The following is a 115,343-nucleotide window of genomic DNA, read 5'->3' on the forward strand; positions in this document are numbered from 1 at the left end:
TTGCTGTAACACATTTATTCCAATAAGAATCAGATGGTTCTAATACGTCGTACCAGTCTTTCATAATGTCGTTGTTAAGCAAGTCTCTCTTATTCATCACATCACCTTTGTATATGACTATAAATATATTATTTATTTTATGTATTTAAAAGTCAGACAATTGCTTATATACATATGTCAGGATAATGACCATTTATATGTTAAAGGTTTTGAATTCCCCATGCTCACATTTGCAGTCGCAACATTTTTATAGAACCACATACAGTTAGTTTCATTCATACATAACGGAATTATGATCATTCAATTTCATTGATTGGAGGTTTGGAATCATGGCAGGACAATATGGCGGTCAGCCCATAATCATTATAGATCCAAGTAAAGAGCACACAACCGGAAGAGATGCATTATCAGTCAACATTGCTTCTGCAAAGGCAGTTGCCAATATAGTTAAGTCTACCCTGGGCCCGAAAGGCATGGATAAGATGCTTGTTAACGTGATAGGTGACATCACTCTCACGAATGACGGAGCGACGATCCTCCAGGAAATGGACATCGAGCACCCTACCGCAAAGATGATCGTAGAGATTGCCAGCACCCAGGAAAAGGCAGCTGGCGATGGTACGACCAGTGCAGTAGTTATGGCAGGTGCGATGCTTGAGAAGGCTCAGGAACTGTTCCTGCTGGGAGTACACCCGACAGTCATCGTCAAAGGTTTCAGCATGGCAACCGAAAAAGCCCTGCAGGTCCTTAATGATTACGCCATCAAGGTCGACAGGAATGATCGGGAAGCACTTAAGCAGATAGCCATGACCTCTATAACCGGGAAGGCTTCTGAAATGGCAAACGAGCACCTTGCAGGAATCTGCGTGGATGCCATACTTGCCATACAGCAGGATGGCAAGGTCAATGTTGATGACGATATCGTGATCGCAAAGGAGGTCGGTGGTTCTATTGATGACACTGAACTCATAAACGGAATTTCCATCAGGCAGGAGGCGCTTCACCCTGAGATGCCACACCGCATAGAGAACGCAAAGATCGCGCTCATAGACACCGAACTTACATTCGGCAAGACTGCGACCAAATCCAAGCTCCATGTAGACAGGGCTGAACAGCTCCAGGAATTCAAGGAAAAGGAGAGAGCTAATTTCAGGATCACCATCCAGAAGATCATTGATACCGGTGCTAATGTCGTTATCTGTTCCAAGGCCATGGATGACTATGCATTGCATTTCTTCAAGGAAGCAGGTGTATATGCCACCAGGCGTGTCAGGGAAGAGGATATGATGATGCTGACCCGTTCTACCGGTGCATCTCTGGTGAGGAACATTCCGGAAATGACAGCCAACGATCTGGGATATGCGGAACTTGTGGAGCAGGAAGACATCCATGAGGAGAAGACCTTTATCAAGGGATTCAGGGATGCCAAGACCATGACCATTCTGGTAAAAGGCGGTACCGAGCATGTCACTGACAATATCGAGCGTGTCTTTGACGACGCACTGCGCGTCGTAAAGTGCGTGTTCGAGGATGGAACAATAGTTCCGGGCGGAGGAGCATCCGAGATAGAAGTCGCACAAAAACTACGTGCATACGCTGCCAGTGTGCAGGGACGCGAACAGATGGCCATTGAAGCATTCGCATCAGCCATCGAGGAAATCCCAAAAGCCATCGCAGAGAACTGTGGTTTTGACGCTATCGACATGCTTCTGAATCTGCGTGCCAGCCACGGCACCATGAAATATGCAGGTATCGACATAAAGACCGGCGGCGTCTCAAATATGTATGATATGGGTATCATCGACCCCCTCAGGGTAAAGACCCAGGCCATCAAGTCAGCCGCAGAAGTTGCCAGTATGGTGCTGCGTGTTGACGACATGCTCCGCGCCAGAGAAAAGGACATGATGGATGTAGCTCCCGAGCACAACATCCACAATTATGATATGAGCGGAATGGGAATGTAAGAGGCGTGGCCTCTTATCATTTCCTGTATTTTCGATCTTTCTTCTATTTGAAAATTTTTTGCAGAAAAGCACACTTAATTGGTCATCTGTGTTCTCTGTGGTTGCCTTTCTACTTGCTGCTGCAATTCTTAGTGCATTTCTATATTATCATTAGTACATAGAATGATACAGACTTGCACCTTTTGCGATGTTGTTATCAATCACCTCAGACGCAACCTTCATATATTTAGTTTTTTATAAAAGCCACTGGTTTTAAATAAAGTCTGAGAGGGACGATCATTTTGAATGAGACATCAAATATTCACTCATTGCACTATATGTTTGCAATCTTTTTTCTTTCCGGTGCCATGTCATGCACAGGAGTATCGAAGTTGACTGCACCACCAGTAAATCTGGTAAATCCCCAGGAGGGTTCAATTTGAAGCATGTGATTCTTGCGTTTATGCTATTTTTAGCATTGTTTTCAGGAATAGGACAGGCGAACACGATTGAAGTAGAGAATCTTACGGACAGTCTAAATGCTGGAAATCTAGTAAATATACTGCTTGGAGAAAATAGTTCCGTCGTTGTTTCTAACATCACTGTTACAGGCACTAATCTGGCAATTGGGAAATTCACGAATGGTGGCACTCTTGGATTTGATACGGGTGTCGTGATGACTACCGGTAATCTTTCACACGTTTCTTACGATATGTCTTTCTTCGCTGACACGAACAATACCCTACCTGGGGACAGTGATTTAGATGTACTTGTTAACAACATTACATATGATGCAGTTGTTCTGGAATTTGATTTCATTCCTGAAAAAGGTAGCATTTCATTCAACTACCGTTTAAGTTCAGAGGAGGATTTCTTAGATGTTTATGACGATGCTTTCGGCCTCTTTGTAAATGGTGCGAATGTTGCTCTGTTACCAAACGGATATAATGTAAGTGTTACTAATATTGGGCATGGTCCATATTATGAGGCAAGTCCTCTCAACACTTGTTTTAACGGATCAAGTATAATACTAACAGCTAGCGCTGAAGTGATGCCAAACACTTTGAACCACATGAAATTTGCAATTGCCGATGCTAGAGATGGCATTTGGGATTCAGCGGTTTTCATAGAGGGCGGTTCCTTCGTGTCTAATACTCTTCCTAATGCACCAGTAGCCCCTCTTTGTGAAGGCGAAACAAATCCTACAAACGTATCTGACCTGACTCCGGAATTTAGCTGGACTTTCTCCGATCCTGACGTTAATGACACGCAAGGTGCTTATCAAATTCTCGTAGGTACGAGTGCAGGTGACAGCGACATGTGGGAGAGTGGTAAAGTTACAAGTTCTTCCTCAACGGACATATCTTATGCAGGTTCCGCTCTGGGCTGGAATACAACATACCATTGGAGAGTGAAGACATGGGATAACTACGATGATGAAGGTACTTACTGTGAAAACCAGACATTTGTAACATCAGCGTTACCAGTCGCCAACTTCACTGCTAACGTTACTTCCGGTGCTCTTCCGCTTTCAGTAAGCTTCACTGACCTGTCCAGCAATACTCCAACTTCCTGGTTCTGGGACTTCGGTGATGGTAATAATTCAACTGACCAGAATGCTGCTCATATCTATGCATCCGTGGGTATCTATACCGTCAGCCTGAATGCAACAAATGCCGGCGGCAGCAACGTTAGCACACAGACCGATTATATCACTGTTGCTATTGAACCAGTTGCCAGCTTCAGTTCAAATGTTACGTCAGGAGCTGTTCCACTGTCAGTTAACTTTACCGATGAGTCAGCCAACAGTCCAATCTCCTGGTTGTGGGATTTCGGTGACGGTAACACTTCAACTGACCAGAACCCGGCACATACTTACGTCGCTGCAGGCACCTATAACGTCACTATGAATGCGACCAACGTAGGTGGCAGCAATGTCACCACACAAACCAATTACATCACTGTTGCTATTGCTCCTGTTGCCAGCTTCACTGCCAACGTCACTTCTGGTGCTGTTCCACTATCAGTGAACTTCACCGATACTTCCACCAATACTCCAACCTCTTGGTTATGGGACTTTGGTGACGGCAATACTTCAACAGACCAGAATCCGACATACACATATACTGCTGTAGGAACCTATAGCATCAACCTGAATGCAACAAATGCAGGTGGCAGTAATATCAGCACTCAGACCGAGTACATCACTGCTGCGTTTGCTCCAGTTTCTAATTTCAGTGCCAATGTGACTGAAGGCGCTGTTCCATTGTCTGTGAACTTCACTGATACTTCCACCAACAGTCCGACGTCATGGTTGTGGGATTTCGGTGACGGTAACACCTCTACAGTTCAGAACCCGGCACATATTTACGTCGCTGCAGGCATCTATAACGTCAGCCTGAATGCGACCAACGTAGGCGGCAGTAACGTCAGCACTCAGTTGTCCTTCATCACAGCTGCCTATACCCCGGTTGCCGGTTTCACTTCCAACGTTACTTCCGGTGCAGTTCCGCTTTCAGTGAGTTTCACAGATCAGTCCACTAATGCAACTGCATGGTACTGGGATTTTGGTGATGGGAATACATCCGCTCTCCAGAACCCTACCCACACATACATGGATGTAGGTACTTATAATGTCAACCTGACTGCAATAAATTCAATAAGTGGCAATGATACCCTTACACGGACCGATTATATCACAGTTGCTATTGCTCCTGTTGCCAGCTTCACTGCCAACGTCACCTCCGGTGCTGTTCCACTATCAGTGAACTTCACCGATGGGTCTGCCAATGCCCCAATTTCCTGGTCATGGGACTTTGGCGATGGAACTAACTCGACAGAACAGAACCCCACCCACACCTATGCTTCTGCGGGAACTTACACGGTCAGTCTCAACTCAACTAACGTGGCTGGCAGCAATACCAGCACACAGAATGATTATATAACAGCAGCAGTGACTCCTGTTACCAGTTTCACTGCTAACGTCACCTTCGGTGCAATTCCGCTTTCAGTGAATTTCACCGATCTGTCTGGAAACAGTCCTACTTCCTGGTTCTGGGACTTCGGTGACGGGACAAATTCGACTGACAGGAATGTTACACATACCTACACAAGTGCAGGCACTTTTATTGTTAACCTGACAGCAACAAATGCAGGTGGCAGTAACATCAATACACAGACTATTATCACTGATTCTGTTCCTGTTTCTAACTTCAGTGCAGATGTCACCTCAGGAGCTATTCCTTTAGCTGTGAACTTCACCGATCAATCCGTCAACGCTACTGCATGGTATTGGGAGTTTGGCGATGGAAATGCATCTGCTCTCCAGAACCCAACCCACACATACATGGATGTAGGTACTTATAATGTCAACCTGACTGCAATAAATTCAATAAGTGGCAATGATACCCTTACACGGACCGGTCACATCACCGTTGCCATTGCTCCTATTGCCAACTTCACAGCTTCTGCAACCTCAGGAACAGCGCCTTTTGCTGTCACTTTCACCGATTTGTCTACCAACAGCCCGACTGCATGGGCATGGGATTTCGGTGACGGAGCAACTTCGACTGACCAGAATGCAACATACACCTATACAAGTGCAGGCACCTATGCAGTCAGTCTCAATGCATCCAATGTGGGTGGTAGTAATGTAAGCACCCAGATGAGCTACATCACCGTAAGCTCCGCAAATTCTGACTCCGGCCGCCGTGCATCCTTAAGTCCCGGCCAGCCACCTGAAAGTGTCACATCTACCTACACTTCTGTAAAACATGTCATGGGAGGCACCAGCGTGGAGTACGACCTTTCAAGTACCGGTAGTCCAGTGCTTGGAATCAGCTTTGATGCAAAGGACAACGAGGGGCTTGTGGTCGCAAAAGTGCAGGTTCTCTCGGACAGGCCGGAAGGCATTCCCAACCCGCCAGGAAACTCATACCAGCTTATGAGTATCGACGTTGGAAGCCAGGGAACTATCTCAAGCCACAATGCCGATAACATCAAGATCAACTTCAAAGTAAGCTGGGACTGGATAAGAGAGAACAACATCGACCCCTCCACTATCCGCCTGACAAGATATTATGATGGAGAGTGGCAGAAATTGCCTACAGGCAAGGTAAGTGATGACGGCCAATTTATTCACTTCGTTGCAGAAACTCCGGGATTCTCCATCTTCAGTGTTGTCGGCGACGAGTTAGGAACAACCGAGGGAGAGAAAACTGCCGATACAGCCCTCTTTGAAGAAGCAACAGAAGTTCCCATAGAAACAGAGGACAAAAACACTCCTGGATTCACCGGATTGATGGGACTGCTCTTTGTAGCGGTTGCATTCTTGGCAAGCAGAAGGTCCAGACTTTAAGGAAAGGGCAGTCACCTGTCCTTTTCAATTTCTTTTTTCATGAACATTTCCAGGCCATCCTGCAATCCGTAGAAGTTCCTGTAATCCCGGATAACATTCTCTGCTTGCTTTGGATAACGCCTGAACATAAACCTGACAAATTCCTCTTTGGACGTACATTCCTTTACAATGCCTATAAGCTCCGTAGCGTATTTTTTTGACATTACGTTATCTTTCTGTATCTCGAATGTCAGGCACAGAGCCTGCGCCGGAAAATATTTCCTCCGGATGAACGGTCCAACCGAACCCAGCAACACGCCGTAGTTCAGCCTGCTGAACGCAGGTACACCTACACGCTGAAGCCTGTCCGGCTCGGTAAGGGCGGAGAGATTTTTTGCAGAGTAGGAGTGCAGCTCGATGTAAATATCAGGGTGCAACTCCTCCACTGCCTCAGTGATGGACTGGCCTATGGTTGTAAAATAACTGTCATCCAGCGTTGACACATAATTGCCTGTGCTAACTACAGGAATAACTGCCAGAGTGCCTTTCTCCGGGGCCTGTACATTTTCAAGTATGTCTGAAGTATCCTTCCATTCGTTCCCGTGCAGGCCGGCAACAAAAAGCCTGACAGGGAGACCTTGTCCGAGTATCTTGTATGACATTTGAATAATCAGCTGCTCTCTTTCTCGGCTATGACGTAGATCTCCATCTGTTCCGGATCTATCACATTCAGTATCCTGAACCCGCCGTCCTCTACCATTTCAATGAATGGATGGCTGTCTTCTATATTTGATATCTTGATGACCAGCAGGAGCTTCCCACCGGTCTTTAGCAGAGGGGAGACTCTCTCCAGGGCCTGTATTGAATCAAGGGGTTCAAGTGTCATGTCAATAAGCAGCACGTCCACCTGCTCTGGTGAGAGTTCCCGAAGGGGAGCGTGGAATACATCTGCAAACACAATAGATACATTGTCTTTCTCGTGTTCTATCTTCTTAAGCTCGGCTCTGAAATCCCTGCTGAACTCAACTCCCCGGACCTTAGCGGCTATTTCCGATACATAGAGCACGAACCCTCCGGCACTCGACCCCAGGTCAAGCACACTGTCATTCTCAGTGATCATGCCGGTGGCTTCCTGTATCTTTTTAAGTTTAAAGTACCCCTTTGGCATATCCAGGCCTTCCTCCACCCGGACCTCTTCCCCGGCCATAATATCCTTTGAAGGTTTTCTCACAATAATCCCGCCTACGCTGACATTCCCTTCAAGTATCGCGGTCTTTGCCCGCGCCCGGGACTTGAAGTGGCCGGTCTCCACAAGATATGCGTCCAGTCTCATAAGAAGGCTAATATAGGCTTTACTATTTTAGACTTTACCATGAACGGCTGCATGTAGAATCCATCACTGGATATTATTATTCCGGCACCCATCTTTCCATCACAGGCCTTGCCGACAGGCCGTGTATGAATATGGAAAGGATGATCACCGTGGTAACCAGGGCAAGGGCTTCCTTGCTTCCCTCAAAACCTGCATGAGAATAAGCATAGAGTAGATAATATATTGATCCTATCCCGCGGATACCATAAAATGAAATGATGTACTTTTTAGATTTTCGCAAACGTGTTCCGGACAGAGCGAGAAGTCCGGTCAAAGGCCTGACAATCAGCACTATGAAAGCAGCTGCCGGGATCATATACCATTGAAAGTCCTCCATAAACCCGTGGCTGATGTAAACTCCCAGCATGGTGAATAAGATCACTACAAGAGTCCTTTCTATCTCTTCGGAAAAGTCATGCAGGAGATCCAGATACTCATGCATGATCTCCTGCTGTTTGAAGGTGCATGCTGCTACAAAGACTGTAATGAAGCCATATGAATTGGCCATCTGGGCCAGCCCATAAGGAAAGAGTGTGAGGCTAAGTGCCAGCAATCCCACGGATAGGACTGAACTGTTACACTGAGGTCGGGGACAGCTGAAAATTATTTTTGCCAGCAGCCAGCCGGTTCCTATCCCCAGAAGCGTACCCACAATGATCTTATAGAGAACATCGATTACAAGCCAGTCGGCAAACCATAGTGAAGGATGAATACCCGCCAGGGCCATGGCAATGGCCATATTGGTAAAAGGGAAGGCCAGTCCGTCATTCAACCCAGCCTCGGCGGTCAGCGCCAGCCGGGCACTTGATGTATCTTCCTCATGGGGAGGTGTTGTTTGTATATCTGAAGCCAGTACGGGGTCCGTAGGAGCTAGCACGGCTCCCAGCAGCATTGCTGTGGCAGGTGCAAATCCCAGGAACTTCCATCCGTAAAGTGCTATTAAGGCAATTGTCAGCGGCATGGTGATAGCCAGCGGTCGTACAGCATAACGCCAGGTTTCCCAGGCAAAAGGCCGCTTGAGTTTAAGTCCTGCAGCAGTAAGTGAAATGATAACACCTATCTCTGTAAGCCTTTCGCCCAGATAAGGTTCTTCTCCGATATGGGGTAGAGGGCTTTCCGGAAAAAAGAAGAACACAACGGAAGATATCAACAGATACGCAATGGGCGCGGTTATCATATGACGTGACAGGAATCGTGGGGATACCACTGCGATCAAAACAGCAATCCCCAGGTAAAACAGGATCAGATTATAACTGCCAGGGGAAAACACATCGACCGGTTCCATGAGTTACCTGCTTAGCTCTTTAAAGGTTACAATAAATGCACTAAAATAAAATGAGTCTCCATTATTAAAGTTTTTACTTCATAAAATATTAGATGAGTATTGAAAGTAAGGCCATGATATTATGGGAGTGGTCAGTATTTATACCATAACACCCAGATTTCCCTGAAACATGGATAAAGGATGGAAATAAGTGTTAAAAGCAGTGATATTTGACATGGACGGCGTGCTGACAGATTCAATGCCTTACCACGCACAGGCCATGAAGAAGGTGTTCAACAGGCGGGGGATCACCATCGACATACAGGACATCTATGAGAGAGAAGGGGAAAAGACCGTGGATGTCGTTGACTTCCTGCTGAAGAAGGGGACAGGTGACACTTCAGAATATGACCGGAGCTCCATTGTTGAAGATTACATCGCAGAGTTCAGAGTTATTGCAGATATAAGGGTGTTCGAAGGGATGAAGGAGTGTTTGCAGGCGCTTAAAACGAAGTTCCTGCTTGCGGTGGTATCCGGTTCCGACAAACCCATAGTTTACGACATAATGGAGAAGAAGTTCCCAGGAATTTTTGACGTCATCGTTACAGGAGATGATGTAAAGCGCGGTAAGCCTGCCCCCGAGCCATACCTGAAAGCTGTCTCCATGTTAAAAATAGGTAAAAAGGAGTGCTTCGTTGTGGAGAACGCTCCCATGGGTGTGGATTCAGCTCTCAGTGCCGGACTCTGCTGTATTGCAGTGCCAACTTACCTTGCACCTGAGAAACTAAGCAGTGCTAACCTTCTTATTCCTGACCACAAGGAACTGGTAAACTACCTCCTTGATCTTGAGCCCACAAGCAACACCTGCCTTTAGTTTTTAAAGGCTCAGTCTTTGAAATAATTGCATTTAATGCCGCTGCTGTCCGAGCACTGGTTGCAGGAAATGCATTTGACTGCATCAGCCTGCCCCGTCCTGAGTTTAGCCACCAGGTCCGGCTCGGCAATGAACGGCCTGCTCAGGGATATCATGTCAGTGTATCCATCCTCAAGCAGCATCTCCATAACTCCCTTTGACCTGATGCCGCCGACGAGTATTACAGGGATATCGATAGCTTCTTTCATCATCCTGGAATATTCCCTGTAGTAAGCTTCCTCTTCCGGCGAGCTTATTTTTGTCCTGAACATCTCATCTCCTGCATCAGCGATCCCTCCGCTGACTTCGATTGCACAGACCCCGTTATCTGCCAGTATCTTTGCTATCTCTATTGATTCCGGAGCATCAAGGGAATTCTTTTTGGAACCTTTAGGGAAACCATCCGTAACGTTCAGCTTGACCATTATTGGATAATCACCGACCATCTCCCGGGATCTTTTAATTATGTCAAGAATTACCTGCGTGCGTTCTATTATGCTGCCTCCCCACATGTCCTTCCTGCGGTTGGTATAGGGCGAGATGAAGTTGCTTAGCAGGAAACCGTGGGCGCAATGCAACTGCACTGCATCAAAACCTGCTTCTTTGCATCTCCTGACAGCCTGTGCAAAGTCCTCTATGGTTTCCAGGATTTCCTGCTCGCTCATTTCTTCGGGGGTTGTTCCTGTACCCTTTAGAGTGATAGAAGAAGGAGCAAGTGCATATGGATTATCGGTGCTGATCATAGTTTGCCTGCCGCCGTGCACCACCTGGAGCACTATTCTCCCTCCTTGTGCATGAACTCTGGAAACGATTTCCCTGTAAGCTTCGATGAACCTGTCGTCATATATTCCCTGCTGCAGGTGGTCGCTCTTTCCTTTCGGGTTGACATATGCATAGCCCGTGATAATGAGCCCGACCTCGTTCATGGCAAGTTCCTCATACATGTCTCCAATCCTTGAGGTGGGCGTACCGTCGGCTTGCGCCATCCATTCGTGGGTCGCAGAGCGCACAAAGCGATTGCGGACATCAAATCCGCACAAGGTCATCGGTTCGAACAACATGAGGAGTTATTGATGCCAGTGGCTTATAATGCTTTTCTTAGACCGCCTTTTGGATACGAAATGAGCTTGCACATCAATGATATGCTGAACGGATCTTATCTCTCAGTTCCTCATTGCGGACCCTGTAGAGCAGCAGTGTGACAAAGAGCAGGAAGAATGCGGCCATATTGATGAGCAGTGTCAATTGAAGAGTAGTGCCTTCAAGCCCGCCGCCAGACCCTCCGTAGGCAGAAGAACCGAACATAAGCGGATGTGCAGAACGCCAGAGCCTGATAGACAGGAAGCTCAGGGGCACAGAAACAAAGCCTACTATGCCAAAAACAGCAGCGAGCCGGGCTCTCTTTTCGGGTTCTTCGATAGCCTGGCGCAACATCAGGTATGCAAGATAGACGAGCATAAGCACCAATGACGTGGTAAGCCTGGGTTCCCATACCCAGTACCATCCCCAGGTAGCTTTTGCCCATATTGAGCCGGTGACAAGAACAAGGAAGGAGAATACAACACCAACCTCGGCAGCCGAGAGCGCAACAGTGTCCCATTTGCTGCTATTGAGCCTGAGATGCTGTACACTTGCAATAAGCACGACAATGAATGAGAAATAAGCCGTAAATGCAATCGGAAGATGGAAATAGAATATCTTGAAACTATTGTCCAGTATCTGCCCTGTGCCGCTTCTCATCTCCGGAAGGTAGAAGAACACTATCCATATGGCAAGTGACATAAGAGCGATAGTAGCGATTGCAAGTGCTTTCTCTGGATTCCATTTTAAGGACATGCTGTCTCCTGTGACATTACCGATGCTTTACTTTTTATATAAAGGCTTTTGATATGCTCAGGCCACTCAGTCCTGGATGATGAATTCGAAGACAAGATGCCCTACAGCAAAGAATATCAGGTCGTATACAAGCAGGAGTCGCATTTCTGTATATATGCCGCTGATGTCGCCGGTAGCCAGCACCTTGCCTGTTGCCATCACAGCCGGAATGAGGACAGGGATAATAAGAGGCAGTAGCAGTATAGGGAGCATTATCTCCCTTGCTCGTGTATTGACAGTGAGAGCCGATAACAATGTCCCGACAACGACAAAACCAAGAGTGCCAAGGATTATCACCAGTGACAGGCCTGCAAGACCGCTGATCTCATAATTGAACAGCACTACAAAAACCGGGATGGTCAGTGCCTCGACAAGGAACATGATAATGGCGCTTGAGATTATTTTGCCTGTATAGATAGCTCCGCGGTCGACAGGACAGAGTTTCAATCCTTCAAGGCACCCATTGTCCATTTCAGAACCGAAGGCACGTGAGAGTCCCAACGTTCCCGCGAATATGAAAGATATCCAGAGCACTCCAGGAGCTAGTTTCTCAATGACATCGGGCTGGCCCAGCATCTCTCCAAATGCTATACTGAATATGATAATCACAAGAAGGGAAAAGATGAACATGGAGTTTATCATCTGCTTGGTCCTGAACTCTGACCTCAGATCCTTTATTGCTATATGGAAACTTCTGATCATGTTCTGCTGCCTCCAGTCACTGAAAGTCAGAAACCTCTTTCAATTCCCTATCTCCGCACACGAGTGAACGGTAGATAATTTTAAAATCTTCAACATCAGCGATTTCTGTCCTCAGGGAATCGTGCACTATTTTTCCGCTGTCCATAATAATAACCCGGTCACATAACTGCAGAGCTCTTTCGATATCATGGGACACCATAATTTTTGTTACCATATTTGTATTCAAATTCTTTAGTACATTCTCGAATGTCTCCGCAGCCTGGGGGTCAAGTCCGGTATACGGTTCATCCATCAGTAATATGGAAGGTTTATGTACAAGCGCCCTTGCTATAGATAAACGTTGTTTCATTCCCCTGGAAAAAGAGCCCACCCTGTCATTTCCACGTTTCAGCAGGTTGACCTGGGTCAGCAGTTCTTCAATGCGCTCCTCAAGAGCGACTTTTCCAATGCCATACATTTTTCCAAAGAAACGGAGGTTTTCCCTTGCAGTGAGTTCGTCGTATAGGTAAGTTTCATGAGAAACAACCCCTATTATCTGTCTTGCAGCCGCAGGGTCCTTTTTGGTATCAATACCGTTCATTGTCAGAGATCCCCTTGTCGGCGTGATGACAGTTGCCAGCGCTTTCAGAAGAGTTGTTTTACCGGCTCCGTTGGGGCCGAAAATAACTATGAACTGACCCTTCTCAACCAGAAGATCAATATCCTTTAGTGCCACCCGGTTTCCAAAACTCTTCCATACGCTTCTGGCTGATATGATAGGATCCATCGGAGGTATATTGATATTAGTATAAATTAACGTTTTGTTGCATCAAGCTATCTAAAATGTTAAAACGAATATAACCACATGAGATCATTGAAACTATGCAATTAAGCGCCAAAATCGATTTTGCGTCCTGATGATTGTAAAAGGTGTTGAAATTACAAAGGCATTTAATTATTTGGTACTAAGAGAATATCAGTTAGTACCAATAATTAGAACCATGATTGAAAAACAACTTCCTAATGCAGTTATCAACGGGGATGTTATTAAAGAGAGTTTAGGTTAAGTAATAACAAGACTTACTACATGTTGCGGGTCGTGGGGGAAAATGAGCCGCTATTTGAGAGTGGATTAGTCGAGAGATATTGGGGAATATCTCGGATTCGTAAGGAGAGAGGTGCTTCAAAGCGTGGTGGTTTCCAGGCACCTCGTCCTACATCTTAACGAGGGAAAAAGGACTTTATCATATATAGTGTTCTCGTTATCGAAAATGTTTTCACGCGAGGAATATTTTGGTTAAAGTTCAGTTACTTTTGTTGAGTTTTTCAAGTAATAATCACGTAATTCAATGTTCCATTTAATTGCACTGGGTTTACAGCACATGAGTTGTTTATTATCATATTCACCTGTTCTCAACAGTAGCCGGAAAAATGTGCAATAGTCATTATGGCCGAAAGACACAAAATCCATCTTATTATTATAAACAAAAAAATCAAACTTCCCTGTATCGAGGTATTTTTTAAATTCACAACTGAAATTAAGCTTTATTCTTTCAAAGAGCTCTTTGCTCACGATAAAAGTTATGTGTTCTACATTGTTTATCCACTCACCGTAAATCTCCGGAAAGTTAGGGTAGAGGAATGTAAGGACAAGTGTTAAAGATTTTGATTTATTTGAGTTCTCAAAGAATTCTTTGTTGACATCATATATCTCCATAATAGAAGGAGTTATCACTTTACAGGAACAGAACTCATGCAACCGGGCAAGTAAATGAGGAGGGATAAAATCAAGCTTATGAGTTCCCCAATAGTCAATATCATTGTCCAGAACATCAAGAGTGCTTAAAAGAGGAACCATATCATCAACAATCAGTTTTCCGATCCTTGTCAGTTCATAAGCATCTCCACTGTGAGAAATGAGATGATAATCCTCTAAAACCTTCATCTGTGGAAGTAAAGCCTGTCTTGTTGTTTTTAATGAATTGAGAATGGTGACCATCTCTTTAGATCCATCCTGCAATAAGAGAAGAGAATTTTTCCGTTTGTCGGATGCAAATATAACATCGAGTAAAGGCTTCTTCATTATAGCACAACCCCGCCTTCAATGCACTAAAATAAGGTATGAGGTTGTGCTATTTAAAGTAAACTAATCACTGTTACTATTTATGCTGTCTATTATAATTACATTAATATACTAATATTTTAAAATTGTCTGGTGGAATAATTTCATTTCCGTATACTAAGTACATTGACTTTTCACAAATAAATAATCCAAAACCAGGGTTTACGATTATACTATTAAACTAATATTAGCTTGGTAAACTATAAATAAAGAAACTTCTTTTTAGCACTAAAAGATTACATATATAAAATTTCCAGCTTTACCATATTTACAGTAAACATGTTTCTTAAAAAAAGTTCATTCAGAGAATTATTCATTTAATTATAACTATGAGGAAGTGCGTAATGACAAGTGTCCTTGTGGTCGAAGATAATGTCGAGAATATGGAACTGATCATTTGTCTCCTTGAAATGAAAGGTTACGAATTCGAGGTGGCTATGGATGGAGAAAAAGCATTGGAGCTTGCCAACAAATGCATTTTCGATCTAATTATATTAGATATACAGCTTCCTAAAATTGACGGTTTTGAAGTTCTCAAAAGACTGATAAATACCCCGAATTCAAATACACCTGTTATGACCGTTACAGCATGTGCTCTGAAAAAAGATGAAGAACATTTTCTTGCAGGAAAATGTGCACACTCCCTCACAAAACCATATAGTATGAATAAGTTTTTTGAGGTCGTTTCTATTTACCTTTAGTAGAGGGAATATTATAAAACAATAGCTAATTAAGAAATCAGTTTATCGGATTATAATCTACAAAATATTCATAGTGATAAGTCTTATATAAGGTAACCGTGTTAATTGAGTGTTATATGATTACAGAGGTGTGTGCCTCTTTTCCCCAACACCCCCCACTCCCAACACACACCTCAATTATCAATTAATATTAAAAATCTATGTTTTTTGGAATTGTTAAATTATTATCAGGGCCTGCTACATAATTGGCGCTTTTTAAAGTCCAGAGTATTTTTGAATATGGCCAATATAAGGATATACCATTACAGGAGCCAGCCAGCAGCAATGCCGGAAAAAGAATGGCTTAAAGTAATATAAGAAAAAGGTACAATTATAGTTAAATCATAAATCGGTAAGATTCGGGGTGTGTAAATATTGGCGACAATTGAGATCATGGGTAGTGGTGCAGAGGATAAAGGTTTTACGAAAGATCTGTTTGAGATTATGCAGTTTACTCCTGAAGGTGTATTCAGCACCGTACTTGCAAAATCAAAGACATACAATTATACACTTATGTGTCTTGCCAAAGGCACTGACATTGACACCCATACATCATCAAAGAACGGAGTCGTTCAGGTACTTAAAGGGAAAGGAATGTTCAGACTTTTTGATAGGGATATTGAAATGAAACCAGGCCTGTTCATCTTCATGCCGGCAAATGCGCCTCACTCACTGAAAGCAGACGAGGACCTGGCAATACTACTATGCCTGACAGTATAAGCAATAAAATATAGAAAGCTAAAAATAAAAAAATGACAGTTTTTATTTTTCGGTCATATCTTGTGTGACCAGCTCGAACATATATATAGCTGCTTCCTCATTACGCATATCCGTCCAGACTATCCTGTCACCATATACGGCAGGATATACCTGGTTTGACACGTTGGAACTTACCTGCAGTTCCTCACCTGTCGAGAGGTCCTGCATATAAATGTCCCAATTTCCGGGCATGTCCCCATCCTGGTTGCGGTCATCCATCCAGACAATACGGTTGCCGCTGATAGCCGGGCCCACCTGCCATGATTCATTTGTTGTCACCTGTATTTCCTCACCAGTTGAGAGGTTATACATGTATATGTCCTGGTTGAAATTGCGGTAATCAGTCCATACCACCCTGTCATCATCTATTGTAGGAAGATATTGCTCAGACTCGTTTTGCGTCAGTTTTGATTCATCACCGGACGATATATTGTACATATAAACACTGGAACTTCCATTGCGGGCATCCTCCCATACAATTATGTCCCCGGAGATACCAGGATACCACTGATCCGCTTCATTGATTGTGATCTGTGTTTCTTCTCCTGAAGTGATATTGTACATGTAGATATCCATGTTGCCGTTGCGCATGTCACTCCAGACTACCCGGTCTTCGTTTATTGCCGGAACACGCTGGTCAGCAGGATGGACCGTTACCTGCTTCTCCTCACCGGAAGAAAGGTCATACATGTAGATATCCCAGTCACCATTACGATTATCCTCCCATACGATAATATCCCGGTATATATCAGGAGTCATCTGGATAAACGGAGTTGATGTTATCTGGACTTCCTCTTCTGATGAGATATTGTACATATATATGTCAAAAGTCTCATTACGAGTATCGGTCCATACTATCCTGTCCTCATGAATAGCAGGATACCATTGCCCTGTCCCGTTAGGCCCTATCTGCATTTCAGTGCCTTCAGCCATAGTAGCCACTGAAGTGCTCATGGATAGAAGAGACAGAGCGATCAGGGAATAAATTACTATACTTTTTCTCATTTTCACTTATTTACACTCCCGGAGAATTCAGGTCTTCTCAGGGGACCCGAATTGGTAATTTAGATATTGTGCCTATAGGCTTTTGTTGCTTTGGAAATAATGTTTCTTAACTAAACTTGCTGGAACATACTTACCCATAAAAATTGATATGTATTTTTGAATGATACTCAGGCTTTATCAATCCCCAGAGTAAATATAAAGAAATAGCATAATGGATAAAGCCGAGTAATAGAAAAATAGATTATATGGCTGAAAGGGAAATGGTCCTATGACAATAAAAGATTCACTATCCAAAGAGCTGCCTGTGGAAGAGTATGTTATAGATCAGGAACCATACTACATTCCTGTTGGTAATGAAGTGGAAATATTCATGGCAGCTTACAAGAACCTGCTGCCTGTTAATCTCAAGGGACCTACAGGATGTGGGAAGACACGTTTCATGGAATATATGGCCTACAAATTAAAACGTCCCTTGATAACTGTTGCCTGCCATGAGGATCTGACTGCGACCGATCTTGTAGGCAGATTCCTTATAAAAGGAGATTCTGTGGAATGGAACGACGGCCCCCTGACAAAAGCTGTAAAGAGTGGAGCTATATGTTATCTTGATGAAGTGGTAGAAGCCAGGAAGGACACCATAGTGGTCATACATCCACTCACAGATAACAGGCGCATTATTCCTATCGACAAGTTGGGTGTCATTATGAAAGCATCACCCGAATTCATGCTTGCCATATCCTATAATCCGGGATACCAGAGTGCTGTAAAAGACCTTAAACAGAGCACCAGACAGCGGTTCGTGTCGATAGAATTCGATTATCCCCCGGCAGACCTTGAAAAGCAGATAGTTATCCATGAAAGCGGAGTAGACGAAAGAACGGCAGGGTTTCTGGTAGAAATAGGACACAGAATACGCAATTTCAAGCACCATGGCCTGGAAGAGGGAGTTAGTACACGTCTTCTCATTTACGCAGGCAAGCTGATACATGAAGGAATCGATCAGCGAGAAGCCTGCAGGACAGCGATGGCAAGGCCAATAACAGATAATCCAGATCTTCAAAAGAGTATCGACGAGATAATATCAGCCATAATGGAGTGAGAGGCGGCGTTGGAGAAGGATACAGGCACTTGGAATTATCTTACGGAAGAAGAGATTTCAGCTATGATAAGCTCTCGCTTCCCTAAACTGGACAATACCGATATTTTAAGGCTGACAGGAGGATTTGAGGGCTTTGAGAAGCAGGAGCTTGAGGCCATCCTTATTCCCGGGACCAGAGTGTTGAAGAGGGGCCTAAGGGTCCTCATGGCTTACCTGAAGGCATCGCCTGGAGTATACAGGCTTCTTAAAGAGGAAGATTTCAGCAAGTGGCTCCTTATTGCCCAGAAAGTGTCTGTCCTTAGTGTATCCTGTTGTGAAGGGTTCTTTGATTCCTCAGCAGGCATCATCAGTAAAGGGGGCCTGCCACTGCTTGAAAGATGGACCGATCGTGGAATATCTTATGCAGAAAAAAGTAAGTGGCTGGCAATCGCTTATTTCAAATATACAGGTGTCATCGTCGGTTCAATGGATTTTGGGAATTTCACGCAGTTAGTTACGATAGGCAGGGATTTTGCAGACTCTAATGTGAACGTTGCAGAGGAGTATTTCAAAAACCTGCCTCTTTTGCAGTCCCTATTATCCGCTGAAGACTTCATTCTGTGGTGCGGGATCATAGAACGCATGCTCAAAATATACTGGCTGGCTGCAGTCGACATCATTAATGCGACACCGGGAGTGCTTTCGGATGTACCGGCCCATAGAAGAAGAATAGTGCTGGAGGAACTGGATGCATTCATTATGCATGGAGGAAAGACTGCACTTTCATTGTTCAGGAACGCTCCTTATGCTGTCGGGAAACTGGATGACCGGAATCTGCACAGATGGGCAACCATAGCCTCCGAGATTTCAAAAAAAGATACAGAAGCTTCTGTATCTTTTATGAACTGGAGCCCGGAGATACTCAGTTGCCTGGAAATGGACGAGATAGAGGATTGGGTGAATAAAGGAATAGATACACTCTCTGACAAGCATGCTTTCCGTGCGTATGTTTATGGTAGTTTTAAGGGGATGGGGAGGAATCCGGACCATATAAGCAGGGATGCAAGATCCTTTCTGCTGGATACAGGAATCAAACTTGCACTCGTAAATCCGGAGTGTCTGGAACGATACTTTGAAAATGCCCCTGCAGCCATTAAACTGCTTGAAACGGAAAACTTCAGCGAATGGGTGAACACAGGGATTGCAATCTCAGAGCAGAGTTCAACCTATGGATCCAGTTATTTCAAAAATTCGATTTCATCCCTGAGGAAAATAGCCCCGGCATCCCACAGGGATATTTTCAGGACTTCACGCAATCTGCTCGAAAAGGACTGGCTGCTGGCAGGAGCATTTTTCGATAACCTTCCCCAGGTAGTTGAAAAAATAGGTCCCGATGACATACGAAGATGGGCAGGTACCGGGATCAAAATATACGAGCATGCTCATAAACTGGCAGTGGACTACTTTACCCATTCCCCCATGCTCATGAAGGATCTCGGGGTCTGTGAACTGGAAGAATGGGCCCTGAACGGAATCAAGATAATGGAAGATAATCCACTTCTTGGAAGGCCGTATTTTTCCCTGAGGTCCAAAAGCTCAAGAGATTTCATAGAAGAACTAACAGGTTCCGTAGCTCTTAAAAAAGTAGCCGCCATTCTACGATACTATGCACTCGGGCTCTCGGGCGTCAACTTCAGCATCCTTTCACGTAAGGTCCTGCAACTTGAAGATGATGCGGATACGATCAACCCGGTTGTAGCTGGCCGGACTATCTACCTCGCTCCGCGGATTAAGAAATATCGTGGCTTTGATGACAACTTCAGGATATACAAGCTAAGCGTTATGCATGAAGTGGGACATGTGCAGTTCAGCTACATGGAGATCCCTTCCCGGGAATCATCGGAACTTACTGGAGCTATCATTGAAAAATATGCCCGTGGGAAAGATGGTGCCTATATGGACCAGGTACACCTGGAGAAAGTCCGGGATGCCGCGGACACTGTAGACATATCGGACATCATTGCCCTTTTTCCCAATGAACCTCTGGCGGCAAGCATACTCGGAGTGCTGGAGGATGCAAGGGTCGAGTACATGATCATGAATTCCTACAGAGGTGTCCGCTCAGATCTTGAAAGCATCAGGCATCAGATGCTTATGGAAAGACCGGTACCTGAGGATGGCCTTGAGAAGTTCATGGAAGCACTGCTCTGGTTCTCAACCGGTCATGAACCTGCTTTTGCTCTTACAGGAATTACGACAGAGTTGACGGAAAATGTGCGCAATTCCCTGAATAAAAATATCTTAAGGCAAGATTCATCGATACTTGACTGTCTGGAAGTCACCTTTGACATATATAAGATTCTTGACAGCCAGTTTGGACCTCTTGAAGCAAGAGAGTATGAGATCCTGAAGAATATAGAGTACCGGGGTATGGGCCTCGGAGCCTATGGTAATAAAGAACCGCTTGCCAGCAGGGCATATGAGAATGTGATCAAGAGGTTTATCCCTGAAAGTGAGACAGACCTGACTGCAGAGAAGGAACGACCAAAAGAAGAAAAGGTCAAGAGCAAATCCAGCTATGCTAAAGACAAAGGATGGAAGATACTTGGAAGCTACAGGTACGATGAATGGGATACTGCTATCAGTGACTACAAATCAGACTGGTGTACTGTGAATGAGATTGAGCCTGTTGGTGTATCTGCGGATTATTACAGGGATGCTTCGGAGCGTTACAGGAACGAGATAGCCCTTATAAAGCGCGTGTTCAGCAGGATGAAGCCAGAGTCATTTCACAGGATGCGCAAACAGATAGACGGTACGGAAATCGATATTGATGCATTTCTAGAAGCACTGATCGACAAAAAGGGCGGTATTAACCCGGAAGACAGGCTGTATATCAGGTGGGACAAGCACGAACGGGATGTAGCTACTCTTTTCCTGGTGGATGTCAGTGCTTCCACTCGCAAGGTGCTGGGTATGGATGGCAGAAGCATCGTGGATGTGGAAAAGGACGCACTCATTGTGATGATACAGGCACTTGAGAGTATAGGAGACAAATATGCAATATATGCTTTCTCAGGTAATACAAGAGAAGATGTAGAATATTTTGTCATAAAAGAATTCGAAGAGGAACTTTCGGGAGATGTGGCACGCAGGATCAGTCTCCTGGAACCTGTAGCCAATACCAGGCTGGGACCAGCCATCAGGCATTCTATCAAGAAACTGGACCAGGTTAACGCACAGACAAAAATAATGATGCTGCTCTCTGACGGGGAGCCTTATGACACATGTACGGGGGAAGGAGCCTATCAGGGCCAACTTGCAGAAGAGGACACAAGGATCGCTATCCAGGAAGCAAGGTCCCATGAAATGCATTTCTTCTGCATTACAGTCGATAATAACCCAGGAGAGTATCTGGACAATATATTCTCTGATGTTGGATATACGATAATCGATGATGCACGGGTACTACCGGAAAGCCTTCCGTTGCTGTATAAGAAGATAACCACATGAAATAGCAGGTATGAGCAGCTTAAAGTATTTATAGCAGGGGCATATACTACTCCGACACTCGAATGTTTGTAGGATATCTATTATTTTGAATACAAATTCTGCAGAGGAACTTTGATCTGACCTATAAGCCCTCTTTTCAACCACTAGGTTGATAAAATAGGCATATATAGAAAAGAATCAAACTACACTTCATATTACGAGAAAACATTATATATATACAGAGTGATTGACATGGTACCTAAAAGAGCGTTTTTGACTAAAGGTTTCGGAGTTCACAAGGACAGGCTGGCATCTTTCGAGCTGGCTTTAAGAGCTGCACATATCGAGAAATTCAATCTTGTAACTGTATCCAGTATACTTCCACCCAATTGCAAGATAGTGCCAAAAGAGGAAGGTCTCAGCGAGATAGCGGCCGGCGAGATTGTACACTGTGTCTTGGCGCGTAACGACACGAATGAGCCACACAGGCTGGTATCAGCTGCAGTAGGAACTGCAGTCCCAGTGAATGAGCAGAACTATGGCTACATATCCGAGCACCACTCATACGGCGAAGATGAGACAAAAGCCGGAGAATATGCAGAAGATCTGGCAGCAACAATGCTGGCAACAACTCTTGGTGTTGAGTTCGATGCTGATTCAGCCTGGCATGAGAGAGAACAGGTATACAAAGCAAGCGGACATATCATCGATACAACGCACTACTGCCAGACAGCCCATGGCGATGCTGAAGGCAAGTGGACCACTGTGGTAGCTGCCATGGTGTTTATCGAATGATTTTAAGATTAAGCTTTTAGTGATAGGAAATAGCGTGTTGCAGTCTTAAAGTGCAACATACTACCCTTAATTTATTTTTAAAAATTGAGATTTGCTGGGAAGGCTGTAACCTCTTTTTAGGAATTATCCATGCTCCTAGCAGAGCTTTATACAGTAGTAACTTATTAACATATTTAATGTATGCGCTAAAATATGAAAAAGTATATATAAGATATCCCTTTTAATGAAGGTTTGTTAAATAACGATTATAGAACTCCTTTTGTCAAGAAAGACGATTATTGGTGTTTTTTTATCAGACAATAACAGAAGATTTATATAGAACATAATTACAACATTTGTTATGAGTTTACTATCTCATAACAGGATATTAGTACTGAGGTATTGGCATTCAGGAAACAAAAATCGAAGTAAGGAATCTTGTTAAAGTTTTTGGAAAGAATCCTCAAAAAGCTCTTTCATTGGTCAAGAGCGGATTAACAAAACAAGAGATATTTGAAAAGACCAGGCAGACCGTTGGTTTGTACAATTTGAATTTTGATGTTTACGCAGGAGAAACTTTCGTACTTATGGGACTCTCTGGATCAGGGAAGTCTACATTGCTGCGTTGCCTGAACAGGTTGATTTCTCCCACAAGCGGTAGCATTCTCATTGATGGAGATGACATAGCAGGCATGGATACTGAGGAACTAAGAGAAGTTCGCAGGAATAAAATGACGATGGTGTTCCAGGGTTTTGCTTTGCTGCCCCATAGAACGGTAATCGATAATGTGGCGTTCGGGCTGGAGATACAAGGAATCCCAAAAAATGAACGCTACGAAAAAGCTGAGGAGGCCATTTACAAGGTAGGCCTGAAGGGACATGAGCAAAGCAATACGTCCCAACTTAGCGGAGGTATGCAGCAAAGAGTCGGGCTTGCAAGGGCTCTTGCAACCGACCCCGACGTGCTTCTGATGGATGAGGCTTTCAGTGCCCTTGATCCACTTATAAGGTCCGAGATGCAGGATGAGCTCATCGCTCTTCAGAGTAAGTTGAAAAAGACTATCGTCTTTGTGTCCCATGATCTTGACGAAGCGCTTAAACTGGGAGACAGGATAGCTATCATGAAGGATGGTTACATCGCTCAGATAGGAACTCCGGAAGAGATACTTACATCCCCGGCAGACGATTATGTTTCAGAATTCGTAGCTGGTGTGGACAGAACAAAGATACTGACCGCTGAGAATGTTATGAAACGAGCTGAGCCTTTCATTTCTATCAACTCCGGACTGACCGTTGCAATGCAGTTGATGAAAAAGCATGGTATCTCATCCATATTTGTGGTAGACTCCAACAAAATACTACAAGGAATCTTACCGATAGAACATGCTGTGAATGCCTCCAAAGAGAAGAAAAAACTGGAAGAGGCATTTATTATTGATTTCCAGAAGGTTGAACTCCATACTCCCGTAAAGGACATAATCCCGGTAATAGCTGAGAGCAGATATCCACTTGCCGTTATTGATGATATTGGTAAGCTTAAAGGAGTCATTGTACGAGGAAGCGTACTCGGGGCACTTGCTATCACCAAAGAGGAGGAAAGTTAATGGTCGTACCAAGTTTACCCATTGGAGATTATGTTGAGTTAGGTGTTTATTGGTTTGACGATAACTTTGGATTCCTTCTAGATTTGTTCAGTAGTTTTGTGAGTACACTTATTACAGGATTCAGAGACATGCTGATGTTCCTTCCCCCATTAGCATTTATCGTTCTTGTCTCGATGTTTGTGTATATAGTGTCAAGGCGCGACCATAAGCTCACTATTGGAACTGCAGCCGGATTCCTGCTTATTGAGATTATGGGCCTCTGGGGGCTTTCTATCGAAACCCTGGCACTGGTATTGTCTTCTGCATTCATGGCCCTCCTTATAGGGATACCTCTTGGTATCATAGCCGCAAAGAACAGATCATTGTTCAATGTAATAAAACCAGCATTGGATTTTATGCAGACGATGCCTTCCTTTGTATATCTGATACCTGCAGTGATATTCTTTGGCCTGGGTAATGTACCCGGACTTGTTGCAACGGTAGTGTTTGCAATGCCCCCCACTATACGCCTCACAACCCTTGGTATCCGACAGGTCCCTATCGAACTGATAGAAGTTGCCGACGCTTTTGGGTCAACACCTATACAGAAACTCTTTAAAGTTGAATTGCCTGTCGCCCTCCCGACCATTATGGCCGGAGTCAACCAGTGCATAATGCTTTCCTTGTCAATGGTTGTTATCGCAGCCATGATTGGTGCCAGAGGGTTAGGATACCAGGTGCTTGTAGGTATTCAGCGAGTCGATATTGGCCAGGGTTTTGAGGCAGGACTGGCGATTGTTATCATAGCAATTGTCCTTGACAGGCTCACACAGAGCCTTACTCCCAGAAAATGACATTCAAAGGGTATTTTGCCCTTTTATCCCCTAAATAAATAGTGTTGTGATAAAAATGAATAATAAGACAAAGATAGTTTCTATTGTTATTCTGACGGCTATGATCTTAATGGCTGCAGGATGCGTTGGAAACGAAGAACCGCTGGAGAATACAAAGCAAGCTACAATAGGCTATGTGCTTTGGGACGGCGAGATTGCAAGTACCAATGTTATGAAACAGGTACTTGAACAGGCAGGCTATGAGGTAGAGATCATATCCGTAGATGCAGGTCCTCTCTACCAGGGACTCGCAAATGGACAGTTTGACTTTACTACATCTGCATGGTTGCCACATACACATGGACATTACATGGAACAGTATGGCGATGATTTTGTAGAAGTATCAACTAATCTTGAAGGCTGCAAGATCGGACTGGTTGTACCTGAATACGTAACCATCGATTCAATTGAAGAAATGAATGATGTGAGAGATGAATTCAATGGCAGGATCACAGGTATTGAGCCTGGTGCAGGTATAATGACTGCTACCGAAAACGCAATTGAGGTATACGATCTTGAATACGAACTTGTATCCAGCAGCAGCGCAGGCATGGCGACAGAGCTTAGAACTGCAATAGCCAATGATGAGTGGATTGCGGTTACCGGATGGAGTCCTCACTGGAAATTTGAGCGATGGGACCTGAAATACCTTGAAGATCCGGAAATGGTCTATGGTGGCGAAGAATATGTCGCAACCCTTGCACGTGCAGGACTTCAGGAAGACGATCCCGAACTATATGGTATCATATCAAGGTTCTACTGGACACAGGAAGATATCCAATCTGTAATGGTTGACCTTGAAAGCGGCATGAGTGAAGAAGAAGCAGCCCAGAAGTGGGTTGACAATAACCCCGACAAGGTAAATGAGTGGATAGGTGCATAAGGGTTATACCCTTATACGCTATTTTTCGATATAGTTCCTTTTTCTTGTTACTTTTATTAGTTGTAAATAATTAAATAACTACTTGGATTAATCTTATACTGCTGTAATAACTCTTTTTTCTTCCAAAATAAAATCTAGTAGAACATAATCGATCCGTACGTGAAAAATTGCTCAGCATTTAATCTAATTGCAAGAGTTAGTGAGTGCAGTTGTAACATCAAATAGAAAAACTTAAATAAAATATACCTTATGTTGATTGTCGTATCAACATATTGAATACAGGTGAATTGTTATGAAGAAAATATTAAGTATACTTTTGGTTTTCGTTATGATCGGACTGGTGGCAGTTTCCGGTTGTACGGACACAGCTGACGAAGGAACTGATGACGAGACAATTGTTGACGATGAAACTGTTGTTGACGAGACAACTGATGATGAAGATGCATCAGAAGACGCAATGAATGAGACGGTCGCTGACGTCAATGAGACTTCAGAGGACGATGTCGTTGATTCTGAAGAAGAAGTTGCTTCTGAAGATGAAAATGAGAATCCTGTTGAAGACGGGAATGCAACAGTACCTGAAGAAGATTCTGTTGTAGAATAATATCATATATTCCCAATTATATCTTTTGAGGCAGTTTGACTTTAAAGTCAAACATTTTTTGTTTTTTAAATATTACTTATTAATTCTAAAGTCACCTATTAATTTTAAAGTGGCAGCATTTAATTAATCCGGATTCCCGTTTATGATCACCATTAATGGATTTAATGTCTGGAGCAATATTTCGCAAAGAGAATAACGTGCCAGCAACAAACCTACTGACTAGAAGTAAAAGTAGGTGGTACAATATGAAGAATAGTCTGTTAAGAATAGCATTGATTGCTGCTGTCATGGTACTCCTGTCAGTTGGATCTGCCAGTGCAGCCTGTTATCTGAATGATGTCCAGGAGGACAGCATTGAGTATGAGGGATATCTGAATGTGAGTTTGGACGTATCAACATCAGCCCCATATACAGCTGAGATGATGCTGACAGATGAAACACTGGGTTTTTTCCCTGATGCAACTATCGAGACCATATTGCTCAATATTCCCGCTGATCAGATAGAAAGCGTAACTGATGCAGAGGGGAACGAGTGGGAAATAAATGAGGTCAGTGAAGAAGCAAATGGATTTGGCGCTTTTAATATCAGTATTGAGCCAGCTGATGATTCAGAAATTAACTCCACGACTACAGTCACTATAAATCTGGTCGATTCCTGGGACCAGTCATTCCCAAGGAATGATGCAGGATATCTCATAGCAACTGATATTAGCAACATTGGAGAAAATGCAGGTGACAGTGCCTGGGTGACCCTTGGGTTCTGCGAAGCACCGGCACCTATAGTGGATGAGGAAGAACCTGTGGAAGAACCACCTGTAGAAGAACCACCTGTGGAAGAGCCACCTGTGGAAGAACCACCTGTGGAAGAAACTCCTGTTGAAGAACCACCGGTAGAAGAGCAGCCAGCGGCGGAAACTGTCTGTTATCTGAACGTTGTTCAGGAAGACAAGAGCGCATATGAAGGACAGCTCAATGCAACCTTGGTCATCGATAATGAGACAGAGAACACTGCTGAAATAGAGCTGGCAAATGAAACCCTTGAAGATTTCCAGGACGCTCAGATTGGCAAGCTCTTGCTCAATGTACCTGCGGACCAGATCGAGAATGTAACTGATGCTGAAGGAAACGAGCTTGAGTTCACAGAGACCGGGGAAGAAACCGATGATAATCCATTCGGGAACTTCATTACAATGATCACTGTAATGATGAGTGATGAAATGGAGCATGATTTTGGAGAGTTCACAACAGAGATCACAGTATCTGAAACTGAGAATATGACCGGTCCAATCACTATTGCCTTCACAGAGGAATGGAATGGAGCACTTTCACCAAATGAGGAGGGTTATGTTATTGCAGCAGACGTCCAGAACATCGGGGAGATGGGCGACGATAATGCATGGATAACCCTTGGATTCTGTGAAGCATCTGAAGCCACAGAGCAAATGAATATTGTCGAAACGGCAACTGAGGCAGGTTCATTTTCAACTCTGGGAATGGCTCTGGATGAGGCAAACCTTACCGAAACGCTGAGTGGAGAGGGACCTTTCACCGTATTTGCTCCAACAGATGAGGCTTTTGAAGCACTTCCCGAAGGTACACTGGATGAACTACTACAGGATGAAGATGCTCTGACTGCTGTCCTGACATACCATGTAGTTTCAGGAGAGTACAACGCCAGTGACATAGCGGACATGGAATCCTTGCCAACGGTACAGGGCGAAGATATCAATGTTACAGTCGAAAACGAGAATGTCATGGTGAATGATGCTAATGTAACAACAGCAGATATTGAAGCCAGCAACGGCATCATACATGTAATTGACTCGGTGATGCTACCACCTTCAATGCTTGAAGGAACAAATGAGACCGAAACAGAGGACATGAACGATACGATAACACCAGATGACGATAATGTTATAATCGTGAATTAACATTGATTATCTGTCGTTCCAACTGCACATCTGGATGAAGCATTCCAAATTCGGTTAAAATGGGAGTGATACTCACTCCTTTTCTACCTATTTTTCCGAATCACCCTTTTACATAGCAATTGAATTTAGTCAGGCATAGCCTGCTTCCACAGGATTGTACCGACAATCCGTAATCGGTACTCTTAGTCTGTGGGTGCTATTAGTCTCATTCATCTGCAAGCTCAAACAAATCCATGCCTTCCAGGCGATACATTATCCACTCTGTGTGAGCCTGTGCTCCCAGACGCTCATAGAACTTCCTTGCTGGATTCCAGTCCAGCGCATTCCAGTCCATCCTTACACAGTCTCTTTCTATAGCAACCTGAGCACAGTGTTTCATGAGTGCCTTGCCAACTCCGCTGTTCCTGTACTGAGGGCAAACATAGAGATCTTCGATGTAAAGACCCGGTCTCCCTAAGAAAGACGAAAAATTATGGAAGAATAGTGCAAACCCAACAGGCTCATTTCCCAATTCAGCGATAACAGCTTCAGCATAAGGCTTTTTCCCGAAGAGGTTTTCTCGAAGGGAAGCTTCAGTTGAAACAACATGGTTGCCAAGGTTCTCAAAATCTGCGATCGCCTGCACAAATTGCATCAGCATTGTCACATCATCTTCATTGGCCGGTCTGACTATCAATTGCCTGTTTTCTTCTATCTCACTCATACTGACACCCACGAATAGAATCTAAAAAGTGGATGCCCATATTTCATGCAGACATTGATGTTGAATTTTTTGCTGCATCAGGGACTTTGGGTCTAAAAGAATAAATCATCATTATCATTACTATCATATCCTGCAGTGTAATAATATTTATATAGGAAATGCCCACATGGAGAAAATGGTGATATGGTATGAACAGAGTATCTATGAGAGGTAAATGGCTGGTTCTCGGCATGGCTCTCGTATATCTGGTGGTCCTGATGTATGCAGGCATGAATCTTACAACATGATACAGTTGATTGTCCTCAACTAAAGACATGGATCTAGTAAGAAAGATATTCCTGAGCACCATTGTATCCGCCCCAATGACAATATTTGTAACAGCAGCCTTAGAAGACAGGATGTTCTTTTCTGCTTTTGTAGGAATACCTGTAGGTATTGTAGCTGTTCCTGCGGTTTTTGCATGTATGAGTCTCAAAAGAGATAAATGAGTGCACATAATAAAGTATAAGAAAAGGAAGTAACAGGAAATGAATCCAGGGCAAGTGTATAAGGTATGCCTGTAATGACAATACTTTCATGCAAGATACTGCAGGATGAGATCGTCCATCTGCTTGAAAATGATCATTCAGTCGATGAAATAATTATTGTGAAGGACAAAGGAGAGCAAGACCTAATTGAAAAAATGGACGCATCCGGCCTCCAATATGCACTTTTGCCATTAGAGCAGCTTCCTCCTGTTTCCCAAAGAGAGAATCCGGGAAAGTTCACGATCGTTGTCTGTCTGGTGGAACTTGCACTTCATGAGTTCCCGAAGAGTCTTAAAGTTGAGGTATATGAAAAAATCAGCCAGATGACAGGTTATTCTGATGGCATCCTCCTGTTCTATGGACTTTGCGGCAACGTGCTGGACAAAGTCGAGACAGACTTCAGTTATCAGGAACCAACATGCCCGATCCGTATACTAAGGGACGGAAAAAGGATAGTTGATGACTGTATAGGTGCCACTCTCGGCGGCGGGGAGGAATACCTGAAAACTCTTAAAATGCTCGCAGACCAGGGAACCTTTCTCTTTACTCCAATGTATGCTCATTCCTGGAGAGAGATTATGAGAGTGGATTCAAAGAATCCTGAGAAGACAATTAAGATGCTCAGGAAAGTGAACGAGATCACAGGCTATAAACGGGTTGCAAAAATAGATACAGGACTGAAATATACTAAGAGATTCCACGAGAAAGTAGAGGAATTTGCACGGATATTTGACTTTGAGGTTCTCGAAATTAAGGGCAATCAGGAAATATTCAGAGCCTGCTATGCATCCATGAAAGAGATAATGGGAATTCCCGATAGAACATGTGGGAAAAATATATAGGCGATAACGAATAGATTTATTTCTAGCCAGAAGTCGGAACCAAGATGGGGAAAGTGGCAAAAACAACAGGCAAGGTATTGATCATTTTATTGGTAGCTGCGTTTGCATATGCAGGCATGTCATGCGACCCGCCTAAGATAGTGCCTACCAGTTCAATAGGAGATAATATGAAATCAAGGGAAGAACTACTCGAAGAAGGAAACGAGGTCGCAACTTTTGCGGCAGGATGTTTCTGGGGAGTTGAAGAGACTTTCAGGAAAGTAAAAGGTGTGAAGTATACGCAAGTCGGCTATACCGGCGGGGACTTTGCTGATCCTACATACAAAGATGTGTGCAGCGGTCAAACAGGCCATGCCGAGGCTGTTGAGGTCATCTTCGATCCTACCGTGGTTTCCTATGACAAACTGTTAGACCTTTTCTGGGCACTGCATGATCCTACAACACCCAACAGACAGGGACCTGACGTCGGAAGCCAATACAGATCGGCAATATTCTATCATACCGATGAACAGGAGAATGCAGCTATTGCATCTAAGATCAACCTTCAGAAATCAGGCCAGTATAAGAAAGGCATTGTTACCGAAATAGTTCCTGCAGGCAGGTTTTATCGTGCTGAGGAATATCACCAGCAATACATAGAGAAGTCCGGAGGGTCTGGCGGATGCCCTATATAATTTAAGGGTACCCAAAAGCCTATAAGCTAAAAAGAAAATGTGTAGGTGGTGAGGATATGGAAGAATTTACACTTGAAGAAGTTGCAAAATATAACGGAAAAAATGGCCAGAAAGCTTACATTATCTACTCAGGTAAAGTGTATGATGTCACAGAGAGTGATTTCTGGGATAGTGGTGAACATATGGGACTTCACGAAGCAGGTTTGGATCTGACGGAAGACCTTGATATGGAAGCTCCACACGAATCCGATTCACTTGAAAATTTCAAGATTGTAGGAGTCATTAAGAAATAATTTTTTGAATCAATTCTTTTTTAGTGCAATGTGGCTTTAGCACAGAGCTACAACCTTGGAACTGACATCCTGGAGATGCTTTCCTTGCGAACTGCTCTGGTACTACAGTATCAGCGAGTGTTTTTTATAAGTGACCGGCTTCATAGAGTGCATTTGAGAGGTGATACTTTTGGTAAAAGTACTTGCAACAGGAACTTTTGATATACTTCATCCGGGACACATCCTTTTCCTTAGCAAAGCACGTGAGCTGGGAGACGAACTATTTGTAATAGTTGCAAGGGAATCCATGGTCAGGCACAAGCCAAAACCGATCATTCCGGAGGAGCAAAGACTGAAGATGGTAAATGCACTCAAGGTCGTTGACAACGCTGTGCTGGGGAGCGAAAAGAACATGTTCGAGCCGGTCATGGAGATAAGACCCGATATCATCGCACTCGGATATGATCAGACATTCGATATCCTGAAACTGGAAACTGAATTACGTGAACTAAAGATCAATGCCAAGGTCGTGCGTATCAGTGATTCAAAGACCTGCCCATTATGCAGTACAGGGAAAATAATTAAAAAGATACTGGAACGCTATGGGAAAATGTCCTGATGGCATTACAGTTATCTAATAGGACACATGATTTAAAAAAAAAGGAACAGAGGATCAGATCAGCGCATCTTCAATTCTTGCAATTCCTTCTTTTATGCGATCCTGTGATGTCGCATAGGACATTCTTATGAAATTCCTGCCGCTTTCCCCGAAAGCTGAACCTGCAGTTACTGCAACATGTGCGTCCATAAGAAGTTTCTCAGCTACCTTATCACCGTCTCCGAACTCACTTACATCAGCAAATGCATAGAATGCTCCGTCAGGCATCTGACATTTGATCCCCATACCATAAAGCTCTTCTATCAGGAGATTGCGCCTGGCTTTGAACTTATTAACCATTTCTGCCAGTGGCTCCTGTGGGCCTTTTAGGGCAGCTACTCCCCCGTGCTGCACAAAAGTGGTCGTATTACTGACAGAGTGTGACTGGATCTTGAGCATGCCTTCGAATATATCAGGCCTGGCGCATACATAACCCAATCTCCAGCCAGTCATTGCATAGGCTTTGGAGAAACCATTGACTGTAATGGTCCGGTCATGCATGCCCTCCATTGAGCCGATGCTCAGATGTTCCTTATCATAGATGATTTTCTCGTATATCTCATCCGAAAGTACGAGAAGATCATGATCAATGGCCAGGTCCGCAATATTCTTCAGAGTCTGCCTGTCATATACGGCACCTGTAGGATTACCGGGGCTATTGACAACTATTAAGCGGGTCTTGTCAGTAATATATTCTTCAAGGTCCTGAGGCTTAAAACGGTCATTGGCATCAGTGGGCACCCATACAGGATTCGCACCTGCGAACTTAACGGCAGAATCATAGGAAACCCAGGCGGGATCAAAAAGAATTGCCTCATCTCCATCATCGAGGACTGTCAGCATTACTTCAAAGATAGCCTGCTTCGCTCCCGGAGTTACAAGCACATCTGACCCTTTTACGTCAAGCTTGTTTTCAGTCCGGAGCTTTTCGGCGATAGCCTCCCGGAGTTCAGGAATACCGGCAGGAGGTGTGTAATGGGTCTCACCCCGGTACATCGCCTGGCATGCAGCTTCACAGATGTGTTCAGGAGTATCAAAATCAGGCTCACCCAGACTGAAACTGACGACATCCACGCCCTGTTGTCTTAATTTTGTAGCCATATTTGCAACTTTTATAGTTGCAGATTCTTCCACCCTTTTTAGCCTTGATGATCCCATGGAAATCATTACCCTATTACATAATATTTAAACCTATCTTTTGATCAAAGGCGCTGGATAAGTTTGACAGCAGCTTCAACTGCGCGTTTTCCATAATCAACACGTTCGTGAGCTTCCATTCTTGTCATACCGGGTCCCGCGATTCCCAGGGTCACCGGTTTGTTATATTCCAGGGACAGGTCAGTTATCTTCCTCGCTGCTTGCTGGACAACTATCTCATCGTGCTGCGTGGCACCCTCAATTACTATTCCCATGGTAACCACTGCATCGATATCTTTCCTTTCGCACAATTTCTTGATCGCGAGAGGCATATCATATACGCCTGGCACCAGTATCTTTGCCACTACCTCGGCTCCGAGGAACTTTGCATGTTCCTCACCAAGCAATTCCATCTGGTAGGTAAGGTCCCTGTTGAATTCGGCTATTACAAATCCCAATTTAATGGTCATATCAATCACTGCTGTATCCCAATTTAAACTCTAGCAGGCCCGACATCCTCAAATCCCTGGCGCTGCCCCGTTCCTGCTTCCTTGATCATCTGTTCAGGTTTGAACAGCATCTTGACAACATTGAGAGCATGCTCCCGAGAACGCTGCTCCATCAGAAAAGCAAGTTCTTTTGCATCCTTTGCTTCATCTTCATGCACAAAGACCTCTATGATATGAGTGTTTGTCATGAGCTGCGCCTGGATTATCCCGGTGGATGCTTCATGTGCACAGACCTTGTCAGTCGGCTTTGAGCCGGGCATGCCAAGAGCCATGATAATGTCACAGCCTTCTTCTTCTATGAGTTTCTTGGCTGCCACAGGCAGGTCCTTAACGCCCGGAACCGTGCGGCGAATGATCTTCACAGAAACAGTCTTCTGGATCTCATCCACCGCAGCCTTGCCCATATTGAAGCGCGCAAATGTTGTATCGACAACTCCGATTATCGGCATGTTCACCTTGAATCTAAAGCAGGGTGTCAAGCACCTCGCTTGCAGCTTCCAGTCCTGCTCCAAGTTCAGGGATAACGCCCCTCTTCCTGAGCACTACCTCAAGCTGCTGGATAGTCAGCATAACATCCTTGGGCATGACGTTGCCCATGTTACCAATCCTGAATATCTTACCACTGAGCTGGTCCTGGCCACCGGCGATTATAATTCCCCTGGCTTTCATGTCTTTCTTGATATCGTCGCCACTGACACCCTGTGGCGCCTTCATTGCAGAGACCGTATTGGAGTACCGGGTTTCCCCTTTAAGATCAGGGAACATATCGATATCCAGAGCCTTCATGGCTGCACGCACTGCATTTCCTTCGGTGACGTGACGATTGATCCTTGCTTCCATACCCTCTTCCTTAACAATGTGGAGGGATTCCTGGAGCGCAAAGAACAGAGAGACTGCAGGAGTATATGGGGTCTGGGTGCTATCCTTATCAGCACTCTTCTTGTATGCCTTAAGGTCAAGGTAGTATGGCATCCGTTCCATGCCCTTCATTGCCTCAAAAGCGCGTTCGTTCACAGACACCATAGCGAGCCCTGGCGGAGCAGCTATGCATTTCTGGGAGCCGGTCACAGCAATGTCAACGCCCCACTCATCGATCCTTACATCATCACCGCCAATGGAGGTTATACCATCCATGATAAAGAGGGCATCGTGCTTCTTTGTGAGTTTGCCTATTTCCTTTGCAGGGTTAAGGATACCTGCAGAGGTCTCATTGTGTACAAGGGTGAGAGCTTTTGCGCCTTCCTCAAGCTTCTTCTCGACTTCGTCCAGATCGAACGAGTGACCCCATTCGGCCTTGACAGCATTGACCTTTCCATATCTTGACGCAATGCTTTTGAATCTCTCACCAAACTTACCGTTCTCCAGAGTGACCACCGTATCCTGGCTACCCACAGTGCATCCGACAGCAGCTTCCATGCCTGCCGAGCCAGAGCCGCTTATGACAAAGATATCGCTCTTGGTTTTGAAGACATCCGCCATTATATCACGGCAGTCATCGTACATGGCTGCAAATTCCGGACTTCTATGGTTGATCATGGGCTTTGACATCGCCCGCAGAACACGCGGTGCCACAGGAACAGGTCCGGGCATCATAAGTAATGTATCTTCTAGTTCCATGCAAATCTCCTGATTTTTTGTGAAAGCGTAATAAATATATATCCTGTAATTAAACCGGGTAAGGCGTAGATAGATTATAGATAGTATCCTGACCCTTAAAGGGCAGTGCAATATCTGCCTGATTATGTAAGACTATTATATAATCCTGACCGGCCTTGTTTTAATATATTGTTCCCGGATATCCGATGCATACTTTCCAAAGGATCATCCGTTGAGCATCTGCATCACATCATGCTTGGTAACAACCCCTACTACCTGGCCTTTTTCAAGTACCAGGACCGCAGGGTTCTTTTCAAGGATATGGGATATTACCTTAATATCAGCATTGGGGGAAACAGTCGGAAATGAATCACCCATCATTTCCTTGATCATCATCTGCGAGACCATAGCTTTCTTTTTATCAGCCAGGGACCTCACGACCATCTCCTCAGAGATGCTACCCACCGGAACCCCATTGGATATGACCGGTATCTGGGAAATATGATACTTGCCCATTATCTGTACAGCAGCATCTACATGTTCTTCCGGAGAAACTGAGATCACATCGGTGTTCATGATGTTTACCACCAGGACATCCTCTTTTTCTGCGTCTTCGAACACCTCAATTATCTTCCGGAGAGTAGATAATCGCGGATCTACATCCCCTGACTCTATGCGTGCTATCAAAGGCTGGCTGACTCCCGCGCGTTTTGCGAGGTCACTCTGGGTCAGGCTCAGTTCTACCCTTTTTTGTTTTATCTCATCAGGTGTAGGAAGTTGCATAATTATTACTGATAGTTATTATAATATTTAAGCCATTACTTTTTGAATAAAAGATAAAAAAAGAGATTAAAGTTGTGTATAATTGAAAAAATATGCCGGAAATGAACGGCAGTTTTAGGAATTCGTATTGATCTCTGTGACAGTACCATCCTCGTCAACAAGTCTCATCTGTCCTTCCTTCATGGTCATCTCGCTGACCAGATCGCCATCTGCATTGTAGTATTTCCAGCTGAATCTCTCACTGTCCTCAGACCACATGTAGTATATCCTGGCATATTCATCATCAGGATTGTTGGAGTTGAATTCGGCCTTGCACATCTGCACTCCGTCAATCTCCTCAGTCCCGGTAATCATCATAGAGACATCTTCACCCGTGCCGGGGTTCGATGATGCCCAGGAGCTTCCCACGGGACACCAATCGTCCTCACTATCTGCGGATGCAGTGTATTCGACCGTTACACCATCTTCCTCATACGTCACCGTTTCATCATCGCTATCCGTACAACCGGATGTCGCCATTGCAAGGACAACTATTGTCAGAACAAATAACCATTTTGTTTGCATAATAACCACGGTTAATGCTCTGAACTGGATGGATTTAAAGGTATCGATTTATTCACAGAGTCACCTGAAATATAAGAAAAGGCCGGCAATATATGCGAAGTACACCCCCATGAGCAGGCCACCTTCCCATCTCTCCAGCTTCCTTTTGGTAATACCAAAGATGACCAGAAGCACCATTATCAGTAGCATTATGGGGAAATCATACATCAAGGATTGCGGCAGGATTTCCAGCGCCCTTATTTGAGATGATACACCAAGGACAAGAGTAATATCCATTATGTTCGCACCCAGAATATTACCTATGGAAATATCCTGATGACCTTTCAGGAGAGATGAGACCGCAGTTATCAACTCAGGCAGAGAGGTTCCAAGAGCTACCAGTGTCAGACCGATAAGCATCTGTGGCACTCCCAGCCACTCAGCTATAGCAATGCCTGCGTCAACAAGGATATTACTGCCTATAACGACCATGAGGGCACCTGTAGCAAAAAAAAGGACATCTCGCTTCATTTCATGCAGTGGTGTACGCTCACGTTTATTCTCATTTCCATCAAATATCGCTCGCTGTAACTTATAATTGTAATACATAAAGCCCATGAAAACAATAAGAAGTAGCAGGCCGTCGATTGCTGAAAGTTTCCCATCAAGGGTTGTCAGGATGAGCATGACCGCTGATATCACCATAAAAGCGCCCTTGCGAATAAAGCTATGCTTGTCAATGGGTATAGCTCTGATAGCAACTATCAGACCCAGTATCAGGCCAATGTTACATATAGCAGAGCCAACTGCATTGCCTACTGAAAGGTCAACATGCCCCATGTAAGCAGCTGTTGCAGATACAGCAAACTCAGGAGATGTTGTGGCAAGACTTACGATCGTAGCTCCTACAATAATCTTGGGAATGCCGCTCTTTTCAGAGATCGAGACTGCGGATTCCACGAACCAATCCGCTCCTTTGGTTATCATCAACAGACTTAAGATGAGCAATACGACAGTTTCCAGCACCATGAGACAGGTAATAGATACTATGTCAATTTAAACATGCCCCATGTTGAGCATCCTGTTACAATGATGTAAGCTTGCCCTCTAAGAAACACACAAAGCTTTTTTATCATTCCTGATATTAGCAGGGTTGTACTAAATTCACTTAGAATACGCAATTTAAGTTAGTGACAACAGAGATGATCCAATGAAAGTCCACCCGCGATGCACATACTGTCTGCTCTCAAGGATACACCTGGAAGCGGAACTATCCACAAACGATAAAGAACTGACCCACAAGGCGATTCAGGGTGGAATAGAAGTCCTTAACAGCATCTATACACCCGGCATGCCTGCTGCAGCCCTTTCCACAGTCATGCACCGGAAAGCCTACGAGATACTCAATGACAATGATCCTTACAGGGAAAAAAAAGAACTGAGCAGCAGGACTGCAGAACGCTTCCTTCCCGTTATAAGGTCTCACGTGTTCAACGGGGACTGCGATGATGCAGCCACTTTCAAACGTGCTGTACTTGCAGCAGTCATCGGAAATTATTTTGATTATGGAGTTATGGGACTGGATGTGCCTATAGACATCTTCGAAAAGACATTTACTGAACATTTCAAGCGCGGGCTGGACGTCGACGATACAGAGAAAATGCTTTGCAGACTGGACAATGTGGTTTACCTTGCGGACAACTGTGGAGAGATACTTATCGATACGCTGGTGTTTGAAATTATCAGGAAGATGGGCGGGAAGATCACGCTGGTCGTACGCGGTGCCCCCATCCTGAATGATGCCACCATGGAAGACGTTGAGCGTTTCGAACTCGCGCAAAAAGTAGATCATGTGCTTACCACCGGCTCAAATGCCATCGGTGTCTGCATGGAGGAGGCACCGGCAGAACTTAAAGAGGCACTTGCAAATGCATCTCTTATCATTAGTAAGGGTATGGCCAACTACGAGACCATGTCAGAAGAGAGTTATAGGCCTATAGCATACTTACTAAAGGTTAAATGCGATCCTGTGGGCGAGGACATCGGTGCTCCGCTGGGATGCTCAGTTGCCAGGGTATTCGAATAAGGAGGTAAGGAAATGTGTGAACTGAAAGTGGTACTCCTGAAAGAAGGCGAGCGTAAGACAATTATGGAGTCCGTTACAAAGATGGTTGTTGTGGGTGATTCTATCGAGCTTTATAGCATCCTTGGTGAGAAGGAAACCGTAACAGGTTCTATAAAAGAGGTCGACTTTTCAAAAGGGGAAACTATAATACTTGGAAAATGATATACCCATTCAAAAAATTTGTATTCTGGAAGACTTAAAATACAGAAACGGGTTTTGATTTCTGATTACAAAACATCAATATGTCAAATACTAAACGGAAGGGACAAGAGATGTCGAAAGTAAAAGTGGCTATAAATGGTTACGGTACCATAGGTAAAAGAGTTGCAGACGCTGTGAGCCTGCAGGACGATATGGAAGTCATAGGTATTTCCAAGACCAGACCTAACTTTGAGACCCAGCTTGCACACCAGAAGGGTTATCCTGTTTATACTCTTGCAGACAAGATGGATGCAATGAAAAAAGCCGGAATACCTGTGGCTGGCAGCATCGAAGATATGGTTACAAATGCAGACATTGTGGTTGACTGTACCCCGGGTGGCGTAGGTGAGGAAAACAAAAGCCTATATGAGAAGGCTGGCGTCAAGGCCATATGGCAGGGCGGGGAAGAACATGAATTAGCAGGAGTCTCTTTTAATGCATCATCTAATTATGAAGAGGCTTTCGGAAAGGACTTTGTAAGGGTGGTCTCGTGCAACACAACAGGCCTTTGCAGGGTACTCCATCCCCTTGACCAGCAATTCGGTGTCAACAAGGTAAGGGTCACGTTGATGAGAAGAGCAGCTGATCCGGGAGATATAAAGAAGGGACCTATTAATGCGATTGTTCCAAACCCCATAAAACTCCCGTCACACCATGGCCCGGATGTCAAGACAATCATGCCTCACATCAATATAGTTTCGACGGCAGTAAAACTCCCTACGACGCTCATGCATGTGCACACACTCAACATCGAGCTCGGAAAAGAATGCTCTGCGGCTGATGTCAGGAGCATCTTTGAGAGGCAGTCCCGCATAAGGCTTATAGGGCAAGGTATTAACTCCACTGCCGAGATAATAGAGCTTGGCAGGGATCTTGGACGCCCGAGGAACGATATGTGGGAGAACTGTGTGTGGGATGACTCCATCACAATGCACGAAGGAGAACTCTATTTCTTCCAGGCTATCCATCAGGAATCTATTGTGATCCCGGAGAACATAGATGCGATCCGTGCCATGACAGAACTTGAGAAGGACGGCGCAAGATCTGTAGCTAAGACCAACAAGGCAATGGGTTTCTGATACCCATTATCTTTATGGGGAATACGAATCATTTTCTGGGACTGAGCAACAGGATAGCTGATGCTGTCCAGAACAGTATTAAGGATATTGTGGGAACACTCCACGCCAGCGATACTTTATACATGGGTGCTGACGGCACCCCCACAAAAGTTATTGATGACATCGCTGAAAGAGTAGTCCTGGAAATACTTTCAGAAGAAAGGCAACCTATAAGGGTTCTCAGTGAGGAGTGCGGTGAAAAGATAATAGGCAGTTCTCCCCAGTATACTATTATAGTGGACCCCATTGACGGGACCTACAATGCATGCTTCGGGATTCCATTCTACAGCATATCACTCGCATTTAAGTGCGCGTCAGATGAAGATGTATGTTTCGGATATGTAAAGAACCTCGCAACAGGCGATATATTTCATGCATCTATGGGAGAAGGTGCGTTCCTTAATTCAAGAAGAATAGGAATATCTAATAAGCCGGACATAAGTAAATTCTGTGTAAGTATCTATGGTTACAGGCCCCACGTCAAAGAAACCACCATGCTTTGCAGAAAGGTCAGAAGAATTCGAATACTTGGGAGCGTGGCTCTTGAATTGTGCTACACAGCTGCAGGGAAGTTCGATGCATTCATCGACGTAAGAGGGTCACTGCGCCTGACTGACGTTGCAGCCGGCAAATTGATAATAGAAGAGGCAGGAGGGGTTGTCACTGATGGTTCCGGTGCTCCTCTGCATCTTGAAGACAGCATCATAAATAGAGTGCACATGGTTGCATCCAATGGGTATGCACATGAAGAGATATTGAAGCTTTTAACAGGGAGTTCGCATGACGGTTAAAAAGATTGGTATTGTATCACGCTATGATAACCTGGAAGCTTTGGAGATGGCAGGGACAATTTTGAAGAACTTTGAGAAAAGAGTCGAAATTGTGCTGTCTACCAAAACCGCGGAACACCTGGGAAAAAGTAACCTGGCTGTCCCTGTTGAGAATATGAGAAGTGTCGGAGCAGAGTTAATCATCTCCATCGGTGGAGATGGAACCGTACTGCGCAATATTTCGAAGATGGAAGATCCACTACCTGTCCTGGGAATAAATATGGGCACATTGGGATTTCTTGTTGATGTGCAGCCCGGAGAAGCCATCGCCGCAATCGAGGATGTACTGAGAGGATTCACATACACAGAACGCAGCCGACTGGATGTGTCATTCAATTCGGAAACACTACCTCCTGCAACCAATGAAGTTGTGCTTATCACTGCAAGGCCTGCAAAGATACTCACTTTCCGAGTATCACTGGATGAGTCGCTGATGGAGGTGATCCGGGCTGACGGAGTAGTCATTGCGACCCCCACCGGGTCGACAGCTTATGCGATGAGCGCAGGCGGCCCCATAGTTGACCCAAGAGTTAACGCCACCCTGATAGTACCCCTGGCACCTTTCAAACTTTCTGCCAGACCTTGGGTGGTCCCGGCTACCAGTACCATCAAAGTAGAGATGATAATCCCTGAAAAAGAAGCAGTGGTAGTCATTGACGGACAGCACTCTTACAGCATAAAAGCTAACGATGTTGTCACCCTTACAAGAGCAAAGAATCCTGCAAGGTTTGTCAGCAGTTCTGTTAACGGGTTTTATGAAAAAGTCCAGAGCAAACTTACATAGGCATTTTAAGTGCGAAGTATAACTACACACATGCGCGCAACTTCAAAAGAGAGACAATCCCTGAACAGGATTGACAAAGATGCAGGCACTTACCTTCCTCTCACCAGATAAAGATTGCCGTTTGTGAATAGATACTGCAGTACCATAACATCGCAAAATGGGCTTAGAATCCTAAAATTTAAATATGTAACAGGGCTGTTCCTCATTCACAGGAAAAAAGAGCATGTCACAAATCGAAGCGTATTCACGGAATAAACTTGTCGATTACCTTAATCTGAAGCCTCTTGATGTTGAGATCTGCGACGTCACACTACGTGATGGTGAGCAGACACCAGGGGTTGTTTTCACAAGAGAAGAGAAAATTGCACTTGCAAATAAGCTTGATTCCATTGGGGTCGAAATCATTGAAGCAGGTTTCCCCGTAGTTTCCTCTGCTGAAAAGTCAATTGTGAAAGAAATAGCAAATATGGGCTTGAATGCCAAGACCTGCTGCCTTTCGCGTTCAGTCATCAGTGATGTAGAGGCTGCTGTTGAATGTGATGTCGATTTTATCAGCGTATTCATAGCTATGTCAGACCTTCATCTCAGGTACAAGTACCACAAGACCTACGATGAGATGTTCGCCAACGCAATGGAGGCTGTTCAGTACGCTAAAGACCATGGAGTCGGTGTGAGGTTTGCAGCTGAAGACGGCTCAAGAACCGATATCGAAGTACTGAAAAAAGCATTCATGGTTGCAGAGGAATATAAAGTGGACTATGTCAGCATTGCTGATACCATTGGAATACTATCTCCAAGCACCACTCATTACCTTGTCAGCGAGATAAAGAAAGTAGTACATACACCCATTTGTATTCACTGTCATAATGACCTGGGAATGGCAACTGCAAACACACTGGCTGCAGCCGAAGCCGGAGCAAAGCAGCTCCATACGACTGTAAATGCTATCGGAGAAAGAGCTGGTAATGCTTCCCTGGAAGAGGTACTTGTCTCCCTGAGAGTTCAATATGGGATTGAAAGGTACGATACCACAAAACTGATGAGTCTTTCAGGAATGGTTAATGATTTCTCAGGCATTAAACCAGCCATCACCAAGGCCATAGTAGGAGAACATGCGTTTTCACATGAGTCAGGGATACATGTCTGCGCCATCCTTGAGGAACCAAGGACCTATGAACTATTCAGTCCCGAAATGGTTGGCGGAGTCCGCCACCTGATAGTTGGTAAACACACTGGCATGAAAGCACTGAAGGGCATTATGAAAAGTATGGGATATGAGCTTGAGAAAGAGCAACTCTGCACTTTGCTCGAGAAAATTAAGAACTGCACGGAAGCAAAAAAAGGAATATCCCCGAAAAGACTGAAAGAAATGATCAATGATGTCAGCGGAGCTTAATACTCCACAACTGTACCTTTTTTCCTGCGGGGACCAGATATTGTATCATTTTCTGAAGCACCAGGCGCCTGATCGCCTCCCATGTTTTCGGAAGTATAATCTTCATGGTAATTCATGCGGTCATTCTCAAGAATGATAACATAATCAGCAGAATTGCGAAGAGCAGTTGAAAAACCGGGCTCGACTCCAAAAATAATGGTTTCTTTCCCATGTTCATTAGCTTTGTTCAGGAGAGGCTTGAAATCAGCGTCTCTTGTGACCAATGCAATCGTATCTATGGTTGGGTTGTATACAAGCTCCATTCCCTCTACCGCAAGCCTGACATCCACATCGCTTGAACAGATTATCGGCTCAAAGCCATTATTCTCAATGGCTTCTACAAGCTTATCGGATGCATACTGGTTGAGGAAGACACGTCCGATCTTGACATTGCCGTATTCCTTTAAGACATCCCTTATTTCTTCAAGGTTGACATTGAACTCTTTCCTGAGCACATTGGGACCATCGACAAGAAGACCGATACTGCGTCGGCCAGTTTCTTTCTTTGTACTAAGATACTTAACGATAGAATTCAGTCCGGTTTTCACATTGGCCATGATTCCTCACTAGATAATAATTATAGGTTGCTAATAAATATAATAATTCCTCATCAACTGTTTCCGGTGTTGGGATATCCCAGATAGACAACTGCCACAGACAATATAATTACAGCTAAATCTTAATCCTGATAACATATAATTGTTACTGAATGCCATAAATATTATGCAAGTTGCTTAAGCTTTTCCCCGGAATCAAAGAATGTCAGAGAGCAACCTCCCCTCTACTTTCTTTAGTGATACGCGGCTTTTTTCTAAACGGAAATAATTAATGAGCCGTCCCCCAGCCTTTTTCCTCGTATACCGAATTTCGCCACCATGTCTTATAAACATATCCATTATATGCTCAAACTGGGACTTTTCCATTTCTGACAGTTCAATAAGGCTCTCACCGTCAAGAAACCAATTATAAACTCGGAGTAGAGTCACATCCCTCACCCTTTTCAAATCCTCGGTATCCTTAAAATCATCCACGTAAACTGAACGTTTAAGCCGCGGAGACCAGCCCGCCAGTTTCTGTTGCATGTCAATAAGCTGGATAGGAATCTCTTCGTTTTCTTCGGGCCTTGGGAACAGGCACTTCATACGGGTCATACCCTTATCCAGCAGACCACCTTCTTCAGTACCGGTAAGCGTCATGCCAACCAGATCTCTGTTGATTCATTTTAATCTTCACTCCCATGAGAAGACCTATCAGTATGCCTGTCAGGTGGGCAGTGTGAGCCACCATGTCGTTTGATCCAATGAGTAAAAAGTCCACCAGGGCGAACAGGATCAAAGCATGCACTATCCTCATAGGGATGAAATAAACATAAACGCGAATTTCCGGTGCAATGACCGCGAGAGCTGCAAACACACCCATTATGGCTCCACTTGCTCCGACCACCGGCTGTGAGCTGGTCAGAGAATAACCTAATGCTGCCACGATACCAGCAATGAAATATACCCTCAGGAAGGTAGCCTTACCTGCCCTGCGCTCAAGTTCAGGACCAAAGAAGAACAGCACCATCATGTTGAAGAACAGGTGAAAGAAACCATTGTGAAGGAACATGTGAGTTATCAAAGTCCATGGGTGTGTAAAAAGGTCACCAGGGACCAGCATCAAAACTGCAAAGTAATTAATTCCCAGTACCATTTGTAAAAGGAAGGAGAACAGGCAAAGATATATTATTGCCATGGAAGGGCTGCTTTTCATGGAATAACTGATATTGCTCCGAATTCCCCGGACTGCGCTCTTTGCTGCATACTTGGCAGTACTTTTTAGCATATCCTTCATGATATCATCTGTTCCGGACTGCCTGCTCGCGCGGTTTGAGCCGTCTGCACCGTGTTGTTTCAATTGATCAAGGCCCACGCATGCATGTTGCTCGGGAAGCCTGTGCTGTGAACAGAATATCTTCCCACAAAAACGGCATTTGAAAGGTAAGTGATCTTCCCTGCCGCATATCCAGCATTTTTTCTCCAAATTTTTCACCATAACAAATATAGTGGGCTACAAGGTTCGCATCAAATAAAACTATTTCCAGGGATAGATAGCAAAGCGTGTCAAGTATTATCAAGAATAATCATGATAGATATCGTAATACTTATATGTGAAAGTTGCTTATCAACCTTGGGCCAAAACAATTATTATTGATTATTTCTCTAAGTATGTGGAACTAGACACCATTGTCATAAATAATCATGATAGATTCTGGAAATCTATTTATAGGATGGTATTGTTAGAACCCTCAATAAAACGGTTTCAAATTTATTACATATTGTGTATATATTAAGAGTATCTCATACGATTACAGTAATTAATAACACACCTACAGGAGAATAAGATACAATGAGCAAGATATCAACCGGACATTTTTCCATTGAAGACCTGGAAAATGTTCAGATCACAATCGGGAAGATAGTCGGCGCTATAGAAGAAAAGGTGGCAGAAGAAAGTGATATGGGGCCAACTGCTAAACCTAGTGTCTCCGCACTCAGGGACTGGGATCACCAGTTGCTCACCCGCTACCAGCCAGTATACACCCCGCAGTGTGACCAATGTTGTTACTGTACTTTCGGGAAGTGCGATCTGGGCGGGAATAAGGAAGGTGCCTGTGGCATAAACCTGGCTGCCCACCAGTCCCGCGAGTTCCTGCTCAGGGTCATCACCGGCGCAGCTGCCCACTCGGGACATGGCAGACACCTCCTGCATTATCTGATAGAACGTCACGGGCGCGACCATCCACTTGATGTAGGCCCATCAAACCTGCTTGCACCCAATGTCCAGATGGTTACGGGCATCAAGCCAAAGACCCTTGGAGACCTGGAAGCAGCAATAGAGTATGTGGAAGAGCAACTCACACAACTGCTTGCCACCATCCATATGGGGCAGGAAGGCGCAGCCATTGATTTCGAATCCAAAGCGATGCATGGAGGAATGCTTGACCATGTGGGTATGGAGATATCCGATCTGGCCCAGATATCCTGCCTGGGAATGCCGAAATCCGATCCGGAGGCACCACTGGCAGAGATTGGCATGGGATGTATAGATGCAACCAAACCCATGTTGCTGGCCATCGGACACAACGTTGCCGGTGTTGCCAACATGATAGACTACATGCATGAGAACAATCTCTCCGACAAGATAGAGCTAGGTGGCCTGTGCTGTACTGCCATAGACATGACCCGTTATCAGATGGATAAAGGAGGAACGCCCCATGCAAAGGTCGTCGGGACTCTGGCAAAGGAGCTAAAGATGATCCGCTCGGGCATCCCTGACGTCATCGTAGTTGACGAGCAGTGTGTAAGAGCGGACGTGCTCAATGAGGCAAAAAGGTTATCCATACCTGTCATCACCACAAATGAAAAGATAATGTATGGATTGCGCAACCGGTCTAAAGACAAAGCTGATGATATCATAGAGGACCTTGCCAGTGGAAAGGAAGCAGGCGCACTCATACTTGACCTGGACCTCCTTGGAGAAGTTGCACCAAGACTTGTAATGAAAGTAGCCCCCCTGCGCAAGGAGAAGGGCGTCAAGGCACTTCCCACGGATGAAGAACTGGGCACACTGGCTGCAAAGTGCGTATACTGCGGTGCATGCGAAATGGTCTGTCCAAATAACCTTGAAATAATGGATGCAATGAAAGCTTGCGTCGAAGGTGATCTGACAAAGTTTGAGATTCTGCACGATCACTGTGTTGCCTGCGGAAGATGCGACCAGGATTGTCCTAAGGGCATACCTGTCCTGGATGTCATTGAAAAGGCCTCCCAGAAGGTAATCAGCCAAGAAAAAGGAATGATGCGTGCTGGCAGAGGCCAGATAAGCGACCCGGAGATCCGTCAGGAAGGTGTCAACCTTGTCATGGGAACAACACCAGGCATCATCGCTCTGGTAGGCTGCTCCAACTATCCGGAGGGCACCAAGGACCTGTACAAACTTGCAGAGGAAATGCTCAAGAGGAACTACATCATGGTCACATCAGGATGCTCTGCAATGGACCTGGGGATGTATAAGGATGAAGACGGCAAGACCCTTTACGAGAGATATCCTGCAAAATTCCTTGGAGGTAACCTGATTAACGTAGGTTCCTGTGTTTCCAACTCACATATAACCGGGACAGCAATCAAAGTAGCAGCTATCTTTGCCCAGCGCAATATCACGGGTAACTACGAGGAGATTGCCGATTATATCATGAACCGTATAGGTGCGGTCGGTGTCGCATGGGGTGCATATTCACAGAAGGCAGCCTCTATTGCAACAGGTTGCAACCGGATGGGTATTCCTGTAGTTGTCGGGCCTCATGGCTCAAAATACAGAAGAGCACTTATCGGCAAGCCTTATGAGGAAGAGCACTGGAAGCTTTATGATGCAAGAAACGGTGAAGATCTGCCAATACCTGCATCACCCGAGTTCCTCCTTACAACTGTTGAATCAGTTGAGGAACTTATGCCCATACTTGCAAAGAACTGCATACGCCCATCGGACAACAACATGGGAAGAATGATCAAGCTGACCCACTATATCGAACTCAGCCAGAAGTACCTTGGGCAGATGCCAGAAGACTGGCACAGGTTCGTCAGGACAGAAACAGATCTTCCGCTTGCAAAGCGTGAAGAGCTCCTGAAGATGCTTGAAAAAGACCATGGATGGGAAATAGACTGGAAGAAAAAGAAGATCATGTCAGGTCCGAGGATGAAGTCAGATGTCTCAGCCCAGCCTACAAACCTCAAGAGACTATGCAAGGGAGAGTGCTGAAATGGTAGATACGACCAAGAACACACTTATCTATACCACCTGGGGAAGGAAGACCGCAAAGCCGGTCAACCCCAATGTCGCAGCTAAGCTGGTTTCAAAAGCCAAAAGACCTCTTCTGATAGTAGGGTCTGAAATTGTGGGCAATGAGCAACTGACGGAAAAGGCTATTGGTATTGGAATAAAGGGAGTCCCGATTGCAGCGACTGGCCACTCCATTACTGCCTTCAATGGAAAGGCAGTAAATGCAAAATACATAAACGTTCACGCGCTGGCCCATTACCTTGGGGATGAGAACTGGAAAGGGCTTGACGGAAAGGGTTCATATGACATGATAGTCTTCCTTGGACACAAGAAATACTATCTTGATCAGGTACTCTCCGGCTTTAAGAATTTCACTGACTTAAAGACCATTGCAATCGAAAGACATTTCATGCAGAATGCAACTTTGTCCTTTGGCAACCTCAGGCCGGAAGTGCACGTTGAGGCGCTTGACGAATTTATCGAGAATCTATGATCATTGGATACTAAACGCGGAGAACTAATCATGGCAGATGAATTTCCTTTTGAGATATCTCCTATGTTCGAGGGAGAGAGAATAAGAAAAGAAGGTATGCATGTCGAGCTTGCAGGGCCTAAATCCAAGGGTTTCGAGCTTGTAAGGGCTGCAGATATGAATGATGTTGAGGATGGCAGGTTCACACTCATCGGACCCGACCTCCAGGATATGGAAGAGGGGTCACGATACCCGTTCGCGATGATCTACAAGATCGCAGGTGAACTTGTGGAAACAGACCTTGAATCCATTGTAGAAAGAAGGAACCATGAATTCCAGAACTACATCCAGGGCATGATGCACCTCAACCAGAGGGACGATGTGTGGATCAGGGTAGGTAAGGAAGCGGTCAGTAAAGGACTGAATTCCTTTGAGCACATCGCAAAAGCAGTGATGATGCTCTTCAAGAACGAACTCCCATTCATAGAGAAGGTGGAGGCTATCTATATCACCGATATGGATGAGATCGAGAAAGAGATCGAGAACACCAGGGAAGTCTACAAGGCAAGGGACGAGAGGACCCGCGGACTGCATGATGAGGATGTTGACACCTTTTATGGTTGTACACTCTGTGCCTCATTTGCACCCACTAACGTATGTGTTGTCACCCCTGACAGGATATCCCTCTGTGGTGCCATTAACTGGTTTGACGGAAGAGCAGCCGCAAAGGTGGACCCCGAGGGACCACAGTTCGCTATCCCCAAGGGAGAGCTGCTGGATGCCGAATCCGGAGAGTATTCAGGCGTAAACGAGTTCGCAAAGAAACTTTCAAGCGGTGAATACGACCGTATCAAGCTGCACTCCTTCATGGAATACCCACACACTTCCTGCGGCTGCTTTGAAGTTGTAGGATTCTATATTCCAGAAGTTGATGGAATTGGCTGGGTAGACAGGGATTTCGCAGGTACGGCACCCAACGGGCTGCAATTCTCCACAATGGCAGGACAGACCGGCGGAGGAAAACAGGTCGTAGGTTTCCTCGGAGTCGGCGTCAACTACTTCCGCTCACCCAAATTTATCCAGGCCGACGGTGGCTGGAACAGAGTGGTATGGATGCCAAAGATGCTTAAGGATAAAGTATTCCAGGATATGCCCGAAGACATACGCGAGAAGATTGCTACCGAAGATGATGCAAAGGATATTGATTCCCTCAGGAACTTTTTGAAAGAGAAGAATCATCCAATACTGGAAAGATGGGTGGAAGAAGAAGTAGAGGAAGAGGTAGAAGAAGCACCTGCGAAGACACAGGCCGCTTCTCAGGCAGGATCTGCCACACCACAGATGATGCAGATGCCAGCAAACTTCATGCCGTCCATGCCAATGATGGGCAGCGGTTCCGGCGGCGTTCGAATCATCCTAAAAAATGCAAAGGTGACTGTTGACAAGATCACCATCCTGAAAGAGGAGTAAAGAGGTATTTTGTGGCCAGGATCATTGCAGTAACAGGTAAAGGCGGAACAGGGAAGACCGCAACGTCGGCTCTTCTCATCCGCCATCTTGCAAAAGGAGACAAGGTCGTCCTTGCAGTAGATGCCGATCCCGATACCAACCTTCCCGAAACTCTCGGCTGCGAGGTTAGCAAGACCATCGGCGACATAAAGGAATTCATGCACAGCGAGCGCGATAACCTGCCCCCCGACTCCAATAAGGAGTCAGTGCTCAAGTCAAAGCTATACGAGATCATCGAGGAAATGCCAAAGTATGACCTGCTGGTCATGGGCAGACCCGAGGGTGCAGGTTGTTATTGCTATGTCAATAATCTTCTGCGCGGCATCATGGACAAGCTCGTGGACAACTATGACATCCTCATCATTGACGCTGAGGCCGGGCTGGAGCACTTCAGCCGCAGGATCTTCCGCAAAGTGGACGACCTGATAGTGGTGACAGACGGGTCCCGTCGTGGGCTGCGTACTGCTGAGCGCATCCGGGAACTTGTGGACGAGATGGAGACAGATGTATCAAATATTTATGTTATTGCAAACAAGGTCACAGAAACAAACCATGAGATTATCTCAAGTACTGCAAAGGAACTTGGGCTGGAACTTATAGGAATGATCCCTGTTGACGAGATGCTCATCAGTAAGGATCTTGCAGGGGAGCCGTTGTTCGAGCTCCCGGACAATTCGGCTGCGGTCAGGGAAGTTGAGAAAATAACCGCAAAGCTAGGTTTGTAATCAGGTTTCTAACTCAAGAGTATCATTATATGGTGAATGCACATGACACAGAAAATGAAGTTGACGCAACTTACGGAGATGTTGCAGGAACTCAATATAGAGTCTCTCGAAGGAGTGACCATTGAAGGCGACATCGAATTGAATATCACTGGCGGCGGAGGACTTAACCCTGCGCTGGCCTATGCGCTTGGAAGCGAGATATCACAGATATCCCTGCACATGGCCAATATAGGAAGGATGCTCGGGTTCCCTGCGGAACAGTTATTCGCATCTGCTTTTGGCATGAGTGGCGTGCCTGAGACCCAGGCACCTTCACTTGGGACTACTCCGAGGATGCAGGAGCTTCTTGCCTCAAAGTTTGAGGTCGCAAGGATGAGCAACTGGAACAACCCCATCCAGGAAGTGACACTTGGTGCCACATCCGCAGACGGAGGTTCCAGGAAGAATACAGTGACTATCGGCGGAGAGAATGCTCTTCCTTATTATTTTGACGCTTCAATGCCTCACAGGAACTATGTGACAATGGACGTGTTCGACATGCCCATTGGAATGGCAAAGGCGGTCAAATCCAATTATGATGATGTTATCAATGACCCTGCGGAATGGGCCAAGAAAGTTGTTCGTGACTTCAATGCGGACATGGTGACCATTCACCTCATATCCACTGATCCGCTCATCAAGGATACTTCTGCACGGGATGCTGCAAAGGTCGTAGAGGATGTATTGCAGGCAGTGGACGTACCCATCGTCATCGGTGGCTCAGGAAACCCTGAGAAGGATCCCGAAGTGCTGGAAAAGGCCGCAGAGGTTGCAGCCGGCGAGCGTGTGCTGCTAGCTTCCGCAAGCCTTAATCTGGACTATGAGAGGATTGCAAGGGCTGCTGTGGAACACGGCCATGTTGTGCTCTCCTGGACACAGCTTGAGATCAACGCTCAGAAAGAGCTTAACAGGAAGCTCATGAAACAGTGCAAGGTCCCAAGGGACAGCATTGTCATGGACCCGACAACCGCTGCGCTGGGATACGGACTTGACTATGCATACACCAACATGGAGCGCATAAGGTTAGCAGGTCTTATGGGTGACGACGAGCTGACATTCCCGATGTCCTCCGGTACCACCAACGCATGGGGCGCCCGTGAGTCATGGATGGTAGCTTCTCCACTCAAACAGGACTCGGACTGGGGCCCAAGGGAATATCGTGGCCCTATTTGGGAGATTGTCACAGGCCTTGCTCTCTCGCTTGCAGGTAACGACATGTTCATGATGATGCACCCGACATCTGTTCAGGTGCTCAAGGAAATAACCCAGACACTCTATGGCTCTATAGAGGCTGAAGAGCTGGACATCAGTAACTGGATCGGAGCGGAGGTGTAAAACATGAAGATCAACAGCCCTCTTGAGGCTTACAAGTACCTGCCCGGTACAAACTGCGCAATATGCGGGGAACAGACATGTATGGCATTTGCCTCACACCTGATAGACAGATCCAAGAAACTAAGTGAATGTACCCCGATGCTCGAGGACAAGTTCAGGAAAAAACTCGATCAGCTTCAGGGACTGCTTGCGCCCGAGATCAGACAGGTCGAGATCGGTGTCGGTGAGAAGATTGTGAAGATCGGCGGCGATGATGTGCTCTACCGCCACAAGCTGACATTCTTCAACCAGACCGCACTGGCCTATGATGTATGGGACACCATGGACGAGAAGAATCTTGTGGAAAGAGTGAATAAGATACAGGATTTTAAGAAATTCTATGTAGGCAACTTCCTGACAGTTGACATGGTAGCTGTGCGCAGCACGTCCAACGATCCCAAAAAGTTCGCATCTGCAGTGAAGAAGGTCGTTGAGACGACAGACATGCCTTTGGTGCTCTGTTCATTCAACCCGGACGTGCTGAAGGCCGGACTTGAAGTTGCAAAAGACAGGAACCCGCTGCTTTATGCCGCAAATAAGGACAACTGGCAACAGGTGGCTGCCCTGGCTCTCGAATACGATGTGCCTGTAACTCTTTTCGCACCCAATGACCTCGATCTGCTGAAATCACTCGCAAAGACCTTTGCCGAGATGGGAACCGAGAAACTTGTGCTCGACCCGGGAACATTCCCCTCAGGAAAGCAGCTTAAGGAAACTTTCAGTAATTTCATCAAGGTACGCAGGGCAGGTATTGACGGCGACCGCGAGATTGCGTATCCGCTCATGGCAGTTCCACTGACAGCCTGGATGGTCCACGACGATCCTGTAAGCGCATCATATTGGGAGACTGTTATCGCTTCAGTGTTTACCATCAAATACGGAGACATAATGATCCTACACAGTATCGAACCTTATGCGATGCTGCCGGAGCTGCACATCCGTGATACGATATACACAGATCCGAGAAAGCCTGTGACCGTTGACCCCGGAATGTACAAGATCGGCTCCCCTACTAAGGATTCACCTGTGTTCGTGACGACAAACTTCGCCCTTACATACTATACTGTGGAGAGCGACATATCTTCCAATAAGATAGACTGTTTCCTATGGGCTATCGACACTGACGGAATTGGTGTCGAGGCTGCTGTGGCAGGCGGCCAGCTTACGGCTGCCAAAATAAAGAAGGGAATCGAAGACTCCGGATTCAATATGAAAGATGACACATCCCATAACACCATCATCCTGCCGGGACTTTCAGCACGCCTGCAGGGAGATGTTGAAGATGAGACCGGATCCAGGGTACTTATAGGCCCGGCTGACTCAGGCCGTATACCAGGCTGGCTGGAAAAGAACTGGCCACCGAAGAAGTAAATAAATTCAATGTTGATCTCCGTGCCTTAACCACACGGAGGTCTTACTCTTTTATCCTTATACGCCAAAAAGGAATCACAATACTATTATAGGACTTATTAAATTCTAATATGTGAAACCATGGAACTTATTATACGAAGTGAGAATAGCCTTGAACTTACAAAGAACGGTAAGCATTGTACAATAGTAGGAGATATTGCAGGCGTCACTGATGAGCACATACGCAAGCTTGCAGAATGGGCTAACACATTGTGGAATTATGATAAGATAAGTATGTGGAAGAAATCAGATTCCATGGAGCCCGGATACTTCATCCGCAATAGTACCGGTGGGAAGTACAAAGTTCATGTACTTGACAGAGAGCAGCTTGAAGCTCTTTTTGATGCCTCCCACAAGGATAGCCCCCCTAAGCTGCACGACTGGCACAAAAGAGATATCATGGCTTATGTAGACTGGTTCATCGAATGACCAATACATGTTTCGGGAGCGATCTTTATCAGAGACCGCAATCGCTGGCAGACATCTCCTGCACCGAACCTTTTGCAAGGTCAACTGTGACCTTTGACTCAAGATACCTGAGATATTCGCACTTACCCGTTTTCCTATAAATGATGCAACTGGTACAGTACATCAACTTGTTCTCTTTCGAGTACCCCATCGTTTCTATTACACACATGCTCCCACCATACTATAATTTGCTTCTACTAAGGCAATCCTTTCATGAAGTGATCCTGCCGCACCTTTTGCAGTAGTAGAACACATTCGACCCTACAAACTGTCTCTTAAGCCCGGTGCCACAGTACTCACACGACGTACTGTCCCTTCTGGTCATATGAAACCCCCTTCATTGTCCGGTTTTCCCCAGCTTTACTTTGAGTCAATACCGCCTATCATGAACCGGATCAAATCCAGCTCATCAGCATCCACACACTTTTCGTATTGACCATTTACAATGGACCTATATTCAGTATCCATCTTCTGACACTTATATGTTTTTACACACTTTTGAACGTTTCGCATAATTCATTACTCCTTTTCTCTCTTACAGAGTATAGAATTGCTTTTGGATACATATATTTGATGTAAATAATCTGTATATATCAATATTGAATATATAGGCACTATAGAAAAACCCCGAGTGCATGAAAAGTAAGATCAGGATGCATATACATATAGCCAGAAGACATACTAAAGACAGAGGAATCCATATGAGCGATGTTTTTTTCAAACGTGCGGAAAGTATAGGTGCTGACGAGACCCAGATAGACCAGGTTACTGACCTGTTTCCCAGGATATCACCTGTTCACGAAGGAGATATCGTTGCTGTGAAGATACACCCGGGAGAGTATGGGAACACCACACATATACACCCGATACTCGTCAAAACAGTAGTAGACCTTGTAAAGGAAGCTGGTGGCATACCTTTTGTCACCGATACCACGGTATTATATAAAGGCAGGAGGTTCAATGCTGCGGACCTCATCTGTACTGCCGCATCGAACGGATTTTCACATGCAGGCATGGGAGCACCTTTTATTTGTGCCGACGGGTTGCACGGTGATGACAGCGTGGTTGTCAGGATCAACGGAAGAAAGGTCGATGAGATAACGGTTGCCTCAGCTATCGCCAAAGCAGATTCAATGATAATGCTGTCTCATTGCAAAGGCCATCCTGCTTCCGGCTTTGGTGGGACCATAAAGAACTTGGGCATGGGGTGCCTGGATAAAGCAGGCAAGACCCTTGTCCACAAGCCAGGCGTGCCTGACATCGACCCCGAAAAATGTACAGGTTGTAGCAAGTGCATATCAGAGTGCCTGTGGGGTGCACTGTACATGGAAGGCGACACAGCCAAGGTGAACACGAAGTTGTGCAAAGGCGACCTCTCATGTGCAAATAGCTGCAGGTACGGGGCAATTGTGCCACCTGAAGGATTCACCGATGAGATGCAGGCCCGGCTTGGAGAGGCGGCCCTGGGACCTGTAAAGGCCCTTGGGGGAAAGATAGGATACATTAACTGGATGTTCAACCTGACCCCGGGGTGTGACTGTTTTAACTTCTCCGCACCCACGTTCGCTGGCGATATAGGAATACTTGCATCAAATGACCCTGTTGCAATAGATGTGGCAAGCATCGACCTTATTAACCAGCGAATGAAGCATGACCACAGAGGACATCTCACAGGTGTGTGGAACGTAGACCCTGCCATACATCTTGAATATGCTGCAAAGATAGGAGCGGGCAGCCTGCAATATTCCCTGCTCTGAACAGTCAGAATAATAACGAGCGAAAATATTATAAATCGGCTCAAGGATTGAAAGACAATGAATGATATCACCTGTCCCAAATGCGGGGGACTTACACAGGGACTTATTGACGGTTTCTGCAAAGATTGCTTTTTTAAGACATCCCATCTCATAGAAGCACCTCTGGTGTTGTACGCTAAAGTATGCTCTACCTGCGGAGCACAGCTCACCAAAGGCAAATGGAACAATGAATACACCATCGCAGAGATTGTGACAAGGACAACAGAAGATGCACTGCTCATACATGAGAAGGCGGACGATATCGAGATATGCGTTGAACCAAAACAGATGAGCCCGCACTTGTATCGTGTAAAGGTCGAAGCCTCTGCCACTATACTTGAAGAACCGGTGCAACAGAGTATCGAAACAGAAGTGCGCATAACCCGTATAGCCTGCGATATGTGCAGCAGAATGTCAGGCAATTACTTTGAGGCGATACTTCAGATAAGGGCAGCCAGCCGCCATCCTACTGTAGAAGAGAAGACAAAATGTATGCAGATAATAAACAATACGCTGGAAAAAATGCAAAAGAAAGGTGACAGGACAGCCTTTATTACTAGCTCAGCGGAGGAAAGGGATGGTATCGACCTGTACATGGGATCAGCTAACGCGACCAGAATTATTTGTAAAGAGATCGTTTCTGAGCTTGGAGGAGGCTTTGCTGAATCTTCGTCCCTTTTTGGGAGAAAGGATGGAAAAGATGTTTACAGAATGACATTCTCTCTCAGGCTTCCTGAATTTATGCCCGGGGACATAATCGAGTTCAAGGATAAGGTTGTCGAAATAAAGAAGTTCTCAAAAAGCGTAACCGGGACGGATCTTATCAAAAGTGGCAGGTTCATTTCATCACCAGATGACATGAAAGGTTTCGCGCTCATCGCGAAGAGGAGCACTGCTAAAAAGGCAGTAGTCGTTTCCATGGAAAAAGACGAAATGATGCTGCTTGACCCGGATAATTTTGAGACGGTTACGGTTAAGATACCTGTTCCTTTCAGTGCTTCAGAAGGAGATGAAGTTCCTGTAATAAAATCCAGCATCGGCCTTGTGGCGCTGCCTGATGAAACATCAAGAAAAAGCGATCTTTGAATATCCTCAGACATGAAAAACGTACTTGTAATAGGATTCAGTACCCGCAACGCGGTCTGCTCGGGAAGCCGTGCAGGCTACAATATGTTCGCAATTGACGCTTTCTGTGATCAGGATATGCTGAAATGTGCAAACGCAGCGAAGAAACTTGAAACACACGGACGTTTTAACAGCAAGGGTATTGAGCCTGCCTTGCTGTCTGAAATGATCAACAGCTTTGGTGTGGATTTCGATGCGATCATACCCGCATCCGGGTTTGAGACACTGGAACTGCCGGAAAGCAGATTTCCCGTACTGCACAACAACCCTTCAGCAATGAGAAAGGTTTCGGACAAATCCAGATTCGCAGAACTCCTTGAATCGACAGGGATACCACATCCGAGGACTTACTCCCTCCCAGAGCTTCAGGATGCCCCGTTTCCTTTGATGGTCAAACCTGCATGTGCGGGCGGAGGGATTTTCAATCGCGTGCTATACAGTCTGGAAGAGCTGGACAACTACATGATTTTTTTTGAAAATGCACAAATCCCTCTGGAAAAAGAGGGCATGGTATTCCAGGATTACCTCACAGGCACCCCTGCGAGTGTTTCGGTAATGTCGACACATGATAAAGCCTGTACTGTAGCGGTGAATGAACAGCTTATCGGAGTACCCTGGCTTACAAAACTTCCATTTGCGTATTGCGGTAATGTGACACCGATTATCACCCCATATGCCAACCAAATGAAAAATATAGCTGAAGAGCTAATATATCAACTTGGACTGATAGGGTCCACGGGAGTGGATTTCCTCATTACGGATAGTGGTCCAGTGGTAATAGAAGTTAACGCCAGGTTCCAGGGAAGCATGGATACAGTTGAACTTGCAACCGGAACAAATCTATTTGGGGAACATATGGAAGCCTTTGAAGGCAACATTAAACAGGAAAGAACCGGAAAGCCCTTCTATAGACAATATGCCGCCCGGGCAGTGATGTACGCAGATCAGAGAAGAGTTGTTACAGGACATGCAATGGAGGGGATTATTGCAAAGCAGACCGCGGATATCCCCCACAGAGGCGATGTTATAGGAGAGAATGAGCCGGTAACATCAGTAATATCCACGGATGACACCAGAAAAAAGGTAATGAGTGAGATAGAACAAAGCGTCATGTTTATACGTCAACGCTTAAATGTAGACTAGTCCTGTGAACATGTTCCGGGAAGGTAAAATGCTTGTGTGTGATTTAATTGCAGAGGCTTTTACCAAAACTTAATATTGTAATACATTGCATAAGCATACATTTCACGAGGTGAATGTTTTTTGATAGATCTGAATAATCCAGTTATCAGGGGATATCTTATCCGGCTGGTGGGCGAAGAAGGGGTGGAAATGATCCGGAATATGCCCGAAGGCGAGGTTACGGATGAACAGATTGCACAGGCGACAGGAATATTACTCAATATCGTGCGCCGGACACTATTCATTCTCAACGAGAACAAGCTGGCAGTTTGCAGGAGGGAGCGTGATTCCAGCAGCGGGTGGCTGACATATCTCTGGACGTTAGACATGTCGGATATTGAGCCCCAGCTTGTGAAAGAGAAAAAAAGGCTTGTCAAGAATCTCAGGTCACGTCTATCCTTCGAAGAGGAGAATGTTTTTTACACCTGCCCGGAAGGATGCACTCGTATGAACTTCAACGAAGCAACAGAATGTGAATTCCTCTGTCCCCTCTGTGGAGAGGACATGATGTTTGAGGATAACCAGCCATTCACAGGCAGGATCCACAAAAGGCTTGAAATGTTTGAAAAAGACTGATATGATCTCACGTGAGATGGCTTTGAAAATCCTGAAAGATTCAGGATGTAACAATGATGTCATAGCTCATTGCATTGCAGTTTCCGAGCTTGCAGTCGATATTGCCGGAAAGTTCTCCTTAAGGGAAGAGCATCCGGACATGAAACTGATAGAGCTGGGAGGACTGTTACATGACTTGGGGCGTGCCAGAACACATGGCATCGCCCACGCCATAGAGGGCGTGGCGATTGCCCGGGAACTTGGCCTTGACAAGCATCTCACAGAGATTATCAAAAGGCATATAGGTGCAGGTATCAGCACTGAAGAGGCTGTCCGGTTAGGCCTGCCGGAAGATGACTACATGCCCCGGACGATCGAGGAAAAGATAGTTGCTCATGCGGATAACCTGACAGTCGGGACAAGAAGGATAACTCTGGATGAACGCATTGCAATGATGACAGAAAAAGGTATCGATATTGAGAGCATCAACAGAGTCAAAGCGCTTGCTGATGAAATTGGGATTCAGTAAGACACAAGGGATAATTATTTATATAAAAATCACTAATGGGTAGCTGTGCAATAAAAAGCATAACACGTTTTTAATCATATTATTTTCTCATTTTTAGCTAGAGGTATAACTAATGACCGATGATAAGTATTTGAAAGGTACAACCACAGTTGGGATAGTATGCAGTGACGGCGTTGTTATGGCGACCGAACAGCGTGCAACAATGGGGCACCTTATCGCAAGCAAGACTGCAAAGAAGATATATCAGATAGACGACTTCGCAGCAATGACAACTGCTGGTTCTGTGGGAGATGCTCAGCAGATCGTGCGTATCATAAGCGTTGAATCAAAGCTGTATAAGATGAGACGCAAAGAATCAATGACGATCAAAGGGTTAACAACAATGTTATCAAATCTCCTGAGCGGGCAGCGCTACTATCCATTGATGGTGCAGCTACTGGTCGGAGGCTATGACAAACATGGCCCTGAGCTATATTCAATTGATGCTCTCGGCGGAAACATCGATGAAAAGAGAGTTGTTGCAACTGGTTCCGGCTCACCTATAGCATACGGTGTACTTGAAGACAGGTATAAGGAAAACATGACCACTCAGGAAGGCGTGGAACTGGCTGTCAGGGCACTTCATAATGCCATGAAAAGAGACTCCGCATCAGGCGATGGGATCGATGTCGTCATCATAACTAAGAATCAGTTCACAAGACTCGAACTCGAGGATGTGAAGAAGGTCAGGGAATTACTTAATTGACACTGGCTGATCTTCACGACATATACAAAATGTTCAAATAATGTTAAATTATGTAATTTTAAAAAATTACACTTTTTACAATTCAATTCTTTACTTTTTTACAGGAAGGCTATTTTAATGGCGGTAGAAGAAGTACTATCTGATCTGAAGAAGAAAATCGAAGATAAGTTGCCAAGCGGCACAACTATTTCTAGTGTTGAATTTGAAGGCCCGCAGCTTGTTGTTTACACAGAAGAACCAAAAAAGTTTGCAGACAACGGAAACATTGTCAGGAATCTGGCAAAAGTACTCAGGACGCGTATTGTAGTACGCCCTGACCCTAAAGTACTTACACCTCCGGAGGAATCCATACAAAGAATCTCGGAGACCGTACCCGAAGAAGCGATGGTATCAAACTACCATTTTGATCCGGATGTCGGTGAAGTAATTATCGAAGCTGAAAAGCCAGGCCTTGTCATAGGAAAACACGGTGAGACCCTCAGGGAGATTACCAAGAAGATAGGCTGGACACCAAAGGTTGTCAGAGCACCACCAATTAAGTCACGGACCGTAAAGAACATCCGTGAGTTCATGCGTACTAACCATAAGGAAAGGAAAGACATCCTTAAGGCAGTAGGAAGGAAGATCCACAGAGGATGCACCTCCAAAGATCACTGGGTAAGGATAACATCCCTCGGAGGAGCAAAGGAAGTCGGAAGAAGCTGTTTCATCATCTCGACCCCGGAATCCAGGATTATGGTAGATTGTGGTGTGAACGTTGCCTCTGACGACAACATGACGCCTTACCTCTATGTTCCAGAAGCTTTTCCTATAAACCAGATTGATGCGGTTGTGCTGACACACGCTCACCTGGACCATCAGGGTCTTGTGCCTTTACTGTACAAATATGGTTTTGAAGGTCCGGTATATTGCACTCCCCCTACACGCGACCTTATGGCACTGTTGCAGCTTGACTATATAGACGTAGCTGCAAAAGAAGGCAAGCGTCCACCATACTCGTCGGCAGATGTCAGGGAGGTCCTGAAGCACACTATAGTACTGGATTATGAAGAAGTGACAGATATAGCACCGGATGTTAAGCTTACATTCCATAATGCCGGGCATATTCTCGGGTCGGCAGTGTGCCATTTCCACATAGGTGACGGACTACATAATGTTGTCTTTACCGGGGACTTCAAATATGAAAAGACAAGGTTGTTCGATGCAGCAGTGAACAAGTTCCCTCGTGTGGAAAGCGTAGTGATGGAATCGACTTATGGAAGTGCAAATGCCCTTCAGCCATCCCTTCAGGAAGCTGAGACAAACCTTAAGAACATAATCAATACAACCCTCAGCAGGAACGGTGTTGTCCTGATCCCTGCATTTGCAGTGGGAAGGAGTCAGGAGGCAATGATAGTTCTTGAGGATGCAATACGCAAAGGTGAAATACCCAATGTCCCGGTCTATCTCGACGGCATGATATGGGAAGCAACGGCAATTCACGCAACCTATCCAGAATATCTGAACAACGATTTGCGCAAACTTATCTTCCAGAAAGGAGAGAATCCGTTCCTGGCAGAATGCTTCAAGCCTGTGGACTCCAACGAACTGAGGCAGAAAATCCTTCAAGAGCCGGAGCCTTGCGTGATTCTCGCCACCTCAGGTATGATGAATGCAGGTCCTGTGGTAGAGTACTTCAAGAAGTTCGCAGAAGATGAGAAAAACACACTTGTATTCGTAGGGTATCAGGCTGACGGAACCCTTGGTCGCAGGATACAGAAAGGATGGAAGGAAATCCCCCTCTCGACCAGCAATGGGACGCATGTTATATCCATGAACATGCAGGTAGAGGTTGTTGATGGATTCTCAGGACACTCCGACCGGAGACAACTGATGGATTACATCAAGAAAATGAAGCCACGCCCTGAAAGAGTGTTCACGGAGCATGGTGACGAGCGCTCCTGCCTTGACCTTGCAAGTTCGATACACAAAAAGAACAAGCTTGAGACAAGGGCACTGACAAACCTTGAAACAGTACGGCTGGTATAACCGTACCGCATTCCTCTTTTCTTATACCATATTTTCGTATTTTTAATTAGTTCACGGATCAGGATCTTTCGACATAGCCAGCCCTTTGAGATAATCAATAAGCCTGGAATGGTCTTTGAAAACCCTGTCAGCACCGGCGACTTTTTCAGGCGGTATATACGTTGAAACTGCTACACAGTACATACCGGCCTTTTTAGCAGACTGCACCCCAAGAGGAGCGTTCTCAACAACCATGCACTCCACTGCGTCAATACCAAGCTTGCCGGCTGCCTTGACATAAGGTTCCGGGTCAGGTTTCCCGTTCTCTACATCCTCCCCCGTGATGCGCACATCAAAAATACCAGGATAGAACCTGTCCATAAGGTCGTTCACGATGGTCTTGTCCGCACCTGAAGCAACTGCAAGCTTATACCTGCCTTTCAATGACTGCAGACACTCAAGCATTCCTTCAAAAGGCTCAGCCTTGCTATTCTTCATGAAATACTCCCTTTTTTTAGTGAGAAGGGAATCGTAACTATCTTTACCGGGCTTCTTATCAGTCTTCCTGAACATAGTATTGATCACGCCAACATGATTTGCTCCTTCCACCTCATATATTTCCTCTTTACGCACATCTATGCCTTCCTCTCTGAAAACCTGCACCCAGGCCTGTGCATGGTAAGGCATGGAATCCACAAGTACCCCATCAGAATCGAAGATAATTCCTTTCAGCATATTGAATGGTATTGCAGCCTATCTTAGAATAAGTTTACCAGTAAAATATGCGGCGGGAGATTATGCATTGAAACGAACTGCAGAAAAAAGGAATATATCAGACATAGGACCATAATTCATCACGAATAATAATTGGGGTTAACAACAATTATATACGGGTAATGAAATCTTACATGGCATGGATTTGTTTACAGCAATTACACTGGCGGTTTTTTTGCCATTTATCATGGCCGGTATATTGCCTGCTGCAGAAAAGGTCCTGAAGAACAGGATTGGATGGTATGCAACAGCAACAGCTTTCCTGTCTTTGCTGCTGGTGGCACGGGCCGTCCCGTCTGTAGCGAATGGAGAGAACATCCAGGGCTCTATCCCATGGCTTCCTTCATTGGGAATTGAACTATCTTTCTACGGAGACGGACTCAGCATAATGTTCGGTCTGATAGTTTCCGGAGTTGGCATACTTATAATGGCATACTCCAATGAATACATGTCAAAAAGGGAAGACCTTTCCCGTTACTACAGGCAGTTGCTCATGTTCATGGGATCTATGCTTGGAATGGTCTTTTCGTCCAACATTATACAGCTTTTTATATTCTGGGAGCTTACAAGCATCACATCTTTCATGCTTATCGGCTACTGGCGCAATCGACCGGTGTCTGTCTACGGAGCTACGAAATCCCTGCTGATAACAGCCAGCGGTGGGATTTTCATGCTTGCAGGTTTCCTGGTACTAAATATCATCACAGGCACCTTTGACATTGCTGCTATCCTGCAAAACGAATCCATGATAGAGACTATAAAAGGACATGAGTTCTTTCTCTTTGCACTTGTCCTTATCCTGATAGGAGCGGCCGCAAAATCTGCGCAGGGACCGTTCTATATATGGCTCCCCAACGCAATGGAGGCACCAACTCCTGTAAGCGCATTCCTTCACTCAGCCACCATGGTTAAGGCAGGCATCTACCTTGTTGCCAGGATACATCCCATATTTTCCGGAACGGATGCATGGTTCATCCTGGTCAGCGGACTGGGGATCATTACCATGCTGGCAGCAGGGTTCCTTGCTTTCCGCCAGAAGGATATCAAGGGAATACTTGCCTATTCGACCATCAGCCAGCTGGCATATATGATGGCCATGTATGGCTACACCACCTATCAATATCCTGGCATAGGAGTGGCCGCCGCAACATTCCATCTGCTCAACCATGCAACTTTCAAGGCATGTCTTTTCCTGATTGCTGGTATCGTGGCCCATGAGACGGCCACAAGAGATATAACAAAAATGGGCGGGCTTCGCAAGGATATGCCCGTAACATTTATCATCGGCTCAATAGCTGCCCTTGCCATGGCAGGCGTACCGCCTCTTAATGGTTTCCTAAGCAAGGAAATGTTCTATGAAAGCTCACTGGAGATGGGACATCTGCTGGGAGGACCGCTAGAATACCTGATACCTGCAGCCGCAGTTCTTGGAGGTGTCTTTACATTTGCCTATTCGATCAGGTTCATAGATGGCATATTCCTTGGAAAAAGGCGCAGTGAACATCTTCCGAAACACATGCATGAACCATCACTCATCATGCTTGCTCCACCCGCATTCCTGGCAATTCTTGTCATTCTTATAGGCATTTTCCCCTCTGTTGCAGTCCATTATATCATCGAGCCGGCAGTATCAGGGATATTGCTTCAGGAAGTTCACCTTCATGTGTCACTCTGGCATGGTTTCACAGCAGCACTTATGATGACGATAATAACCTTCATCGCAGGTATTGCATTATATACAAAGTATGATGCCATAGCAGCCTGGCAGGATCGGATAAATGTTCGATACCCCTGGTTCAGTATCAACTATGCCTATGACAGGATAGTGAACGGAGCGCAGGGGAAAAGTGCGGCTTTTGCAGCCGTTATGCAGCCAGGACCGATAAAACCATACCTTGTTGCGCTTTTGCTACTGCTCCTGGTTCTCGGAGCCATACCTGCCATGCTGGTTGCAACCACAATTATCCCAGCTGACCTTAACTTCGACATACCCCTTTACGAGGGAATCCTTCTCGGGCTTATAGTGATAGCCTCCCTTGGCGCGGCAATCCTCAGAAAGTACTTGCATGCCATAATTGCAGTTTCGGCAGTTGGATACCTCGTAAGTCTTGTTTTCATATACCTGCAGGCACCTGATCTCGCAATGACACAGATCCTTGTAGAAACTCTTTTCACAATAATCTTCCTGCTGGTTATACTAAAGATACCCCAGACATTCAGGGAGAATCTCACAAGATCAGTCCTGGCGAGAGATTTGCTGATCTCTTCTGCAGTGGGTATCACAGTACTGGTACTGCTGCTTAACTCAACCCAGGGGATAGCCGCTCCTTTTGAATCAATAGCATATTATTTTATCGAGAATAGTGTTCCACTTGCAAGAGGACACAACATGGTAAATGTGATACTGGTCGATTTCAGAGGGTACGATACCCTCGGAGAAATAGTAGTACTCTGCCTGGCAGGACTGGGTGTTTATAACCTTATAAAAAGCAGGAGTGATAGCAAGTGACAACCCTGATAACCAAGACCGTGTCAAAGGCATGTGTTCCTATAATTATATTATTCTCAATCTCCCTGCTGTTTGCGGGGCATGATTATCCGGGAGGCGGATTCATAGGCGGAGTAATGTTTGCTTCTGCCATCTCCTTATTGTATGTGGTGTTCGGATTGAAATATATTGATTCCATTTACAGTTACCAGTGGGACAAATGGTTTGCCTCCGGCCTATTGCTTGCCTCCCTTACAGGATTTGGAGCCATGCTCTTCGGATATAATTTCCTCAGAAGCTCATATCTGTTGGCCAGCCTGCCATTGGCAGGTGATATCAAGCTGCTATCAACAACCCTTTTTGATATAGGGGTATATCTTGTGGTCATTGGCAGTTTGCTTTACGTATTCAAAGGTACGGGGGAAGATGAATGAATCATACACTGCTCTCTGTTTCCATAGCACTGCTTTTTGCGATCGGGACATTCATGATTCTCAGAAAAGACATGATTAAAGTAGTTATAGGGCTCACGATCCTTTCCCATGCAACAAACCTGCTTATTGTATCAGCAGGGGCTTTTCTTGGATGGAGAACGCCCATAATCATCAACGAAGGCACCGGTAATTCATCAGGTATCATATTCACAGATGACCTTGCCAACGGCATTCTTGCTCCTATTATCCCTGAAGGGACCGAAGTAGTGTTTGTCGATCCTCTTGTACAGGCTCTTACGCTTACCGCAATCGTGATCAGTCTTGCTACGACTGCTTTCCTGCTCATACTATGCTACCGTGTTTACCAGGAACATGGCACAACTGATGTGAGTGAGATCAGGAGGCTGAAAGGATAATGGATTCAATGCAACATGTTCCCATCATTCTGGTCGCCCTGCCCATGGTATTCGCGGCTATAACGGTGCTTTTCAGGTCAAAGTCAGGCTTGCAGAAAGCGCTTAATATAGGAGTATTTGCCGGTCTATTCGTCATGAGCTTCAGCCTTTTATTAGATGTATGGAACAATGGCATCATCGTGTATGAAGTGGGTGAATGGGGAAAATACGGTATACTGCTCGTTGCAGACCTTCTTGGTGCAGGTATGGTGGTCCTCAGCTCCCTGATATCCCTGATGGCCATGATCTATGCCACAGACTACATGGACCGAAAAGCTCTGGATGCTACGTTCTTCCCACTTTTCAATCTGATGGCTGCGGGCCTTAACGGCATATTCCTCACCGGGGATATATTCAACATGTTCGTTTTCTTTGAAGTGCTGGTACTCTCTTCCTGTGGGCTTATAGTCCTGACAGGCAGGGGTGATCACACAAAAATGGCAGACAAACTGGAGGCCATATTCAAGTACCTGATACTTAACATGGTGAGCATTATCCTTATGCTGGTAGCCATCGCTTCCCTCTATGCAACCGTGGGTACGCTCAACATGGCAGATATTGCGGTCAAGATAGCATATCTGGCTGAGACAGGAACGCTTCCCTGGCACATCCACGTCATTGCAATGATGCTTATAGTGGTCTTCGGGTACAAAGCCGCCTTGTTTCCCCTGCACTTCTGGCTTGCAGATGTGCATCCGTCAGCACCTGCACCTATTCATGCAATGCTTAGTGGAATGGTTATCAAGGTAGGAGTATATGGTATCCTCAGGGTCCACTACCTGATATTCCATGAGTCCATGTTCATGCTTCAACCAGTGCTCATTCTGCTATCGCTTGTGACAATAACAGTGGGAGCTACTTCAGCAGTGGGTCAGTATGATCTTAAAAGGCTGCTTGCATATTCAAGTGTAAGCCAGATAGGTTATGTGCTGCTTGGAGTAGGCATGGGAACTGCTTATGCACTGACTGCAGCTATGGTTTATCTTGTCAACCATGCTATTGCCAAATCCATGCTTTTCCTGGCCACAGGAGAAACGCTTTACCATGCAGGCACAAAGGACATAAGAAAGATGGGAGGGTTAGTCCAGTCAGCCCCGTTCCTCAGTATCATATTCCTGATCGGTGCCATGTCAATTGCAGGACTTCCACCCACAGGAGGGTTTTTTGCCAAGCTTGTGCTCTTTGATGCAGGTCTTGGCGCAGAGTATTATATCCCCATCGGGATAGCACTTGTATTTGCAATTTTCACACTTTTCTATCTGTTCAGGACATGGCTGTCCATCTTCTGGGGAGAGGTAAAGGAGCATGACAAAGAAGATGCTTTTAAGACCCGCAATCCGACCATTGCTATCAAAATATCCCTGGCCCTGCTGGCCTGTGTGGTCATATTCCTGGGAATTTATCCCGAACCTCTGATAGTACTTTCAAGCACAATAGCAGAACAATTGCTTGACCCGCAGCCATATATAGCAGCCGTACTTGAGAGGAGTGTACGATGAGACAATATATTGTTTATGCACTGGCCTTGGGAATCGTCTGGTGTTTTGTCAGCGGAGAGGCCAGTATATTGAATTTTATGGTTGGCTCTGTGCTGGGTATTCTGATCATCTGGTCTTTGAAGAAGCTATACCAGCCTGATGAAAACGTGCCATACAAGAACATCATCGCACGCATTCCAAAGCTTGCAACCTTCTTTGCTATCCTCATGATAGAAATCACAAAAGCAAGTATCCTGGTCGCAAAGATAGTCCTGTGGCCAAAGCTGGAGATCAAACCCGGAATAGTGGCGATTCCCCTACGTGCAACAAAGGACGTGTCCATTACAGCTATTGCAAATACGATTAGCCTTACCCCCGGGACGCTCACGATAGATGTATCGGATGATCTGGCAAAGATATATGTCCATTCAATAGATGCTTCGGATCCCGAGGCACTTAAGGTATCTATCCGCGACAAACTCGAAAAATATGTACTGGAGGCCTTTGAATGAATTTACTTGACGTGGCCCTTGTTATAATGAGCATTTCACTAATTCCCTGCCTGTACAGGATCATAGTCGGACCGACACTTCCTGACAGGGTCGTCGGGCTTGATGCGCTGACCCTTGTAATGGTGGTAGCTCTGGGAGTATATTCATATATGCAGGAATCTCCGTTTTTCCTGGATGCTGCCCTTGTACTATCCATCATAAGTTTTATAGGGACTATTGCTATAGCCAGGTACATTGATGAGGGGGCGATATTCTGAGCATATTGACAACTGCAACCGACATTATCGGCAATGTGTTCTTTTTAGCAGGCATATTGTTCGTGTTCGTGGGAATGGTGGGTCTGCTGCGACTACCTGACGTGTATAACCGTCTCCATGCAACCACGAAGATAGCGACACTTGGTACCTTTGGTGTCATGCTCTCAATCGCAATAAAGGCTGGCTTTTCGACAATGGGCCTAAAAGCCATAACTGTCGGCATATTCCTGCTACTGACAGCTCCTGTAGTAGCACACATGGTAGCAAGAGCTGCCCACAGGAGTGGAACCAAGATGTGGACAGGCTCCGTAATCGATGAATATGCTGAGGACAATAAGAGAGAGAAAGAGAGCCAAATCTAACCTCCAGAACGGCACTCAAAACAGATTTTCATTTTAAATCCTAGTTACTGACGGTTTCAGTCCAGGAGATACATTCTTTGTCAGAAAGGATGAATCTAAACTATCTCTTTTAGTGAACTTAATTTTTAGATACTTCATCTCCGTTACTTTACCCCGAGTATTATTGTGAGCGGGTTGGGGAGTGGGGGGTTAGTGTGGGAGTGGGGTTAAAAATAGACCCGCTCACAGAGAGCATAGAAGTTATCATCTTATATAAGCATTGCTATTTTATTTTATCGAAAAATATGAAGGAAGAGCCACTACTGCGGATAGTTCAGAATGATTTATGACACACATACAGAAGACTCCCGGGGCTACGAAAAGAAAGATTACAAGTAAACACAAAACTTATCTGCCTGGTAATGCATAATGGGCCCGGCAGAACTACCATTTTTGAAAGACGCACCCATGACCGGAAGAACCCGACTATTCCCATTGAATGAAAATAACCTTCGTGATACTTTAAAGGAAGCTGCAGCCATCATTAATGATAGAGGATTGGTAGCTTTCCCAACTGAAACGGTTTACGGCCTGGGGGCAAATGCACTTGATGCAAAAGCTGTGCGGGCCATCTTTGAAGCAAAGGGCAGACCTGCCGACAATCCTCTTATAGTACATATTTCCTCAAAGCAGCAATGTTGCAAGCTCGCCCGGAATATCCCAGAGAAAGCCTTTAAGCTTATGGATAAATTCTGGCCTGGCCCTCTCACACTTATTTTGGAAAGACAGGAAATTGTACCCGATGTGACAACCGGTGGGCTGGATACTGTAGCCCTGAGAATGCCTGACAATGAGATAGCATTGGGGCTCATCAGAGTATCAGGACAACCCCTTGCTGCACCCAGTGCTAATCTTTCAGGAAAGCCAAGCCCAACAACCGCACAGCACGTCATCTCAGATCTCTGGGGAAGAATAGATGCTGTTATTGATGGCGGAACCGTAGAGATCGGCCTTGAATCAACAGTTATAGACATGACACTGCCGGTTCCTGCCATACTCAGGCCTGGCAGGATAAGTCTGGAAGATATAGAGAAGGAAATTGGGAGCATAACGACAGGGTATCTGGACGGGAACCAGCCTGAATCAGCGGCTGTCCGTTCTCCGGGAATGAAGTACACACACTATGCGCCCGATGCAACAGTGATACTAATCGAAGGAGCGAGTACCAGCGTAGTCCACAGGATACAGGAGATGCTTAAGACATATGGCTTGGAGGAAGTAAAAGTAGGACTGCTTTTAACGGATGAGAGCAATATGGACATCTATCACGATGAACAACTCTCACTGGGTAGTAAGGACAAACCTGCAGAACTGGCCTTTAACCTATTCTCAGGGCTGCGTTCCCTGGATGCAAGAGACGTAGACATTATACTTGTTGACGGGTCATTCAGCCACCATGGCATCGGTGCAGCCGTCAGCAACAGGATACGTAAAGCAGCCAGCTCGATCATAAAAGTTTAAAAATAGAACAATCTTGAGGAAGGAAAGATGAAAACAGAAAAGAAACAGGTCAGCCAGGAGAAACAGAAGAATATCGCAATTCTTTACAGGAATAGGAAACTGATAAGGATCAATCTGCTGATATTAAGTTTTGGACTTGCACTTTCCTATCTTGAATATGAGATCGGTGAGCCTTTGCTCTGGCTTGGGATCATCATTTTCGTATATACCATGGTTACTAATTACATTGCAAGATCAGCATTGAAAAAACTTTGACTCACCTGATTCAATACTGCAAGAAAACATTGCAATTGGTACTGTTAATATGAACTGTGGATTTTGGCAGGGTGGCATTTAAAAGGATGTAACTGTTTTCAGCAATAATGTTTCTTATTCATTTATTGCCACATGAGACAAATAAAATCTGGTGGTCAGTGTTGTCCTGAGACATCTCAGGAAATAGATATAGTTGCCACCAGGTACCACCTTACTGCGAAACATGGAGTTAGGAAACAGGCGTGGGAAGATGCCTGTTTCCTTTTTTGCGGGTAACTTTTCTATAATAGGACAATTGCAGCGGCAAGGTCTGTAAAACTGCGTTACTTGACAAGTATCATCTTTAATGGCACCCTCAACGGCAATACTACATGTTCTCTTTAGCTTTATATACCTACCCCGTTGAACCCGGAGAAAAGCCCTGATGTATTCCAGCTGGCATATACTTTACTCAAAGACCGGACCGACAGGTAAGATATTTACTAAAAAAGCAGGATTATTATAATTTACAACCTCCCATAAAAAATGAGCAGCTTCATGTTTTTAAGAGATTAAGTATGCAATCAACTTGCTACCCATAAAGGAATACCATATCTGCTACCTGAACAGAACCTCCGGAAAGAGTATGGAACATCCTAAAAATGACAAACAGAACCTTTGTTTCTTATGTATTATACTTAACTTTGATTCTTACTTATTTATTAGATTAAATTCCATATACTCTACCGGGATTAGAAGAAGGGTATTGGCCGGGATAAGTGGGGAAGGCGTCATAAAGTGATGGCCTTGTTAGCATTTGTTGCATAGCCATGATCGATTGTAACTTCCGGTATGCACTATGGGAAATAAGGTCATCACTTTACAAGTGTATACCATATTACAAACAGGTCCGATGCACCATGTAAGAGGAATCTCAGAAGAAAATATGGCATACAACGCAAATAATCAGCAATACATCATTTAGTCTCATCCTTAGTCCAGATTGTTGATCCGAGAGGAGATGTGATTCATATCAGAAGAAGTAGAACTGCCATCAGCGTGGAAATATTAAGGGCTGCCATGGAGGGAGCAAAAAAAACCCATATAGTTTACCGTGCAAACCTTAACTTTGAGGTTGTTAACAGATACCTTACTATGTTAGAAGAAAAAGGGCTGATAGAGAAAAAAGACAGCCTCTATGTGACAACCGAGAAAGGAAAGGAATTCCAGGAAATTGCACAGGAACTTGGATTATAAGAAGAGATATTCATCAGTACCATCTGATGAGATCATTCTACCGGCGATGGCTGTAGATCTATTCTAAGACTTCCATTATTGTCAGGCGCTGCATTACCTGGCCAGGGATAACCCGAGGTTATAAGAATCTCAATACCTTTTTAACTCATAACCAGTATTATCCTATGTCAATACTATATTAATCCATGTTCTTGCATTGATAAAAGTAAAAGGAAGGAACATACTTATGCTGGAGATCAACAATCTGACAGTCGAGGTCGGCGGTCGCAGGGTGCTTAAAGGTGTAGACCTGAAAGTCGATGCTGGCTACACTAATGTACTGTTCGGGCCAAACGGCGCGGGCAAGTCCGTACTCCTTATGACCCTGATGGGATTCAGCGGTTATAATGTTATTAGCGGAGAGATTATTTTCAAGGGTGAGGATATCACCCGCCTATCTGTTTCCCAGAGAGCGCAGATGGGCATGGGCATAATGACCCAGAGGCCCCCTAACCTGAGTGGCGTCAGGCTGCATGACCTCCTGAAAGTAATATCAAAAGACCCGAAGGAAACGGAAGAACTTGCAGAGTCCATTGATATGGCAAGGTTCTTTGAAAGAGATGTCAATGTCGGATTTTCAGGCGGCGAGATCAAGAGATCAGAACTTCTCCAGCTATCAGCACAAAATCCCGATTTCCTCCTGCTTGATGAACCTGAGTCAGGAGTCGACCTTGCAAGCATCGAGCTTCTGGGAAACACGATCAATACCCTCCTGAACAGGGATTGTAAGTGCCCGGGAGACAGATGCAGGCATGGTAAATCAGCACTTGTGATAACTCATACCGGACAGGTGTTGGACTATATTGAAACCGACAGAGCATATATTCTTTGCAACGGGACTGTGATGTGCTCGGGCAATCCGCGCGAAATGCTCAGCGAGATCAAAGAACAGGGATATGAGGAGTGTATCAAATGCAAGCTGATGCAGATATGAGGAAGAAGGCAGAAAATGCCCTCGGGAAACGCGCTGATTACGGAGAGGATTTCAATCTTGATGAATATGGTGCAGGCACCACCGATGTCCGATACGAGCAAAAACTGACAGACCTCACGGAAGAAGATAAGAAGACGCTGCTTAATGTAGGCTTCACTCCCGGAGAAGAAAATAGGTCAGGTAGCCTCATAATGGTGGATAACACTATAACCCACACATCGCTGCATGATAATGATGCTGTTGAGCTGATGTCCCTCAGGGATGCAATAAAAGTTCACAGCTGGGTCAAGGATTATATATGGAAGCTCGTAAAGCCGGATGCAGACAAATATACGGCGATGAGCTATCTGCAGGATGCAAATGGTTATTTCATCCGGGCTCCTGCAGGCAAAAAATCAAAGATGCCTGTGCAGACCTGTCTCCTGATAGGCTCAAAGCAGGTTTCACAGACAGTTCACAACATTATTATCGTTGAAGAAGGTGCTGAACTTGAAGTAATAACAGGTTGCTCCACAAAGCACGGAGTGGAAAAGGGACTACACCTCGGAATTTCAGAAATGTATGTGAAGAAAGGAGCAACACTCAATTTTACAATGATCCACAACTGGGCTGACCAGATAGGTGTCAGGCCAAGAACCGTCGTACATCTTGAGGAAGGAGCCAAATACATAAGCAATTATGTAACCCTGAAACCGGTCAGATCAATCCAATCATATCCGACGGTTATTCTCGATGGAAAAGGTGCATTCACAAGACTTAACACAATAGCTGTGGCCCATCCTGGTTCGGAGCTTGACCTTGGAAGCCGGGTCATCTTCAATGCAGAGGACACATCGGCAGAGATGATCTCAAGAACCATTACTACCGGTGGCATATCTATTGCAAGAGGAGAAATGATAGGTAATGCCAATGGCGCCAAAGGGCATCTGGAGTGTCACGGACTTGTACTGAGTGACAAGGGTACACAGAGGGCCATCCCCATCCTTGAGGCAAATGTCCAGAATATAGAGCTTTCTCATGAAGCTGCCGTTGGCCGCATTGCCAGGGAACAGATAGAATACCTGATGGCCCGCGGCCTTACAGAAGAAGATGCAATTGGCATGATCGTCCGGGGATTCCTTGATGTTGGCATCCAGGGCATACCCGATGAACTTAGAGCAGATATTGACGAAACCATTGCAAAGATCGGAGAGAACGCGATCTGAACCACATATAAATGGAATAAACTTTAATAGATTAATCTTAACAAGAGGATATTAATGAACCAAAAATTAATAGGCATCTTTCTGGCTGCCATTATGCTAATGTCAATCGGGACATTTTTCTTTGCCGGCCCTCTGTCCAACCAGAGCAACAATGGGAATGATGCCTCACAGGCACCCGGATTTGAGACGATACCCGGTACAAAGATGAGCCATGAATTGAACTCACTTCAGGACGGGCTGAGCATTACACCAGAGGGTGCGACAATCGTTAGTTATGTCGATTACTCAAGAGTGTATGGGACACCACTCCAGATACTGGCACCCAATATCACCGATGTATATTCAGTTTACAACTCGATGATCCTTAAGAGGTATTCCGCATATAATGCTGCTGAAGATTTTGCATTCGAAGCTCATGTGATAAACCCGGAAGTTATAAACTTTGATTATATGCTTGCAGAACAGCCATATAATGGATATTATATGCTATCCCGCAATGGACAGGTGTACAATATTGTAGGTAACCCTATGCTGCTTGGCCCGGAAGAATCACTTAAGCAGGTAATTGACGTTACATCAGGCACCCTTGAAAGCTCCGAGGATTTTGAGAGGATAATGCCTTATATCGAAGCTGGTGCCGAATACCAGATGCTCACTTCCGCTGACAGTCTTGCCGAACAGCACTACGTGGAGTTCATGTATACTGCAGACGGCAATTATAGTAGGACAGAGGTATTCGTTGAACCTCAGCAAAGCCTTATCGATACGATAACCACTCTTAGCGCAAATAGTTCCGAGCGTGGACTCACGTACAATATAACCACGCATGAAGATGCAAATGTAACAAAGGTCATTGTAACGACCAATGCCTCGAACTTTTACAGTCTGGCACTTGAACAGTTCTGGTAATACTCAGAACTGGAGAATTGTCTGGAATTAAGGTGAGAGTTATTCTCACAATCTTTTTTTTCGCACGATTCCAGCCTTTTGCCACAAGATTTATACATGAATAGATTGTTTTGGAATCAAACCGCTATTTGCCGAAAGATATATATCTGAATGCAACGGTTGATAGCCATTACTTTGGCATAATAACAGTGTCAGTTAGTGATATTAATTTGTAGCAATCATAAAATTGGCCAAATTAGTTTCAGGCTACTGTCCTGATCTGCAATGAATAATGAAAAACCGCATTTCTCGCGGTTTCGAAGGAGATTAATAATATGGCAGCAAAATTTGACGTTCCAGAAGAATTAGCAAACAAAGCACTTGAGAGCGTAGAGCTCGCAAGGGACACAGGAAAATTGAAAAAGGGTACAAACGAAGTGACAAAAGCAATTGAGAGAGGTATTACAAAACTCGCAGTTATAGCTGAAGATGTAAGCCCTGCTGAAGTCATAGCCCACCTTGCACCACTCTGTGAAGAGAAGAACACTCCATACATATTCGTCAAGCAGCAGAAAGAACTTGGTGCAGCTTGCGGCATCGGAGTCGCCTGTGCAGCGGTTGCTATCATAGATACCGGCAAGGGCAGCGAACTTGTTGAAGACATAGCACAGAAAATAAGTGCATTGAAATAATCTGATACATGAGGTATCATTATGGCAGATGAAGATACAGGCTATGCAGCTGAAGTCATTGATGTTATCGGCAATACCGGTATGCATGGCGAAGCTAGCCAGATACAGTGCCGTGTGCTTGAAGGGCGCGACAAAGGCCGTATAATCACCCGCAACTGTGTAGGTCCGATCAGAGTAGGAGATATATTGATGCTGATCGAAACATCCAGAGAAGCCAAGAAGCTGACTACCAGGTGATTATAGTGGAACAAAGAAAATGTTCTTTTTGCGGCGCATTCCTTGAGCCGGGGACAGGCAAGCTCTTTGTAAAGAGGGACGGATCAACTTATTTGTTCTGTTCTTCAAAATGCGAGAGCAACTTTGACCTTGGAAGGCTGCCAAGGCGTACAGAATGGACCGAGCAGGGCAGAATACATTTGAAGAAGGCATAACCCGGTGTCAGGCATGGAACAGACATATATTATGATCAAGCCCGATGGCGTACAGCGCGGGCTCGTCGGAGAGATAATCTCGAGGATCGAGAAACGCGGCCTGAAGGTTGCAGCCATGCGCCTGAATGTGATGAGTGCAGAGAGTGCGAAAGAGCACTACAAGGAACATGCAGAGAAACCATTCTTTGCATCCCTCATAGAGTACGTCACATCAGGTCCTTCAGTCTCAATGGTGGTTGAAGGAAAGAACTCCATCGCTATCATGCGTGCGGTCAACGGGGCAACTAACCCGGTAAACGCACTTCCGGGTACTATAAGGGGAGACTTTGCCATCGAGACCGGAAGGAATGTTGTCCATGCATCCGATTCTACCGAATCGTCCAAACGTGAGATCTCGATTCACTTTAAGAGTACAGAGATCTTCAGTTACTCAAAGATAGATGAGGTTTGCCTCTACGAGTAAACTTTAAGACAATTCCGGGCACCTTCTTATTATATTCATGCCCGGGATAGTTTAATCGTTTATCACAGGCAGTCAATCATATTTGAAGGGATGCACATGGCAGTCAAGGGAAACTTACGCACACCAATTGTCTCTGTAATGGGACATGTAGATCATGGAAAGACTACATTACTTGACAAGATCAGAGGCAGTACTGTTGCTGACGGAGAGGCAGGCGCCATTACCCAGCACATAGGTGCAACCGAAGTTCCCATCGATGTTATCGTAAATAAGTGTGGTAACCCATCACTCCGGGATAAGTTCATTGTGCCCGGCCTTCTGTTCATTGACACACCGGGACACCATGCATTCACATCACTTAGAAGCCGCGGTGGAGCTCTTGCGGATCTTGCTATAGTTATTGTGGACATAAACGAAGGTTTCAAACCACAAACCATAGAAAGCCTTCAGATCCTCAAAAGATTCAAGACACCTTTTGTGGTCGTTGCGAACAAGATCGACAGGATACATGGCTGGAACCCACAAAAGAACTCCACCTTCGTGCAATCATATAACAAGCAGATAGAACGTGTAAGGACCGATCTGGACAAGAAGTTCTATGAGATCGTAGGGGAATTATATAAGTTGGGATTTAATTCCGAAAGGCATGACAGGATAAATGATTTCCAGCGTAATATCGGGATAATTCCGATCAGCGCCATGACAGGAGAAGGTATCCCTGACGTTTTGATGGTGCTTCTGGGACTTGCCCAGAGATTCCTTGAGGGAAATTTGCATTATGATGCGAACATCCCCGGAGTTGGCACTGTTCTTGAAGTAAAGGAAGAGAAAGGGCTTGGGGCAACCATAGATGTTATTCTTTATGACGGGACCTTGAAGAAGGGAGACATTATAGTTGTCGGAAGCCTTGGAAAACCTATCCAGACCAAAGTCCGTGCACTATTAAAACCCCGTCCGCTTACTGAAATAAAATCCGAAGAGAAGTTCGAGCAGGTTTCATCAGTCACAGCAGCCATAGGTGTCAAGATATCTGCACCCGGACTTGAGACCGCGCTTGCAGGTTCTCCCGTGAGGGTCACAACTCCTGAGACTATCGATGATATCACAGATGAAGTACAGAGTGAGATAGAAGATGTCCAGATCGACACCGACTCTAACGGCGTTACAATAAAAGCGGATACGATAGGTTCTCTTGAAGCTCTTGTCAATGAGCTGAAAAAAGAGAACATACCCATCAGGAAAGCGACTGTAGGAGATGTATCGCAGCGAGATGTTGTGGAAGTTACAGCTATCGAGGATTCCCTCTATGCAGTAATTGTCGGATTCAATGTAAAAGTGCTTCCTGATGCCAGGGAAAAGGTTCAGGAAACAAATATCCGCCTCTTCCAGAACGATGTCATATATCGTCTGATAGATGACTACAAGGACTGGGCGCAGGAACAGAAGGAGCTTGCCGAAAAGGAGATGGCTGACACCATTATTAAACCAGGAAGGTTCCAGATATTGCCAAACTGTACATTCAGGCAGAGTAAACCGGCTGTTGTGGGTGTGAAGATAATCGGGGGAGTCGTCAGGACAAAACTTGACATTATTGCACTTGATGGCGCCATCGTCGGCAAGATAAAAGGCCTTCAATCCAGTGGAGAAAATATCTCACAGGCAAAGGTCGGCATGGAAGTTGCTATGGCTATAGAAGGTCCGACTGTTGGAAGGCAGATCAAGGAAGGAGATACGCTTTTCATCAATGTCCCGGAACGGCATGCTAAGAAGATGGAAAATGAGATTAATGACTCATTGACGGCAGATGAATTAGAGACACTGGACGCGTTCCTTGAATTCAAAAGAAGGGGCAATCCCTTCTGGGCAAAATAATTATTCATGGCAACGCATATTCATTGATATCACAGGAAAACAAGAATATATATATTATATTGGAGGAATAAATATGGCAGATTTCAAAATAGTAGTATCAGACCCAAAGACAAAATCATATCAGTTCAACCTGACAGGACCGGAAGCTAACAAGCTCGTAGGAAAATCCATAGGCCAGACCGTGGACGGCGCAATTGTCGGACTCCCGGGCTATGGACTGAAGATTACAGGCGGAAGTGACAAGAGCGGTATGGTCATGAGACCTGAGATCCCAGGACCAAGGAGACAGAAAGTACTTATTGCAGAGGGTGTAGGTTACTCCCCTGTCGCAAGTGGCGTCCGCCGCAGAAAGATGATGCGCGGAAGGGAAATTGCACCTGACATAATACAGGTCAACACCGTTGTTGTCGAATACGGCGACAAGACAATCGAAGCCATCGTCGGTGGCGAAGAAGTAGCAGCAAAAGAGTGAGCAACTCACTCTTTACAATAATTTTATAATCTTTTTTGCTTATTTAGTATATACTTTCAATTAATCTTGTGGACACCAAGCACAAGTGGCTCTTTCCTGCAGAGGAAACCATTCACCTCAAAGGATACATTCAAGTTTCCAAGGTCTGCCTTTCCACTTGTCATCGGCCTGATGGCAATGGAAACATAACGTGAAGATGATGGCAGTAAGCCCTCAATATAAACTGTCGGGACCTCACACTCGATCTGTGAAGAGAAGCAGCTAGAGAGGCTTATATTGGTCAGGGATTCATCCGAGCGGTTTTCCACAATAAAACCTAAGGAAGCAGGGATGCTTTTGTAAAGGGTCTCCGGCGTATTCATCCTGACATTCAGCTCCGGAGCAAATATCCGGCGAATATTGAATCCAAGTGGACCCGCATTGCAGACATTACCGTTCATCCTGAATTCAACACTAAAATGACCTACGCTTATCTCCCCGATGACCTTCGGAATTATGTTGATTGCCAGCGCCTGCCCGGAACCTGCCTGCATGTTGCCAATATTAAATGATGTCACATCCGCGTCTATACCTTCACTAAAAGAACAGCTTACCTGCACATCATCCAATGAAAAAGAAAGCCTGTTCATGAGATATATCCCCAGAGGAGCCTCTTCCCCGAAGTGTAGGGCATCCGGAATACTGGTATTCACAAACAAGCAGGAGCATATGACATTGCACAAGCCGATTGGAAGGTTGTTCTTTGTGTACTTTTGCCCGCGTATCTCAAAATATAGGTCCGCTGTGCCCATGGAATTCTTTCCGGTATGCAGAGAAATGAAAGGTATGGATGCTGATCCTGAAGATCCTCCTGCAACAGTGCCAAGAGAAAGTTGAGAACCAGCGCACTTGAAAGAGTCCGGGAACACCCACCTAAGCCATACATTGCCGATATCGGTGTCAGTGGGATTGTTAACATGTAAAGTAACTGCATACGGAAATCCGGTTTCTGCGCTTGCAGGATAATTATATCCCACGACCACAGCATCACGTACCTGCATCCCCAGGAGCCGTCTCTTGCTTATTCCCCATATATTTTCATATATCCAGAAAAAATGAATTGGTGTGTAAGGAAGTACGACAAACACAAATAAAGCAAGCACAAACACTGGCACTGATAACGGTATAACTCCCGACAGCAGGGATGAAATGCTAAGAGGCATCAGAGAATAAGCAAGAGTATGCAGGCCAATCCCGGAAGACATAGGATGTAACATCCCAACTGCAAAGAAAGCCAGCCACATTATCCACACAAGAGAGTACATCTGAAAGAGATATCCACTCTTCCCTCTTGATTTATTCAGAAGGGCATAAGAGAGGGAGCAGATAAAATCACCGGAGATTCTGGACAGTTTCATTTAATCACTGCTTGAAATGAGTAGTCGGAATTAGGTTTATTCATATAAATATATTACTTTGTATATAATTTAGCCTATCAGGCATAAGATAAGGAGAGCAGAAATACCGGAGAAAAAGAGATTCCAATAAAAACAAGAGATAAAAGCAAGAGATAAAAACAAAAAAAATACAAAAAAAAGGGAAATAGAGGAAGAAAAGCTCAGATTAGCTTCTTTCCGGCTTCAGGTCCGCTTTTACATTCAAATACATCTGTTATCTTCATTTTTATGAGATATTTTGCAGGGAAGCGGTCACTCTTTGCTTTTACTATCTTACGCATCTCATCATATTCCTCACCACGGTCTATGATCTTTACATCGCCTTTTATCTGGAAGCATCCGTTGATCTCAGGCCCCCATACATAGATTGCGCCTTTTGGGTTTGCCCTGAGGTTCTCCATGGTTTTGAGGAAGTAGTTGTCAACAATCCATATTGTCTCAGCATCTTCCTGAAGCATACACATCCCTATAGGGATAACATTTGGTACGCCGTCTTTGGAGGCTGTTGCGAATGGGAATATCTTCATCTTTGCGAATTCTTCTTTTATCTCATCTGTTAACTTTACCATTGATGTCACCTCTGCATATCAAAATATAAGACTCAGGTAATCTACACATCAATGAAGTTTAAACTTTTTCATCAGTGATGTTCATATAAGAAAATAGAGAATGATAGAAGATATGGGGAAAAATAAAAGGAAGTGAAAGCCCGTCAGAATAATTTATTAAGGAAATACTGATGAACCCTTGTATCAAACGTAAGTTCAGGATGGAAAGCCAGTGCCAGGATATTTCCCTGTTCTGCAGCAATCACCTTGCCATCCATTTTTGCCAGGACGGTTACATCTTTCCCGCATCCAACAATTCCGGGAGCCCTTATGAAAACAGCAGTGTATGGGGAATTAAGGAAAGGAAGCTCAAGCTCGGTCTCAAAAGATTCACGCTGCCTTCCAAAAGCGTTCCTGTTAACTGTCGTATCCATTATTCCCAGGAGATGCTGATGGGTCTTTTTCACCTGCTCGTCACCTTCCTTTGCAAGCAGTATCAGGCCGGCGCATGTTCCCATAATAGGTTTTCCAGAGAGATGCAGTTGCCTTATCTCATCTGCGATTCCCTCGCGTATAAGCAGCCGGCCCAAAGTCGTACTCTCTCCCCCGGGAAGGATGAGTGCATCACACCCTGGAACAATGCCCTTGTGCTTGATAGTCACAATATCGGCAGACTGACCACGCTCCTCCAAAGCCCTGATAAGCGCGTCCACATGTTCGGAAACATCACCCTGAATAGCAATTACACCTATGAGCATAATGGCTCCGTTATTAAAAAAGATAGAGGATGGGTATTACCATCCGCGTGTCTGAAGGACCTGGTCCTGGGGTATAGTGTCGACACTAATACCCTTCATGCCGGCGCCGATGCCCTTTGATATCTTAGCAAGCACTTCAGGATTGTCATAATTGTTCACTGCCTCGACTATGGCTATTGCCATTTTCTCAGGGATCTCAGCCTTGAATATGCCAGAACCCACAAAAACACCGTCAGCACCCAGACGCATCATGAGAGCTGCATCTGCAGGTGTTGCAACTCCGCCCGCTGCGAAGTTAACTACCGGGAGACGTTGCATCTGTGCAGTCTCGAGCACAAGTTCGAAGGGAGCTTCAATCTCACGGGCAATCCGGACCATCTCTTCTCTGGTCATACCTTTCAGTGCACGGATTTCACCCTGTATCTGTTTCATGTGTTTGACAGCCTCGCTGACATCACCGGTTCCGGCTTCACCTTTGGTGCGTATCATGGCTGCGCCTTCATTCATACGGCGGAGAGCCTCACCAAGATTCCTGGCGCCACATACGAAAGGAACGGTAAAATCGGTCTTTTCGATGTGATATTTGTGGTCAGCCGGAGTAAGCACTTCGGACTCATCAACCATGTCAACGCCAAGAGCCTGCAGTATCTCAGCCTCTACGAAGTGGCCGATACGCGCTTTTGCCATTACCGGGATTGTTACGGTGTCTATGATATCTGCAATTATCTGCGGATCTGCCATCCTCGCAACGCCACCTGCCTTTCTAATGTCTGCGGGCACTGCCTGCAGAGCCATTACTGCAACTGCCCCTGCTTCCTCTGCAATGCGGGCCTGTTCGGGAGTTGTAACATCCATGATAACACCGCCTTTTTGCATCTTTGCAAAGCCGCGCTTGATAAGTTCCGTACCGTGTCTTAATTTCTCAAGTTCCATAATATCATCCTTCTGAATAATCCATATAATTTTATTTCAATAGCTATGCGTGTATAGACCATTAAACATGGTCAATACTTAAAAGCATTTACATTACTCACCGTCTGCCCTTATCCTCGCTACACCGACCACTTTATCCTTCTGGCGCACATCCATGATCTTAACACCCTGGGTGTTCCTGCCCTGGACGCGTACATCCTTTACAGGTATCCGGATAATAATACCTTCGGAACTTGTGAGCATTATCTCATCACTATCCTTTACGGCTTTAACATTTATGACAGGGCCGTTCCTGAGGCTGGTGACAATAGTGATGACACCCTGCCCGCCCCTATGCAGTGTACGGTACTCATTGAACTTGGTACGCTTGCCAAAGCCGTTCTCAGTCACTGTAAGAAGGGACGCGCTTTCATCAACAATATCCAGACTGACCACATGGTCGCCAGGCTCCAGCCTCATCCCGCGGACACCCCTTGCACTTCTACCCATCGGACGCACATCGTTTTCAGAGAATCTGATGGCCTTACCATGTCTTGAGACCATGACCATTTCTTTTGAACCATCTGTCAACGCCACATTCACCAGTTCGTCACCTTCATCGAGATTCAGCGCGATAATGCCTGCCCTGCGCGGATTGCTGAAGTCGGAAAGAGAGCTCTTTTTTACGGTTCCCATGCGGGTAGCCATGAACAGATAGCTGTCTTCTGAGAATTTGCTCACTGGTATCATTGCAGTAACAGACTCACCTTCCGCCAGTTCCAGAAGGTTCACTATAGCTTTGCCTCTGGACTGCCTGCTACCTTCAGGCATCTCGTACACCTTCTGCCAGTAGACCCTTCCCCTGGTGGTGAAGAAAAGGAGATAATTATGTGTCGATGCCACAAATATATCGGTGACGAAGTCCTCGTCTTTAGTATCCATGCCTATAATACCCTTGCCGCCTCTGTGCTGCTGGGAATATGTGTCTACCAGAAGACGCTTGATGTAGCCGCTGTTAGTGATAGTGACAACAACTTCTTCATCGGGTATCAGGTCCTCATCTTCCAGTTCCATGACAGAACCTTTGATCTTGGTCCTCCTTTCATCACCGAAGCGTTCCTTCAGATCGGCAAGTTCGGACCGGATTATACTATATTTCCTCTCATCGCTCCGGATGATTTCTTCCAGTTCTGCTATAAGCCGGAGTAACTCATTATACTCATCCTCTACTTTCTGCCTTTCAAGCCCTGTCAGCTTCTGCAAACGCATATCAAGGATAGCCTTTGCCTGTATCTCATCCAGGCCGAAATTGCTAATAAGACCTTCACGCGCTGTTTCCACATCTTTTGATGATCTGATAAGGGTTATGACCGCATCCAGATGATCCAGAGCTATCTTCAGGCCCCTCAGTATGTGTGCTCTCTCCTCTGCCTTACGAAGCTGGAAAAGCGTCCGATTCTGGATAATCTCTATGCGGTGTTCGAGGTAAATGCGCAGCATATCCTTAAGGCTCAATTCCTTGGGGACATTGTCTACCAGAGCCAGGTTTATGATACCGAAAGTAGTCTGCATCTGGGTGTGTTTGTAGAGCTGGTTTAAGACTACATTGGGATTAGTAGTGCGTGTTAATTCGATAACAACCCTTATACCATCACGGTCAGACTCGTCACGCAGGTCGGAAATGCCGATTATTCTCTTATCCCTGACAAGCTCGGCGATGTTTTCAATAAGCTTGGCCTTGTTTACCTGATAAGGAAGCTCGGTCACGATTATAGCGTTCTTATCCTTCCTGATTTCCTCTATTTCAGCAACAGCCCTAAGCTGCACCTTACCGCGCCCTGTCTCATAGGAATCCCTTATTCCCTGAGAACCGAGAATGACGGCACCCGTCGGGAAATCCGGGCCCTTGATAACCTTCATCAGTTCATTGACACTTACATCCGGGTTATCCATCTGCATCAGTGTAGCATCAATGACCTCAGTCAGGTTATGAGGAGCCATGTTGGTGGCCATACCTACTGCAATACCTGTGGAACCATTGACAAGCAGGTTCGGCAGTTTTGCCGGAAGTACAGTCGGCTCCTGAAGTGAACCGTCATAATTGGGACGGGTGGATACTGTGTCTTTATCGATATCTATAAGCATCTCATCCGCGATCTTGTCCATGCGTGCCTCAGTGTAACGCATGGCTGCTGCAGAATCGCCGTCAATGGAACCGAAGTTACCCTGTCCGTCAATCAGGGGGTAACGGAGGGAGAACTCCTGTACCATCCTTACAAGGGAATCGTAAACTGCGACATCTCCATGAGGATGGTACTTACCGAGCACGTCTCCCACTACACGGGCACATTTCTTATAGGGTTTATCAGAAGTTATACCGGCTTCCTTCATTGCATACAGGATTCTGCGGTGTACAGGTTTGAGACCATCCCTTGCATCGGGCAGCGCACGTCCTACTATGACACTCATTGCATAGTCTATGTATGAATTCCTCATCTCATCTTCAATAAGGATAGGAACGATCTTTTCGCCGGCATCTGTAGGCTGGATCTCAAGAGACATCCCGTCCGCGGGAACCGGAGCGGAAGTCTCATCTTTCTGGTTATTATCGTTATCTGTATTATCTGCCATCTATCTCACCTCACAAATCCAGGTTGACAACATCCTTGGCATGCATCGTGATGAAGTTCCTGCGAGGCTCAACCTCGTCTCCCATGAGAATAGAGAACATCTCATCAGCTGCTATAGCGTCGTCCATTGTCACCTTCAGCAAGGTCCTTGTTTCCGGGTTCATTGTGGTTTCCCAGAGCTGCTCAGGATTCATTTCTCCAAGACCCTTGTAACGCTGTATGCCAACATTCTTGTCGCCTAACTCCTGCAGTTTGGCTTGTAATTCCCTGTCCGAATACACGTAATATTCAGCCTTCCCTTTAGCCACACGATAGAGAGGTGGCTGGGCAATGTAGATGTAACCTGCATCTATCAGCGGCTTCATGTGCCTGAAGAACAGGGTCAGTATGAGCGTGCGGATGTGCGCACCGTCAACATCAGCATCGGTCATGATGATGACTTTATGGTAGCGAGCCTTATCAAGATTATAGTCGTCACCAATGCCTGTTCCCATTGCAGTTATCAGGGAAAGGACTTCATTGTTCTTCAGTACCTTTGCAAGACGTGCTTTTTCGACATTGAGGATTTTACCCCTGAATGGCAGTATGGCCTGGAACCTCCTATTGCGCCCTTGTTTTGCAGAGCCGCCTGCAGAATCCCCCTCTACGAGATATATCTCAGAAAGCGAAGGATCCTTTTCAGAACAATCGGCCAGTTTGCCGGGAAGTGTGCTAATATCCAGGGCATTCTTCCTTCTTGTGAGCTCACGGGCTTTCTTTGCAGCTTCCCTGGCACGCTGTGCATCAAGTGCTTTCTGCAGGATGGCAGTGGCAACCCTAGGATTCTCTTCCAGGTATTCGGACAGCCCTTCCGAGACCATGGATTCAACGATACCCTTCACATCGCTGTTACCTAGTTTCGTCTTAGTCTGCCCCTCAAACTGGGGCTCAGTGATCTTGACACTGATTATAGCTGTGAGACCTTCACGTATATCCTCACCCGATAACTTATCATCACCTTTTGCCAGCTTGTTCTTTTTAATATAGTCGTTAGCTACCCTGGTCAGGGCTGCCTTGAAACCTACAAGGTGAGTTCCTCCTTCGTGTGTATTGATGTTATTAGCAAAGGAATATACGTACTCTGCATAACTGTCGGTGTACTGCATAGATATCTCTACAACAGTACTTTCCTTCTCACGTTCGAAGTAGATAGGCGAATCATGGAGCGCATTGCGACTGTGGTTCAGATACTGTACAAAAGAGACTATGCCGCCTTCGTACTGGAACACTTCGTGCTGTTGCTGCTCAGACCTCTGATCGGAGATGGTTATCTTTAGTCCCTTGTTAAGGAAAGCAAGCTCACGAAGCCTGGTAGCAAGTGCTTCGTAAGTGAACTTCGTTGTCTCGAAAATGAGAGGATCAGGCTTGAAAGTGATCTTTGTGCCCGTACCTTCACTTTCACCGATCTCCATTATTTCATCATGTGGCTTCCCACGCTCGTAGCGCTGATAGTAGAGTTTGCCATCGCGTTTGACCTCTGCTTCCAGCCACTCGGAAAGTGCATTGACCACAGAGACGCCCACACCATGAAGGCCACCTGAGACCTTGTAGGTACTTTTGTCAAATTTTCCTCCGGCGTGGAGGATAGTCATTACTACCTCAAGTGCGGATTTGTTGTATTTGGGAAGGTTGCCAACAGGGATACCCCTGCCATTGTCCTGGACAGTGACAGTTCCCTCTTCATTGATGGTTACATCTATCTCAGTACAGAACCCGGCAAGTGCCTCATCAATACTATTGTCCACCACTTCATATACCAGGTGATGCAGTCCCCTGCCATCGATACTGCCTATGTACATACTGGGTCTCTTGCGGACAGCTTCAAGCCCTTCAAGAACCTGAATGTTGCTTGCATCATAACCCTGTTTTTCTGTCATACTAAATACGTCTCCATTAAGAATAATTTAACATGAAATATGCTATTCACGTTCAAAATGTGCATTCGTTCAATCCCTCAAACTCAGTTAAAGAAAGAGTTGTTTCAATTCGCTAGCTCGTCTTTTTCTTTGAAAAATGTTATGCTATCTTATAGGCGTTCATGCTTATTAAAGGTTTATATAACCCCCTCCATAAAAAAAGACGCATCGATGAGAAAGAGCGCATTTCTGAGCAGATTCCCTGGTTTTATTATTTACTAAAAATAATGAAAAGTATTACTTGTTTTGATGTAACACAAAAAAGTGTCATCAGAATAGTTCCACTCTCCCCCCTATACCTTTTTCCAGCGCCTTGTGATAGACCATGTTTGCTGTCACAAGATCCTGTACTGCAAGACCTGTGGAATCGAATATGGTGATCTCTTCGTCATTTTCCCTCCCAGGCCTGACACCTGCAATGACCTCCCCCAGCTCAGCATAGATATCAGCTTCCGAGAAAACGCCCGAAGAGATGGACACATTGACCTCACCTGAGTGGGACGCCTGAACTATATCGTCAACGACCACCTTTGCCTTTTTAAGCAAGGAGGATTCAAGCTCCTGTTTTCCAGCGGCATCGGCACCAATAGCATTAATGTGCGTACCTTCGCGGATCCATTCGGACTTCACAAGGGGACTCCTGACAGGAGTTGTCGTTACAAGGATATCGCATTTGCAAACTTCCTTTATGCTTCCAGTACGGACAAAATCACAATTCACAACCGGAGCCATCTCCTTCTCGAAAGAGGCACAATTGTCGGGGTTCCTGCAGGTAATCCTGACCTGCTCTATATCCATGGACTGCGAGAGCGCAAGCAATTGGGTACGTGCCTGGTCCCCGGTACCCACCATACCCACTATATTCGAATCGGGTCGCGCAAGATATTTTGCAGCAATACCTCCGGCGGCACCTGTACGCATATCGGTCAGGTAAGTACCATCCATGATAGCAAGAGGTGCGCCGGTTTCTGTGGAATTGAGCACAACGATCGCCATTACACTGGGAAGACCTTTCTCTCTGTTATCAGGATGCACGTTCACAACCTTGACACCAGCGATGTCCTGTTCCTCCATGAAAGATGGCATAGTGCGCAGGTCGCCATTGTGTCTTTTGAAATAAAGATAGGATTTTGGAGGCATCTGCACCTTCCTGAGACCATGCTCCCTGAATCCGGATTCTACAGCAAGCATTGCTGATGCCATATCAAGCACGCCTTTAACATCAGACTGGTTAAGCCATAATAGATCCATGCACACACTCCTTTAAACGTATTGCAGGAGCTTGAACGCTAACTTATAAGATAATTGTGCCTGCTGACATACATCAGCAAGGCCGAAAAGACACCAGGAAAGACAGCTTTACAGCAGCGACTCTGATACTCATCCGAACAGATAAATAGTAAAAATATATATTATGTATGGGGTTAACATGAATATACTGTATGTATTCGCACATCCGGAACCGAAATCTTTTAACTCGGCCATGAAAGAAGCAGCCTTGAAAACACTTAATGAGCAGGGACACAAGGTAAAGCTCTCAGACCTGTTCGCCATGGGATTCAAGTCTGTGTTGGACAAGCATGATTTCCTGCAGCCTAAAATGACAGATGTCTTCAATCCGTTTCTGGAACAGATGAATGCAAGTAAGAATGGCACATTTTCCCGGGACATCATGGACGAGATGGAAAAGGTCAGATGGGCTGACATGCTGGTATTTCACTTCCCCATATATTTCACAAATATGCCAGCAATGATGAAAGGATGGATAGACAGAGTATTCGCCGCAGGTTTTGCTTTTAACCCGGCAACCCAGAGTGCATACGAAACTGGCCTGCTCAAAGGAAAGAGAGCCATGCTTGTCATGACAGCAGGTGCCGAAGAATCACTGTATTCAAAAGGAGGCATGCATGGAGATATACATGAACTTCTCAGGTACATAACCCACTGTACACTTGAATACACGGGCCTTGAAGTATTGCCATCTCACGTAGTTTTTGGCGCGGGGAAGATGTCAGAAGAAAGAGGGAATGCTGAAATACGTTCATACCTAGACAGGCTCAGATCAGTATTGCCGCCTGCCAGAGACTGAGCCGACAGGGAGCATGTTCATAAGAGCGGCATCCTAAGTCACATAATACTTCCACTTTATTCGCAGTTTAAGCAAGTGATTTATACGCTGGGTCAGTAGTATTATTACAGAAGATAAGAGGGAGTTATATGAAGGATAATGGAAACATTATGATGGGACTCATGGTCTTGATAGTGATAGTGATAGTTGCTGTCACCACACTTTCCTTGGGATGTGCGGAAAATGAGAACATCACCGGAGACGTGAATGGCACTGGCGACGGCATAGGTGATGATACGGAGTACTTGTATAGAACTGCTGTAGTTGAGGAAGTTGAAGTCAGGACACTTGAATCATTCCCGGTCCAGGTGCATGCAACTGCCAGGGGATACCTTCCTGATGGTTGCACCGTTATAAATTCAAACGCCACCACTGTACAAAGAGAAGGAAATACTTTTAATGTATATCTGGAAACAGTAAGACCGAGAGAGGCAGTGTGTACAGAGGCACTTGTACTGTTTGAGCAGAACATCCCCCTGGATGTGTACGGGCTTGAGAGGGGCACCTACACTGTAAATGTGAACGGAATTGAGGAGACTTTTGAACTGACAACTGATAATGTGCTGCCGGAATAAGCAGCCCATGTCTTAGACATTCTTCGACATCAGCCCGGTTTCAGCATATTTTCATCATAATGCCTGCTTGTTGACATAGTATTCGATTTTGCCCCAGAAGCTCTTAATATCGATTGGCTTGGAGATGTAATCAGTACATCCGGCTTCTATAAATCGCTCATGATCACCACGCATGGAGTGGGCTGTTAAAGCTATTATCGGAACATCTTTTGTACCCTCGTCTATTCTAAGAAGAGAAAGAAGCTCAAGTCCATCCATTTTGGGCAACTGCATATCAAGCAGGATAAGGCTGAATTTTTCATATTTGATCTTCTCGAGTGCGACAAACCCATCTTCAGCCTGTGTCACGCTGTGTCCGCAAGCTACCAGCAAGTCAACTGTTAACTCCATATTTACGGGATTATCTTCAACTACTAGTATCTGCGCCATTTTTTCCCTCATCATCTTTGCCTACAGGCAGGTGAATAAGCCATAAATGAAATATCGTGATGAATAAGTTAGATAATATAATAATATATACTTATCTATTGCTTTTTCTACAAATAATATGCTTATTTAGAATAACGGCATCATAGAATTATTAGAAAGATCGCAGGTACCCCATGGAAAATAATAACAGCATCATGGAAAAAGATATATCGTGTATCGTAAAGCAAATACATGCATCCCCTTATATGATAGTGCTTTCCATTACAGGAGGTGGGACCGGGGCTATTGGGGAGATGCTCAGGCATGGTAACGGTTCAGCTACTTTGATAGAAGCCATCGTACCCTATCATGAGAATGCTCTTCGGGACTTTACCGGGAGGGAGCCTGAGAGATGCTGCTCAGAGGAAACTGCACGCGAGATGGCGATGGCTTCTTTTAAAAGAGCACTGGAAATAGCGAATCCCGAAAATGGATTCAGACCCGACTACCTTGTCGGTATCGGAGTTACCTGTAAACTGACTAAAGAGGATGAACGTGAGGCAAGGGAACATACGATCCATATTGCTTCACAATCCATATCAGGAACAAATACAACAAGCCTGACCCTATTACAGGACAGAAGCCGGGAAGAGGAAGAAGAACTTGCCTCCACTCTTCTGATACATACCATAGCACGGCTTTGCGGGGCAGGACAGATCTGTGTGGATGAATACATTTCAATGACCGAACAGCAGGTTCTGCAGAAGAAGGAGGCCACTGTCAGCCATGATATTGGAGAACTACTTTTAAGCATCCTTCTGAGAAAGGACAGCTACGGCAAAAAGTGCATACCAATTATTCACAGTAAAAAGACTGTACCTGCTGCCTCCAGAATAATCTTTTCAGGCTCATTTAATCCCTGCCATAAAAACCATGCAGCTATGGCAAAGATAGCTTATGAAAGATATGGATCACCGGTGACTTTTGAGATAGCACTTGCGAACGTGGACAAGCCTCCAACTGACTTCATCTCACTGGAAAGCAGGATCAACTCCTTGAAGACATATGCAAATGAAGAATTCTTCGGAAATATCTGCCTGACAAATGCCCCACTCTTTGCAGACAAAGCCCTGTTGTTCCCAGACTCCCGGTTTCTGGTCGGTTATGACACTATGAACCGCATTTTCAATGAAAAGTATTACCGTGAAGGAGAAAACAGATTAACTCTGATAGAACATTTCAAAAGGTATAATATAAGTTTCCTCGTATTCCACAGGCAGGATGTGGAACTCGGAGAACTTGAGATAGACAAAGATATTCTGGAGATATGCAAGATCATGCCGCATGACACATATATGGACGACGGCACATCATCAACACGGCTTAGGAAAACATGTGCCAAGTGATCTTTTCAAACATATCTGACGCCACAGACCTTGTAAAAAGAAGGATAACCTCTTGACTCATAAGTTTGCATAATATCCATGTCCACCGCTTTTCCTAGTTTATGGAGTACCTTTTGAGCTTCAAGGACTTTTTTGAGTCCCATTTGTTCCCAGCTCTCGCAGCAAACATCTTCAAGAGTACTTTTTAGCAGGCAGAACTCGTCAGGAGAAAGGCAGGCATCAAAGCTTACACAGTAAGGACTGTCTTTATAAACATCCCTTGCCCGGAAAATCATGCCCTCAAGCATTCCGGCGTTCATCTCACATATGAACTGGTGACGTGAAGGGACCACATCCTCTTTGTGGTAATGCACTTCGGCAAGGAACAGAAACCTTTCACATTCATGGATCCATTCCCTTAAACTATATAGAGTATTCATGCCTTGACCGAGAGAATATAGAGCTTTCAAATATAAAAGTCTAATCAATACAAAACATCAGCATATATTCGCATACTATTATGCACTTGTAAGAAGAAGCATACATGTATTCACCTGTTAATCATACACGTAAGATGCGTATTAAATCAACAATCGTAAATATTATACCAGCCTCTTGAAGTCGAAACCAAGCAACTAAGAAAGTAAATTAATAGAGGGCACAAGTACACCAAGAAAATACATAAAACAATATATATAGTATATAATAGATTAATTATTAGACATGTTTGCAGAGATAGAAAATATCAAACCATTAAATGTCACAATTGCTGCTTTATAGGACTCTGGTATCACACGACATCGCTGCTGCAAGTCCTTCTGGCTGCTGTGAGCCAATCATCAGTTTACTGCCATCCTTGAATTCCAGCATCACACCCCGGTCACCGCTAACATTGTAAGCCGTCCCTTTCAAGCCATAGCGGATGCCCCAACCACCATAATCTCTTATAGGCCTGTATTTTTGCACATGGCAGGACCGTATGCTGTCAAATGGAAAACTGCGGTATGACCTGTGCAGTGGATAGAAGCGCACAAATAAGCCATCTCTGCGAACTTCGGTCACCAGACGCAGGGAAGCCATAAAAATTGGGAACAGTATACCAAAAATAACCCATATCAATACTATCCCGCTATCGGATGCCGGGTTGGTACCAAAAGTCCTTTTGAAAATCAATTGTTCTATGGCAGCATACCAGGATATTGATGCAGGTAATAGAACAAGCACCCAGAGCCATAGCTGATTGAATTTCTGTTCTTCCCTGAAAAGAATATTGTCGCTTGAACTCATGATAATTGCCATAGAGGTTGCAATATATAGTCCTTCCGTTCTTTCATAAATTTCATTAAAAAGCCCGAATGATGATTTTATAAGTGAAACCAGATATGAGTTATTGATAACATGTACATTGAGATTCACACAACAGTAAAAGACATGGAAGAAGCAAGGAAAATAGCTGACACGCTTGTTGAAAGAAAGCTTGCTGCATGTGTCAATATGTACCCTGTGACTTCTGTTTACAGATGGGAAGGAAAGATAGAGGAAGAGGGAGAGATAGCACTTTCCATAAAGAGTATTACCGAAAAATTTGAAGATATAAGTAGAACTATCCGAACATTACACAGTTATGACCTTCCGGCCATCACTATGCAGGAGATCAAAGGAGACAGGAACTACCTCAAGTGGATAAATGATTCCACTAGCTAATTACCTCCGGTAGAAAAAGAAACCCACTATCTGGCCCATTACCACCCATATCAGATACAACAACATCATCATGAATATAAGGAATACGAAGAAGACAAAGAAGTGCAACACCAACCAAAGGACTACTAATAAGGATATTGTTTTCAGGATAGAGCGAAGTAATATTCTGGAGATACCCATATTTTCTGTGGATTCCTGCGAATAATGAGTCCGAGATGTATAGGACCTGTAAGTGTAATTCTCACCGGAGTAAGACCTGAAATTGCTGCGTCTGTCACTATTGTCCTTATTACCGGAGTTGCCGTACGCCCTATGACCATATCCCTCATAGGCATTTGCATACACAGGATATTGAAGACTGCGATCATAACGGGATCGTTTATCCGGGTCCGCAAGAATGCTATAAGCTTCATTTATCATCTTTGACTGCTCTTCAGCGCCCGCATCGGAGTTCCTGTCGGGATGGTATTTTGCGATGAGAGTACGATATCTCTTCTTGAGCTCGTCCTGTGAAGCTCCGGGAGGCATTCCAAGAACAGAGTAATAATCAGGTACATTCATATCAACGATAACCTCTGTTATTCCCTAATATCCACCCTACCCAGATATAGGATATGGGCTTTATATATAAACAATTTCTCAAACAGACAATTTCTAGATAATAACCCATCGGGAAAGAAAATCGAAAAGATATAAACTTTTTATTTGACCCTTGCAAAGGATGAAATAATATTTCAGTAATACATCCAGCAATGAGCAAGGAAGAAAAGTCGGTCTCAAAAAGATGGACTGCCCAGGGAATCCGTGAAACAGACCCTGACAGGAAAATGCATTACTTCACCCTGGCACTGGAACTTAACCCATACGATGCTGTAGCGCTGAACCAGAAGGGCATGCTTTACCACAGAAAAAGAGAGTTTGAAAAGGCCATCGGCTGCTATGACAGGTTGTTGAATACTGCAGACACTTCCACAGGAAACTCAGACGTAGCAAAACCAGGCACAGCAGCTGTGTTATACAATAAGAGCCTTGCGCTGAAATGTCTGGGAAAGAACGAGGCGGCCCTGAATTTTATTAAGAAGGCAGTCAGGCATGACCCGGATAATGAGAAACTAAAAAAGCTGGAAAAGCAACTTCTGCGGCTGACTGAGGAAACCAGGAATCCGACAGTAAAAAGAGTATTTACCGAACCGGAGAAGATTCCGGTCAACGTTATATATAATGACTGGCAGCCTCCGGGAGTCATGACCCTCCTGGCCCATGCAATGAATTGCAGCCAGAGCGACATCAAATACTACAAAGGGTTTGGCGAGGACCTCATAAAAGAGAAGGCGATACAAGATAAACTGACCCGGCATGTGTACTCTTGTGCAGTCTGCACGTTCCAGCACAAGAATGTTTGCAGGCACAGTGAATTAAAAGGAATGGCCGTTTCAGCAACTGCTATTTGCAGGCGCTTCAGGCCAAAAGAAAGCTTATGAGGAGAATACCCCTCAGATGATTCCAAGCTCGGTGAGCCTGTTCGGCAAGTAGGTATCTGTCACGAAATCCAGACCCTTACCTGCAAAAGCCTGCTGCTCAGCCTTTTTGTTGATCTCAAGCTGCAGATTAATCTGTTCTTTCCAGTAGTCGGTCTCAAAGCGGGGGTCCGTAAGCTCGCTTCGAAGTGCAGCAACATCCTTGTCAGTAAGTTTGTCAGTTGAAAGCTCATATTCCACGATATCTGATGGCTGGACTCCTATGAATTGCGCGCCCGGAGTGGCCATGTGCTCAGACAGGTGGGCGCTCTTGATAGCACCATAGGCAACTGACGCAAAGATACGGTACGACCAGGGATCGCCATCAGTGAATACTACTACAGGCAGCCCGAGTTCATCATTCATCCTTTTGATGATACGCCTTGTGGACCGGGCCGGCTGCCCCTTCAGGTGGACAAGCACAGCATCGTACTTTTCATCAAAACCATTCTCAATGAGTCTTGCATACATACCACCAGTCTCAATGGCTATGATGAATTTAGCATCATGATCAAGGAACTCGATGTTCTCGACATTGAAAGGTATCTGGTAACCACTCTCCCCAATGTCCTCCTGGCAGTGAATAATCCTGTTGCCACGCTTTGTTTCTTCACGTATGCGCACCGGACCGAACATAGTCGCACCATCCTCTTCCGGACGCATGTGAAAGTATTCCCTCTGCAGGCCGGATATTATCTCAAGGTCCTCGATAAGCCTGTCACTTTCGGGCTGCTCACGGAACTTGGCAATATCCCAGTTTTCAGAAATATAATACAATTCTCTTAATGTTGAGCCACGGTTCTGGTTCAGGTGATTGTTCACAAGGAAATCCACTACATGAGTGGTCTTAAGAAGCTGGAAAGCTCCTTTTACGGTCTTGGCACTTCTTTCGGTTTCACGGTCCCCATACACCCACACATCACTCTCTTCACTGTACTCGATGTTCTTCTTCGTACGTGTCGGGAGATTGACATTGGGAATAGTCTCACTCAGGAATTGATTATACAGTTCCTCGGCAAGTCCAAGAAGGCGGTTACTTGCTACAGCATCATGCTCTTTTCTCTGCAGGGATATTTCTTCAGCCATTCAGTTCACCCCTTTTATGGCTTTGGAACCTGTCACAAGTTCCTCGTCAAGTCCTTCAACTATCAGCATCGGAAGCCCGGATATTTCACTCTCACTGAGTGTTGCCACGGAATATGTGATGACCTTGGATGCTCCGGGAGAGATGTTCACATCCCATATGTAATCGTAATCATTGCCCATTGTTATCACTTTAGGTTGAGGTACGGGACCTTCTATATTGAACGGCAGCATATCATGCACCTTAAAATCATATTTTCTTGCGGAGAAGTTCTTCACCTTTATAGCAACATTTATACCGCCATTCCCATCGCTTTTCACCACCCGGTGAACAAGAAGGTTACCCATTACCTTTGCTACAACCGGGCCTATGTCAGGAGTTTCTCTTTTAAGGGTCTGTGCAAGCTTCTGTGCCATTTTCGGGAGCACTTTGGTGATTATAATTTCCTTTTCACGACGCTTTTTCAGGGTATCCTGCTTGCTCAGATACCTGCTGAGTTTTCTTGACACTTCTTTTACCGCGAGCTCGATCTCAGTCTTGATCTCCGGAATATCGGCTATGGCATCCTTTGATTCGGAAGTGAAAGGAACGTTTGTGGATGCTACATGGATAAGGAGTACTACAGGGCCGCTTGGGAGAGCCCCGCCTGGCTGGTTCAGGCCATACTGTTTCCATTTGATAGATTCGATTGCATGCGTGGCGACACAGCCACCCTGCTGGTACAACAACGGGACCCTGTTGGCAAAACGCATTATCTCGATGCGGTCATCCTTATGGAGAGCACCGCCATATGCTATGCCTACTTCGACAACAAAGGGATTGCCGGAAAAGACAGCCGGTGCGCGGGTGGTCGTGGCAATGAAATCCACACTGAACTCCTTCTCAAGCCCTTTATAGATTAGATCCTCACCTATAGGAGAAAGACAGTCCGTAGGAGGCGCCATTATCTTCACCTTTGCGAATGCGTCAAGCAGTTTCTTTGCCTGATCACGACTCATCTCATGAGGATCGGTCTCCGGGTCCAGCCCCGAGGCCTTGCAGATCTCTTCTGCCGTTAAGTGACCTATCTTTGAGAATGAATAGCGTAAAAAAGGAGATAGTTTCTGTCGTTCGGTATAGCGCAGCATCTTCATAAGCGTCCCGAGCTCGATACCATGAGGATGTGGAAGGATCTCGTTTGCAACTACGGGCATCTTATCAGTGGCTCTCTCAAAAACCACTTCATTGCCATCAGGCTCAAAAAGAGTAAGCCTTGCATGAGGATTCACAATTGCAGTGGACTTGAGATACTCATAGATAGACTGTCTCCTGCCTTTAACATAAGCAGCTTCCATTTCCAGCTCAACGCGGGTGCCGTGAGGACGATCCCAGTCTGTGACTTCATCCTTGAGGATCTCAGGCTCATTGGTGCTGGTGTTTATCATCAGCTCGTAATAATGGGCAGGTTTGCCAGCCCCTATCTTGGAGATGATCTTTGCAGGATGACCGGATGTGAGCTGTGCATAAAGGACAGACGCAGATATGCCTATACCCTGTTGTCCTCGGCTCTGCTTGAGCGCATGAAACCTTGAACCATAAAGGAGTTTTGCAAAGACCTTGGGAATCTGCTCCTTCACTATTCCGGGCCCGTTGTCCTCGACAATGATAACAACATTATCCTTTCCGGAACGTTCTATATGCAGCAGGATATCGGGCAGTATCTGGGATTCCTCACAGGCATCCAGCGAATTGTCTACTGCCTCCTTGACAGTTGTTATCAGGCTTCGGGGTGCGGAATCGAAACCAAGTATCTGCCGGTTCTTCTCAAAGAATTCTGCAACACTAATGGATTTCTGGTTCTTCGCAAGTTCTTCTGCAATAAGGGTTGCCATAAAAGTATCTTCCTTTCCGATGTTGGTAAGAACATCCGAGTAATATGATAAATAAATAACGTCGAAAATATAAATGATACAGAATATTTTTAAAATGTTTCACATACTTAAGTTAAAAGAGTTAAAAGCCCAAGTGATCACTTGAGCTCAGCACCAACGATAGTCTGGGTCGCCGTGACATCCCCTGCTTCACGTATCAGGTCCACTATATGATTAAGATGCCCAAGGTCCTCAACTTCAATTATGACCACAAAGTCATATTCCCCAAAGACGTGATATATATCCTTGATACCCTCAATCCGGTTAAGCTCATTAAAGGCGATTCGCTCCTTCCCAGGCAGCACGTTTACCATTGTAACTCCGATTACCATTAGATCACCACATAGGAGTAGGATGCATAATATTAGAAGTTTTCTTTGCTATTAAAAGTACTATGGATAACTGTTGAATATGGGCTTACAGAGAAGAACAGATCGATAGCATTAAATGTCTACACATTTGTGATTAGTACTATAGTAGATATGATTATCATGATTATTATGATGAGTACCACCACATATAAATACATACAATAACATATAAAGGAATTAGATGAGCGGGTTATCTTATTTTTGACAATAACCCCCACTCCCCGACCCGCTCATACTCCACTTTAAATTACTGTGCGCTGACAAACTTCTTACTACCAATTTTAAAGTATACATAATTCTTGTCTGCACAAGTGCTTTCGACGCAAATGGTAAAAAATCCTGCAGATAGCACACAAAGGAATATAGATAGCAGATAGTATTCACAAAACCACATATATCTGAATATATATGCAACGGACCATACATTGTAGAAACCCCATAAACCGCAATCGTTAGTGCAGTAGGCACACAATAAGTATCAGGCAAAATAAAAAAAGAAGGACTAGAAATCAAAAAGAGTCTTTTGGGGTTTTCGTTGAACAGACTTCTTGCTTGAATTACCCTCGTTTCCAGAATTAGTATTCTGAATAGCGGGCTTTGCAATGACCAGAGAGTCCAGGCTGATTTGATCCGGTCCCTTTTTGAGAGCTTTTACCCTCCCAGCCGGGGGAGTGAAAAAGGCAGGAGTAGAATCCACCTCCAGACGCATTTCCCGGGAACGGTCGTAAATATCCTGCAACCTCTTTGTGAGTTTCTTACTACCTGTGAGATATACCAGTTCATCCTGATCAAGGTCAAGCTTTGCAACTACATCCGGTGCATAATCATTGTCCTCCAGCAGACGGGAGTAGATATGTGAAAGCTCGGCGCGGGAATAACGCATGGACTCATGGCTATGCGCCCCTATTTTAGAAGCAATGTTATCCCTCATGTTTCGTCGGGAGCGGATCTGCCCCATCCTCCTCCACAGGGAAGGAGACTGGTACCTTTCAAAGCCACCCCTCATGCGTGATTTTGATACAACGGTGCCACCAGTCATAAGTACACTGGCATACCGCCACATCCGGTAGTTCTGCCTTTTACGCACGCGCCCAAGGAACCGGTCAGCCCGCGAGAGATAAGCATAGGCCTGCACAATATCAGGAGTCAGTTTTTGCTCATCCTTTCCCGTATACTGGATAGGCAGATTCTCATCTATCCACTGAATAAGATCTTCAGGAGTCTCATCCAGACTGTAGCTGGCCTCCAGAGCAGCTTTGACACTTTTGCCTTTAAATATCTTCCCTACCACTTTGAAGATAGACTCCTTATTATCTCGCTCAGCAGTAGATATATCTTCAAGATGAACCTCTGTGCGGCCTATGGCTGCAGCCTGCAGGTCATTAACAGCACTCCTGAAATCCCCATCTGCATCCTCTGCAATCTTTTCTAAAGCTCCGATACCACACATGAGTCCTTCATTCCTGGCAATTTCCTTAAGAGCAGGAATAATGGAACGTGCCTGTAGTGCAGGGAATTTAATCTCCATGCAAAGTGCACGAAGAGAAGAAGATATCCCATAAATGTCATTGGCTATCAGGATTATTGGCTGGCTGGTATTCTTAATCACATTGATTATAGCACGTGCACCTCCCCGGTCACTGGTACCATGAAGGTTATCAGCCTCATCAAGGATAATGAGTCTCTTTCCTGACATGCCGGTGAGAGTGCGCATCTGGGATGCCGAGCCTGCGACCTTCTCTATCACACCTGCAGTCCTCTGGTCACTCGCGTTGAGCTCGATGACCTCCCAATCATAGTCTGCTGCCATAGCATGGGCTGAAGAGGTTTTGCCGATGCCTGCCTGGCCATGAAGGATCACAGCTTTTACTTCAGGCGTACCATGCGCCCAGCTGTCACCCCATTTGCGCAGTTCCTCTATCGATTTTTTATGGCCCACGACGTCAGCAAGTGTCCGTGGCCGATATTTTTCTGCCCATTCCATCTGCATAGTCATAAATGATCATTACCCGATATCCAGGAAAAGTAATTAAGGTTTGCACATCTTTGTCTGTTCTGATTGATATCACTAATGGTAGGTATCTATACATGGGACCAAAAAACACTGAAGACCTGCTTGGGATCATAGAGCAAAGAGCATTGCAGAATAAAGCACGGGTCGCCATTGGGGTCAGAGACCCGACCCCTAAGATGTTAAAGAGTGCAAAGGATGCCCATGATGCAGGATATGCCCATGTGGTACTTGCAGGGGACAAGAAAGAGATAGAATCGATTGGTACGGATCTTGAGATAATAGGAACGAACGAACCGGAGAAAGTACTGGGCGATCTTTTAAGATCAGGATATGTCGATGCGGCGGTAAGGGGTACTGCAAAAGCCTCAGGGACCCTTGCTCATCTTAAAAAGGTGTTGAATCAGGATAAACTGCACCGTATAGCACTTCTAAAGACCAGTGAAGGGAAGCCATTCTTTATAGCACCGGTAGGGATTGATGAAGGGAATGAGCTGGCCGATAAGATCGCATTCATACACCTTGGAGTTGAGCACATACGCAGGTTTGGAATTGAACCCATAGTTGGCGTGCTTTCAGGTGGGAGAATGGGAGACCTGGGAAGAGACCCACGTGTTGACCAGACCCTTGTAGAAGGAGACTTCATCGTGAACAGGATAAGGGAAGCAGGGATAAATGCAAAACATTATACGATCCTTATCGAGGATGCTATAAAGGAAGCTAATTTCATACTTGCACCTGACGGCATTTCCGGGAATCTTATCTTCCGTACACTTGTTTTTCTTGGAGGCGGAGATGGAATGGGAGCACCAGTGCTTATGGACAGATACGTGTTTGTGGATACTTCCAGAGTTGGAGGACACTACACAAAAGCGATTATGCTTGCCAGCGCTCTTGTGGGCAAGAATGAAACACACCTGAGTGAAAAGGAAACATATGAGGCCCCATTGTGATACATTAACTGGTTTATTTGATATATTTATGAACACAGGCAGATAGTGATAATTATATTAACCCAGAATACCTTTTAAATTTGAGAACCACCTTTTAAAAATATCTCCGGTTCCGCATCGCGTGGCAAGCCCGCCTACAGGGAATGATGAAAATGGAAGCTGTACTGATAAAGGCAAAAAGCATTTCTTCTGCATGGTCGCAACTCATAGATGAGATATACAGGAAAGGAGAGGAACACAAGCCGGATTACAAAACAAAGACAAGAAGAGTTCATGCAACCATATATATTGAAGACGTGAACAATAATCAGGTCAATCAGGCAGTTCCTTTCGGCGAGAACCTTATTAATAAGTATAAGGAAGAATTAACGGAAGAGTATGCAGAATGGTATATTTCACTTCCCGAAGACGACAAAAGGAAATTTGATTACTGTTATGCAAAACAACTGTTCAGGTATGGGGAAACAGCCTATAACACGCTGAGTGCCAACGTTGAGAATCTGCGACCGGGTTCCAGAAGACATGTAGGGGTGCTTTGGGAAAACGAGGTCCATATCCCCAAATTCGAGGATCAGCCCTGCTGGATAGCCTACAAGATAGAGCTTCTTGATGAAAAGCAGGCGAGGCTTTACATACTTTATCGTTCATGGGATGCTTTTGGAGGGTTCCCCGCCAATATCCCTGCAATCGTGGAAGGGTTTAAAAAAGTATTCAAAGAGCAAAGCCTTCCGTATGAAATAGTATCACTTATAGCTACCGGCTGGGACACACACATCTATGAAGCGGACCTGCAGGCCGTAGAGAAGATATTTAAGACCAATGAACTTTGCCCCCTATGCAAGTGTATTGCACCTAAACATTCCTTCATCCAGACGACCAGAGGAAAAGCCTGCCCGGAATGTAAGAAGAAGATGTGAGTGCGCAGCTACCACTTTAAAATATATGCCCGAACACACACATCAAAATGAATATTCTTTACTGTACCCTTTTTTTATGCATAAAATAAAAACGAATTAAGCACGTTTTTTAAAATATATTTTCGTTAAGTATATATGTATGATGTTTCATACACAAATATGATCCTACATACATGTAACATCCCTGAGAGATTGCAATGAAACGCCTGACTATTAGTATGTCTGATGAGCTTTTTGAAAAGCTGGACAGGATAGAGAACAAAAGCCTGTTCATCAGAAAACTGGTGGAAAGAGAGCTGGAAATCCTTGAAGATAGACCTGGCACCAGTAACAAGCCATGGGTGCAGGACTTCACAATACTCAAGGATACTATAGAAGACCTGTCCTTAAAACTTAATATAATCGAAAAGAACCTGGCCGGAAAGATACCAATTGATCCGGACTCCGAGTCAGCTTCCGATATTCTGGTATCAGGTTCATTGATATCATACAAGGACAGGACTCTTGCACATATCACTGCAGACGCTGAAGAGCCAATAATAATTCCCCTGGACGAAAATAATAGTGTTGTACCAGGCATTACCGTTCAGGCCACCTCCACAGATGTAGCCGGATTTCAGGAAAAAGAAATTCAATTCCAGAGTTCTGGAATAATAGCAGAACAGACATCTATTGAAGCAGGAATTCACGATATCGGACAAAAACCACCAGTTGAGTTTGCATTCGGGCAGCCGGCAATTCAAGAAGATCATAGCCAGTGTGGGAATACCTTCGCATATCCTCAAATCGAAGAAGTAGAGCATGAAGAATTGACAGGATCAGTATTAAAGATCCAACAGCAGGAAGTAGACAAACACGCCCATTCAGCTGCACCGGCACCTGAAGTGCCCTTGATAATCCCGGAACTCAGGCAAGCGGCTATGCCTGCAAGTGAAGCCTCCATTATGCCAGACATCAAATCAGAGGCAACCCAGGCAGATGATCCATTCCTAACTATACGGGAACTTACGCAACAGGTTACTCCTGCGAGCGAGCCAATTACAGTCATGCCGGAGTTCAATCAACAGGTAATCCAGGAAAAAGGGCCGGCTCCAATAATGCCAGCTTTCAATCAAACTGTAATCCCGATAAGTGAGCAAGAAATAACAATGCCAGCTTTCGATCAGGATACTACTCCGGCAAGTGAGCAGGCTTCGGCAATTCCTGCTTTCAACCAGCAGGTCACTCCAGTAAGTGAGCCGAAACTAACAATGCCAATTTTCGACCGGAATGCTACCCCGGTAAGTGAACCAGCCCCGCTAATGCCATTTTTCGAGAAACAGGCAGAGCCAATAAGCGAACCATCGTTTAGTATGCAGGAATTTAAATCTCAGGTGATAGTGGAGCAGGAAACTAAGATGATGATGCCGGAGTTCAAAATGTCAGGCGATACAGGGCAGATGACAACGGCCATGCCAGTCTTTGGCGACCAAAACCAGACGGAAAATGCTGCAGATTTAAAACAGCCCATTTTCAAGTTACATGCGATACCGGAACCTCTTAAAACAGATAAGATGCCACCATTCATTGCACCCTCCATACCGGACACACATGAAACTGCACACCTCCCACCTTTCGTAGAGCCTCAATCTGCTCCAATGCCACAACTGCAACCCAGGCAATCTGCACAAAGCAATTCGAAACCGGGAAAACTTGAAGGTAATATACTAATGTACATGCCACGCGGAGCAAAGGTGAAAAAAGAGATTATAAAAAGCCTGATATCAAAACAATTCTCTGAAGGAGAAATTGAGGCGAAAATCAGTGAACTGGTTTCAGCCGGAGTATTGAGAATCAATACAGATAGCGAGGACCAATACCTCATACGCCCATGAGATCAGAAGTGAATCTGCTCCGTGAAGTCCTGAGAAGATGTGGGCATCACCCGGCACCTTATACAGACACATCTGGAGCCATCATAACATTTAGCGCAAACAAGTCGTCCACATAGCATGCACGTATGCATCCCAGACGGCCTGCCACAAATAGAGCATAGACCTGTCCGTTCCATAAAACTCATTTTGTAAATATGCTTTAAAATAGTTGTTGCACATATATCAAGAAATAAGTAACAGTTTCTCAATGTTTTAATAATAGATCAAAAAGAGGAGCAAAAGGGCCAGAGACCCTTTGTGCTCATTCTATTATAGCACCTTTACTTGCAGAACTTACAAACTTCCGGTACCTTGCAAGATAGCCTGTCGCAGGCTTTTCAAGAGGGACGAATGAGGCTTTGCGCCTGGCAAGCTCTTCCGAGGTCACCTTAAGGTCCAGTTTTCTTTCCAGAATGTCGATCTCGATGATGTCCCCTTCCTCTACAAGACCTATAGGTCCTCCTTCCTGTGCTTCAGGGGAAACATGTCCTATACACGGCCCCCTTGTACCTCCAGAGAACCTGCCATCAGTTATCAGGGCAACAGACTCGATAAGGCCCATGCCTGCTATGGCCGATGTAGGAGAAAGCATCTCTCGCATTCCCGGACCTCCCTTGGGTCCTTCATACTTTATGACAACAACATCTCCTGATACGATCTTACCTTTAAGGATAGCCTGCATTGCATCCTCCTCACTGTTGAAGACGCGCGCAGGGCCGCGGTGACGGAGCATTTTTGGACTCACTGCTGCCTGCTTGACAACCGAACCATCCGGAGCAAGACTGCCTTTTAGCACTGCAATACCACCTTCCTTATGGATGGGGGCTTCAAGAGTGCTTATAACCTGTGCATTGAGCTTGGGATTTATTATCTGGAACTCATCCATATTCTCGCCGATGGTTTTGCCGTTGACCGTCATCTGATCAAGATGCAGTTTTGGCTTCAGGCGCTGCATGATAGCCTGTATACCCCCTGCGCGCTCAAAGTCGATCATATAATGCACTCCACCCGGCTTGAGGGATATTATGTGTGGCGTGCTCCGACTCAATTTGTCAAAAGTGTCGAGCGTCAGGGTCAAGCCAAAAGCGTGTGCAATAGCAGGCAGGTGAAGGGTCGTATTTGTGCTGCCACCTATTGCCAGGTCTACCATGATGGCATTCTCAAAGGATTTGAGCGTAATCATCTTTCTAGAGGAGAGGTTTTCGCGGACCATTGAAACAATGCGCTCCCCAGACTCCTTAGCAATGCGTATTTTCTTGGAATCAACAGCATGAGCAGTGGCACATCCCGGCAGACTCAGCCCAAGAGCCTCGGCCATGCAGGCCATTGTGTTGGCTGTATACATTCCCGCGCAGGAACCGGCACCTGAACAGGAGCAATCTTCCAGAAGTTTCAGTTTCTCTTCGGAGACCTTAGATGCCTGGCATTCACCCACTCCTTCAAAAACTGAAATAAGATCCCTAAAGTCATCATCTACATAGCCCGGCATCATGGGTCCCCCGGTCACAACTATGGTAGGGATATCCAGATTTCCCGACGCCATCAGATGGCCGGGAGTTATCTTATCACATGATGTTATCATAACCATGCCATCAAGCTGGTGTCCCTGAAGGACAAGCTCAATGGAATCTTCGATAGCTTCACGGCTTGGAAGTGAATACTTCATTCCTTCATGACCCATGGCTATCCCGTCGCATATGCCTATAGTGTGAAATTCGAATGGAACACCCCCGGCGGTCCTTATGCCAGCCTTAACGGCCTCAGCGATCTTGTCAAGATGAATGTGACCGGGGATCAGTTCATTCAAGGAGTTGACCACCGCTATGAACGGTTTTTCTATTTCAGAATCAGTCAGCCCGGTAGCTTTCAAAAGTGAGCGGTTTGGCGCACGCTCGAATCCTTTTTTGGTCTTGTCACTTCTCATTGGAAAACCTCTGTTTGCATGCTATGTAAACTACTATAGTAATAGAAAAGGAGATATATAACAAGTGTGTGCACTTGCGGGCCATAATAGTTCATACATATTCCATCAAAAAAATCATACGAATCATAATGTCCTTAATTCAATATTGTTAAGAAAGATACATACATTTAATCACAGAACAGAGTCGTATGAAGTTGCCATACCACGTATGATAAAAGCATACATGGCACAAGATGTAAGAAACGAACTATGACCTGCTGTCCAGGCGCAAAAAAGAAATAAGAACAGGAGCCAGACACCATGAGTAAAAGCCTTTACCAGGTGCCATTGTAAAAAATAGATTTGATAATATAGATAATTAACAGTACTCTTTAAGCAGATCCAATTATCCGCAGGGAATTATGATAATTAACAACGCAGTGATCATTGATGGGTATGTGGACGAACCAGCATGCTTCGGAGTTCCTCCTTACGTATCCCCATATATCAGATACATAGCAGGAGCATTAAGGGAAAGAAGGTTTGAAGAGGAAGCGATTCATTACTTTACTATCGACTCTATCAGGACAAGCCCCCGTAATGCAGAAGAATTGATCAAAAAAGCGAATATTGTCATCGTCGTAGCCGGGATGACAGTCCCTGGGAAATATCTCAGATCAACACCTATCAGTCCGGGAGAGATTGAAAGCATTTTCAGTGCAGCCTCCGGGTTAAAGGTCCTGGGAGGTCCCATAAGACTTGGATTCAGTTACGAAGGAGGGAAAACTGCCCGCTCATTAGGCATACACGCAGAAGATGTCCATGTCTCACGGGCAGATATAGAAGCATTTGTCTTTGATATTCTTGAGAACAACAGCACTATGAGAGATGTGGAAAACTGCACCCATCGTTTCAGGAGTGTCGAAGAGATAGGGAGATGGAGCACAAAAGGGACCTTCATAATAAAAAGGCACCCTGACTACCCTAACATAGTTTGCGAGCTGGAGACATACAGAGGATGCGGGCGCAAAGTACATTGTTCTTTCTGCACGGAACCATTCTACGGGCCCTCAGACTACAGGCCCGTGGAGGAGGTTATTCAGGAAGTTGCGGGACTATATGACCAGGGGGCCAGGTTTTTCAGAATAGGACGCCAGCCGGACATACTCACCTATCATGCAAAGGATACAGGCGGTGATATCCTGCAACCGGACCCTGAAGTGCTGTTATCGCTTTACAGAGGCATCCGCACAGTAGCTCCCGAACTAAGGGTTCTGCACATGGACAACGCCAATCCTGCCACCATAGCCGCATATCCGCAAGAGTGTAAAGAGATATTGAAAACAATTGTACAATACCATACACCAGGAGATGTTGCCGCGCTGGGGATGGAAAGTGCCGACCCGGAAGTTATCCGGGCCAATGAACTCAAGGCCATGCCGGAAGAAGTATTCGAAGCCATCCGCATGATCAATGAAGTTGGAAGAGCACGAGGAGTCAACGGGATGGCAGAGTTGCTTCCGGGACTCAATTTCGTGCATGGCCTTAAAGGTGAAACAAAGAAGACATTCCGGTTAAACCAGGATTTTCTCCGAAAAGTGCTGGATGCAGACCTGCTTGTAAGAAGGATAAATATCAGGCAGGTAATGGCATTCCCGGGAACCGGAATGTACGGCAATGATGAACTTGTCGCAAAGAACAAGAGAATGTTCCTGAATTACAAGGAGAATATAAGAAAGGACATCGACCTGCCCATGCTAAGGAGACTTGTTCCCATAGGTACAATCCTGAAAGAAGTCCAGTGCGAGGTGAATGACGGTAACATCTGCTTTGCAAGACAGATGGGATCATATCCATTGCTTGTAGGCATCCCTGCACAGATGCCACTGGGAGAGTTCATTGATGTCATTGTAACCGGACATGGACACCGTTCGATAACAGGAGTGCCGTTCCCCCTTGATATCAATACAGCACCTGCCTCACTGATCAGGGAATTACCGGGGCTTGGAAAGAATCAGGCCGTGGCAATAAAAAGCATGACTCCTTTCTCAGACATAAAGGATTTCCTGAAAAGGACAGACCAAATGAGATTGAATAATGCAGATGCTTTAAAGGACTATCTTACATTCAGCCAGATGTAAGGTCTCATCGCAGGAGCTTCTTCATCATTTCTGTATCCTTGAGTATCCGGAAACTGACAAAACCGCCAACTAAGAGATTCATGTAAAAAGTCAGTGCCCTCCAGACAACAACAGTTATACCCAAGAGAGAGGAACTCACAAACATTGAAAATATCGTGATTGCACCAAACTCTGCAATGCCACTTGCTCCCGGAGTTGCGGGTATTGCCATAAGTAACGCCATAAGCACCTGGGCGGAAATCACAACCAGAGGATTTGGATACTGATTCAGTCCGATAAGTATGACATACAGCATGGAAAATTCTACACCCCAGAAAAGGAAAGTATTCAGCACTCCGAAAAAAAGACCCTTACGATTTTCCTTTTTCAGAAACATGAATATGCTACCATGAAAATTTTCAAGCTCGCAGTCCACTTTTGAGATAATCTGTTCAAGCCGTGCATCAGTCCTGGCACCAACAAAAGGAGCTATCCATTTTACAAAGAACATTGCAAGTTTCCTTGTAGCAACTGGTTTCCATACTGCATATAGCACCAACAGGAGAACCCCCAGTAAAAATAATGCTGCTGCAATGAGCAGTATATCAATACCCGGATCTTCCATTATCACTTTGAACACATAGAGCGAAAGAGGAGCAAAGGACAGTATGACGATACCGTCGAGCAGTCTTTCACCAAGCACTATTGCAGATGCTTTCCCGAGGGATATTTTATCCAGATGAAGAAGATGTACCCTGACAGGCTCCCCACCCATAGAGGAAGGAGTGACCGATGCGGCAAAAGCGCTGGAAGTAACTATCTGAAAAGACCTTGAGACACTTATTTTGTAACCAAGGGTTTTGCACATGCCGCGAAGACGCACACCCCATACCAGATATGATAAACCATGAATGCACGCTGCTGCAACGATATATTCTGGCCTTATGCTCAATAAGCCATGAATAGTGCCGGTGTCAAATGTAAAAATCAAGACAACAATTCCCGATACCAGGCTTATGAGTAATGAGACTATAAGCCATTTCTTCAGCTTGTTCATGCAATCAGACCTGAAATGAAAAAGAGGGAAACAAAGTGTGATTAAATGTAGGATTCATTGACCATATCATTTTTTACACTTGTGCCACCGGGTATTACTATGTCAGGCCATATCTTTGTGTTGGAATGCACCGTTGTATTATTCCCTATGACAACATTCGGCCCGATGACGGTACCATTCTCAAGACAGGAATTCTCAGACACTTGTGCCCCATTATCGATAATAGAGCCCGATACGTTGCAATTACTGCCAATAGTAATATTGTTGAAGATATATGAGGACAGTATCCTTGATCCATCATTGATAACGCAATTGGACCCTATGGTGGTATAGGGCCCGATGAGCACATTATCGCCAATCCTTGTATTCTCACCTATTACCACCGGGCCTACAATGGCAGAGTTGGAACCAACAGATACATTATTCCCTAACTGAAGCGGACCTGTTAGACGGGCATCCTTGCTACTGAAATGCCCGACAATAGTAGTACCTGGCAAAGCTTCCAGCATCCATCTCTGGGCCTGCCTGTAAGCAGAGGCATTTCCCACGTCAGTCCATTTACCCCGCGCGAGTATACCATTAATTTTGTAGTTCTTTGTAAGCATTGCGGGGAAAAGATCCTTGGCAAAATCATATTTTGTGTTTTCGGGTATCCAGTCAAATATTTCCGGATCACACATATATATACCAGTACTTGCGAGGTTACTGAATATCTCCCCGGGTCCGGGTTTCTCCAGGAATCTTCGTATCCGGTTATTAACATCCATGTCTGCGATACCGAATTCCCGGGGATCGTCTATGGAAAGGAGCCCAATGGTCACAAGAGAATCATTTGTTTCATGAAAGCGATACATCTCCCTGAGATTCAGGTTCAATACATGATCTCCGCCAAGCACCAGGAAAGGCTCATCTTTGAGATACTTCTCAGCATTCTTTACCCCGCCTGCGGTACCCAGTTTATCTTTCTCATATACATAATCGATATGTACTCCGAAGATACGTCCGTCGCCTAACTGCTCCTCTATGTTTTCCGCCATATACCCGAGAGTAATGACAATTGTATTGAAACCCTCTTTGGACAGGTGCTCAATTAGATGCACAACAGAGGGTTTGTTGAGTATTGGTATACTCGGCTTTGGTCTCTCAAATGTCAAAGGGCGCAGCCTGGTCCCCTCGCCTCCACACATTATACAGGCCTTCATGCTTGTTTATGACGCAGTGTTCGTTTAAATCTTTAGCGATTAATTCATTTTGTTTAAAGCAGTCAGGCGCTTTTGACAAGAACAACATCATTTTTGTGCTGGACGACTATCTCAACCTCACCTTCGTATTCTTCAACAGTCCCGAAAATACGCACAACATCATCCGTATCCAGCATTGCACCGATATCCTTTGCACCATTTCCGGACGGAATGAAAACCTTAACAGGCCCTGAACCTGAATCAACTGTCATCAGAAGATGATTACCAGTATAAGTAAAGCGTTTAGTAATAATGCTACCTTCCAGTAAAACCCTTTCACCTTCCCCGGACATGGCTGAAAATTCAGCCACATCCGGCTCGTCACCTGTGAAGAATGTTACATACACTATTGAAAGGGAAAGGAATACCATTGCAAGCAGGATAACTACGACTTTCTCTTCCTTTTCCATTACGATCCCTGCCTGAAAATCACTCACCTATGGAAACAACTTGTATCGTAAAGATGAGTGTTTCCCCTGCAAGCTGATGATTACAGTCAAGAGTGACATTCTCTTCGGTGACCTCCACTATTGTGCATGTACCCAGCATCGTAGGAACTTTTACTCCTACCTCAGGAGTGATATTGGCACTTGTGAATTCCTCCGAAGGGAACTGGAACAATCGATCCTCAGAATAGTTCCCATAAGCTTTCTCCGGTGGGATGGTAACTGTTTTCTCCTCACCCACAGACATCCCAATTACAGCCTCGTCAAATCCTGCGATCATCTGGCCTTGTCCCGCAACAAATCCTAAGGGCTCATAATTCCTCTCAGGGTCATACAGTCCGGAATCAAGCGCTACTTGTTCAATGGAAGTGTCAAAGACGCTTCCGTTCTCAAAACTGCCGATGTAATCCACGGTTACATAGTCACCCTGCTCCACAGTATCCTGTGAAACGCAGCCGCTTGCAAATACCAGACCTATTAAGACCAATAATATGAATTTCTTCATCAAATCACCTAAAGATATATTGAAACATCCATAATAGTGCTATATTCTCCAGTTGCAATATTAACTTACCACAACACACCTGTAAAAACTATACATCCATATAAATTAATTCAATCGGAAGCAGAAAATAATAATAGGATATTGCATATGTAACTGAAATATAAGAAAACGCGTAGAAAACGCTTCAGCAAAGCTTGGTGCTGTGGAATAGAGAGATACCAATCCCTGAAGGAAAAAGCTGGCAATACGGGCAATTAGAAGAAACTGAAACTATCATGCATGAACTGGAAGGCAGTATTATGGTCAGACAGCTCAAGATTTATAAGCCAAGTATTGACCAAGAGCGAGGGAAACAACAGTCACGCGGTGAACTATAAGACCCTAATATTTATGGGCTTCCCAGTATATTTTATTCAAGAGGTATGTTAATAAAGAATTATCAACTTATGGATGCGTAAAAAACCTTAGTGGACTGGTCGGGAATTGAACCCGAGGCCTCTACCATGCCAAGGTAGCGATCTTCCCCTGATCTACCAGCCCAGTAATTGACCTCATACAGGCATCATATCAAATAAAGTTATCGCTAGAAATGGGCTCCGAAGTTGCACATTATAAGGTAATACATAATGAAGAAGTTAGCCAGAGCGAAATATTAAAGTACCTGTATGCGTATTTGGAGTGTCGCTTGAATAACACAATCATTCAAGAACGATAAAATATGCAAGTGGGCCCGTAGCTTAGCTCGGTGGAGCGCACGGCTGATAACCGTGAGGTCCTGAGTTCGAATCTCAGCGGGCCCATTCTACTTCTTATGACTTCTAATATTATTGTACCTGACATTACATGCCGAAGTGGCACACAATTCCTGGCATTTATGTAAACTCAAATATAGATATCAGGCACGCATACACGTATAATTCTTTGCCTGATTGGGTATTATAGTTGTTTTTTCATGGCTGTTAGTACACCAAATAATCTATTGTGTGAAATATACGTTGCAGACTCACTATTTTGTTGTAATATGGATTAATATATAATAAATACTTATAATAGTTGTGCGCTTGCACCGTACCAAGATCATGTATAGGTGATAAGAAAACTGCTGATCAGGCAAACGTCGAATTCAGACAGTGAGGGGAAAGTTCCTTGGTGACCATTTAAATCTTAAGATAAAACGAAACTAAAAATTATTTGGTGATATTGCATGAGAGAAAAGAAACCCCACAACATGAATGAAAAGGAGTACGAAATGGTCGAGTTGCTCAGGAAACTGGATATGAACAGACCTGTTGCATTGACGATTGCGACTTTGGCAAGTGGGGACGAAATAACTTCCCGTGAAATAGAAGCAACTTCAGAGCTACGCCAGCCTGAGGTAAGTATTGCCATGAGATTCCTTAGAGACAACAACTGGGTCGAGATTCGGGAAGAAAAGAAAAATGAAGGAAAAGGCAGGCCGGTCAAATTATACAGGCTAATCACACCCCTTGAAGAGATAATTGGCAGCATCGAAGAGAGAGTGCTATATGAGAGCAGATCAGTGCTTGAGAACATAGAGAAACTTAAAAGTCTCACCTGAAGTATAAATGAATCACAGGCTGGCTGCTTACCTGCTATCGGCATTGCAGGAGGCAGCAGGATATACTTTTACTCTTTCAAACATACCCCATTCTGCTCACCGACAGTTAATTCAATCGCAGATTTTATATTGGGATAACCTGTCTCATACTCATACACTATAGCAGATGAACTGCAAGAAATGGAGTTATTTTTTTGAGCACTATTAGCGAAAAGATATTCAGTCGCGCGGCAGGGACAAAGGCCAAAGCGAATGATTTTGTCATAGCGGATGTGGACTGTGCCATGGCCCATGATGGAACAAGCATCCTTGCTGTAAGATCTTTCAGGGAAATGGAAGTTAAAAAAGTATGGGACCCAAACAGGATTGTTATTCCTTTTGATCACCTCACTCCCGCAAACACCGACACAACCGCAGCCTTGCAGAAGGACATCCGGGAATGGATAAAGAGCCAGGAAATAAAGAACTTCTATGACACAGGAGAGGGCATCTGCCATCAGCTTCTTCCGGAGAAAGGGTTTGCACTGCCAGGAAAACTCATAGTAGGAGCAGATTCTCATTCATGTACCTACGGAGCATTCGGGGCATTCGGGACCGGAGTGGGAGCTACAGACATGGCAGAGATATTTGCCACAGGAAAACTCTGGTTCAGGGTTCCGGAGAGCATCAGGATAACTGCAGATGGAAAACTGAGAAAACACACCCATGCAAAAGATCTCACACTCAAGATAATCGGAACTCTGGGAGTAGCAGGAGCTACCTATAAAGCCGCGGAGTTCTATGGAAGCACGATCGAAAACCTGTCCATCTCAGGCCGGATGACTCTTTGTAACATGGCAATCGAAATGGGAGCAAAGGCAGGGATAGTCCCGCCTGATAGAACAACCTTTGAGTACCTTAAAGAGCGCTCTCAGGGAAGCTATGAACCAATATATGCGGATGAGGATGCACATTATTCACAGGAGTACCATTTTGATGCAGGCAGCTTGGAGCCGCAGGTCGCATGCCCCCATAATGTAGACAATGTATGTAACGTCTCAGAGCTTCCCGCTACCAGAATAGACCAGGCATTTATCGGAACCTGTACCAACGGCAGACTGGAAGACCTTGAAGCTGCAGCGAATATCCTCAAGGGAGAAAAGGTGGTTGTCAGAACACTTGTCATCCCTGCATCAAGAGAGATATTCCTTGAAGCTGTCCGTAAAGGTATCATAGAGATACTTCTTGAGTCCGGGGCGACAATTGGAACACCCGGGTGCGGACCCTGCCTGGGTGGCCACATGGGCGTCATTGCCAAAGGAGAGGTATGCATATCGACAGCAAACCGGAACTTCAAAGGCAGGATGGGCACAGGAGGATTTATCTATCTTGCCTCTCCGGCTACAGCCGCCGCATCAGCGCTCACCGGAGAGATAACCAGCCCGGCAGACATTTAGGGCCGCATTCCCATATATAATCGCTGAAGTCAGAATATGTGAGGCTAATAAATGACAAATGACATCAACAGATCAAAACTGGCACACCTTCTTGAGCACTGGGTGGAGCACAATGAAAGTCACAGTAAAAGTTTCAAGGAATGGTCGGTAAAAGTGCGGGATGCAGGCTATACGGAGCTGGCCGATGATATCCTGCAGGCAGAACAGAAAATGAGCGAGTGCTCAGACCTTTTGAAGAAAGCAAGGGATAAATGTTAAAAGAACAGTTCTTTTTTTACTAAAAGTTGCTAACAAAAGAAGTGAAAATGGCAGGACCATTTTCATTGATCTTTCATCTCCCAAGTTCCGCATGTGCCCTGGCAAGATGTCCGGCAGCCTGGGCGCCTATGAGGGATATCTCTCCTGCCAGCACGGCTGCAGCCACTATCTCAGCCAGCTTCTTTGAGTTAGTTCCCGGAGGATTACCTGAACCTTTCACACCAAGCAATCTCAGGCAGTCACCCTGAGGTCCGAGGCCGGTCCCACCTCCGACAGTACCTACTGCGAGGGAAGGAATGGTCACCGAACAATAAAGGTCACCATATTTTGTCAGTTCCATAGTTGTAATGGCTGTACTGCCTTCTACCACATGAGCTGCATCCTGTCCGCAGGCGATGAACATTGCAGCAATTATATTTGCAGCATGTGCGTTGTATCCAAGCGCGCCAGCGCGCGCAGAACCAAGCAGGTTCTTCCTGTAGTTTACATCCGCCATTGTTTCAGGCTTGCACTTAAGGCGCTCCTCTACCACGGATTTTGGGATTACGACATCCGCTACAACGGTTTTCCCCCTGCCCATAATAGTGTTTATTGAAGCAGGCTTCTTATCAGTGCACATATTGCCTGAAAGTGATATAGGAATCGCTCCAAACTCGTCCTCGATAAGTGCTGCCAGGGCTTCTGTGGCTATAGTCACCATATTCATACCCATGGCATCCTTTGTGTCATATGAAAAGCGGAGATAGACCGTGTTTCCGGTAACATATGGCTCAACTCCGACAAGTTCTCCAAAACGGGTTGTCTGTGATGCCTTGTCCTTCAGCCTGGAAAATACCTCCGGCCTTTTCACCCAGTCTGCAAATTCCCTGGCCCGGACCACATCGTCAAGTTTGAATACAGGAGCCCTTGTCATCACATCCTGGAATATGCGCACATTTGAACCATCGGAGCCGGTTATAACAGAACAACCCCTGTTCACACTTGCAACAAGGGCACCTTCGGTCGTAGCCAGTGGGACATGATAGGAACCTTCTGCAAACTCACCTTTTACTTTCAACGGACCAGCAACACCTAATGGCACCTGGATAGCTCCTATCATATTCTCTATGTTGCGCTTGGTTGCATCTTCAAGATCAAGGGAACACATACTGAGGTGTTCAAGCTTCACACCATAAGAGCTTTCAATCGCACATCGCC

The 115,343-nt window shown here is 45.1% G+C and carries 114 protein-coding genes and 2 tRNA genes (2 of these 116 only partly in view); 71 read left to right on the forward strand and 45 right to left on the reverse strand.

The window, feature by feature from the left end:
* Window positions 1–97, reverse strand: partial view of a tyrosine-type recombinase/integrase gene (locus tag QZZ22_RS10480; RefSeq protein WP_292464594.1) — the 5' portion only. The gene continues 1,415 nt to the left of window position 1, outside the view; the window shows 97 of its 1,512 coding nt (coding positions 1–97); it begins with the start codon at window positions 95–97; its stop codon lies beyond the left edge, outside the window.
* 232 nt (window positions 98–329) lie between these two features.
* On the opposite strand from QZZ22_RS10480, the gene thsA reads away from it, so the two are divergent.
* Together thsA and QZZ22_RS10490 are read left to right on the forward strand one after the other, a co-directional pair.
* Window positions 330–1,964: a thermosome subunit alpha gene (gene thsA / locus QZZ22_RS10485; RefSeq protein WP_292464596.1), complete on the forward strand. Its 1,635-nt coding sequence runs from the start codon at window positions 330–332 to the stop codon at window positions 1,962–1,964.
* Between the two features lie 427 nt (window positions 1,965–2,391).
* Window positions 2,392–6,300, forward strand: coding sequence for a PKD domain-containing protein (locus tag QZZ22_RS10490; protein WP_292464808.1), 3,909 nt, complete (start codon window positions 2,392–2,394; stop codon window positions 6,298–6,300).
* An 11-nt stretch (window positions 6,301–6,311) separates the two neighbouring features.
* On the opposite strand, the gene QZZ22_RS10495 is transcribed toward QZZ22_RS10490, so the two are convergent.
* The 3 genes from QZZ22_RS10495 to QZZ22_RS10505 form a co-directional block, all read right to left on the reverse strand.
* Window positions 6,312–6,941 (reverse strand): DUF2119 domain-containing protein, encoded by a 630-nt coding sequence (locus QZZ22_RS10495; protein WP_292464598.1) that lies wholly within the window; start codon window positions 6,939–6,941, stop codon window positions 6,312–6,314.
* Window positions 6,942–6,949: 8 nt separating this feature from the next.
* Window positions 6,950–7,612, reverse strand: a complete 663-nt coding sequence (locus QZZ22_RS10500; RefSeq protein WP_292464601.1) for an SAM-dependent methyltransferase — start codon at window positions 7,610–7,612, stop codon at window positions 6,950–6,952.
* A gap of 76 nt (window positions 7,613–7,688) precedes the next feature.
* Window positions 7,689–8,936, reverse strand: coding sequence for a cation:proton antiporter (locus QZZ22_RS10505; RefSeq protein WP_292464602.1), 1,248 nt, complete (start codon window positions 8,934–8,936; stop codon window positions 7,689–7,691).
* A gap of 190 nt (window positions 8,937–9,126) precedes the next feature.
* Between QZZ22_RS10505 and QZZ22_RS10510 the strand changes: the two genes are divergently transcribed.
* Window positions 9,127–9,789 carry an HAD family phosphatase gene (locus QZZ22_RS10510; protein WP_292464604.1) on the forward strand — a complete coding sequence of 221 codons (663 nt, stop codon included), beginning with the start codon at window positions 9,127–9,129 and terminating at the stop codon, window positions 9,787–9,789.
* 11 nt (window positions 9,790–9,800) lie between these two features.
* Here the strand turns inward: QZZ22_RS10510 and QZZ22_RS10515 are convergent, their stop codons facing one another.
* The 4 genes from QZZ22_RS10515 to QZZ22_RS10530 all read right to left on the reverse strand — a co-directional run bounded on the left by QZZ22_RS10515 (window position 9,801) and on the right by QZZ22_RS10530 (window position 13,171).
* Window positions 9,801–10,889, reverse strand: coding sequence for an NADH:flavin oxidoreductase (locus QZZ22_RS10515; RefSeq protein WP_292464606.1), 1,089 nt, complete (start codon window positions 10,887–10,889; stop codon window positions 9,801–9,803).
* 73 nt (window positions 10,890–10,962) lie between these two features.
* The gene (locus tag QZZ22_RS10520; RefSeq protein WP_292464607.1) at window positions 10,963–11,664 is read right to left on the reverse strand and encodes a cytochrome c biogenesis protein; all 702 of its coding nucleotides are present in this window, start codon (window positions 11,662–11,664) and stop codon (window positions 10,963–10,965) included.
* A gap of 66 nt (window positions 11,665–11,730) precedes the next feature.
* The gene (locus tag QZZ22_RS10525) at window positions 11,731–12,405 is read right to left on the reverse strand and encodes a heme exporter protein CcmB (RefSeq protein WP_292464608.1); all 675 of its coding nucleotides are present in this window, start codon (window positions 12,403–12,405) and stop codon (window positions 11,731–11,733) included.
* 16 nt (window positions 12,406–12,421) lie between these two features.
* Window positions 12,422–13,171: an ABC transporter ATP-binding protein gene (locus QZZ22_RS10530; protein WP_292464609.1), complete on the reverse strand. Its 750-nt coding sequence runs from the start codon at window positions 13,169–13,171 to the stop codon at window positions 12,422–12,424.
* Window positions 13,172–13,301: 130 nt separating this feature from the next.
* Between QZZ22_RS10530 and QZZ22_RS10535 the strand changes: the two genes are divergently transcribed.
* Complete coding sequence (locus QZZ22_RS10535) at window positions 13,302–13,451, forward strand: hypothetical protein (RefSeq protein WP_292464610.1); 150 nt, start codon at window positions 13,302–13,304, stop codon at window positions 13,449–13,451.
* A gap of 230 nt (window positions 13,452–13,681) precedes the next feature.
* Here the strand turns inward: QZZ22_RS10535 and QZZ22_RS10540 are convergent, their stop codons facing one another.
* Window positions 13,682–14,467, reverse strand: coding sequence for a winged helix-turn-helix domain-containing protein (locus tag QZZ22_RS10540; RefSeq protein ID WP_292464612.1), 786 nt, complete (start codon window positions 14,465–14,467; stop codon window positions 13,682–13,684).
* Window positions 14,468–14,835: 368 nt separating this feature from the next.
* Here QZZ22_RS10540 and QZZ22_RS10545 point away from each other — a divergent pair, with 368 nt between their 5' ends.
* Window positions 14,836–15,207, forward strand: a complete 372-nt coding sequence (locus tag QZZ22_RS10545) for a response regulator (protein WP_292464613.1) — start codon at window positions 14,836–14,838, stop codon at window positions 15,205–15,207.
* A 414-nt stretch (window positions 15,208–15,621) separates the two neighbouring features.
* Window positions 15,622–15,966 carry a cupin domain-containing protein gene (locus QZZ22_RS10550; protein ID WP_292464614.1) on the forward strand — a complete coding sequence of 115 codons (345 nt, stop codon included), beginning with the start codon at window positions 15,622–15,624 and terminating at the stop codon, window positions 15,964–15,966.
* 42 nt (window positions 15,967–16,008) lie between these two features.
* Here the strand turns inward: QZZ22_RS10550 and QZZ22_RS10555 are convergent, their stop codons facing one another.
* Window positions 16,009–17,010: a hypothetical protein gene (locus QZZ22_RS10555; RefSeq protein WP_292464615.1), complete on the reverse strand. Its 1,002-nt coding sequence runs from the start codon at window positions 17,008–17,010 to the stop codon at window positions 16,009–16,011.
* Between the two features lie 268 nt (window positions 17,011–17,278).
* Here QZZ22_RS10555 and QZZ22_RS10560 point away from each other — a divergent pair, with 268 nt between their 5' ends.
* From QZZ22_RS10560 to QZZ22_RS10595, 8 genes are all read left to right on the forward strand, one after another.
* Complete coding sequence (locus QZZ22_RS10560) at window positions 17,279–18,109, forward strand: CbbQ/NirQ/NorQ/GpvN family protein (RefSeq protein ID WP_292464616.1); 831 nt, start codon at window positions 17,279–17,281, stop codon at window positions 18,107–18,109.
* Window positions 18,110–18,118: 9 nt separating this feature from the next.
* Window positions 18,119–21,601: a VWA domain-containing protein gene (locus tag QZZ22_RS10565; RefSeq protein WP_292464617.1), complete on the forward strand. Its 3,483-nt coding sequence runs from the start codon at window positions 18,119–18,121 to the stop codon at window positions 21,599–21,601.
* A gap of 231 nt (window positions 21,602–21,832) precedes the next feature.
* Complete coding sequence (locus tag QZZ22_RS10570) at window positions 21,833–22,375, forward strand: arginine decarboxylase, pyruvoyl-dependent (RefSeq protein WP_292464618.1); 543 nt, start codon at window positions 21,833–21,835, stop codon at window positions 22,373–22,375.
* 458 nt (window positions 22,376–22,833) lie between these two features.
* Complete coding sequence (locus QZZ22_RS10575; protein ID WP_292464619.1) at window positions 22,834–23,958, forward strand: glycine betaine/L-proline ABC transporter ATP-binding protein; 1,125 nt, start codon at window positions 22,834–22,836, stop codon at window positions 23,956–23,958.
* Window positions 23,958–24,791: a proline/glycine betaine ABC transporter permease gene (locus tag QZZ22_RS10580; RefSeq protein WP_292464620.1), complete on the forward strand. Its 834-nt coding sequence runs from the start codon at window positions 23,958–23,960 to the stop codon at window positions 24,789–24,791. The genes QZZ22_RS10575 and QZZ22_RS10580 overlap by 1 nt, the downstream gene beginning before the upstream one ends.
* Before the next feature lie 55 nt (window positions 24,792–24,846).
* The gene (locus QZZ22_RS10585; protein ID WP_292464621.1) at window positions 24,847–25,713 is read left to right on the forward strand and encodes a glycine betaine ABC transporter substrate-binding protein; all 867 of its coding nucleotides are present in this window, start codon (window positions 24,847–24,849) and stop codon (window positions 25,711–25,713) included.
* 292 nt (window positions 25,714–26,005) lie between these two features.
* Window positions 26,006–26,317 carry a hypothetical protein gene (locus tag QZZ22_RS10590; protein ID WP_292464622.1) on the forward strand — a complete coding sequence of 104 codons (312 nt, stop codon included), beginning with the start codon at window positions 26,006–26,008 and terminating at the stop codon, window positions 26,315–26,317.
* Window positions 26,318–26,562: 245 nt separating this feature from the next.
* Window positions 26,563–28,248: a fasciclin domain-containing protein gene (locus QZZ22_RS10595; RefSeq protein ID WP_292464624.1), complete on the forward strand. Its 1,686-nt coding sequence runs from the start codon at window positions 26,563–26,565 to the stop codon at window positions 28,246–28,248.
* Window positions 28,249–28,453: 205 nt separating this feature from the next.
* On the opposite strand, the gene QZZ22_RS10600 is transcribed toward QZZ22_RS10595, so the two are convergent.
* On the reverse strand, window positions 28,454–28,951 hold the full coding sequence (locus QZZ22_RS10600) for a GNAT family N-acetyltransferase (protein WP_292464625.1): 498 nt from the start codon (window positions 28,949–28,951) through the stop codon (window positions 28,454–28,456).
* A gap of 362 nt (window positions 28,952–29,313) precedes the next feature.
* Here QZZ22_RS10600 and QZZ22_RS10605 point away from each other — a divergent pair, with 362 nt between their 5' ends.
* The 5 genes from QZZ22_RS10605 to QZZ22_RS10625 all read left to right on the forward strand — a co-directional run bounded on the left by QZZ22_RS10605 (window position 29,314) and on the right by QZZ22_RS10625 (window position 31,885).
* Window positions 29,314–29,439 carry a hypothetical protein gene (locus tag QZZ22_RS10605; protein ID WP_292464626.1) on the forward strand — a complete coding sequence of 42 codons (126 nt, stop codon included), beginning with the start codon at window positions 29,314–29,316 and terminating at the stop codon, window positions 29,437–29,439.
* Window positions 29,440–29,513: 74 nt separating this feature from the next.
* Window positions 29,514–30,320: a DUF1638 domain-containing protein gene (locus QZZ22_RS10610; protein WP_292464627.1), complete on the forward strand. Its 807-nt coding sequence runs from the start codon at window positions 29,514–29,516 to the stop codon at window positions 30,318–30,320.
* A gap of 167 nt (window positions 30,321–30,487) precedes the next feature.
* Window positions 30,488–30,994: a peptide-methionine (S)-S-oxide reductase MsrA gene (gene msrA / locus QZZ22_RS10615; protein WP_292464811.1), complete on the forward strand. Its 507-nt coding sequence runs from the start codon at window positions 30,488–30,490 to the stop codon at window positions 30,992–30,994.
* Window positions 30,995–31,050: 56 nt separating this feature from the next.
* On the forward strand, window positions 31,051–31,287 hold the full coding sequence (locus tag QZZ22_RS10620) for a cytochrome b5 domain-containing protein (protein ID WP_292464628.1): 237 nt from the start codon (window positions 31,051–31,053) through the stop codon (window positions 31,285–31,287).
* 160 nt (window positions 31,288–31,447) lie between these two features.
* The gene (locus tag QZZ22_RS10625; protein WP_292464629.1) at window positions 31,448–31,885 is read left to right on the forward strand and encodes an FAD synthase; all 438 of its coding nucleotides are present in this window, start codon (window positions 31,448–31,450) and stop codon (window positions 31,883–31,885) included.
* Window positions 31,886–31,939: 54 nt separating this feature from the next.
* Here QZZ22_RS10625 and QZZ22_RS10630 read toward each other — a convergent pair whose 3' ends face one another.
* The 7 genes from QZZ22_RS10630 to QZZ22_RS10660 all read right to left on the reverse strand — a co-directional run bounded on the left by QZZ22_RS10630 (window position 31,940) and on the right by QZZ22_RS10660 (window position 37,521).
* Entirely contained in the window at window positions 31,940–33,082 is a 1,143-nt protein-coding gene (locus QZZ22_RS10630; RefSeq protein WP_292464630.1) for a pyridoxal phosphate-dependent aminotransferase, read from the reverse strand.
* Between the two features lie 44 nt (window positions 33,083–33,126).
* Window positions 33,127–33,531: a 6,7-dimethyl-8-ribityllumazine synthase gene (gene ribH, locus QZZ22_RS10635; RefSeq protein WP_292464631.1), complete on the reverse strand. Its 405-nt coding sequence runs from the start codon at window positions 33,529–33,531 to the stop codon at window positions 33,127–33,129.
* Window positions 33,532–33,554: 23 nt separating this feature from the next.
* Window positions 33,555–34,019, reverse strand: a complete 465-nt coding sequence (gene ribC / locus QZZ22_RS10640; protein ID WP_292464632.1) for a riboflavin synthase — start codon at window positions 34,017–34,019, stop codon at window positions 33,555–33,557.
* Window positions 34,020–34,032: 13 nt separating this feature from the next.
* Complete coding sequence (locus QZZ22_RS10645) at window positions 34,033–35,187, reverse strand: alanine--glyoxylate aminotransferase family protein (RefSeq protein ID WP_292464634.1); 1,155 nt, start codon at window positions 35,185–35,187, stop codon at window positions 34,033–34,035.
* A 204-nt stretch (window positions 35,188–35,391) separates the two neighbouring features.
* Entirely contained in the window at window positions 35,392–35,949 is a 558-nt protein-coding gene (locus QZZ22_RS10650) for a CBS domain-containing protein (RefSeq protein ID WP_292464636.1), read from the reverse strand.
* 114 nt (window positions 35,950–36,063) lie between these two features.
* Window positions 36,064–36,513: a membrane-binding protein gene (locus tag QZZ22_RS10655; RefSeq protein WP_292464638.1), complete on the reverse strand. Its 450-nt coding sequence runs from the start codon at window positions 36,511–36,513 to the stop codon at window positions 36,064–36,066.
* A gap of 60 nt (window positions 36,514–36,573) precedes the next feature.
* A complete protein-coding gene (locus QZZ22_RS10660; RefSeq protein ID WP_292464640.1) occupies window positions 36,574–37,521 on the reverse strand; it encodes a calcium/sodium antiporter in 948 nt (315 codons plus the stop codon).
* A 181-nt stretch (window positions 37,522–37,702) separates the two neighbouring features.
* Here QZZ22_RS10660 and QZZ22_RS10665 point away from each other — a divergent pair, with 181 nt between their 5' ends.
* The 6 genes from QZZ22_RS10665 (at window position 37,703) to QZZ22_RS10690 (ending at window position 42,946) form a co-directional block, all read left to right on the forward strand.
* Window positions 37,703–38,578 carry an ARMT1-like domain-containing protein gene (locus QZZ22_RS10665; protein ID WP_292464642.1) on the forward strand — a complete coding sequence of 292 codons (876 nt, stop codon included), beginning with the start codon at window positions 37,703–37,705 and terminating at the stop codon, window positions 38,576–38,578.
* Window positions 38,579–38,590: 12 nt separating this feature from the next.
* Window positions 38,591–38,779 (forward strand): CooT family nickel-binding protein, encoded by a 189-nt coding sequence (locus QZZ22_RS10670; protein WP_292464643.1) that lies wholly within the window; start codon window positions 38,591–38,593, stop codon window positions 38,777–38,779.
* Between the two features lie 110 nt (window positions 38,780–38,889).
* Window positions 38,890–39,897: a type II glyceraldehyde-3-phosphate dehydrogenase gene (locus QZZ22_RS10675; RefSeq protein ID WP_292464645.1), complete on the forward strand. Its 1,008-nt coding sequence runs from the start codon at window positions 38,890–38,892 to the stop codon at window positions 39,895–39,897.
* Between the two features lie 14 nt (window positions 39,898–39,911).
* Entirely contained in the window at window positions 39,912–40,727 is an 816-nt protein-coding gene (locus QZZ22_RS10680; protein WP_292464647.1) for a bifunctional fructose-bisphosphatase/inositol-phosphate phosphatase, read from the forward strand.
* Entirely contained in the window at window positions 40,717–41,550 is an 834-nt protein-coding gene (locus QZZ22_RS10685; protein ID WP_292464649.1) for an NAD(+)/NADH kinase, read from the forward strand. The genes QZZ22_RS10680 and QZZ22_RS10685 overlap by 11 nt, the downstream gene beginning before the upstream one ends.
* 223 nt (window positions 41,551–41,773) lie before the next feature.
* Window positions 41,774–42,946: a homocitrate synthase family protein gene (locus QZZ22_RS10690; protein ID WP_292464652.1), complete on the forward strand. Its 1,173-nt coding sequence runs from the start codon at window positions 41,774–41,776 to the stop codon at window positions 42,944–42,946.
* Here QZZ22_RS10690 and QZZ22_RS10695 read toward each other — a convergent pair.
* The 3 genes from QZZ22_RS10695 to QZZ22_RS10705 form a co-directional block, all read right to left on the reverse strand.
* The gene (locus QZZ22_RS10695) at window positions 42,943–43,542 is read right to left on the reverse strand and encodes a TIGR00288 family NYN domain-containing protein (RefSeq protein ID WP_292464653.1); all 600 of its coding nucleotides are present in this window, start codon (window positions 43,540–43,542) and stop codon (window positions 42,943–42,945) included. The two genes, QZZ22_RS10690 and QZZ22_RS10695, sit on opposite strands and share 4 nt — an antisense overlap.
* A 195-nt stretch (window positions 43,543–43,737) precedes the next feature.
* On the reverse strand, window positions 43,738–44,181 hold the full coding sequence (locus tag QZZ22_RS10700) for a hypothetical protein (RefSeq protein ID WP_292464655.1): 444 nt from the start codon (window positions 44,179–44,181) through the stop codon (window positions 43,738–43,740).
* The gene (locus QZZ22_RS10705; protein ID WP_292464813.1) at window positions 44,162–45,016 is read right to left on the reverse strand and encodes a rhomboid family intramembrane serine protease; all 855 of its coding nucleotides are present in this window, start codon (window positions 45,014–45,016) and stop codon (window positions 44,162–44,164) included. The genes QZZ22_RS10700 and QZZ22_RS10705 overlap by 20 nt, the downstream gene beginning before the upstream one ends.
* A 357-nt stretch (window positions 45,017–45,373) precedes the next feature.
* Between QZZ22_RS10705 and cdhA the strand changes: the two genes are divergently transcribed.
* The 7 genes from cdhA (at window position 45,374) to QZZ22_RS10740 (ending at window position 53,761) form a co-directional block, all read left to right on the forward strand.
* Complete coding sequence (gene cdhA, locus QZZ22_RS10710) at window positions 45,374–47,782, forward strand: CO dehydrogenase/acetyl-CoA synthase complex subunit alpha (RefSeq protein WP_292464658.1); 2,409 nt, start codon at window positions 45,374–45,376, stop codon at window positions 47,780–47,782.
* A gap of 1 nt (window position 47,783) precedes the next feature.
* The gene (gene cdhB, locus QZZ22_RS10715; protein ID WP_292464815.1) at window positions 47,784–48,296 is read left to right on the forward strand and encodes a CO dehydrogenase/acetyl-CoA synthase complex subunit epsilon; all 513 of its coding nucleotides are present in this window, start codon (window positions 47,784–47,786) and stop codon (window positions 48,294–48,296) included.
* A gap of 30 nt (window positions 48,297–48,326) precedes the next feature.
* Window positions 48,327–49,745, forward strand: a complete 1,419-nt coding sequence (cdhC, locus tag QZZ22_RS10720) for a CO dehydrogenase/CO-methylating acetyl-CoA synthase complex subunit beta (protein ID WP_292464661.1) — start codon at window positions 48,327–48,329, stop codon at window positions 49,743–49,745.
* 11 nt (window positions 49,746–49,756) lie between these two features.
* Complete coding sequence (locus QZZ22_RS10725) at window positions 49,757–50,509, forward strand: AAA family ATPase (protein WP_292464663.1); 753 nt, start codon at window positions 49,757–49,759, stop codon at window positions 50,507–50,509.
* A 42-nt stretch (window positions 50,510–50,551) separates the two neighbouring features.
* Window positions 50,552–51,883 carry a CO dehydrogenase/acetyl-CoA synthase subunit delta gene (gene cdhD, locus QZZ22_RS10730; protein WP_292464665.1) on the forward strand — a complete coding sequence of 444 codons (1,332 nt, stop codon included), beginning with the start codon at window positions 50,552–50,554 and terminating at the stop codon, window positions 51,881–51,883.
* Between the two features lie 3 nt (window positions 51,884–51,886).
* Window positions 51,887–53,293, forward strand: coding sequence for an acetyl-CoA decarbonylase/synthase complex subunit gamma (gene acsC / locus QZZ22_RS10735; protein WP_292464667.1), 1,407 nt, complete (start codon window positions 51,887–51,889; stop codon window positions 53,291–53,293).
* A 120-nt stretch (window positions 53,294–53,413) separates the two neighbouring features.
* The gene (locus QZZ22_RS10740; RefSeq protein WP_292464668.1) at window positions 53,414–53,761 is read left to right on the forward strand and encodes a hypothetical protein; all 348 of its coding nucleotides are present in this window, start codon (window positions 53,414–53,416) and stop codon (window positions 53,759–53,761) included.
* Between the two features lie 28 nt (window positions 53,762–53,789).
* Here QZZ22_RS10740 and QZZ22_RS10745 read toward each other — a convergent pair whose 3' ends face one another.
* Window positions 53,790–53,969, reverse strand: coding sequence for a hypothetical protein (locus QZZ22_RS10745; protein ID WP_292464670.1), 180 nt, complete (start codon window positions 53,967–53,969; stop codon window positions 53,790–53,792).
* Window positions 53,970–54,501: 532 nt separating this feature from the next.
* On the opposite strand from QZZ22_RS10745, the gene QZZ22_RS10750 reads away from it, so the two are divergent.
* From QZZ22_RS10750 to QZZ22_RS10780, 7 genes are all read left to right on the forward strand, one after another.
* On the forward strand, window positions 54,502–55,557 hold the full coding sequence (locus tag QZZ22_RS10750; RefSeq protein ID WP_292464672.1) for a DUF362 domain-containing protein: 1,056 nt from the start codon (window positions 54,502–54,504) through the stop codon (window positions 55,555–55,557).
* A 57-nt stretch (window positions 55,558–55,614) separates the two neighbouring features.
* On the forward strand, window positions 55,615–56,682 hold the full coding sequence (locus tag QZZ22_RS10755; RefSeq protein ID WP_292464673.1) for a 60S ribosomal export protein NMD3: 1,068 nt from the start codon (window positions 55,615–55,617) through the stop codon (window positions 56,680–56,682).
* A gap of 12 nt (window positions 56,683–56,694) precedes the next feature.
* Window positions 56,695–57,864 carry an ATP-grasp domain-containing protein gene (locus tag QZZ22_RS10760; RefSeq protein WP_292464675.1) on the forward strand — a complete coding sequence of 390 codons (1,170 nt, stop codon included), beginning with the start codon at window positions 56,695–56,697 and terminating at the stop codon, window positions 57,862–57,864.
* 120 nt (window positions 57,865–57,984) lie between these two features.
* Entirely contained in the window at window positions 57,985–58,479 is a 495-nt protein-coding gene (locus QZZ22_RS10765) for a transcription factor (RefSeq protein WP_292464676.1), read from the forward strand.
* The gene (locus tag QZZ22_RS10770; RefSeq protein WP_342765101.1) at window positions 58,466–58,987 is read left to right on the forward strand and encodes a TIGR00295 family protein; all 522 of its coding nucleotides are present in this window, start codon (window positions 58,466–58,468) and stop codon (window positions 58,985–58,987) included. The genes QZZ22_RS10765 and QZZ22_RS10770 overlap by 14 nt, the downstream gene beginning before the upstream one ends.
* A gap of 112 nt (window positions 58,988–59,099) precedes the next feature.
* Window positions 59,100–59,732, forward strand: a complete 633-nt coding sequence (gene psmB, locus QZZ22_RS10775) for an archaeal proteasome endopeptidase complex subunit beta (RefSeq protein ID WP_292464678.1) — start codon at window positions 59,100–59,102, stop codon at window positions 59,730–59,732.
* Between the two features lie 117 nt (window positions 59,733–59,849).
* Window positions 59,850–61,760, forward strand: a complete 1,911-nt coding sequence (locus tag QZZ22_RS10780; protein ID WP_292464679.1) for a beta-CASP ribonuclease aCPSF1 — start codon at window positions 59,850–59,852, stop codon at window positions 61,758–61,760.
* A 51-nt stretch (window positions 61,761–61,811) separates the two neighbouring features.
* Here the strand turns inward: QZZ22_RS10780 and QZZ22_RS10785 are convergent, their stop codons facing one another.
* The gene (locus QZZ22_RS10785; protein ID WP_292464682.1) at window positions 61,812–62,474 is read right to left on the reverse strand and encodes an HAD family phosphatase; all 663 of its coding nucleotides are present in this window, start codon (window positions 62,472–62,474) and stop codon (window positions 61,812–61,814) included.
* A gap of 178 nt (window positions 62,475–62,652) precedes the next feature.
* On the opposite strand from QZZ22_RS10785, the gene mbhE reads away from it, so the two are divergent.
* The 19 genes from mbhE to QZZ22_RS10880 all read left to right on the forward strand — a co-directional run bounded on the left by mbhE (window position 62,653) and on the right by QZZ22_RS10880 (window position 78,486).
* Window positions 62,653–65,022 (forward strand): hydrogen gas-evolving membrane-bound hydrogenase subunit E, encoded by a 2,370-nt coding sequence (mbhE, locus tag QZZ22_RS10790; protein ID WP_292464684.1) that lies wholly within the window; start codon window positions 62,653–62,655, stop codon window positions 65,020–65,022.
* Window positions 65,019–65,435 (forward strand): monovalent cation/H+ antiporter subunit B, encoded by a 417-nt coding sequence (locus tag QZZ22_RS10795; protein WP_292464686.1) that lies wholly within the window; start codon window positions 65,019–65,021, stop codon window positions 65,433–65,435. The genes mbhE and QZZ22_RS10795 overlap by 4 nt, the downstream gene beginning before the upstream one ends.
* Window positions 65,432–65,851, forward strand: a complete 420-nt coding sequence (locus QZZ22_RS10800) for an NADH-quinone oxidoreductase subunit K (protein ID WP_292464689.1) — start codon at window positions 65,432–65,434, stop codon at window positions 65,849–65,851. Before QZZ22_RS10795 ends, QZZ22_RS10800 begins: the two co-directional genes overlap by 4 nt.
* Entirely contained in the window at window positions 65,851–67,389 is a 1,539-nt protein-coding gene (locus QZZ22_RS10805; RefSeq protein WP_292464691.1) for a proton-conducting transporter membrane subunit, read from the forward strand. Before QZZ22_RS10800 ends, QZZ22_RS10805 begins: the two co-directional genes overlap by 1 nt.
* Entirely contained in the window at window positions 67,386–67,880 is a 495-nt protein-coding gene (locus tag QZZ22_RS10810) for a Na+/H+ antiporter subunit E (protein WP_292464695.1), read from the forward strand. Before QZZ22_RS10805 ends, QZZ22_RS10810 begins: the two co-directional genes overlap by 4 nt.
* On the forward strand, window positions 67,877–68,137 hold the full coding sequence (locus QZZ22_RS10815; RefSeq protein ID WP_292464697.1) for a cation:proton antiporter: 261 nt from the start codon (window positions 67,877–67,879) through the stop codon (window positions 68,135–68,137). The genes QZZ22_RS10810 and QZZ22_RS10815 overlap by 4 nt, the downstream gene beginning before the upstream one ends.
* A 5-nt stretch (window positions 68,138–68,142) precedes the next feature.
* The gene (mnhG, locus tag QZZ22_RS10820; RefSeq protein WP_292464698.1) at window positions 68,143–68,499 is read left to right on the forward strand and encodes a monovalent cation/H(+) antiporter subunit G; all 357 of its coding nucleotides are present in this window, start codon (window positions 68,143–68,145) and stop codon (window positions 68,497–68,499) included.
* A gap of 432 nt (window positions 68,500–68,931) precedes the next feature.
* Window positions 68,932–69,999, forward strand: a complete 1,068-nt coding sequence (locus QZZ22_RS10825; protein WP_342765102.1) for an L-threonylcarbamoyladenylate synthase — start codon at window positions 68,932–68,934, stop codon at window positions 69,997–69,999.
* A 27-nt stretch (window positions 70,000–70,026) separates the two neighbouring features.
* Window positions 70,027–70,254 (forward strand): hypothetical protein, encoded by a 228-nt coding sequence (locus QZZ22_RS10830; RefSeq protein ID WP_292464699.1) that lies wholly within the window; start codon window positions 70,027–70,029, stop codon window positions 70,252–70,254.
* A gap of 1,002 nt (window positions 70,255–71,256) precedes the next feature.
* Window positions 71,257–71,490 carry a winged helix-turn-helix domain-containing protein gene (locus tag QZZ22_RS10835; RefSeq protein ID WP_256623000.1) on the forward strand — a complete coding sequence of 78 codons (234 nt, stop codon included), beginning with the start codon at window positions 71,257–71,259 and terminating at the stop codon, window positions 71,488–71,490.
* Between the two features lie 226 nt (window positions 71,491–71,716).
* Window positions 71,717–72,463, forward strand: a complete 747-nt coding sequence (locus tag QZZ22_RS10840; RefSeq protein WP_292464823.1) for an ABC transporter ATP-binding protein — start codon at window positions 71,717–71,719, stop codon at window positions 72,461–72,463.
* Entirely contained in the window at window positions 72,442–73,668 is a 1,227-nt protein-coding gene (locus tag QZZ22_RS10845; protein ID WP_292464703.1) for a SufD family Fe-S cluster assembly protein, read from the forward strand. The genes QZZ22_RS10840 and QZZ22_RS10845 overlap by 22 nt, the downstream gene beginning before the upstream one ends.
* A gap of 54 nt (window positions 73,669–73,722) precedes the next feature.
* A complete protein-coding gene (locus QZZ22_RS10850) occupies window positions 73,723–74,577 on the forward strand; it encodes a hypothetical protein (protein ID WP_292464704.1) in 855 nt (284 codons plus the stop codon).
* Window positions 74,578–74,891: 314 nt separating this feature from the next.
* Window positions 74,892–75,248, forward strand: coding sequence for a 50S ribosomal protein L7Ae (gene rpl7ae, locus QZZ22_RS10855; RefSeq protein WP_292464706.1), 357 nt, complete (start codon window positions 74,892–74,894; stop codon window positions 75,246–75,248).
* 21 nt (window positions 75,249–75,269) lie between these two features.
* The gene (locus QZZ22_RS10860) at window positions 75,270–75,485 is read left to right on the forward strand and encodes a 30S ribosomal protein S28e (protein WP_015054764.1); all 216 of its coding nucleotides are present in this window, start codon (window positions 75,270–75,272) and stop codon (window positions 75,483–75,485) included.
* Between the two features lie 5 nt (window positions 75,486–75,490).
* A complete protein-coding gene (locus QZZ22_RS10865; protein WP_292464707.1) occupies window positions 75,491–75,679 on the forward strand; it encodes a 50S ribosomal protein L24e in 189 nt (62 codons plus the stop codon).
* A gap of 13 nt (window positions 75,680–75,692) precedes the next feature.
* Window positions 75,693–76,142 carry a nucleoside-diphosphate kinase gene (gene ndk, locus QZZ22_RS10870; protein ID WP_292464708.1) on the forward strand — a complete coding sequence of 150 codons (450 nt, stop codon included), beginning with the start codon at window positions 75,693–75,695 and terminating at the stop codon, window positions 76,140–76,142.
* Between the two features lie 96 nt (window positions 76,143–76,238).
* Window positions 76,239–78,014: a translation initiation factor IF-2 gene (gene infB / locus QZZ22_RS10875; RefSeq protein WP_292464709.1), complete on the forward strand. Its 1,776-nt coding sequence runs from the start codon at window positions 76,239–76,241 to the stop codon at window positions 78,012–78,014.
* Window positions 78,015–78,087: 73 nt separating this feature from the next.
* Window positions 78,088–78,486: a 30S ribosomal protein S6e gene (locus tag QZZ22_RS10880; RefSeq protein ID WP_292464710.1), complete on the forward strand. Its 399-nt coding sequence runs from the start codon at window positions 78,088–78,090 to the stop codon at window positions 78,484–78,486.
* Between the two features lie 56 nt (window positions 78,487–78,542).
* On the opposite strand, the gene QZZ22_RS10885 is transcribed toward QZZ22_RS10880, so the two are convergent.
* The 7 genes from QZZ22_RS10885 to ala form a co-directional block, all read right to left on the reverse strand.
* The gene (locus QZZ22_RS10885) at window positions 78,543–79,883 is read right to left on the reverse strand and encodes a hypothetical protein (protein WP_292464712.1); all 1,341 of its coding nucleotides are present in this window, start codon (window positions 79,881–79,883) and stop codon (window positions 78,543–78,545) included.
* A gap of 200 nt (window positions 79,884–80,083) precedes the next feature.
* Window positions 80,084–80,491: a pyridoxamine 5'-phosphate oxidase family protein gene (locus QZZ22_RS10890; protein ID WP_292464714.1), complete on the reverse strand. Its 408-nt coding sequence runs from the start codon at window positions 80,489–80,491 to the stop codon at window positions 80,084–80,086.
* Window positions 80,492–80,634: 143 nt separating this feature from the next.
* Window positions 80,635–81,228, reverse strand: coding sequence for a pyridoxal 5'-phosphate synthase glutaminase subunit PdxT (gene pdxT, locus QZZ22_RS10895; protein WP_292464715.1), 594 nt, complete (start codon window positions 81,226–81,228; stop codon window positions 80,635–80,637).
* Window positions 81,229–81,264: 36 nt separating this feature from the next.
* A complete protein-coding gene (pdxS, locus tag QZZ22_RS10900; protein ID WP_292464717.1) occupies window positions 81,265–82,161 on the reverse strand; it encodes a pyridoxal 5'-phosphate synthase lyase subunit PdxS in 897 nt (298 codons plus the stop codon).
* Window positions 82,162–82,254: 93 nt separating this feature from the next.
* A complete protein-coding gene (gyrA, locus tag QZZ22_RS10905) occupies window positions 82,255–84,771 on the reverse strand; it encodes a DNA gyrase subunit A (protein ID WP_292464718.1) in 2,517 nt (838 codons plus the stop codon).
* A gap of 10 nt (window positions 84,772–84,781) precedes the next feature.
* Window positions 84,782–86,686: a DNA topoisomerase (ATP-hydrolyzing) subunit B gene (gene gyrB / locus QZZ22_RS10910; protein ID WP_292464719.1), complete on the reverse strand. Its 1,905-nt coding sequence runs from the start codon at window positions 86,684–86,686 to the stop codon at window positions 84,782–84,784.
* Window positions 86,687–86,995: 309 nt separating this feature from the next.
* Entirely contained in the window at window positions 86,996–87,976 is a 981-nt protein-coding gene (ala, locus tag QZZ22_RS10915; protein WP_292464722.1) for an alanine dehydrogenase, read from the reverse strand.
* Window positions 87,977–88,154: 178 nt separating this feature from the next.
* On the opposite strand from ala, the gene QZZ22_RS10920 reads away from it, so the two are divergent.
* Both QZZ22_RS10920 and QZZ22_RS10925 read left to right on the forward strand, forming a co-directional pair.
* A complete protein-coding gene (locus QZZ22_RS10920) occupies window positions 88,155–88,814 on the forward strand; it encodes an NAD(P)H-dependent oxidoreductase (protein WP_292464723.1) in 660 nt (219 codons plus the stop codon).
* 128 nt (window positions 88,815–88,942) lie between these two features.
* Window positions 88,943–89,428, forward strand: a complete 486-nt coding sequence (locus tag QZZ22_RS10925; protein ID WP_292464725.1) for a hypothetical protein — start codon at window positions 88,943–88,945, stop codon at window positions 89,426–89,428.
* Window positions 89,429–89,482: 54 nt separating this feature from the next.
* Here QZZ22_RS10925 and QZZ22_RS10930 read toward each other — a convergent pair whose 3' ends face one another.
* Window positions 89,483–89,857 carry a response regulator gene (locus QZZ22_RS10930; RefSeq protein WP_292464726.1) on the reverse strand — a complete coding sequence of 125 codons (375 nt, stop codon included), beginning with the start codon at window positions 89,855–89,857 and terminating at the stop codon, window positions 89,483–89,485.
* Between the two features lie 173 nt (window positions 89,858–90,030).
* On the opposite strand from QZZ22_RS10930, the gene QZZ22_RS10935 reads away from it, so the two are divergent.
* Window positions 90,031–91,242, forward strand: a complete 1,212-nt coding sequence (locus QZZ22_RS10935) for a hypothetical protein (protein WP_292464727.1) — start codon at window positions 90,031–90,033, stop codon at window positions 91,240–91,242.
* Between the two features lie 5 nt (window positions 91,243–91,247).
* Here the strand turns inward: QZZ22_RS10935 and QZZ22_RS10940 are convergent, their stop codons facing one another.
* Together QZZ22_RS10940 and QZZ22_RS10945 are read right to left on the reverse strand one after the other, a co-directional pair.
* The gene (locus QZZ22_RS10940) at window positions 91,248–91,661 is read right to left on the reverse strand and encodes a hypothetical protein (RefSeq protein WP_292464728.1); all 414 of its coding nucleotides are present in this window, start codon (window positions 91,659–91,661) and stop codon (window positions 91,248–91,250) included.
* 334 nt (window positions 91,662–91,995) lie between these two features.
* Complete coding sequence (locus QZZ22_RS10945) at window positions 91,996–92,508, reverse strand: DUF6141 family protein (protein ID WP_292464729.1); 513 nt, start codon at window positions 92,506–92,508, stop codon at window positions 91,996–91,998.
* Window positions 92,509–92,619: 111 nt separating this feature from the next.
* Here QZZ22_RS10945 and cutA point away from each other — a divergent pair, with 111 nt between their 5' ends.
* Window positions 92,620–92,925 carry a divalent-cation tolerance protein CutA gene (gene cutA, locus QZZ22_RS10950; protein ID WP_292464730.1) on the forward strand — a complete coding sequence of 102 codons (306 nt, stop codon included), beginning with the start codon at window positions 92,620–92,622 and terminating at the stop codon, window positions 92,923–92,925.
* On the opposite strand, the gene QZZ22_RS10955 is transcribed toward cutA, so the two are convergent.
* The gene (locus tag QZZ22_RS10955; protein ID WP_292464731.1) at window positions 92,926–93,486 is read right to left on the reverse strand and encodes a DnaJ domain-containing protein; all 561 of its coding nucleotides are present in this window, start codon (window positions 93,484–93,486) and stop codon (window positions 92,926–92,928) included.
* Window positions 93,487–93,677: 191 nt separating this feature from the next.
* Between QZZ22_RS10955 and QZZ22_RS10960 the strand changes: the two genes are divergently transcribed.
* Complete coding sequence (locus QZZ22_RS10960) at window positions 93,678–94,406, forward strand: tetratricopeptide repeat protein (protein WP_292464733.1); 729 nt, start codon at window positions 93,678–93,680, stop codon at window positions 94,404–94,406.
* Window positions 94,407–94,418: 12 nt separating this feature from the next.
* On the opposite strand, the gene QZZ22_RS10965 is transcribed toward QZZ22_RS10960, so the two are convergent.
* The 4 genes from QZZ22_RS10965 to QZZ22_RS10980 form a co-directional block, all read right to left on the reverse strand.
* Complete coding sequence (locus tag QZZ22_RS10965) at window positions 94,419–95,528, reverse strand: DNA topoisomerase IV subunit A (protein ID WP_292464735.1); 1,110 nt, start codon at window positions 95,526–95,528, stop codon at window positions 94,419–94,421.
* Window positions 95,529–97,397 (reverse strand): DNA topoisomerase VI subunit B, encoded by a 1,869-nt coding sequence (locus tag QZZ22_RS10970; RefSeq protein WP_292464736.1) that lies wholly within the window; start codon window positions 97,395–97,397, stop codon window positions 95,529–95,531. It lies immediately after the preceding gene.
* A gap of 137 nt (window positions 97,398–97,534) precedes the next feature.
* Window positions 97,535–97,768: an Lrp/AsnC ligand binding domain-containing protein gene (locus QZZ22_RS10975; RefSeq protein ID WP_292464738.1), complete on the reverse strand. Its 234-nt coding sequence runs from the start codon at window positions 97,766–97,768 to the stop codon at window positions 97,535–97,537.
* Between the two features lie 541 nt (window positions 97,769–98,309).
* Window positions 98,310–99,803, reverse strand: a complete 1,494-nt coding sequence (locus QZZ22_RS10980) for a replication factor C large subunit (RefSeq protein WP_292464740.1) — start codon at window positions 99,801–99,803, stop codon at window positions 98,310–98,312.
* Window positions 99,804–99,895: 92 nt separating this feature from the next.
* On the opposite strand from QZZ22_RS10980, the gene mtxX reads away from it, so the two are divergent.
* The 3 genes from mtxX to QZZ22_RS10995 all read left to right on the forward strand — a co-directional run bounded on the left by mtxX (window position 99,896) and on the right by QZZ22_RS10995 (window position 103,562).
* Entirely contained in the window at window positions 99,896–100,771 is an 876-nt protein-coding gene (mtxX, locus tag QZZ22_RS10985; RefSeq protein ID WP_292464742.1) for a methanogenesis marker protein Mmp4/MtxX, read from the forward strand.
* A gap of 152 nt (window positions 100,772–100,923) precedes the next feature.
* Window positions 100,924–101,688 (forward strand): thymidylate synthase, encoded by a 765-nt coding sequence (locus QZZ22_RS10990; RefSeq protein WP_292464744.1) that lies wholly within the window; start codon window positions 100,924–100,926, stop codon window positions 101,686–101,688.
* A 197-nt stretch (window positions 101,689–101,885) separates the two neighbouring features.
* Window positions 101,886–103,562 (forward strand): hypothetical protein, encoded by a 1,677-nt coding sequence (locus QZZ22_RS10995; RefSeq protein ID WP_292464746.1) that lies wholly within the window; start codon window positions 101,886–101,888, stop codon window positions 103,560–103,562.
* Window positions 103,563–103,863: 301 nt separating this feature from the next.
* Here the strand turns inward: QZZ22_RS10995 and ilvD are convergent, their stop codons facing one another.
* Window positions 103,864–105,525: a dihydroxy-acid dehydratase gene (gene ilvD, locus QZZ22_RS11000; RefSeq protein ID WP_292464749.1), complete on the reverse strand. Its 1,662-nt coding sequence runs from the start codon at window positions 105,523–105,525 to the stop codon at window positions 103,864–103,866.
* A 401-nt stretch (window positions 105,526–105,926) separates the two neighbouring features.
* Between ilvD and QZZ22_RS11005 the strand changes: the two genes are divergently transcribed.
* Window positions 105,927–107,645: a radical SAM protein gene (locus QZZ22_RS11005; RefSeq protein WP_292464751.1), complete on the forward strand. Its 1,719-nt coding sequence runs from the start codon at window positions 105,927–105,929 to the stop codon at window positions 107,643–107,645.
* Window positions 107,646–107,649: 4 nt separating this feature from the next.
* Here QZZ22_RS11005 and QZZ22_RS11010 read toward each other — a convergent pair whose 3' ends face one another.
* The 5 genes from QZZ22_RS11010 to QZZ22_RS11030 all read right to left on the reverse strand — a co-directional run bounded on the left by QZZ22_RS11010 (window position 107,650) and on the right by QZZ22_RS11030 (window position 111,413).
* Window positions 107,650–108,681: a flippase-like domain-containing protein gene (locus QZZ22_RS11010; protein WP_292464753.1), complete on the reverse strand. Its 1,032-nt coding sequence runs from the start codon at window positions 108,679–108,681 to the stop codon at window positions 107,650–107,652.
* 41 nt (window positions 108,682–108,722) lie between these two features.
* Complete coding sequence (locus QZZ22_RS11015) at window positions 108,723–109,883, reverse strand: NDP-sugar synthase (RefSeq protein WP_292464756.1); 1,161 nt, start codon at window positions 109,881–109,883, stop codon at window positions 108,723–108,725.
* 62 nt (window positions 109,884–109,945) lie between these two features.
* Entirely contained in the window at window positions 109,946–110,359 is a 414-nt protein-coding gene (locus tag QZZ22_RS11020) for an OB-fold nucleic acid binding domain-containing protein (RefSeq protein WP_292464760.1), read from the reverse strand.
* Window positions 110,352–110,873 carry a peptidylprolyl isomerase gene (locus tag QZZ22_RS11025; RefSeq protein ID WP_292464762.1) on the reverse strand — a complete coding sequence of 174 codons (522 nt, stop codon included), beginning with the start codon at window positions 110,871–110,873 and terminating at the stop codon, window positions 110,352–110,354. The genes QZZ22_RS11020 and QZZ22_RS11025 overlap by 8 nt, the downstream gene beginning before the upstream one ends.
* Before the next feature lie 468 nt (window positions 110,874–111,341).
* A tRNA-Ala gene (locus tag QZZ22_RS11030) sits at window positions 111,342–111,413 on the reverse strand.
* 186 nt (window positions 111,414–111,599) lie between these two features.
* Between QZZ22_RS11030 and QZZ22_RS11035 the strand changes: the two genes are divergently transcribed.
* The 4 genes from QZZ22_RS11035 (at window position 111,600) to QZZ22_RS11050 (ending at window position 114,146) form a co-directional block, all read left to right on the forward strand.
* A tRNA-Ile gene (locus QZZ22_RS11035) sits at window positions 111,600–111,673 on the forward strand.
* Between the two features lie 404 nt (window positions 111,674–112,077).
* Complete coding sequence (locus tag QZZ22_RS11040) at window positions 112,078–112,452, forward strand: transcriptional regulator (RefSeq protein ID WP_292464765.1); 375 nt, start codon at window positions 112,078–112,080, stop codon at window positions 112,450–112,452.
* A gap of 188 nt (window positions 112,453–112,640) precedes the next feature.
* Window positions 112,641–113,888: a 3-isopropylmalate dehydratase large subunit gene (locus QZZ22_RS11045; protein ID WP_292464825.1), complete on the forward strand. Its 1,248-nt coding sequence runs from the start codon at window positions 112,641–112,643 to the stop codon at window positions 113,886–113,888.
* A 51-nt stretch (window positions 113,889–113,939) separates the two neighbouring features.
* Window positions 113,940–114,146 (forward strand): hypothetical protein, encoded by a 207-nt coding sequence (locus QZZ22_RS11050; protein ID WP_292464767.1) that lies wholly within the window; start codon window positions 113,940–113,942, stop codon window positions 114,144–114,146.
* A 73-nt stretch (window positions 114,147–114,219) separates the two neighbouring features.
* Here the strand turns inward: QZZ22_RS11050 and hmgA are convergent, their stop codons facing one another.
* Window positions 114,220–115,343 carry the 3' portion of a hydroxymethylglutaryl-CoA reductase (NADPH) gene (gene hmgA, locus QZZ22_RS11055; RefSeq protein WP_292464769.1) on the reverse strand. 121 nt of this gene lie beyond the right edge of the window, so only the last 1,124 of its 1,245 coding nucleotides appear in the window; its start codon lies off the right edge, out of view; the stop codon is at window positions 114,220–114,222.

This window comes from Methanolobus sp., from assembly GCF_016278365.1.
GTDB lineage: Archaea > Halobacteriota > Methanosarcinia > Methanosarcinales > Methanosarcinaceae > Methanolobus.

What these genes read in the sequence shown, in the direction of transcription:
- thsA (WP_292464596.1), top strand. Translation starts at nt 330, where the DNA reads ATGGCAGGACAATATGGCGGTCAGCCCATAATCATTATAGATCCAAGT.
- QZZ22_RS10495 (WP_292464598.1), bottom strand. Translation starts at nt 6,941, where the DNA reads ATGTCATACAAGATACTCGGACAAGGTCTCCCTGTCAGGCTTTTTGTT.
- QZZ22_RS10500 (WP_292464601.1), bottom strand. Translation starts at nt 7,612, where the DNA reads ATGAGACTGGACGCATATCTTGTGGAGACCGGCCACTTCAAGTCCCGG.
- QZZ22_RS10505 (WP_292464602.1), bottom strand. Translation starts at nt 8,936, where the DNA reads ATGGAACCGGTCGATGTGTTTTCCCCTGGCAGTTATAATCTGATCCTG.
- QZZ22_RS10515 (WP_292464606.1), bottom strand. Translation starts at nt 10,889, where the DNA reads ATGTTGTTCGAACCGATGACCTTGTGCGGATTTGATGTCCGCAATCGC.
- QZZ22_RS10520 (WP_292464607.1), bottom strand. Translation starts at nt 11,664, where the DNA reads ATGTCCTTAAAATGGAATCCAGAGAAAGCACTTGCAATCGCTACTATC.
- QZZ22_RS10525 (WP_292464608.1), bottom strand. Translation starts at nt 12,405, where the DNA reads ATGATCAGAAGTTTCCATATAGCAATAAAGGATCTGAGGTCAGAGTTC.
- QZZ22_RS10530 (WP_292464609.1), bottom strand. Translation starts at nt 13,171, where the DNA reads ATGGATCCTATCATATCAGCCAGAAGCGTATGGAAGAGTTTTGGAAAC.
- QZZ22_RS10535 (WP_292464610.1), top strand. Translation starts at nt 13,302, where the DNA reads ATGATTGTAAAAGGTGTTGAAATTACAAAGGCATTTAATTATTTGGTA.
- QZZ22_RS10540 (WP_292464612.1), bottom strand. Translation starts at nt 14,467, where the DNA reads ATGAAGAAGCCTTTACTCGATGTTATATTTGCATCCGACAAACGGAAA.
- QZZ22_RS10545 (WP_292464613.1), top strand. Translation starts at nt 14,836, where the DNA reads ATGAGGAAGTGCGTAATGACAAGTGTCCTTGTGGTCGAAGATAATGTC.
- QZZ22_RS10555 (WP_292464615.1), bottom strand. Translation starts at nt 17,010, where the DNA reads ATGAGAAAAAGTATAGTAATTTATTCCCTGATCGCTCTGTCTCTTCTA.
- QZZ22_RS10560 (WP_292464616.1), top strand. Translation starts at nt 17,279, where the DNA reads ATGACAATAAAAGATTCACTATCCAAAGAGCTGCCTGTGGAAGAGTAT.
- QZZ22_RS10570 (WP_292464618.1), top strand. Translation starts at nt 21,833, where the DNA reads ATGGTACCTAAAAGAGCGTTTTTGACTAAAGGTTTCGGAGTTCACAAG.
- QZZ22_RS10580 (WP_292464620.1), top strand. Translation starts at nt 23,958, where the DNA reads ATGGTCGTACCAAGTTTACCCATTGGAGATTATGTTGAGTTAGGTGTT.
- QZZ22_RS10585 (WP_292464621.1), top strand. Translation starts at nt 24,847, where the DNA reads ATGAATAATAAGACAAAGATAGTTTCTATTGTTATTCTGACGGCTATG.
- QZZ22_RS10590 (WP_292464622.1), top strand. Translation starts at nt 26,006, where the DNA reads ATGAAGAAAATATTAAGTATACTTTTGGTTTTCGTTATGATCGGACTG.
- QZZ22_RS10595 (WP_292464624.1), top strand. Translation starts at nt 26,563, where the DNA reads ATGAAGAATAGTCTGTTAAGAATAGCATTGATTGCTGCTGTCATGGTA.
- QZZ22_RS10600 (WP_292464625.1), bottom strand. Translation starts at nt 28,951, where the DNA reads ATGAGTGAGATAGAAGAAAACAGGCAATTGATAGTCAGACCGGCCAAT.
- QZZ22_RS10605 (WP_292464626.1), top strand. Translation starts at nt 29,314, where the DNA reads ATGACAATATTTGTAACAGCAGCCTTAGAAGACAGGATGTTCTTTTCT.
- QZZ22_RS10610 (WP_292464627.1), top strand. Translation starts at nt 29,514, where the DNA reads ATGACAATACTTTCATGCAAGATACTGCAGGATGAGATCGTCCATCTG.
- msrA (WP_292464811.1), top strand. Translation starts at nt 30,488, where the DNA reads ATGAAATCAAGGGAAGAACTACTCGAAGAAGGAAACGAGGTCGCAACT.
- QZZ22_RS10620 (WP_292464628.1), top strand. Translation starts at nt 31,051, where the DNA reads ATGGAAGAATTTACACTTGAAGAAGTTGCAAAATATAACGGAAAAAAT.
- QZZ22_RS10630 (WP_292464630.1), bottom strand. Translation starts at nt 33,082, where the DNA reads ATGGGATCATCAAGGCTAAAAAGGGTGGAAGAATCTGCAACTATAAAA.
- ribH (WP_292464631.1), bottom strand. Translation starts at nt 33,531, where the DNA reads ATGACCATTAAATTGGGATTTGTAATAGCCGAATTCAACAGGGACCTT.
- ribC (WP_292464632.1), bottom strand. Translation starts at nt 34,019, where the DNA reads ATGCCGATAATCGGAGTTGTCGATACAACATTTGCGCGCTTCAATATG.
- QZZ22_RS10645 (WP_292464634.1), bottom strand. Translation starts at nt 35,187, where the DNA reads ATGGAACTAGAAGATACATTACTTATGATGCCCGGACCTGTTCCTGTG.
- QZZ22_RS10650 (WP_292464636.1), bottom strand. Translation starts at nt 35,949, where the DNA reads ATGCAACTTCCTACACCTGATGAGATAAAACAAAAAAGGGTAGAACTG.
- QZZ22_RS10655 (WP_292464638.1), bottom strand. Translation starts at nt 36,513, where the DNA reads ATGCAAACAAAATGGTTATTTGTTCTGACAATAGTTGTCCTTGCAATG.
- QZZ22_RS10660 (WP_292464640.1), bottom strand. Translation starts at nt 37,521, where the DNA reads ATGGTGCTGGAAACTGTCGTATTGCTCATCTTAAGTCTGTTGATGATA.
- QZZ22_RS10665 (WP_292464642.1), top strand. Translation starts at nt 37,703, where the DNA reads ATGAAAGTCCACCCGCGATGCACATACTGTCTGCTCTCAAGGATACAC.
- QZZ22_RS10670 (WP_292464643.1), top strand. Translation starts at nt 38,591, where the DNA reads ATGTGTGAACTGAAAGTGGTACTCCTGAAAGAAGGCGAGCGTAAGACA.
- QZZ22_RS10675 (WP_292464645.1), top strand. Translation starts at nt 38,890, where the DNA reads ATGTCGAAAGTAAAAGTGGCTATAAATGGTTACGGTACCATAGGTAAA.
- QZZ22_RS10680 (WP_292464647.1), top strand. Translation starts at nt 39,912, where the DNA reads ATGGGGAATACGAATCATTTTCTGGGACTGAGCAACAGGATAGCTGAT.
- QZZ22_RS10685 (WP_292464649.1), top strand. Translation starts at nt 40,717, where the DNA reads ATGACGGTTAAAAAGATTGGTATTGTATCACGCTATGATAACCTGGAA.
- QZZ22_RS10690 (WP_292464652.1), top strand. Translation starts at nt 41,774, where the DNA reads ATGTCACAAATCGAAGCGTATTCACGGAATAAACTTGTCGATTACCTT.
- QZZ22_RS10695 (WP_292464653.1), bottom strand. Translation starts at nt 43,542, where the DNA reads ATGGCCAATGTGAAAACCGGACTGAATTCTATCGTTAAGTATCTTAGT.
- QZZ22_RS10700 (WP_292464655.1), bottom strand. Translation starts at nt 44,181, where the DNA reads ATGACGCTTACCGGTACTGAAGAAGGTGGTCTGCTGGATAAGGGTATG.
- cdhA (WP_292464658.1), top strand. Translation starts at nt 45,374, where the DNA reads ATGAGCAAGATATCAACCGGACATTTTTCCATTGAAGACCTGGAAAAT.
- cdhB (WP_292464815.1), top strand. Translation starts at nt 47,784, where the DNA reads ATGGTAGATACGACCAAGAACACACTTATCTATACCACCTGGGGAAGG.
- cdhC (WP_292464661.1), top strand. Translation starts at nt 48,327, where the DNA reads ATGGCAGATGAATTTCCTTTTGAGATATCTCCTATGTTCGAGGGAGAG.
- cdhD (WP_292464665.1), top strand. Translation starts at nt 50,552, where the DNA reads ATGACACAGAAAATGAAGTTGACGCAACTTACGGAGATGTTGCAGGAA.
- acsC (WP_292464667.1), top strand. Translation starts at nt 51,887, where the DNA reads ATGAAGATCAACAGCCCTCTTGAGGCTTACAAGTACCTGCCCGGTACA.
- QZZ22_RS10740 (WP_292464668.1), top strand. Translation starts at nt 53,414, where the DNA reads ATGGAACTTATTATACGAAGTGAGAATAGCCTTGAACTTACAAAGAAC.
- QZZ22_RS10745 (WP_292464670.1), bottom strand. Translation starts at nt 53,969, where the DNA reads ATGTGTGTAATAGAAACGATGGGGTACTCGAAAGAGAACAAGTTGATG.
- QZZ22_RS10750 (WP_292464672.1), top strand. Translation starts at nt 54,502, where the DNA reads ATGAGCGATGTTTTTTTCAAACGTGCGGAAAGTATAGGTGCTGACGAG.
- QZZ22_RS10755 (WP_292464673.1), top strand. Translation starts at nt 55,615, where the DNA reads ATGAATGATATCACCTGTCCCAAATGCGGGGGACTTACACAGGGACTT.
- QZZ22_RS10760 (WP_292464675.1), top strand. Translation starts at nt 56,695, where the DNA reads ATGAAAAACGTACTTGTAATAGGATTCAGTACCCGCAACGCGGTCTGC.
- psmB (WP_292464678.1), top strand. Translation starts at nt 59,100, where the DNA reads ATGACCGATGATAAGTATTTGAAAGGTACAACCACAGTTGGGATAGTA.
- QZZ22_RS10780 (WP_292464679.1), top strand. Translation starts at nt 59,850, where the DNA reads ATGGCGGTAGAAGAAGTACTATCTGATCTGAAGAAGAAAATCGAAGAT.
- QZZ22_RS10785 (WP_292464682.1), bottom strand. Translation starts at nt 62,474, where the DNA reads ATGCTGAAAGGAATTATCTTCGATTCTGATGGGGTACTTGTGGATTCC.
- mbhE (WP_292464684.1), top strand. Translation starts at nt 62,653, where the DNA reads ATGGATTTGTTTACAGCAATTACACTGGCGGTTTTTTTGCCATTTATC.
- QZZ22_RS10800 (WP_292464689.1), top strand. Translation starts at nt 65,432, where the DNA reads ATGAATCATACACTGCTCTCTGTTTCCATAGCACTGCTTTTTGCGATC.
- QZZ22_RS10805 (WP_292464691.1), top strand. Translation starts at nt 65,851, where the DNA reads ATGGATTCAATGCAACATGTTCCCATCATTCTGGTCGCCCTGCCCATG.
- QZZ22_RS10810 (WP_292464695.1), top strand. Translation starts at nt 67,386, where the DNA reads ATGAGACAATATATTGTTTATGCACTGGCCTTGGGAATCGTCTGGTGT.
- QZZ22_RS10815 (WP_292464697.1), top strand. Translation starts at nt 67,877, where the DNA reads ATGAATTTACTTGACGTGGCCCTTGTTATAATGAGCATTTCACTAATT.
- QZZ22_RS10830 (WP_292464699.1), top strand. Translation starts at nt 70,027, where the DNA reads ATGAAAACAGAAAAGAAACAGGTCAGCCAGGAGAAACAGAAGAATATC.
- QZZ22_RS10840 (WP_292464823.1), top strand. Translation starts at nt 71,717, where the DNA reads ATGCTGGAGATCAACAATCTGACAGTCGAGGTCGGCGGTCGCAGGGTG.
- QZZ22_RS10845 (WP_292464703.1), top strand. Translation starts at nt 72,442, where the DNA reads ATGCAAGCTGATGCAGATATGAGGAAGAAGGCAGAAAATGCCCTCGGG.
- QZZ22_RS10850 (WP_292464704.1), top strand. Translation starts at nt 73,723, where the DNA reads ATGAACCAAAAATTAATAGGCATCTTTCTGGCTGCCATTATGCTAATG.
- rpl7ae (WP_292464706.1), top strand. Translation starts at nt 74,892, where the DNA reads ATGGCAGCAAAATTTGACGTTCCAGAAGAATTAGCAAACAAAGCACTT.
- QZZ22_RS10860 (WP_015054764.1), top strand. Translation starts at nt 75,270, where the DNA reads ATGGCAGATGAAGATACAGGCTATGCAGCTGAAGTCATTGATGTTATC.
- ndk (WP_292464708.1), top strand. Translation starts at nt 75,693, where the DNA reads ATGGAACAGACATATATTATGATCAAGCCCGATGGCGTACAGCGCGGG.
- infB (WP_292464709.1), top strand. Translation starts at nt 76,239, where the DNA reads ATGGCAGTCAAGGGAAACTTACGCACACCAATTGTCTCTGTAATGGGA.
- QZZ22_RS10880 (WP_292464710.1), top strand. Translation starts at nt 78,088, where the DNA reads ATGGCAGATTTCAAAATAGTAGTATCAGACCCAAAGACAAAATCATAT.
- QZZ22_RS10885 (WP_292464712.1), bottom strand. Translation starts at nt 79,883, where the DNA reads ATGAAACTGTCCAGAATCTCCGGTGATTTTATCTGCTCCCTCTCTTAT.
- QZZ22_RS10890 (WP_292464714.1), bottom strand. Translation starts at nt 80,491, where the DNA reads ATGGTAAAGTTAACAGATGAGATAAAAGAAGAATTCGCAAAGATGAAG.
- pdxT (WP_292464715.1), bottom strand. Translation starts at nt 81,228, where the DNA reads ATGCTCATAGGTGTAATTGCTATTCAGGGTGATGTTTCCGAACATGTG.
- pdxS (WP_292464717.1), bottom strand. Translation starts at nt 82,161, where the DNA reads ATGGAACTTGAGAAATTAAGACACGGTACGGAACTTATCAAGCGCGGC.
- gyrA (WP_292464718.1), bottom strand. Translation starts at nt 84,771, where the DNA reads ATGGCAGATAATACAGATAACGATAATAACCAGAAAGATGAGACTTCC.
- gyrB (WP_292464719.1), bottom strand. Translation starts at nt 86,686, where the DNA reads ATGACAGAAAAACAGGGTTATGATGCAAGCAACATTCAGGTTCTTGAA.
- ala (WP_292464722.1), bottom strand. Translation starts at nt 87,976, where the DNA reads ATGGATCTATTATGGCTTAACCAGTCTGATGTTAAAGGCGTGCTTGAT.
- QZZ22_RS10920 (WP_292464723.1), top strand. Translation starts at nt 88,155, where the DNA reads ATGAATATACTGTATGTATTCGCACATCCGGAACCGAAATCTTTTAAC.
- QZZ22_RS10925 (WP_292464725.1), top strand. Translation starts at nt 88,943, where the DNA reads ATGAAGGATAATGGAAACATTATGATGGGACTCATGGTCTTGATAGTG.
- QZZ22_RS10930 (WP_292464726.1), bottom strand. Translation starts at nt 89,857, where the DNA reads ATGGCGCAGATACTAGTAGTTGAAGATAATCCCGTAAATATGGAGTTA.
- QZZ22_RS10935 (WP_292464727.1), top strand. Translation starts at nt 90,031, where the DNA reads ATGGAAAATAATAACAGCATCATGGAAAAAGATATATCGTGTATCGTA.
- QZZ22_RS10940 (WP_292464728.1), bottom strand. Translation starts at nt 91,661, where the DNA reads ATGAATACTCTATATAGTTTAAGGGAATGGATCCATGAATGTGAAAGG.
- QZZ22_RS10945 (WP_292464729.1), bottom strand. Translation starts at nt 92,508, where the DNA reads ATGAGTTCAAGCGACAATATTCTTTTCAGGGAAGAACAGAAATTCAAT.
- cutA (WP_292464730.1), top strand. Translation starts at nt 92,620, where the DNA reads ATGTACATTGAGATTCACACAACAGTAAAAGACATGGAAGAAGCAAGG.
- QZZ22_RS10955 (WP_292464731.1), bottom strand. Translation starts at nt 93,486, where the DNA reads ATGAATGTACCTGATTATTACTCTGTTCTTGGAATGCCTCCCGGAGCT.
- QZZ22_RS10960 (WP_292464733.1), top strand. Translation starts at nt 93,678, where the DNA reads ATGAGCAAGGAAGAAAAGTCGGTCTCAAAAAGATGGACTGCCCAGGGA.
- QZZ22_RS10965 (WP_292464735.1), bottom strand. Translation starts at nt 95,528, where the DNA reads ATGGCTGAAGAAATATCCCTGCAGAGAAAAGAGCATGATGCTGTAGCA.
- QZZ22_RS10970 (WP_292464736.1), bottom strand. Translation starts at nt 97,397, where the DNA reads ATGGCAACCCTTATTGCAGAAGAACTTGCGAAGAACCAGAAATCCATT.
- QZZ22_RS10975 (WP_292464738.1), bottom strand. Translation starts at nt 97,768, where the DNA reads ATGGTAATCGGAGTTACAATGGTAAACGTGCTGCCTGGGAAGGAGCGA.
- QZZ22_RS10980 (WP_292464740.1), bottom strand. Translation starts at nt 99,803, where the DNA reads ATGACTATGCAGATGGAATGGGCAGAAAAATATCGGCCACGGACACTT.
- mtxX (WP_292464742.1), top strand. Translation starts at nt 99,896, where the DNA reads ATGGGACCAAAAAACACTGAAGACCTGCTTGGGATCATAGAGCAAAGA.
- QZZ22_RS10990 (WP_292464744.1), top strand. Translation starts at nt 100,924, where the DNA reads ATGGAAGCTGTACTGATAAAGGCAAAAAGCATTTCTTCTGCATGGTCG.
- QZZ22_RS10995 (WP_292464746.1), top strand. Translation starts at nt 101,886, where the DNA reads ATGAAACGCCTGACTATTAGTATGTCTGATGAGCTTTTTGAAAAGCTG.
- ilvD (WP_292464749.1), bottom strand. Translation starts at nt 105,525, where the DNA reads ATGAGAAGTGACAAGACCAAAAAAGGATTCGAGCGTGCGCCAAACCGC.
- QZZ22_RS11005 (WP_292464751.1), top strand. Translation starts at nt 105,927, where the DNA reads ATGATAATTAACAACGCAGTGATCATTGATGGGTATGTGGACGAACCA.
- QZZ22_RS11010 (WP_292464753.1), bottom strand. Translation starts at nt 108,681, where the DNA reads ATGAACAAGCTGAAGAAATGGCTTATAGTCTCATTACTCATAAGCCTG.
- QZZ22_RS11015 (WP_292464756.1), bottom strand. Translation starts at nt 109,883, where the DNA reads ATGAAGGCCTGTATAATGTGTGGAGGCGAGGGGACCAGGCTGCGCCCT.
- QZZ22_RS11025 (WP_292464762.1), bottom strand. Translation starts at nt 110,873, where the DNA reads ATGAAGAAATTCATATTATTGGTCTTAATAGGTCTGGTATTTGCAAGC.
- QZZ22_RS11040 (WP_292464765.1), top strand. Translation starts at nt 112,078, where the DNA reads ATGAGAGAAAAGAAACCCCACAACATGAATGAAAAGGAGTACGAAATG.
- QZZ22_RS11050 (WP_292464767.1), top strand. Translation starts at nt 113,940, where the DNA reads ATGACAAATGACATCAACAGATCAAAACTGGCACACCTTCTTGAGCAC.